This is a genomic window from Acinetobacter sp. Z1 (genome assembly GCF_024296945.1).
Lineage (GTDB): Bacteria > Pseudomonadota > Gammaproteobacteria > Pseudomonadales > Moraxellaceae > Acinetobacter > Acinetobacter beijerinckii.
In genome coordinates this window covers 1,211,096-1,326,438 of the sequence record NZ_CP101115.1, presented here as the reverse complement: position 1 = coordinate 1,326,438, position 115,343 = coordinate 1,211,096, and the positions used below count along the sequence as shown (strand labels likewise).

Annotated in this window: 124 protein-coding genes and 2 tRNA genes (2 of these 126 running past the window's edge); 35 read left to right on the top strand and 91 right to left on the bottom strand. The window is 37.4% G+C overall.

What is annotated here, in order from left to right; genetic code table 11:
* Positions 1–1,083: the 3' portion of a TonB-dependent siderophore receptor gene (locus tag NGC85_RS06235; RefSeq protein WP_254805226.1), read on the top strand. Its footprint begins 987 nt before the window's first position; the window shows 1,083 of its 2,070 coding nt (coding positions 988–2,070); its start codon lies off the left edge, out of view; the stop codon is at positions 1,081–1,083.
* Between the two features lie 151 nt (positions 1,084–1,234).
* Here the strand turns inward: NGC85_RS06235 and NGC85_RS06230 are convergent, their stop codons facing one another.
* The gene (locus NGC85_RS06230) at positions 1,235–1,816 is read right to left on the bottom strand and encodes a recombinase family protein (RefSeq protein WP_005058154.1); all 582 of its coding nucleotides are present in this window, start codon (positions 1,814–1,816) and stop codon (positions 1,235–1,237) included.
* A 421-nt stretch (positions 1,817–2,237) separates the two neighbouring features.
* Positions 2,238–3,227 (bottom strand): hypothetical protein, encoded by a 990-nt coding sequence (locus tag NGC85_RS06225; protein ID WP_254805225.1) that lies wholly within the window; start codon positions 3,225–3,227, stop codon positions 2,238–2,240.
* Positions 3,228–3,534: 307 nt separating this feature from the next.
* Between NGC85_RS06225 and NGC85_RS06220 the strand changes: the two genes are divergently transcribed.
* The 3 genes from NGC85_RS06220 to NGC85_RS06210 are packed head-to-tail and all read left to right on the top strand — an operon-like array spanning position 3,535 to position 7,861.
* Entirely contained in the window at positions 3,535–5,226 is a 1,692-nt protein-coding gene (locus NGC85_RS06220; protein ID WP_254805224.1) for a hypothetical protein, read from the top strand.
* Between the two features lie 59 nt (positions 5,227–5,285).
* A complete protein-coding gene (locus NGC85_RS06215) occupies positions 5,286–6,827 on the top strand; it encodes a glycosyltransferase (protein WP_254805223.1) in 1,542 nt (513 codons plus the stop codon).
* Complete coding sequence (locus NGC85_RS06210; RefSeq protein ID WP_254805222.1) at positions 6,797–7,861, top strand: peptidase MA family protein; 1,065 nt, start codon at positions 6,797–6,799, stop codon at positions 7,859–7,861. Before NGC85_RS06215 ends, NGC85_RS06210 begins: the two co-directional genes overlap by 31 nt.
* A gap of 162 nt (positions 7,862–8,023) precedes the next feature.
* Here the strand turns inward: NGC85_RS06210 and NGC85_RS17465 are convergent, their stop codons facing one another.
* Both NGC85_RS17465 and NGC85_RS06190 read right to left on the bottom strand, forming a co-directional pair.
* The gene (locus NGC85_RS17465) at positions 8,024–12,751 is read right to left on the bottom strand and encodes an ABSDF2314 family large adhesin (RefSeq protein ID WP_368407611.1); all 4,728 of its coding nucleotides are present in this window, start codon (positions 12,749–12,751) and stop codon (positions 8,024–8,026) included.
* A gap of 1,036 nt (positions 12,752–13,787) precedes the next feature.
* Complete coding sequence (locus NGC85_RS06190) at positions 13,788–14,105, bottom strand: hypothetical protein (RefSeq protein WP_254805221.1); 318 nt, start codon at positions 14,103–14,105, stop codon at positions 13,788–13,790.
* A gap of 714 nt (positions 14,106–14,819) precedes the next feature.
* Here NGC85_RS06190 and mutS point away from each other — a divergent pair.
* The 5 genes from mutS (at position 14,820) to NGC85_RS06165 (ending at position 20,372) form a co-directional block, all read left to right on the top strand.
* Entirely contained in the window at positions 14,820–17,459 is a 2,640-nt protein-coding gene (gene mutS, locus NGC85_RS06185) for a DNA mismatch repair protein MutS (protein WP_254805220.1), read from the top strand.
* Positions 17,460–17,540: 81 nt separating this feature from the next.
* Positions 17,541–18,092, top strand: coding sequence for a GNAT family N-acetyltransferase (locus tag NGC85_RS06180; RefSeq protein WP_254805219.1), 552 nt, complete (start codon positions 17,541–17,543; stop codon positions 18,090–18,092).
* Between the two features lie 295 nt (positions 18,093–18,387).
* Entirely contained in the window at positions 18,388–18,717 is a 330-nt protein-coding gene (gene fdxA / locus NGC85_RS06175; protein WP_005053109.1) for a ferredoxin FdxA, read from the top strand.
* 135 nt (positions 18,718–18,852) lie between these two features.
* A complete protein-coding gene (locus NGC85_RS06170; RefSeq protein WP_254805218.1) occupies positions 18,853–19,563 on the top strand; it encodes a D-Ala-D-Ala carboxypeptidase family metallohydrolase in 711 nt (236 codons plus the stop codon).
* 140 nt (positions 19,564–19,703) lie between these two features.
* On the top strand, positions 19,704–20,372 hold the full coding sequence (locus tag NGC85_RS06165) for an O-methyltransferase (RefSeq protein WP_005058131.1): 669 nt from the start codon (positions 19,704–19,706) through the stop codon (positions 20,370–20,372).
* A 119-nt stretch (positions 20,373–20,491) separates the two neighbouring features.
* Here NGC85_RS06165 and NGC85_RS06160 read toward each other — a convergent pair whose 3' ends face one another.
* From NGC85_RS06160 to NGC85_RS06110, 11 genes are all read right to left on the bottom strand, one after another.
* Complete coding sequence (locus NGC85_RS06160) at positions 20,492–21,334, bottom strand: universal stress protein (protein ID WP_005053106.1); 843 nt, start codon at positions 21,332–21,334, stop codon at positions 20,492–20,494.
* Positions 21,335–21,450: 116 nt separating this feature from the next.
* Complete coding sequence (locus NGC85_RS06155) at positions 21,451–22,068, bottom strand: DapH/DapD/GlmU-related protein (protein ID WP_254805217.1); 618 nt, start codon at positions 22,066–22,068, stop codon at positions 21,451–21,453.
* Positions 22,069–22,143: 75 nt separating this feature from the next.
* Entirely contained in the window at positions 22,144–22,731 is a 588-nt protein-coding gene (locus tag NGC85_RS06150) for a YigZ family protein (RefSeq protein ID WP_169111847.1), read from the bottom strand.
* 92 nt (positions 22,732–22,823) lie between these two features.
* Positions 22,824–24,014, bottom strand: coding sequence for an HlyD family type I secretion periplasmic adaptor subunit (locus NGC85_RS06145; RefSeq protein WP_005058126.1), 1,191 nt, complete (start codon positions 24,012–24,014; stop codon positions 22,824–22,826).
* Positions 24,011–26,152 (bottom strand): type I secretion system permease/ATPase, encoded by a 2,142-nt coding sequence (locus tag NGC85_RS06140; RefSeq protein WP_254805216.1) that lies wholly within the window; start codon positions 26,150–26,152, stop codon positions 24,011–24,013. The genes NGC85_RS06145 and NGC85_RS06140 overlap by 4 nt, the downstream gene beginning before the upstream one ends.
* Positions 26,149–27,684 carry a TolC family protein gene (locus tag NGC85_RS06135; RefSeq protein WP_254805215.1) on the bottom strand — a complete coding sequence of 512 codons (1,536 nt, stop codon included), beginning with the start codon at positions 27,682–27,684 and terminating at the stop codon, positions 26,149–26,151. Before NGC85_RS06135 ends, NGC85_RS06140 begins: the two co-directional genes overlap by 4 nt.
* A 306-nt stretch (positions 27,685–27,990) precedes the next feature.
* Positions 27,991–28,728 (bottom strand): LPS export ABC transporter ATP-binding protein, encoded by a 738-nt coding sequence (gene lptB, locus NGC85_RS06130; RefSeq protein ID WP_005053098.1) that lies wholly within the window; start codon positions 28,726–28,728, stop codon positions 27,991–27,993.
* Positions 28,728–29,276: a lipopolysaccharide transport periplasmic protein LptA gene (gene lptA / locus NGC85_RS06125; RefSeq protein ID WP_005058122.1), complete on the bottom strand. Its 549-nt coding sequence runs from the start codon at positions 29,274–29,276 to the stop codon at positions 28,728–28,730. The genes lptB and lptA overlap by 1 nt, the downstream gene beginning before the upstream one ends.
* Positions 29,260–29,808 carry an LPS export ABC transporter periplasmic protein LptC gene (gene lptC, locus NGC85_RS06120; RefSeq protein ID WP_005053096.1) on the bottom strand — a complete coding sequence of 183 codons (549 nt, stop codon included), beginning with the start codon at positions 29,806–29,808 and terminating at the stop codon, positions 29,260–29,262. The genes lptA and lptC overlap by 17 nt, the downstream gene beginning before the upstream one ends.
* Before the next feature lie 35 nt (positions 29,809–29,843).
* On the bottom strand, positions 29,844–30,383 hold the full coding sequence (locus tag NGC85_RS06115; protein WP_005053095.1) for an HAD family hydrolase: 540 nt from the start codon (positions 30,381–30,383) through the stop codon (positions 29,844–29,846).
* A 3-nt stretch (positions 30,384–30,386) separates the two neighbouring features.
* Positions 30,387–31,364, bottom strand: a complete 978-nt coding sequence (locus tag NGC85_RS06110; RefSeq protein ID WP_254805214.1) for an SIS domain-containing protein — start codon at positions 31,362–31,364, stop codon at positions 30,387–30,389.
* Positions 31,365–31,722: 358 nt separating this feature from the next.
* Here NGC85_RS06110 and cysS point away from each other — a divergent pair, with 358 nt between their 5' ends.
* The 3 genes from cysS (at position 31,723) to NGC85_RS06095 (ending at position 34,097) form a co-directional block, all read left to right on the top strand.
* Positions 31,723–33,144, top strand: a complete 1,422-nt coding sequence (cysS, locus tag NGC85_RS06105) for a cysteine--tRNA ligase (protein ID WP_254805213.1) — start codon at positions 31,723–31,725, stop codon at positions 33,142–33,144.
* Positions 33,145–33,207: 63 nt separating this feature from the next.
* Positions 33,208–33,283 (top strand) — tRNA-Gly (locus NGC85_RS06100).
* 334 nt (positions 33,284–33,617) lie between these two features.
* Positions 33,618–34,097, top strand: a complete 480-nt coding sequence (locus NGC85_RS06095; RefSeq protein ID WP_254805212.1) for a copper resistance protein NlpE — start codon at positions 33,618–33,620, stop codon at positions 34,095–34,097.
* Between the two features lie 94 nt (positions 34,098–34,191).
* Here NGC85_RS06095 and NGC85_RS06090 read toward each other — a convergent pair whose 3' ends face one another.
* Positions 34,192–35,796, bottom strand: a complete 1,605-nt coding sequence (locus NGC85_RS06090) for an isocitrate lyase (RefSeq protein ID WP_005053090.1) — start codon at positions 35,794–35,796, stop codon at positions 34,192–34,194.
* Between the two features lie 539 nt (positions 35,797–36,335).
* Here NGC85_RS06090 and NGC85_RS06085 point away from each other — a divergent pair.
* The gene (locus NGC85_RS06085; protein ID WP_005053088.1) at positions 36,336–37,340 is read left to right on the top strand and encodes a LysR family transcriptional regulator; all 1,005 of its coding nucleotides are present in this window, start codon (positions 36,336–36,338) and stop codon (positions 37,338–37,340) included.
* Positions 37,341–37,470: 130 nt separating this feature from the next.
* The gene (locus NGC85_RS06080) at positions 37,471–38,799 is read left to right on the top strand and encodes a hemolysin family protein (protein ID WP_254805211.1); all 1,329 of its coding nucleotides are present in this window, start codon (positions 37,471–37,473) and stop codon (positions 38,797–38,799) included.
* Positions 38,800–38,999: 200 nt separating this feature from the next.
* Here NGC85_RS06080 and NGC85_RS06075 read toward each other — a convergent pair whose 3' ends face one another.
* The 4 genes from NGC85_RS06075 to uvrB form a co-directional block, all read right to left on the bottom strand.
* Positions 39,000–40,457 carry a glyceraldehyde-3-phosphate dehydrogenase gene (locus NGC85_RS06075; protein ID WP_005058107.1) on the bottom strand — a complete coding sequence of 486 codons (1,458 nt, stop codon included), beginning with the start codon at positions 40,455–40,457 and terminating at the stop codon, positions 39,000–39,002.
* Positions 40,458–40,990: 533 nt separating this feature from the next.
* Positions 40,991–41,926, bottom strand: coding sequence for an EamA family transporter RarD (gene rarD / locus NGC85_RS06070; RefSeq protein ID WP_254805210.1), 936 nt, complete (start codon positions 41,924–41,926; stop codon positions 40,991–40,993).
* A gap of 104 nt (positions 41,927–42,030) precedes the next feature.
* Positions 42,031–42,615: a lipocalin family protein gene (locus tag NGC85_RS06065; protein ID WP_254805209.1), complete on the bottom strand. Its 585-nt coding sequence runs from the start codon at positions 42,613–42,615 to the stop codon at positions 42,031–42,033.
* Positions 42,616–42,735: 120 nt separating this feature from the next.
* Entirely contained in the window at positions 42,736–44,760 is a 2,025-nt protein-coding gene (gene uvrB, locus NGC85_RS06060) for an excinuclease ABC subunit UvrB (RefSeq protein ID WP_254805208.1), read from the bottom strand.
* Between the two features lie 259 nt (positions 44,761–45,019).
* Here uvrB and NGC85_RS06055 point away from each other — a divergent pair, with 259 nt between their 5' ends.
* Complete coding sequence (locus NGC85_RS06055; protein WP_254805207.1) at positions 45,020–46,171, top strand: diguanylate cyclase; 1,152 nt, start codon at positions 45,020–45,022, stop codon at positions 46,169–46,171.
* A 154-nt stretch (positions 46,172–46,325) separates the two neighbouring features.
* Positions 46,326–47,135, top strand: a complete 810-nt coding sequence (locus tag NGC85_RS06050) for a hypothetical protein (protein WP_254805206.1) — start codon at positions 46,326–46,328, stop codon at positions 47,133–47,135.
* Positions 47,136–47,152: 17 nt separating this feature from the next.
* Here NGC85_RS06050 and NGC85_RS06045 read toward each other — a convergent pair whose 3' ends face one another.
* Positions 47,153–47,332 carry a hypothetical protein gene (locus NGC85_RS06045; RefSeq protein WP_005054882.1) on the bottom strand — a complete coding sequence of 60 codons (180 nt, stop codon included), beginning with the start codon at positions 47,330–47,332 and terminating at the stop codon, positions 47,153–47,155.
* A gap of 214 nt (positions 47,333–47,546) precedes the next feature.
* Between NGC85_RS06045 and NGC85_RS06040 the strand changes: the two genes are divergently transcribed.
* A complete protein-coding gene (locus tag NGC85_RS06040) occupies positions 47,547–48,782 on the top strand; it encodes a pyridoxal phosphate-dependent aminotransferase (protein WP_254805205.1) in 1,236 nt (411 codons plus the stop codon).
* Between the two features lie 86 nt (positions 48,783–48,868).
* On the opposite strand, the gene NGC85_RS06035 is transcribed toward NGC85_RS06040, so the two are convergent.
* Entirely contained in the window at positions 48,869–49,285 is a 417-nt protein-coding gene (locus NGC85_RS06035) for a GFA family protein (protein ID WP_254805204.1), read from the bottom strand.
* 70 nt (positions 49,286–49,355) lie between these two features.
* Positions 49,356–49,808, bottom strand: a complete 453-nt coding sequence (locus NGC85_RS06030; RefSeq protein WP_254805555.1) for a hypothetical protein — start codon at positions 49,806–49,808, stop codon at positions 49,356–49,358.
* 235 nt (positions 49,809–50,043) lie between these two features.
* Here NGC85_RS06030 and NGC85_RS06025 point away from each other — a divergent pair.
* Positions 50,044–50,119: transfer RNA gene (locus tag NGC85_RS06025), tRNA-Asn, on the top strand.
* Positions 50,120–50,228: 109 nt separating this feature from the next.
* Here the strand turns inward: NGC85_RS06025 and NGC85_RS06020 are convergent.
* The 9 genes from NGC85_RS06020 to lepA all read right to left on the bottom strand — a co-directional run bounded on the left by NGC85_RS06020 (position 50,229) and on the right by lepA (position 57,457).
* The gene (locus NGC85_RS06020) at positions 50,229–50,885 is read right to left on the bottom strand and encodes a tRNA-(ms[2]io[6]A)-hydroxylase (protein ID WP_005054891.1); all 657 of its coding nucleotides are present in this window, start codon (positions 50,883–50,885) and stop codon (positions 50,229–50,231) included.
* Between the two features lie 4 nt (positions 50,886–50,889).
* Positions 50,890–51,618: a pyridoxine 5'-phosphate synthase gene (pdxJ, locus tag NGC85_RS06015; protein ID WP_254805203.1), complete on the bottom strand. Its 729-nt coding sequence runs from the start codon at positions 51,616–51,618 to the stop codon at positions 50,890–50,892.
* A gap of 53 nt (positions 51,619–51,671) precedes the next feature.
* On the bottom strand, positions 51,672–52,379 hold the full coding sequence (locus NGC85_RS06010) for a DNA repair protein RecO (RefSeq protein WP_254805202.1): 708 nt from the start codon (positions 52,377–52,379) through the stop codon (positions 51,672–51,674).
* A gap of 9 nt (positions 52,380–52,388) precedes the next feature.
* Positions 52,389–52,586, bottom strand: a complete 198-nt coding sequence (locus tag NGC85_RS06005; RefSeq protein ID WP_005054897.1) for an NF038104 family lipoprotein — start codon at positions 52,584–52,586, stop codon at positions 52,389–52,391.
* Between the two features lie 25 nt (positions 52,587–52,611).
* Positions 52,612–53,637, bottom strand: coding sequence for a GTPase Era (gene era, locus NGC85_RS06000; RefSeq protein WP_005062580.1), 1,026 nt, complete (start codon positions 53,635–53,637; stop codon positions 52,612–52,614).
* A 4-nt stretch (positions 53,638–53,641) separates the two neighbouring features.
* Positions 53,642–54,337 (bottom strand): ribonuclease III, encoded by a 696-nt coding sequence (gene rnc / locus NGC85_RS05995; protein WP_169111344.1) that lies wholly within the window; start codon positions 54,335–54,337, stop codon positions 53,642–53,644.
* Positions 54,306–54,683 (bottom strand): DUF4845 domain-containing protein, encoded by a 378-nt coding sequence (locus tag NGC85_RS05990; protein ID WP_254805201.1) that lies wholly within the window; start codon positions 54,681–54,683, stop codon positions 54,306–54,308. Before NGC85_RS05990 ends, rnc begins: the two co-directional genes overlap by 32 nt.
* Before the next feature lie 21 nt (positions 54,684–54,704).
* On the bottom strand, positions 54,705–55,568 hold the full coding sequence (lepB, locus tag NGC85_RS05985) for a signal peptidase I (protein ID WP_005054906.1): 864 nt from the start codon (positions 55,566–55,568) through the stop codon (positions 54,705–54,707).
* 71 nt (positions 55,569–55,639) lie between these two features.
* Positions 55,640–57,457: a translation elongation factor 4 gene (gene lepA / locus NGC85_RS05980; RefSeq protein WP_005062586.1), complete on the bottom strand. Its 1,818-nt coding sequence runs from the start codon at positions 57,455–57,457 to the stop codon at positions 55,640–55,642.
* Between the two features lie 164 nt (positions 57,458–57,621).
* Here lepA and NGC85_RS05975 point away from each other — a divergent pair, with 164 nt between their 5' ends.
* From NGC85_RS05975 to NGC85_RS05950, 6 genes are all read left to right on the top strand, one after another.
* Positions 57,622–58,266, top strand: coding sequence for an SOS response-associated peptidase (locus tag NGC85_RS05975; protein ID WP_254805200.1), 645 nt, complete (start codon positions 57,622–57,624; stop codon positions 58,264–58,266).
* 127 nt (positions 58,267–58,393) lie between these two features.
* Positions 58,394–59,020, top strand: coding sequence for a LexA family transcriptional regulator (locus tag NGC85_RS05970; RefSeq protein ID WP_254805199.1), 627 nt, complete (start codon positions 58,394–58,396; stop codon positions 59,018–59,020).
* A 14-nt stretch (positions 59,021–59,034) separates the two neighbouring features.
* Positions 59,035–60,330, top strand: coding sequence for a Y-family DNA polymerase (locus NGC85_RS05965; protein WP_254805198.1), 1,296 nt, complete (start codon positions 59,035–59,037; stop codon positions 60,328–60,330).
* 5 nt (positions 60,331–60,335) lie between these two features.
* The gene (locus NGC85_RS05960; RefSeq protein ID WP_005053056.1) at positions 60,336–60,557 is read left to right on the top strand and encodes a hypothetical protein; all 222 of its coding nucleotides are present in this window, start codon (positions 60,336–60,338) and stop codon (positions 60,555–60,557) included.
* Positions 60,557–61,237 carry a hypothetical protein gene (locus NGC85_RS05955; protein WP_254805197.1) on the top strand — a complete coding sequence of 227 codons (681 nt, stop codon included), beginning with the start codon at positions 60,557–60,559 and terminating at the stop codon, positions 61,235–61,237. Before NGC85_RS05960 ends, NGC85_RS05955 begins: the two co-directional genes overlap by 1 nt.
* Positions 61,238–61,633: 396 nt before the next feature.
* Positions 61,634–61,915: a hypothetical protein gene (locus NGC85_RS05950; RefSeq protein ID WP_254805196.1), complete on the top strand. Its 282-nt coding sequence runs from the start codon at positions 61,634–61,636 to the stop codon at positions 61,913–61,915.
* A 250-nt stretch (positions 61,916–62,165) separates the two neighbouring features.
* Here the strand turns inward: NGC85_RS05950 and NGC85_RS05945 are convergent, their stop codons facing one another.
* The 52 genes from NGC85_RS05945 to NGC85_RS05690 form a co-directional block, all read right to left on the bottom strand.
* Positions 62,166–62,708: a glycoside hydrolase family 108 protein gene (locus tag NGC85_RS05945; protein ID WP_254805195.1), complete on the bottom strand. Its 543-nt coding sequence runs from the start codon at positions 62,706–62,708 to the stop codon at positions 62,166–62,168.
* A gap of 89 nt (positions 62,709–62,797) precedes the next feature.
* The gene (locus tag NGC85_RS05940) at positions 62,798–63,298 is read right to left on the bottom strand and encodes a hypothetical protein (RefSeq protein ID WP_254805194.1); all 501 of its coding nucleotides are present in this window, start codon (positions 63,296–63,298) and stop codon (positions 62,798–62,800) included.
* Between the two features lie 2 nt (positions 63,299–63,300).
* Entirely contained in the window at positions 63,301–64,419 is a 1,119-nt protein-coding gene (locus NGC85_RS05935; RefSeq protein ID WP_254805193.1) for a hypothetical protein, read from the bottom strand.
* Positions 64,420–64,517: 98 nt separating this feature from the next.
* Complete coding sequence (locus tag NGC85_RS05930; protein ID WP_254805192.1) at positions 64,518–64,901, bottom strand: hypothetical protein; 384 nt, start codon at positions 64,899–64,901, stop codon at positions 64,518–64,520.
* 79 nt (positions 64,902–64,980) lie between these two features.
* Positions 64,981–65,211 (bottom strand): hypothetical protein, encoded by a 231-nt coding sequence (locus NGC85_RS05925; protein ID WP_254805191.1) that lies wholly within the window; start codon positions 65,209–65,211, stop codon positions 64,981–64,983.
* On the bottom strand, positions 65,204–67,228 hold the full coding sequence (locus NGC85_RS05920) for a hypothetical protein (RefSeq protein ID WP_254805190.1): 2,025 nt from the start codon (positions 67,226–67,228) through the stop codon (positions 65,204–65,206). The genes NGC85_RS05925 and NGC85_RS05920 overlap by 8 nt, the downstream gene beginning before the upstream one ends.
* 14 nt (positions 67,229–67,242) lie before the next feature.
* The gene (locus tag NGC85_RS05915; protein ID WP_254805189.1) at positions 67,243–67,638 is read right to left on the bottom strand and encodes a hypothetical protein; all 396 of its coding nucleotides are present in this window, start codon (positions 67,636–67,638) and stop codon (positions 67,243–67,245) included.
* Positions 67,635–67,937, bottom strand: coding sequence for a hypothetical protein (locus tag NGC85_RS05910; protein ID WP_254805188.1), 303 nt, complete (start codon positions 67,935–67,937; stop codon positions 67,635–67,637). Before NGC85_RS05910 ends, NGC85_RS05915 begins: the two co-directional genes overlap by 4 nt.
* Positions 67,934–69,202, bottom strand: a complete 1,269-nt coding sequence (locus tag NGC85_RS05905; protein ID WP_254805187.1) for a hypothetical protein — start codon at positions 69,200–69,202, stop codon at positions 67,934–67,936. Before NGC85_RS05905 ends, NGC85_RS05910 begins: the two co-directional genes overlap by 4 nt.
* A gap of 57 nt (positions 69,203–69,259) precedes the next feature.
* Positions 69,260–70,876 carry a hypothetical protein gene (locus NGC85_RS05900; protein ID WP_254805186.1) on the bottom strand — a complete coding sequence of 539 codons (1,617 nt, stop codon included), beginning with the start codon at positions 70,874–70,876 and terminating at the stop codon, positions 69,260–69,262.
* A gap of 2 nt (positions 70,877–70,878) precedes the next feature.
* Positions 70,879–72,837, bottom strand: a complete 1,959-nt coding sequence (locus NGC85_RS05895) for a hypothetical protein (protein ID WP_254805185.1) — start codon at positions 72,835–72,837, stop codon at positions 70,879–70,881.
* Positions 72,827–73,246, bottom strand: coding sequence for a hypothetical protein (locus tag NGC85_RS05890; RefSeq protein ID WP_254805184.1), 420 nt, complete (start codon positions 73,244–73,246; stop codon positions 72,827–72,829). Before NGC85_RS05890 ends, NGC85_RS05895 begins: the two co-directional genes overlap by 11 nt.
* A complete protein-coding gene (locus NGC85_RS05885; RefSeq protein ID WP_254805183.1) occupies positions 73,246–76,245 on the bottom strand; it encodes a tape measure protein in 3,000 nt (999 codons plus the stop codon). The genes NGC85_RS05890 and NGC85_RS05885 overlap by 1 nt, the downstream gene beginning before the upstream one ends.
* A 57-nt stretch (positions 76,246–76,302) precedes the next feature.
* Positions 76,303–76,695 carry a hypothetical protein gene (locus NGC85_RS05880; RefSeq protein ID WP_254805182.1) on the bottom strand — a complete coding sequence of 131 codons (393 nt, stop codon included), beginning with the start codon at positions 76,693–76,695 and terminating at the stop codon, positions 76,303–76,305.
* A gap of 45 nt (positions 76,696–76,740) precedes the next feature.
* Positions 76,741–76,887 carry a hypothetical protein gene (locus NGC85_RS05875; RefSeq protein ID WP_254805181.1) on the bottom strand — a complete coding sequence of 49 codons (147 nt, stop codon included), beginning with the start codon at positions 76,885–76,887 and terminating at the stop codon, positions 76,741–76,743.
* Complete coding sequence (locus NGC85_RS05870; protein ID WP_254805180.1) at positions 76,884–77,117, bottom strand: kynureninase; 234 nt, start codon at positions 77,115–77,117, stop codon at positions 76,884–76,886. The genes NGC85_RS05875 and NGC85_RS05870 overlap by 4 nt, the downstream gene beginning before the upstream one ends.
* Positions 77,118–77,120: 3 nt before the next feature.
* Entirely contained in the window at positions 77,121–77,741 is a 621-nt protein-coding gene (locus NGC85_RS05865) for a hypothetical protein (RefSeq protein ID WP_254805179.1), read from the bottom strand.
* Between the two features lie 12 nt (positions 77,742–77,753).
* The gene (locus NGC85_RS05860) at positions 77,754–78,047 is read right to left on the bottom strand and encodes a DUF4236 domain-containing protein (protein ID WP_254805178.1); all 294 of its coding nucleotides are present in this window, start codon (positions 78,045–78,047) and stop codon (positions 77,754–77,756) included.
* A gap of 9 nt (positions 78,048–78,056) precedes the next feature.
* Positions 78,057–78,233: a hypothetical protein gene (locus NGC85_RS05855; RefSeq protein ID WP_254805177.1), complete on the bottom strand. Its 177-nt coding sequence runs from the start codon at positions 78,231–78,233 to the stop codon at positions 78,057–78,059.
* Positions 78,234–78,363: 130 nt separating this feature from the next.
* Positions 78,364–78,861 (bottom strand): hypothetical protein, encoded by a 498-nt coding sequence (locus NGC85_RS05850; protein ID WP_254805176.1) that lies wholly within the window; start codon positions 78,859–78,861, stop codon positions 78,364–78,366.
* 40 nt (positions 78,862–78,901) lie between these two features.
* A complete protein-coding gene (locus NGC85_RS05845; protein ID WP_254805175.1) occupies positions 78,902–79,228 on the bottom strand; it encodes a hypothetical protein in 327 nt (108 codons plus the stop codon).
* Positions 79,229–79,330: 102 nt separating this feature from the next.
* Positions 79,331–79,564: a hypothetical protein gene (locus NGC85_RS05840; protein WP_254805174.1), complete on the bottom strand. Its 234-nt coding sequence runs from the start codon at positions 79,562–79,564 to the stop codon at positions 79,331–79,333.
* Between the two features lie 280 nt (positions 79,565–79,844).
* Positions 79,845–80,411: a hypothetical protein gene (locus tag NGC85_RS05835; RefSeq protein ID WP_254805173.1), complete on the bottom strand. Its 567-nt coding sequence runs from the start codon at positions 80,409–80,411 to the stop codon at positions 79,845–79,847.
* Positions 80,412–80,481: 70 nt separating this feature from the next.
* Positions 80,482–81,234 carry a hypothetical protein gene (locus NGC85_RS05830; protein ID WP_254805172.1) on the bottom strand — a complete coding sequence of 251 codons (753 nt, stop codon included), beginning with the start codon at positions 81,232–81,234 and terminating at the stop codon, positions 80,482–80,484.
* Positions 81,227–81,412: a hypothetical protein gene (locus tag NGC85_RS05825; protein ID WP_254805171.1), complete on the bottom strand. Its 186-nt coding sequence runs from the start codon at positions 81,410–81,412 to the stop codon at positions 81,227–81,229. The genes NGC85_RS05830 and NGC85_RS05825 overlap by 8 nt, the downstream gene beginning before the upstream one ends.
* Positions 81,413–81,419: 7 nt before the next feature.
* The gene (locus tag NGC85_RS05820) at positions 81,420–81,860 is read right to left on the bottom strand and encodes a hypothetical protein (RefSeq protein ID WP_254805170.1); all 441 of its coding nucleotides are present in this window, start codon (positions 81,858–81,860) and stop codon (positions 81,420–81,422) included.
* Entirely contained in the window at positions 81,853–82,353 is a 501-nt protein-coding gene (locus NGC85_RS05815) for a phage virion morphogenesis protein (RefSeq protein WP_302885533.1), read from the bottom strand. Before NGC85_RS05815 ends, NGC85_RS05820 begins: the two co-directional genes overlap by 8 nt.
* Before the next feature lie 7 nt (positions 82,354–82,360).
* Positions 82,361–82,798 carry a gp436 family protein gene (locus tag NGC85_RS05810; RefSeq protein WP_254805168.1) on the bottom strand — a complete coding sequence of 146 codons (438 nt, stop codon included), beginning with the start codon at positions 82,796–82,798 and terminating at the stop codon, positions 82,361–82,363.
* Positions 82,799–82,806: 8 nt separating this feature from the next.
* On the bottom strand, positions 82,807–83,163 hold the full coding sequence (locus NGC85_RS05805; RefSeq protein ID WP_254805167.1) for a hypothetical protein: 357 nt from the start codon (positions 83,161–83,163) through the stop codon (positions 82,807–82,809).
* Positions 83,164–83,173: 10 nt separating this feature from the next.
* Positions 83,174–84,247: a major capsid protein gene (locus NGC85_RS05800; protein ID WP_254805166.1), complete on the bottom strand. Its 1,074-nt coding sequence runs from the start codon at positions 84,245–84,247 to the stop codon at positions 83,174–83,176.
* Positions 84,248–84,250: 3 nt separating this feature from the next.
* Complete coding sequence (locus tag NGC85_RS05795) at positions 84,251–84,634, bottom strand: hypothetical protein (RefSeq protein ID WP_254805165.1); 384 nt, start codon at positions 84,632–84,634, stop codon at positions 84,251–84,253.
* A gap of 11 nt (positions 84,635–84,645) precedes the next feature.
* On the bottom strand, positions 84,646–85,614 hold the full coding sequence (locus tag NGC85_RS05790; protein WP_254805164.1) for a hypothetical protein: 969 nt from the start codon (positions 85,612–85,614) through the stop codon (positions 84,646–84,648).
* A gap of 550 nt (positions 85,615–86,164) precedes the next feature.
* Positions 86,165–87,439 (bottom strand): phage minor head protein, encoded by a 1,275-nt coding sequence (locus tag NGC85_RS05785; RefSeq protein ID WP_254805163.1) that lies wholly within the window; start codon positions 87,437–87,439, stop codon positions 86,165–86,167.
* A 52-nt stretch (positions 87,440–87,491) separates the two neighbouring features.
* Complete coding sequence (locus NGC85_RS05780; protein ID WP_254805162.1) at positions 87,492–88,076, bottom strand: hypothetical protein; 585 nt, start codon at positions 88,074–88,076, stop codon at positions 87,492–87,494.
* Between the two features lie 65 nt (positions 88,077–88,141).
* Positions 88,142–89,626, bottom strand: coding sequence for a DUF935 family protein (locus NGC85_RS05775; RefSeq protein ID WP_254805161.1), 1,485 nt, complete (start codon positions 89,624–89,626; stop codon positions 88,142–88,144).
* A gap of 3 nt (positions 89,627–89,629) precedes the next feature.
* Entirely contained in the window at positions 89,630–91,189 is a 1,560-nt protein-coding gene (gene terL / locus NGC85_RS05770) for a phage terminase large subunit (RefSeq protein WP_254805160.1), read from the bottom strand.
* Entirely contained in the window at positions 91,167–91,643 is a 477-nt protein-coding gene (locus tag NGC85_RS05765; RefSeq protein WP_254805159.1) for a DUF2280 domain-containing protein, read from the bottom strand. The genes terL and NGC85_RS05765 overlap by 23 nt, the downstream gene beginning before the upstream one ends.
* Positions 91,644–91,701: 58 nt before the next feature.
* Positions 91,702–92,343, bottom strand: a complete 642-nt coding sequence (locus NGC85_RS05760) for a putative metallopeptidase (protein WP_254805158.1) — start codon at positions 92,341–92,343, stop codon at positions 91,702–91,704.
* Complete coding sequence (locus tag NGC85_RS05755; RefSeq protein ID WP_254805157.1) at positions 92,312–92,746, bottom strand: hypothetical protein; 435 nt, start codon at positions 92,744–92,746, stop codon at positions 92,312–92,314. Before NGC85_RS05755 ends, NGC85_RS05760 begins: the two co-directional genes overlap by 32 nt.
* A 67-nt stretch (positions 92,747–92,813) precedes the next feature.
* A complete protein-coding gene (locus NGC85_RS05750; protein WP_254805156.1) occupies positions 92,814–93,761 on the bottom strand; it encodes a sce7725 family protein in 948 nt (315 codons plus the stop codon).
* A gap of 21 nt (positions 93,762–93,782) precedes the next feature.
* Complete coding sequence (locus NGC85_RS05745; RefSeq protein WP_254805155.1) at positions 93,783–94,649, bottom strand: sce7726 family protein; 867 nt, start codon at positions 94,647–94,649, stop codon at positions 93,783–93,785.
* 430 nt (positions 94,650–95,079) lie between these two features.
* Positions 95,080–95,295: a hypothetical protein gene (locus NGC85_RS05740; protein WP_254805154.1), complete on the bottom strand. Its 216-nt coding sequence runs from the start codon at positions 95,293–95,295 to the stop codon at positions 95,080–95,082.
* Between the two features lie 183 nt (positions 95,296–95,478).
* Positions 95,479–96,213 (bottom strand): hypothetical protein, encoded by a 735-nt coding sequence (locus NGC85_RS05735; RefSeq protein WP_254805153.1) that lies wholly within the window; start codon positions 96,211–96,213, stop codon positions 95,479–95,481.
* A gap of 10 nt (positions 96,214–96,223) precedes the next feature.
* Positions 96,224–96,637, bottom strand: a complete 414-nt coding sequence (locus NGC85_RS05730) for a DUF1064 domain-containing protein (RefSeq protein ID WP_254805152.1) — start codon at positions 96,635–96,637, stop codon at positions 96,224–96,226.
* Positions 96,634–96,855 (bottom strand): hypothetical protein, encoded by a 222-nt coding sequence (locus NGC85_RS05725; RefSeq protein WP_254805151.1) that lies wholly within the window; start codon positions 96,853–96,855, stop codon positions 96,634–96,636. Before NGC85_RS05725 ends, NGC85_RS05730 begins: the two co-directional genes overlap by 4 nt.
* Positions 96,852–97,223: an HNH endonuclease gene (locus tag NGC85_RS05720; protein WP_254805150.1), complete on the bottom strand. Its 372-nt coding sequence runs from the start codon at positions 97,221–97,223 to the stop codon at positions 96,852–96,854. Before NGC85_RS05720 ends, NGC85_RS05725 begins: the two co-directional genes overlap by 4 nt.
* Complete coding sequence (locus NGC85_RS05715; RefSeq protein WP_254805149.1) at positions 97,220–98,164, bottom strand: helix-turn-helix domain-containing protein; 945 nt, start codon at positions 98,162–98,164, stop codon at positions 97,220–97,222. Before NGC85_RS05715 ends, NGC85_RS05720 begins: the two co-directional genes overlap by 4 nt.
* Entirely contained in the window at positions 98,161–98,517 is a 357-nt protein-coding gene (locus NGC85_RS05710; protein WP_254805148.1) for a hypothetical protein, read from the bottom strand. Before NGC85_RS05710 ends, NGC85_RS05715 begins: the two co-directional genes overlap by 4 nt.
* A complete protein-coding gene (locus NGC85_RS05705) occupies positions 98,514–98,813 on the bottom strand; it encodes a hypothetical protein (protein ID WP_254805147.1) in 300 nt (99 codons plus the stop codon). Before NGC85_RS05705 ends, NGC85_RS05710 begins: the two co-directional genes overlap by 4 nt.
* On the bottom strand, positions 98,810–99,160 hold the full coding sequence (locus NGC85_RS05700) for a hypothetical protein (RefSeq protein WP_254805146.1): 351 nt from the start codon (positions 99,158–99,160) through the stop codon (positions 98,810–98,812). Before NGC85_RS05700 ends, NGC85_RS05705 begins: the two co-directional genes overlap by 4 nt.
* Positions 99,161–99,206: 46 nt before the next feature.
* A complete protein-coding gene (locus NGC85_RS05695) occupies positions 99,207–99,470 on the bottom strand; it encodes a hypothetical protein (RefSeq protein WP_045503995.1) in 264 nt (87 codons plus the stop codon).
* The gene (locus NGC85_RS05690; protein ID WP_045503992.1) at positions 99,467–99,700 is read right to left on the bottom strand and encodes a hypothetical protein; all 234 of its coding nucleotides are present in this window, start codon (positions 99,698–99,700) and stop codon (positions 99,467–99,469) included. The genes NGC85_RS05695 and NGC85_RS05690 overlap by 4 nt, the downstream gene beginning before the upstream one ends.
* Positions 99,701–99,829: 129 nt before the next feature.
* Between NGC85_RS05690 and NGC85_RS05685 the strand changes: the two genes are divergently transcribed.
* The 9 genes from NGC85_RS05685 (at position 99,830) to NGC85_RS05645 (ending at position 106,083) form a co-directional block, all read left to right on the top strand.
* Positions 99,830–100,579 (top strand): LexA family transcriptional regulator, encoded by a 750-nt coding sequence (locus NGC85_RS05685; protein ID WP_254805145.1) that lies wholly within the window; start codon positions 99,830–99,832, stop codon positions 100,577–100,579.
* A 31-nt stretch (positions 100,580–100,610) separates the two neighbouring features.
* Positions 100,611–100,919, top strand: coding sequence for a hypothetical protein (locus NGC85_RS05680; RefSeq protein WP_254805144.1), 309 nt, complete (start codon positions 100,611–100,613; stop codon positions 100,917–100,919).
* Between the two features lie 223 nt (positions 100,920–101,142).
* Complete coding sequence (locus NGC85_RS05675; RefSeq protein WP_254805143.1) at positions 101,143–101,601, top strand: hypothetical protein; 459 nt, start codon at positions 101,143–101,145, stop codon at positions 101,599–101,601.
* Entirely contained in the window at positions 101,601–101,930 is a 330-nt protein-coding gene (locus NGC85_RS05670; RefSeq protein ID WP_254805142.1) for a hypothetical protein, read from the top strand. The genes NGC85_RS05675 and NGC85_RS05670 overlap by 1 nt, the downstream gene beginning before the upstream one ends.
* Positions 101,931–101,932: 2 nt before the next feature.
* Positions 101,933–103,096, top strand: coding sequence for an ATP-binding protein (locus NGC85_RS05665; protein ID WP_254805141.1), 1,164 nt, complete (start codon positions 101,933–101,935; stop codon positions 103,094–103,096).
* Entirely contained in the window at positions 103,093–103,767 is a 675-nt protein-coding gene (locus NGC85_RS05660) for a DUF3820 family protein (protein WP_254805140.1), read from the top strand. The genes NGC85_RS05665 and NGC85_RS05660 overlap by 4 nt, the downstream gene beginning before the upstream one ends.
* Positions 103,768–103,771: 4 nt before the next feature.
* Entirely contained in the window at positions 103,772–105,202 is a 1,431-nt protein-coding gene (locus NGC85_RS05655; RefSeq protein ID WP_254805139.1) for a hypothetical protein, read from the top strand.
* 139 nt (positions 105,203–105,341) lie between these two features.
* Positions 105,342–105,833, top strand: a complete 492-nt coding sequence (locus NGC85_RS05650) for a hypothetical protein (RefSeq protein ID WP_254805138.1) — start codon at positions 105,342–105,344, stop codon at positions 105,831–105,833.
* On the top strand, positions 105,826–106,083 hold the full coding sequence (locus tag NGC85_RS05645; protein ID WP_254805137.1) for a hypothetical protein: 258 nt from the start codon (positions 105,826–105,828) through the stop codon (positions 106,081–106,083). Before NGC85_RS05650 ends, NGC85_RS05645 begins: the two co-directional genes overlap by 8 nt.
* Here NGC85_RS05645 and NGC85_RS05640 read toward each other — a convergent pair.
* The 3 genes from NGC85_RS05640 to NGC85_RS05630 all read right to left on the bottom strand — a co-directional run bounded on the left by NGC85_RS05640 (position 106,072) and on the right by NGC85_RS05630 (position 109,668).
* Positions 106,072–107,295, bottom strand: coding sequence for an integrase family protein (locus tag NGC85_RS05640; RefSeq protein WP_254805136.1), 1,224 nt, complete (start codon positions 107,293–107,295; stop codon positions 106,072–106,074). The two genes, NGC85_RS05645 and NGC85_RS05640, sit on opposite strands and share 12 nt — an antisense overlap.
* 425 nt (positions 107,296–107,720) lie before the next feature.
* The gene (locus NGC85_RS05635) at positions 107,721–108,173 is read right to left on the bottom strand and encodes a thioesterase family protein (protein ID WP_005062587.1); all 453 of its coding nucleotides are present in this window, start codon (positions 108,171–108,173) and stop codon (positions 107,721–107,723) included.
* 118 nt (positions 108,174–108,291) lie between these two features.
* Positions 108,292–109,668 (bottom strand): Do family serine endopeptidase, encoded by a 1,377-nt coding sequence (locus NGC85_RS05630; RefSeq protein WP_169111350.1) that lies wholly within the window; start codon positions 109,666–109,668, stop codon positions 108,292–108,294.
* Between the two features lie 373 nt (positions 109,669–110,041).
* Here NGC85_RS05630 and nadB point away from each other — a divergent pair, with 373 nt between their 5' ends.
* Together nadB and NGC85_RS05620 are read left to right on the top strand one after the other, a co-directional pair.
* Positions 110,042–111,679 (top strand): L-aspartate oxidase, encoded by a 1,638-nt coding sequence (gene nadB / locus NGC85_RS05625; protein WP_171065782.1) that lies wholly within the window; start codon positions 110,042–110,044, stop codon positions 111,677–111,679.
* 111 nt (positions 111,680–111,790) lie between these two features.
* Positions 111,791–112,537, top strand: a complete 747-nt coding sequence (locus tag NGC85_RS05620) for an IS5 family transposase (RefSeq protein ID WP_254730381.1) — start codon at positions 111,791–111,793, stop codon at positions 112,535–112,537.
* Positions 112,538–112,573: 36 nt separating this feature from the next.
* Here the strand turns inward: NGC85_RS05620 and NGC85_RS05615 are convergent, their stop codons facing one another.
* From NGC85_RS05615 to pabC, 4 genes are all read right to left on the bottom strand, one after another.
* On the bottom strand, positions 112,574–113,014 hold the full coding sequence (locus NGC85_RS05615) for a hypothetical protein (RefSeq protein WP_254805135.1): 441 nt from the start codon (positions 113,012–113,014) through the stop codon (positions 112,574–112,576).
* Positions 113,015–113,160: 146 nt separating this feature from the next.
* Positions 113,161–113,769 (bottom strand): dTMP kinase, encoded by a 609-nt coding sequence (gene tmk / locus NGC85_RS05610; protein WP_254805134.1) that lies wholly within the window; start codon positions 113,767–113,769, stop codon positions 113,161–113,163.
* Positions 113,769–114,845, bottom strand: coding sequence for an endolytic transglycosylase MltG (mltG, locus tag NGC85_RS05605; protein ID WP_254805133.1), 1,077 nt, complete (start codon positions 114,843–114,845; stop codon positions 113,769–113,771). Before mltG ends, tmk begins: the two co-directional genes overlap by 1 nt.
* A 2-nt stretch (positions 114,846–114,847) precedes the next feature.
* On the bottom strand, positions 114,848–115,343 hold the 3' portion of the coding sequence (pabC, locus tag NGC85_RS05600) for an aminodeoxychorismate lyase (RefSeq protein WP_254805554.1). Its footprint extends 317 nt past the window's final position; 496 of the gene's 813 nt are visible here — the last part of the coding sequence; its start codon lies off the right edge, out of view; the stop codon is at positions 114,848–114,850.

Sequence of the window (115,343 nt, the reverse complement as noted above, 5' to 3'; positions counted from 1 at the left end):
CTTTTAAATACTATATATACGGATGAAACAATTCATGAATATAGCTTGGCTTATGATGGCGTGCGTAAGTTAGATCCTAAGCAGCAAATCAAATTCGGTTTTGATACGCGTAGTAATCAACTCGACAGCAATGTCAGTAAAAGTATAGATGAGCGACGTTTTGCTGTATATGGCGAAGGAAGTTGGCGATTTACCGATCATCAAACAATAACCATTGGTGCTCGTCAAGAGTGGTTAGATCGTAACGGATTAGTTGAGTATCAAGATCAGCATTTAAGTCCTGTGTTTGCTTACCGTTTTGACTTAAATGATAAATGGTCGATTCAAACCAACTTAAGCCAAGCATTTAAGAGTCCAAATACTGATCGTTTGATTCCAAATGTCACAGTTTCAACAGACAGCGATGCAGGCACATTAAATAATCCTGATCGTGGTGGAAATCCATTTCTTAGACCTGAGAAAATTCGTGCAGCCGAGTCAACACTTGCCTATGACTCAGAGAAAGGTGGCATTAACTTAACAGCATATCATCGCGAAATTAAAGATTACATCGAGAAAGTGATCGCACTCGAAGGTACGAGATATGTAGAACGTCCACAAAACCAAAATAAGGCAACAACATATGGTGTTGAGTTTTCTGGACGATATGCATTAAAACAAACTGATGCGGGACATTCATTTATGATGAATGGTCAAGTTTCTACTGTACGCGCAAAAATAAAAGATGAACAAGATAATCAACGATTAGTCAGCGATGTTGCTCCATATAATATAAATACAGGATTATCATATAGTTACAATCCGTGGAAAATTTCAAGTAGCATCAATCTAAGTTATACACCAGAATTTACTCGTGCATTAGATGAACAACCCTATAATCGTACGACTAATCAACGTTTTAGCTTGGATTTAAGTGCAACCAAACGCTTACCCGCTGATTGGGCTGCCAGTTTGAACCTAAACAATATATTGGCTACAGACTATAAAGAACGCTTAACCAATCAAACAGATGGTCGTCTATATCAAGCTAGGATAAATGAAGGTACTCCTTCTTTCCAATTTACACTTGAGAAGAAGTTCTAACCTATACATTTTGGGGTAAGATTATTAATTAAATAGATAATTTATTGAAGCAAACGTAAAATGAAATAGGTATCAATCATATATGTATTAAAATAGAATCACTTAGAATTTAAATAAGTGATTCTGTTTTAATCTGATATAAATTGAAAATCTATGCAACATTATTTTTTGAAGCTTTATCTAATATTCGCTGGATAACTGTTCGAGTAACAGAAAAATGCTTAGCTAAGAAATAAACACTACTTCCCTTCTTATACATTTCAACGACTTGATTTTTTTGATCGCTCGTTAAAATCTCAGGCCTACCAACCTTTTTGACAACCTTATAATCTTTATCATTATTACAACGAGAAAGCTTTTCAAATTCAAAGCACATTTTTAAAAAGTGAATAAAAAAAATTTTCAAATCACCATTTATTTCATTTTTTGAATAGTCTAAACAAATGAGCCGTATTTTCTTTTGATGAATCTTGTCAGTAATTGCTAAGATTTCCTCAAAATTACTGCCTAAACAATCTATACTTTTTATAACTAAAACATCCTCTTCCTCCAATGAATAGCTGATTAAATTAAGAAATTTATCTCTGTAGATAATTGATTTATTAACGGAAACTTCTTCTAAAACTAATCTATTTCTTTGAATCTTATAGCCATACTCATTAAAAAATGAGAGAAACTTCCCTGATTCTACTTGTAGATTAGGGTCTAATCTAACGTAGGCATATGTTCGCATATTAAAGCACCCAGAAGATACAAAACCATAACAAAAAAGTGATGCTAACACACATTTATCAAAAAAAACATGAACTAACTCACACTATTTTATTAAGCAATGTTTAAAACATATATATTTAAATCTTGATGCTTCTATGATTCGTAATCAATTCCATTAAATTAACTATAAAATATTGAATTAATAGTTAAAAAAACTAATCTTAATTTCTTTAAAAAAAAATTATTGTTAAAAATATCACAACATCAAATAAATCAATTATTAAACTTAAAATTAGAGAATGAGTAGTATTAAATAACTGTTGATCTAAATATAAATTTAAAAACAATCTCAATTAAAAACATATATAAGAAAAATGTCGTATTAATTAAAGCCAATTAGCAAGATCTTGAAAATAAAATTAAATATATGATTTAAAAAATTATTCAATTACAATGAATTTTATTTCTTCATCTCGTGTTTTCATCCCATGTTGGAGCATCGTACTTTGAATTGTATCCAACATATACGGCCTATTAGCTATGCTTAGCTGATCAATTTCACCCCAGCGATATGGATCTCGATCATTAAGTAGTGAAAGTTCATAAGACTTTACTTTAAAATTTTGAAGTAAAGATTTCATAAAGTGATGACCTTTGAACCTTCCATTCTTAAATACTTTAGAACCATCAACATAAGTTTTACTCAATAATTCTGATGGTAAATTTAATTGTCCATTCGTAGTATCAGATAAATAAGCTAATCTGTGCCACAATTGATTATAATCAACATTATAAACACTATTATTTAATTGAGTTTCATTTGTAGGAAGTTGAGTTAAACCCTCATTGGTTGATTCAATGCGCAATATTCTTTCAGACCAGTTTGCCAGCCCTTCTAAGTACCATCCTCCTTTGAATTGACTATATCCATATTCATAAAGATGAAAAATCTCATGTGTTACCGTAGTCCAATTATCTGGAAAGGCTTCAAGGTTTTTCCGTATTTGTATAATCAATGTACATTTATTTTCCTTATTGGCTTTATTTATATAATTCGTAACACCCTCATACGCCAAACCGTTACCTGACGATAGATTTACATGTATATCAATATATTCCGCTACATTTTTATATCTATCACTTTCTAGAGGACTAATAAAACCTAGATAAGTAAAAGCTTTTAATGTTGTATCTGCCTGAATAGCTATATTTTCTATATAGTCTGGAATACTATTGTTATTTAGATCAACTCTATTCTCTAGGTAGTCAGAGCTTGCAGGGTTGCTAGAATAATAAACTCTAAATTTACCCATTTTATATACTGAATCCAAACTAGGCAAAGTTGCAGAACTGTTACTACATACATCAGTAGCATGTGCACTAACTGTAAATAAAAACAGAAATAGTAATCTAATAAATATTAGCAGCATAAGACTCTCCCTGTAAAAAAATAAAATATATTTAATTACTTAGATCCATCTACGCTATAAAAATAAAACACTTAAAATAAAATTAAAAACAATAAATTACAAACACATACTTTTAAATTATAAAAATTATCAACTATTAAACTTAACAATACTGATACGCCCCACTTCAATACCATGATCTAAATATGGATAGTTTTAAACATAATTTTAAAATACATTAAAAATAATAATTTTAAGCATATTGAAAAACACTACTTTTAAATCAATAATCCATTGATTTAAATATTTATGGCCTAGTGGAATCATTATGTTAGAAAAAAATGAATTTATTGAAAAAATAAAAAGTGAATTAGATTCAATGATAAATAATGAACTATGTAAACTTAGTAATTTTAACAAAGGTGAAGCTATCATTTTTATTAGTCACTCTGATGGTGAAGTTAGAGCTAAAGTCTGGAACACTAGCCCTCAAAATTATGAACAGGCAATAAAAAAAACTTGTGGTTATCTCAGTAAAATACATGATCAAAAAAATATTTTCCCTAGATTTATTAAAGTTGATATAGTTTACAATATCGAAAAAATTATTTTTTCAGATTTATTATTAGAAATCAAATCTGAAAAACTAAACAACTATTATAAAAATGGAATTAGTTTTGATGAAAATTTCTCTATAGCCATTTTGGAGCAGGAAATTTATGGAAATTCAATAATCAATGGGAAGATATGGGATCAACCAAGTACATTTCTCGAGGAGAATTTAAACAAATATTTAAAATTAAAATACAACATTTCCAAACGAAAAAAATTAAAAAATGATGACAAAATAATACTATTTAAAACAAAAAGTTTATTTTATGAAGATACAAGAACAATCCACCTGAATAATGAATACATAAATAATGGCATAAGATTAGTAGAAAATAAGGATCTAAAAGCACACTCTCTTGAATTAATCGAAAAGAACTCAAAATATTTATACTCACAGATTGATAGTTCAACTGGAAAATTCATCTATGGCTATATTCCAGCAATGAATGAAAAATTAACTAACTATAATAGTATTCGACACTGTACATCACTTTATTCTTTATTAGAAGTTTTTGAAATTTCAGATAAATTTATCGCTTTAGATAAGTTAGAGAAAGGCATCAATTATACAATTGAAAATCTAATAAAATTCAATAACAAAAAAACATCTGCATTCGTTATTGAGAATAACAATCATGAGATGGAAATAAAACTTGGTGCAAACGCAGCAGCCATACTTATGTTTACAAAATATATGGAAATTACAAAGAGTGACAAATATCTTCTAATCACAGAAAAACTTGCAAATGGGATATTAGATATGATTAAAAAGGATGGCAGCACCATTCATATTATCAACTATCCATCACTAGAAATAAAAGAAGAATTCAGAGTAATTTATTATGACGGTGAAGCTGCTCTTTCACTACTTCGGTTATATCAAATCAACAATGACCCGAAATTACTTAGAACAGTTGAATTAATGTATGAAAATTTTATTGAAAAAGACTATTGGAAACACAATGATCATTGGTTAAGTTATTGCACAAATGAACTTAGTCTAATCTCACCTAAGTCTAAATACATTGAGTTTGGTATTAAAAACTATATTCCATATTTAAAAAGATATAAATTCAGGCGTACTGCTAGAGGTACTTTCTTAGAAATGCTTATGGCTTCTTATAAAATGGTAACCCGACTAAATTATGAAGATAACATTGAACTTTTAAAAAACTCTAAATTTGATGAACTTTGTGATGTAATAAATACACGAGTTGAATATCAACGAGTAGTTGGTTTCTTTTATCCAGAACTTGCCATATATTTTAAAAAACCAAATATTATTATGAATAGTTTTTTTGTTCGTCAAGAAAATTTCAGAACCCGTATTGATGATAACGAACATAATCTTTCAGGTTATATAGCATATTATCTACACTTTAAAAGTATCCAAAAAACAGTTGCTTAAGTTAATCAAGCTATATAAAAACCAATATTGATTTAAATTAAAATTAATGAGATTTAAATATGAAAGCTAAATATTTCTTCTTATTTCCAAAAATTGATGAGAAAAAAAATGGTTTGGTTTTTGCTCTTTTAAAACGCGCTAAAATTCTAAATGAACAACTTGCTATAGATCCGATCATTGTTACCACCGACTATGATCGTTATTTAGCAAAAAATTATTGGAGTTTAATTTCCAGTCAATTAGCACCTACTTCTATAGGCTATCTAAATTTATATGGTGACTTACAAGGTACACATTTACGTCTTTCATCATCTCAACACCACCCAATTCAAGAAAATTTTTTCAATCCTGGTGTTCTAAAAAAACCAATTTCTTCAACTTTTAACCAACGAATTCACGATAAAAACAATAAAAATTATTTGTATGAAATACGACATCAAGAATACCAAACATTACGCTATGTGAACACTTTTCAAAAAGGTATTAAGAATGGTCGTATAATCTATGATAGTTATGGATTTTTAAGTTGTATACAAATTATCAACCCTTCAACTCAAACAGTCTTAACTGAAACGTATTACCATACAAATGGCTACCCTGTAATGATAAAGAATTATCAACTAAATGAAGAAAAAAAGAATATTCTTATAAATATATTTCTATTAAATAAAAATGGTGTGATTACTGAAGTTTTCGATGATGAACAGCAATTGATTCAATATTGGTTTTTAACACTCTCTGAAAAATATAGTAGCAATTTAATCTATATGCTTATTGATCGTGCGATACATTTTTATGAACCTCTGAGAAAAATAAAAATTAAAAATATGCGTTTTATCGGAACAATACATGCTACACATTTAAATGGAAATGATATTTATAAATCTAGTATTAACCGTCATTATCAAAGTTATTTCAAACATTCTGAATCACTTGATGCATTAGTTGTACTGACTGAACGTCAGAAAGAACATATTCAAAAGCGTTTTGGTTTAGATGATAAACTTTTTGTTATTCCTCACATATACGAAAAAACTGTACTTCCAGTTAATTTTGAAAGTCGTGATCCTCTTTCTTGTTTAACAATTGCCCGTTATGACAAAGCAAAAAATTTAGATAGTTTAATACGCGTATTCAGCCTTGTTGTTAAAGAAATTCCTGATGCATATTTAAACATCTACGGATTCGGCGGTGAACAGAAATTTCTGCAAGATGAGATTGATTCCAATAATATGGGAAATCATATTAAATTAATGGGTTATAACGAAAATACTGACGATCTATATAATCAAGCGAGTTTATTTTTATTTTCCAGTCGATCTGAAGGTTTTGGTATGGCTGTGTTAGAGGCTCTTTGTCATGGTTGTCCAGTGGTTAGTTACAATATTGATTATGGTCCTTCTGATATGATCAACGATGACCATAACGGTTATTTAATTACTTTCGAAGATGAAGAGTTATTTGCTAATAAAATTATTTCTTTATTGAAAGATAACCAAAAACGAAAAAAATTTAGTGAAGCTGCTTATGCTTGTACAGAGCTTACAGACCAAGTCAAATTTGCTCAAAAATGGCAAGAATTATTTTTAAAAATTCAATAATGAATCGAACTCTTATTTCTGGACGATTATTGGTCTTCATTCCAATTTTATTTTGTGCTGATCTCAATGCAAGCTCGATTTGCGCATCAAGTAAACCCACTTTTATCACTCAACTTGATAAAGTTTATTTTGCTGATTCAGATCTTCGTATTTTCTATACCGATAATGGTTTGAATGCGATATCGTCTATCAGAGATGAAAATAGAAATAATGTACCTGATTATATCGAAAATATTGCAATTCAAGCCAATAGTGTACGTAGAGCATGGAATCATTTAGGTTATCAAGACCCTTTAAATAGCCTTAGATATAAAGATATTGAATACATTGATATCCATGTACGAAAATTAAATGGCTTAGGTTTAGCTTATGACAAACCTCATAGACATACCAATCACCCAATTAAAAAAAATGCATGTGCTCTTATTCTTGAAGTGAATAGCAATATAGCTAATTTTACAACGGAGTCTTCACTAGTCTCTCATGAGCTGTTTCATCTCTATACATATGGTTACACTATGTTTAAGCAACCGTGGCTTACAGAAAGTATCGCTGCTTGGTCTGAGGGGCTAATTACTAAAGGAAATTTAGGTGCATATGGTCAAAGAAAATTACCTAACACTGTGCATGAATTGAATAAATATGTACTAGCAAGAACTTATAAATCATCCCAATTATGGAATCGTCTTACACTTATTCTTGATCAATCGAAAGGTCAGTTAAATTTACCATCAAATATATCGCATGCTCGTTATGTCGATGGTCAACCTGTTTTTCGAGATCAATCACTTAAAGGTTCCCTTTTCATAAGAACTTTCCTAGAAAATCTAAGTAAACAAGATAAATACCTTTCTCTTCATAATAATTGGCGACCCTATGAATGGAAAGAGTCTCTGCAACGCTCACCTGTGTTGAATGTAGAATTATTTTCTGTGCTCTTGAAAACCATTGATCTATCCAGCAATCAAAATAAAGAACTTAGAAAGTTTGAATTTGTACTAAATTCTTATATTAATAATGAAAAAATTAAATAATTCACTTCTAATATAAACATCTTCACATCTTCACATCTTCACATCTTCACATCTTCACATCTTCACATCTTCACTTTTAGAAAAAAGTAGAATTTATAGAAATAAAAAGAGAAGGCACGCATGCCTTCCCTTTTAATTAAAATTTACGTCAACGATTCTTAATTAGAATAATAGTTGATTATTTTGCAATAATTCATCTAATGTCGTTTCAGTATTTTTCAATACGATAAGATCAGTTGAGTTATAAACATTTCCAGTACCATCACGGTCAACACTAATTATAGTATTGCCAGCTCCATCAGCAGTTACAGTAACGTAATTTGCAATATTGCTAGCATCAGCACCACTTAGAAGTGTACTGATATCAACTTTATCACCTTGCGCTAAATTGAAGTCAGTCCATTCATCTGTACCATTTCCTCCAGTTGCATCAGCACTATTCAGTAAGTTAAACACTACTGTATCTGCTCCTGCACCTGACGTTATGATGTCATGATTCGCAGTACTTATAATCTCGCTACCGATGTTTACGCTTAATGTTGCAATGGTACTTTCGTCACCTGTTGCAGCAACCAATTTGTAATTCAGTGTAGCGATGTCACCAGAAGCCGCTGAACCATTTGCTGTGAAAGTATACGCTCCGTTTGCCGAAACAACGAAGGTGCCATCTTCAACTGTGATTGTTTGACCATTCGCTTGTACATATGTACCTGGTGAAGTTTCGACAAATACTTTGGTACTTGCTCCACCTGTTACATCTACACCATTACCCGAATCATCTGTTAACAAGTTACCAGTAGATGTTACCGTCGCACCATTTCCAACGAATTGATCGTAGTGAGTGAAGGTTGTATTTACTGTTGTATTTACTGTTGTTGTGTTGGTTCCAGCAATTAATAAAGAATAAGATTCTGTACTACCAAATACAACACGCCATTGGCTAGCTGTATCTGAAGCCGAAACTTGATATGAACCACTAATTAACACCGTATCACCAGCATCACCCAACAATGGTGAAGAATGAACAACAGATGCAGATGCTCCAGGTTGCGTTGTCCATACACCATTCACAAGTTTTTGCACTTGATAACTGAATGTATCTCCATGCGCTGCTCTATTTAAAATACCACCTTGAGTTGTTACTGAGAAATTAATTGTAGCTGCAGTATTAGCTGCCACATTAATTGCATCACTCGTATCACTACCAGCAACAAAAGTAGTATCACCAAAGAGACGTTTTGTGCTGCTTGCAGACATCGTACCCGTATCAACTGTTGAATTAGTCGATGGAACCAAAGTAATCGCAGCTGTTGCCGTATTGTCGGTTGCTGTCAATGCTACAACACCATCTTGTGTTGGATCTTCTGGCCATGTGATGTCAAGATCGTTTGTATCGATGCGAATATTTAAAGTCGCTGTGTCTTGATGTCCATCACCATCTTGAATGGTGTAAGTGAAGCTATCAACTTTACCTAGACTATTTGGAACAGTGAAATCACGAATGTATTCATAATTACCATTCTTATCAATGAACAACTCACCATATTCACCTTGAATACGCTTAAATGAATTATTGTCTTGTGGTAGAGCAGTTGTTACACCATTTTCATTAGCAACACTAATAACTGTTGCTGTTTGGCCAGCATGAATCACATCAGCTACATCTGTTGGATTCTCAGGATTATTTGCTGTAATTACATTGCCTTTCGCAACGACATCACCATAATCACTTAATACTTCACTGTGCACATTAATTGAAGTGACTCCAATTGCCGTTAAGCTGACACCATACCCAGGTGTTAATACAAGTGCATACTTACCTTCTGGTAAGTTATTAATAGTTGTATTACCAGCCAACACGCCCACACCAACAGCAACCAACAAGCCAGCAGCAACCTTTTTATCATATAACTCATAACCGCCAGTATTCTCATTAAAACGAAGAATATTAAGGTCATAACTACCTGCACCAGCAGCAACCACTGGCCCGCCAAATGTCACACCAAATGACTGTAGTCCGCCTTCTGGAACAGTCAACTCAATAGGCGATTGATTTTTAAGATCGACAATTGAACCGACGATTGACAATGATGGGAAGATAACCAATGTACCACCTGAGATATCTGGATTAGTGACTACAGGTGTAATTTCGCTCATAACAGTAGCTACATCGTTAATTGCATCTAAATACAATGGCGCTGTTGCTTCAGTTGGTTGTGATTCATTTTCATCCACATCTGTTGCAGTCACATCTACAACTTCATTGTTTGCTAAATCACCTGGATTTACTGGAACAGTGTAATTACCATTTTCATGAGTAACTGCTGTGCCCAATACGTTACCTTCTTGGTCTTTAACAGTGATTGTAGAACCTGGTTCTGCTGTACCTGTAATTGCATCGCCAGCATTATTAAATTCGGCTGTCGGCACATTTGGTGCAGTTGTGTCATCTGCTGTTGCTTGTGTTGGATCAGATTCATTATAAGCTGCATCTGTCGCAGTCACATCAACCACTTCTCCATTGGTTAACGGAGTTGTGAGATCTACTGTGTAGTTGCCATTTTCATCTGTAACCGCTGTACCCAATACGTTGCCGATTTGGTCTTTAACAGTAATTGTTGAACCTGGTTCTGCTGTACCTGTAACTTGCGTTCCGTCATTAACAATATCAGCTGTAGGTGCATCTGGTGCTGTTGTGTCATCAGAATCGCTGTCGCTATCAGAGTCTGAGTCGCTGTCGGAATCAGAGTCGCTGTCGCTATCAGAATCAGAGTCGCTGTCAGAGTCAGAATCGCTGTCAGAGTCACTATCAGAATCACTGTCGGAATCAGAGTCGCTGTCACTATCAGAATCGCTGTCAGAGTCTGAGTCGCTGTCGCTATCAGAGTCGCTGTCAGAGTCTGAGTCGCTGTCAGAATCAGAGTCGCTGTCAGAGTCAGAATCAGAATCAGAGTCGCTGTCGCTATCAGAATCAGAGTCGCTGTCAGAGTCAGAATCGCTGTCGGAATCAGAGTCGCTGTCGCTATCAGAATCAGAGTCGCTGTCAGAGTCAGAATCGCTGTCAGAATCAGAGTCGCTGTCAGAATCTGAGTCGCTGTCAGAGTCAGAATCGCTGTCAGAGTCAGAATCGCTGTCGGAATCAGAGTCGCTGTCGCTATCAGAGTCGCTGTCGGAATCAGAGTCGCTGTCAGAATCAGAGTCGCTGTCAGAATCTGAGTCGCTGTCGCTATCAGAGTCGCTGTCAGAGTCTGAGTCGCTGTCGGAATCAGAGTCGCTGTCAGAATCAGAGTCGCTGTCAGAGTCAGAATCGCTGTCAGAATCAGAATCGCTGTCAGAGTCTGAGTCGCTGTCAGAGTCTGAGTCGCTGTCAGAGTCTGAGTCGCTGTCGGAATCAGAGTCGCTGTCAGAGTCTGAGTCGCTGTCGCTATCAGAATCGCTGTCAGAGTCTGAGTCGCTGTCAGAGTCTGAGTCGCTGTCAGAGTCTGAGTCGCTGTCGCTATCAGAATCGCTGTCAGAGTCTGAGTCGCTGTCAGAATCAGAGTCACTGTCAGAATCAGAGTCGCTGTCGGAATCAGAGTCGCTGTCAGAGTCTGAGTCGCTGTCGGAATCAGAGTCGCTGTCAGAGTCAGAATCGCTGTCAGAATCAGAATCGCTGTCAGAGTCTGAGTCGCTGTCGCTATCAGAGTCAGAGTCGCTGTCGGAATCAGAATCGCTGTCAGAGTCTGAGTCGCTGTCAGAATCAGAGTCGCTGTCGGAATCAGAATCGCTGTCAGAGTCTGAGTCGCTGTCAGAGTCAGAATCGCTGTCGGAATCAGAATCGCTGTCGGAATCAGAGTCGCTGTCAGAATCAGAGTCGCTGTCAGAGTCTGAGTCTGAGTCTGAGTCTGAGTCTGAGTCTGAGTCTGAGTCTGAGTCACCATCATCTGGTGCATTTACTGTAACTTCTGGAGATTTATTACCTGCTTGATCTTCTAGACCAACTGTAATCTCTTCTCCATTGGTAAGTGGCTCATCTAATTCAACTTCAAATGTGCCATCCGGTTTAACCGTGCCTTCACCAATAACATTACCATCTTCATCTTTGATGATAACTTTAGTGCCCGGTTCGCCTTTACCTGTAACGGTTGTACCATCTTCACTTACTGCAACGTCAGTTGGCGCTGCTGGTGCTGTGGTATCTGGTGCATTTACTGTAACTTCTGGAGATTTATTACCTGCTTGATCTTCTAGACCAACTGTAATTTCTTCTCCATTGGTAAGTGGCTCATCTAATTCAACTTCAAATGTGCCATCTGGTTTAACCGTGCCTTCACCAATAACATTACCATCTTCATCTTTGATGATAACTTTAGTGCCCGGCTCGCCTTTACCTGTAACGGTTGTACCATCTTCACTTACTGCAACATCAGTTGGTGCTGCTGGTGGAGTTGTATCTTTTGGCTGAGTAGACGAAGATTTATCATCGTCATTATGAGCCCACCACAAAATTCCTGCCGCTGTTAACGGAACTGATAACCAAGCCCAAGGCGATGCTACACCATCGTGATAAAGTAGTGGTTCAATCTTATCAATATAGCTAAATGTAATATTTTCTAATAATGCTCCATTGCTATCAGTAAACTGAACCCAAAGTAATTTATGTTCGCTATCCTCAAAAACTAAACTATTGTCAGTTGAATAATCACCACCTTTAAAGAAATTAACAATTACAATTTGTTCGCCATTTTTTAAAGTAATAATTGCGTTTCTGCCGTCCTGCTTTATTTCAGAAACATCATCTTTGTTTACTTTTATTAAAACGACTGATGCTTCGGAAATAGAAACAGTATCTTTTGTTGTGGTCTCTAAGGTTTCATGACTTTCCTTAGAAACAACCCTTATTTCTGACATATTTTCTGCCCCTTATTAGGATCATTTAATTAAACAAATCCAATTTAAAGCTCTTCTATTTTATTGATTAAAATAAAAATCGCCCAAATTAGTGCTTAAATTAGACAAAAAAAAGGTCAACCTCAACGCAATAAGAGGTTGTAAACATGAATTGCATCACACTATCTCAGACGATAAATTAGTATAATAATTAATCAATTAGGGTTATTTTAACATTTACCTATATTTTTCATACGGTTAATTATTATTAAATTATTTTCCATGTTAATGCTTTCTTGTGTTTTAAAACATAATTAATAAAAACCACAAATTTAAAACAAATGATAAGCATGGATTAATAAATTAAATTAAAATTCTAAATTAATTTCGCAAAACAATCAAAAAACCTAAAAAACTACAACTTTATTAAAGAAAGTTTCAATAAGTTAATAAGTAAAATAATTATCAAAAAACAAAACTTTAAGAAAAAAAAACAATTAAAGCAAATAAAAAACATACACTTATAGCAAAACATTATTTGTAAATTCTTTTACACAACAATATAAATTAATTAAAAAATGTTTTTAATCATAATTTCTATAACATTTACAATCATAAATTTTAAAATAGACTGATTATTTCAGTATTAAAATTATGAAAAAATGGAAATGTAATTATTGTTTTGGCTATATACCTATAGACTTCTCTAGACTACCCAACAATGAACTTGTTGATTTCAAAATTTCTTCAAAAATAAAAGTTTACTCAAGAAAAGGAAGAATTCTTTCGAGATTAAATAATAAATATTTTATTGTGTCTGGAATAGATTTTTTCCTTATTGAGCACAATCTAGTCTATCCTCGAAATGCCCCAGCAAAATTGATATATAACATGTTTTGGCTTTGTAACTGTAATGATAAATAATCAGTATAGCTTATATATTAAATCAAAAAAAACCCCACTTTTCTGGGGAGGAAAGTGGGGGTGCGATATAGCATTATAAACATGCTATCGTAAAGTCTGAGAACTTCATTTGAATAAATGAGTACCTATTAAATCATAAAATTTTTAAAACTTCTCTTTCTTCTACACTCAAAAAAATATTATCAAAAAAAATTGCTTTCCCATTTTGGATAAAATCTTTTTCCATTGTATCAAGATGAAAATGACTTTCTGCATATACTTCCTGAAACAAATTTAATAAATCATATTTAGCATCACTGACACAACTTTTCTTAAAATCACTTAACTCTCGATCAACATCTTCACGCATGAGTTTCATAAAGTGTTTACGAGATGCAGTATTATTTATATTAAAAAAAAATCGTGTACTTTCATCAAAACCTTTATGAAATACCATCTCATAAACTTTCATTTTTTATAAACACCTGAATGAAATTAAATTTAAAGTCTAAGAAATATAAATTATTTAAACAAAATTTATCATTAAGATACTCATTATGCAAAATATATCACACAATTAAATACATATGTATTGCAAAAAAACTTGCAAGCAATCTATAGAACAATCGAATAAATTAAACAAATTCAGCAACTTATATTTTAAAAAGTCAACCTAAATTTAATTATAATTATCCTACCCCTATGAACTAAATTATAAAAAAACACAGTACATTATCTGTCTACCCTATAATATAAAAAAAATTATTGGTATTTTTTAATTTTATATCTTAAAAAATAAGATTAAGTATAAAAATATATTGTGAATTTTCCATTCAATCTACGTAGGTTTTAATCTTAATTCGTCAATTTTAATGAAAATAATTCGAATTAGATCATTGTAGAAACTTGTCAATAACCTAATTGGCTAAAGAAATCAGATATCAGTTTTTTATTGTTGGTTATTTTCTCAATCGAACTCGTATTGCTTTTTGATAATTACGACTGATTTGTTAAGATGTAGCTATAAACTCTTTGAGCATCATCTTTCTATCAAATTCATATTTGATTTATGAATTAAACGCCAAAGTCAATTTTTAAGAAACTAGATTAGATTTTTTCGAGTAATTAGTTAGAATAAATCATTCAGACTAACTAATTAGCATTTAAATATAAGGACTTAATACGCATGAACAGTGACTCAGTTATGGCTGATCTTTCATCCCATACGCCGATGATGCAGCAATATCTAAAGGTCAAAATGGAATATTCGCATGCATTACTGTTCTACCGTATGGGTGACTTTTACGAACTTTTTTTTGAAGATGCTCATCAAGCCGCTAAGCTTTTAGGTATTACTCTGACTCATCGCGGCAAAGCCAATGGTGAGCCAATACCTATGGCAGGTGTGCCTTATCATTCAGCAGAAGGCTATCTTGCTCGTTTGGTTAAAGCGGGTCGCACAGTCGCAATTTGTGAACAAGTTGGTGAGGTTACAGGTAAAGGTCCTGTTGAGCGCAAAGTTGTCCGTGTTTTAACGCCTGGTACTTTAACTGATGATGCGCTGTTAGGCAGTTACCAATCGTCTAACCTTGTTGCGGTATGTATTCAACAAAATCAAATTGGTTTTGCTCTACTCGATTTAAGCGCTGGTATTTTTAAAGTCCAGCAGCAGCCATATAAACCAGAACAGCTTTCAATCGAACTATCTCGCTTAATGCCAAGTGAAATTTTGATTGATGAGGACTTGATTGATAAAAACATTATTGAGCAGATCAAAAAACATCTAGATTGCTCAATCACTAAACGCCCAAATGTCGATTTCAATTTAAATAATGCACAGAAAACCCTATGTGATCAATTTTCAGTTTCAACATTATCAGGATTTGGCTTAGATTCTTTGCCTCTTGCAAAAGCAGCAGCAGCAGCTTTAATCCATTATGCAAAAGAAACACAAAAAACAGCGTTACCACATATCCGTTCTATCCAAATAGAACAAAGCACTGACTTTATCGCACTTGATCCAATCACACGTCGTAATTTAGAAATTGTTGAACCTTTATTCGATCATGGAACTTCACTATTTCAATTGATCAACGATTGCCAAACTGCAATGGGTGGACGCTTACTCAGTCGAATTCTAATGCAACCTATACGTGACACTGCCATTTTGGATGCTCGCCTTGATGCCACAGAACAATTATTAAAAGGTTATCACGAGTCCCCTCTTCGTTTAGTGCTCAAAGAAATTGGCGATATTGAACGTGTCCTGAGCCGAGTTGCTCTAGGTAGTGCTCGTCCGAGAGATTTGGTTCAACTCCGTCAAGCTTGCGCACAAATTCCATTTCTACGTCATTCACTCGCGCCTGTTTTAAAAAACAAATCATCAAAACTACTGTCTCAGTTAGATCTTGAACTAGGAGATTTTAAAAGCCTTCACCAACATCTAATGGCTGCGATTGTTGAAAACCCTCCTGTGCTACTACGTGACGGCAATGTGATCGCTGAAGGTTATGATGATGAATTAGATGAACTACGTAAAATTCGCGATCATGCAGGTCAATTCCTGATTGATTTAGAAATAAAGGAACGTCAACGCACAGGCATTAATACACTCAAAATTGGCTATAATCGTGTCAGTGGTTACTATATTGAACTAACACGTGCTCAGGCAGAACAAGCGCCAGCAGATTATATTCGTCGTCAAACACTCAAAAATGCAGAGCGTTATATCACTCCTGAACTTAAAGGCTTTGAAGATAAAGTCTTATCAAGTGAATCGCGCGCACTAGCACGCGAAAAACTTTTATTTGAATCACTACTCGATGAACTACGTCAAAATATTGCACATTTACAGATGATGAGCGCTGCAATTGCGAATATCGATGTTCTTGCAAATTTTGCTCATCAAGCGCGTTTAAATAACTGGGCTAGACCAGAATATACGCATGAAACAAGTATTAAGATTCAAGCAGGCCGTCATCCGGTCGTAGAAGCTATCAATAAAGCGCCTTTCACACCGAATGATACGCTGCTTGATGCTCAACATCGCATGGCGATTATTACAGGTCCAAATATGGGCGGTAAATCGACCTTTATGCGTCAAATTGCACTGATTAGCTTACTTGCTTATTGCGGCAGTTTTGTGCCAGCAAAATCAGCAAAGTTAGGCTCAATCGATCGTATCTTTACTCGTATTGGTTCTGCTGATGATTTATCAACAGGTAAATCTACTTTTATGGTTGAAATGACTGAAACAGCACAAATCCTACATCATGCGACCAGTCAATCTTTAGTGTTAATGGATGAAGTCGGTCGCGGTACAAGTACCTATGATGGTCTTTCATTGGCTTGGGCATGTGTCGTTGATTTGACGAAACGAGTCAAATGTTTATGTCTTTTCGCTACCCATTATTTTGAATTAACTGAATTGGGAACTGAAGCAGGTATTGATAATTATCACGTTACTGCTCAAGAACTGAATGGCAATTTGATATTGTTGCATAAAGTTCAACATGGACCTGCCAGTCAAAGTCATGGTTTACAAGTTGCAAAATTAGCGGGTATTCCCGCAAACGTGATTAAAGAAGCACAAAAGCGTTTGAAAATTTTAGAAAAACAGCAACATCAGCATTTACAAAGTAGCGTACAAAATGATTTATTCAGTGCGGTAGAACATGAAATTGAAACTCAAGTGATTGAGAAAATCATTGAAGTGGAAACTCAATCGCCAGCGTTAGCGTTATTGCAACAAATCGAAGTAGATGATCTAACACCGCGTCAAGCACTTGAACAACTCTATTTACTCAAAACTGCTTTGAAGTCGTAATTCGGCATACGATTTTGAAGCTAACACACATGAGCAGATGATATTAAACTGGATTCTGCTCAAAACACTTAATTCAATCAAATGAATTGGAGAAACTATATTAAGGTAAATTTTAAACCACTGACTGATTTAGAAATCGATTTAATTTGGCAACAAATTAGCCGCCGCGAATTGATTACACAAATGTATCTGCAACATCAGCAGAATTTAACGCTAGTTGATTGTTATTTTGATGTTGAACATTGGGATGAATATCATTTATTGAATGATCCACCACTCTTAAAACATCTGTATCAGCAAGGTGGATTGTGCATTGGAGCATATCACTCAGATAAATTATTGGGTGTGCAAATGGTATCCAATCAAATTATCCAAGATTTTCCTGATGCAAAGCTTTTACAATATTTTTATGTCGATGCTAATCATCAAGGTTTGGGTATAGGCAAGCAACTAATGCAATCTGCTGTTTCAGCAGCGAAACAGCTCAAAGCAAAACAGCTCTATATTTCAGCAACACCAAGTAAACGCACTGTTGACTTCTATCTGAAACAAGGTGCAAATCCTTTAGAAAACCCAGACCAACAGCTTTTTCGCCTCGAACCTGAAGATATTCATTTACTGTATACCATTTAATCTTCAGCACCTTAATATTGAGATGATTAAGTTTTTAAACAGATTTAATCATCTCAATCTCACAGTCGATTTACACCATTTCTATCCTAAAATTTGATGATTTAAACAGTTAACTGCTTTATTTTTTTAGAAAAAATTAAGCCATAACCAAAATTTTCATTTATTATCAATATATTATCTTATTTTTCACATGTATAAATAAACAATATCAATAAAAGCAATTGTTTGTTTCCCCCTTTTTTGCCTACAATAGCCTATTCCAAACAAAAAACCGTATTTTTAGGTAGCTGTCGCCATGACCTTTGTTGTCACTGAAAATTGTATTAAATGTAAATATCAAGATTGTGTTGAAGTTTGCCCAGTAGACTGTTTCTATGAAGGTCCAAACTTCCTTGTTATCAATCCAGATGAATGTATTGATTGCGCATTATGTGAACCTGAATGTCCAGCAAATGCAATTTTCTCGGAAGATGAGCTTCCTGAAGGTCAAGAAGTCTTTATTGAACTTAATGCTGAATTGTCAGAAACATGGGCAGGCAACAACATTACTCAAATTGGTGAGCAACCTGCTGATCGTGAAGACTGGAATGGTAAACCAAATAAATTGCAATATTTAGAAAAATAATTAAAAAAAGACCAGTCCTGACTGGTCTTTTTTTATACCTCAAACACACATTTCTTTGCAATTGCACCATTATTTGTGCGTTATTTTGCATTAAAATAATACATCTATAAGCTCTAAATTACGAACTGCCTTTTTATGATGCGAAATCGATTACAGGGTCTTTTCACGTTTTGTCTCATCCCTGCGATGATGGTTGGCTGTGTCAGCTCAACGAAAGTAAATCAAAATCAAGGTAAAAGAATTCATATTCCTCAGGAACAAGTCACTTTTACTCGACCTATTCCAAGTAAAGTTGAACCCACATCATACCGCCAATGGTTAAACCAAGGCGAAAACTATGCTCGTGTTCGAGAATATGAACAATTTCTAAATCGTAATAATGTTGCACATATTATTCCTAGTTTTGAGTTATTACGCACTGCAAGAGATTGGCAAAAATGCGGTCGCTCAGAATATATGGTTCCTAACCGTGAATTATGGAATAACTCTCTTTCTACTTTACGTGTTTTTAAATATTTGATTGCAGCAAAAATCTTGACCGATTTTGAAGTCACCTCAGTCTATCGTGATTTACCACTCAACCAATGTGCAGGTGGTGCAGGTTCTTCAAAACATCTATTTAACTCTGCTATCGATTTTCGTATTGGTCCGGAATATCCACAACCTCAAGACTATGCTTACATCGAACAGACTAAATTTAAATTATGTCAATTTTGGGCACAGCATGGTCAAAGTCTAAACTTAGGTATTGGTTTATATAGCTCTGGACAAATTCATATTGATACACAAGGCTATCGTACTTGGGGACCAGATTTAACTCGCAATAGTTCTATGTGTAATTTTTAATAAAATTCGTTCGTAAAATAGAAAAGAGATCATTAAGATCTCTTTTTCATTTCATAGATGATGATTAATTTTGCAATCAAATTGCACTCTCTTCATAAATGTTTAAAATGCAGCTAACAGATTCATAGGTAAATTTGATTATGCAACAGATGTGGACCGACATTGATGACTATATCAATTCACATTTAATTCCCACAGATCCAAGACTTCAACATGCTTTAGATAATACTGACACGCAAGGGTTTTCTAATCATTTGGCTGTTGCACCTAATCAGGGTATGTTCCTACAAATGTTGATTCAAATGAATCAATGTAAACGTGTACTTGAGTTAGGAACTTTTGGTGCTTATAGCACCATTTGGCTTGCTAAAGCACTTCCAAAAGATGGCTATCTGCTAACAGTTGAAGGACGAGATACGCATGTCATTATTGCTCAAGAAAATATTGATTATGCCAATATGCCAACGAACATCGAACTAAAAAAAGGGCGTGGTGCAGACATCATGAATCAGTTAATCGCTGATGGAAGTGATGCTTTTGACTTCATATTTATTGATGCTGATAAGCAAAGTTATCGTGAATATTTTGAATTAAGCCTAAAGCTTGCACACTCTGGCACTATTATCGTACTAGATAATGTTATTCGTGCTGGTGCGATCTTAGATGAAACCAATAAAAAGCCAAGTATTGAAGGCATTCGTGAAGCTTTTACAGCTTTAAAAGACCATCCTCAATTATTATCGTGTACTGCTTTACAAACGGTAGGCTCAAAAGGTCATGATGGCTTTGCAATAGCCATAGTAAAATAGAGATTAAAAAACAACCTATTAAATTTAATCTTTCAATTTCAATAGATTATATTTATCTCAAATGCTTTTCCATATAGTTATCCACAGGAATTGCGGATAACTATATAGAATAAAATGAACTACTTAGCCACCAAAAGTGGAACATTGGCATTTCTGAAAATTGTTGTGGTGATACTTCCTAAGAAGAATTGGTGAATTTTACTATGACTAAAAGCACCTAAAACAATTAACTGTATGTCATGTTCCTTTTGATATTCCAAGATATTTTGTGCAACATCGCCATAACGATAAATGGAAATAACTTCTAAACCAGCGTCGGTTAAATATTTTTCTGGCTCCGCAAGCATTTCAGGATGATCACCTACATAAAGCAAATGACACTGGAGTTTTTTCAATAAATCACTTTGGGCAATTCGTTGTAGCATTTTCTGACAAGTTGGAGAGTATTCATAAGCAAAAATAAAACGCTTCGGTGGTTGGAAATGTTCTCCTACCGTGATTACTGTGCAATTGGCACCACGAATAAAGTTTTCAACATTACTACCAATAGGTTTGTTTTTTTCTGCTGCCCTTTCACCTACACGACCAATGATAACGACATCATTTTCATTCAGGATATTGAAGCTTTGTTCAAGAAAATCACCTTTTTCCTGAATTTTGGTACTGGTGAGTCCGTATTGCTTTTCAATTAAATCTGAAATGTGCTTAAGTAGATTATTACTATAATCGAGTGCTAACTCACTTTGTTTTTGTTCCAACTCAGCAAGTTCTTTTAAGAGCATCGCATTGCTCTCAAAGCCAATTACCCCACTAATTTCACCTAAGTGATAGCTCGCTGGATAATAGTCCAAGATTTGCAATAGTACTAACTCTCTCTGCGTTTGTTTTGCAACCCAAACTGCTGCTTCAGCAACAGCATCAATACAGGGTGAAGAATCAATACATGCAATGACACGGTTCATATTCGCCTCTCTTTAGGTAAATACCTTAGGTCTTCTACTTATTTTTAACTTAACACAGATAAAAGCATGGTGGGTTAAATTTATGTATAGAATCTCACGAGATTTTTTTATGCTTTTTATTCAGTTCGATAGCGTATCAATTTTGCTGGATTTCCTGCAACAACAGCATAGTCTTCGACATCTTTTGTGACCATGCTATTCATACCGACCACGGCATGATTACCTATTTTCACGCCATCTTTAATTCCAACATGTGCTCCAAGCCAAACATCTTGACCAATTTCAATCCCTTTAGAAGTGACAGGCTGTTGGTAAATGGGACGGTCTAAATCCATACCATGATCAAAAGCATATAAATGGCTATAAGCCGCTACTCTCACTTGATCATGTAATTTTATTCCTGACTTCCCCCCATCTAAAATACAATGATGATTAATTGCAACTTCGTTACCGATCTCTAATGGTCCATGTAAAGTACAATCTGCTGCAATAAAAGTATTGTCTCCAATAATAATATTACGTCCACGCTCTGCAAAAATATGCGCTAACGGCGAAATAAAACAATTTTTACCGATCTGAATCGTTTCCATATCCATGAGATAAGCTTGATATTCAGCTTGCCATGCTTCAGCCCATTCGCGATGTTTAGCTTTAAGTGACCAGTACAACCAAGGCATATAATTAAGGCGATGCTTATGTTGTTCCCTATATTTCAATAAAGAATCATTGGTCATTTCTGATGCTCCTCTACGAGGTTAAGTTGCTTACGCCCCGAGAGGCATTGCCTCGCAAGAGAGGACAGATAAATTTCAGTCATCACATACATGTAATTTCTCACGTCCTCTACTCACATCTTGAAGTTTTAATTTTAAAGGCTCAATTTGATGAATCTGTAGTCGTGCTAAAACAGCAACACCTATTTCAGTATAACTTTCTTGATATTCAATATGTTGATGTAATAATTCATATTGAAGAATTGCCCACTCGTTAAATAAACAAGAAAATTGAACCTCTTTTTTTTCAATCAACTCTATTTTTTCAGCCAATAACAAACATTGACCCGCACAACCACCATAAGCACGGACTAAACCACCAGTTCCTAACTTTACACCGCCATACCAACGGTTGACTAAAACGATCACATTGCTTAGTTCATTGCCTTCTATGGTAGCAAGAATTGGTCTTCCAGCTGTTCCTGAAGGCTCTCCATCATCATTGAAGCGAACATGGTGACCAATTTTCCATGCCCAACATTGATGTGTTGTAGATAAATCTTTGGTTTCTGCTAAAAAATCTTTTACTTGTTGCTCATTTTCGACAACTGCTGCAATCGCTTGGAAACGACTTTTTTTAATGTCTTCTTCAAAAGTAACCGAACTAGCAATGGTGAATGGCATAAAACATAAATATAAAATTTAAAACAAGATTATAGCTTTTTACATGCTAAATAAAAAACCTCGCATCACGCGAGGTTTTAAACCATCAAAATTTAACGTTCCCGCAAAGCTTCTTTTGCTTTATTAAATGGTTTAAGCAAGTAATCCATAATCGTTTTTTGACCTGTTTTAATGTCTACAGTGGCAACCATACCTGGTGTAATACCAAACTCTTTACCCGCTTTATTGTGTAATTTATCAGAATCAGTACGAATATAAACACGATAATAGAATTGATCTTGTTTCACCTCATCACGAATGGTATCAGGCGAAATGACAGTGACCTTACCCTTTAAACCACCATAAATAGAATAATCATAAGCGGTAATTTTTACTAATGCTTCTTGTTCTGGGCGGATAAATGCAATGTCTCTTGGTGAAATACGTGCTTCGATGAGTAATTTATCTTCCAAAGGTACAATTGTCATTAACTTACCATTCTGCGGAATCACACCACCTAAGGTTGTGACATCAATTTCCTTCACAATCCCTCTAACAGGCGCTTTAAACACTAATCGTTGTAAACTGTCACTACGCCCCATTACCACTTGTTGCTGGGTTTGGATATCAGTATTTGCTTTAGATAATTCTTCACGAGCTTTTACATAATATTGATTTCGTACATCATTCATTTTATTTTGAAGATCATTTGCTTCTCGTTTTAATCTCAAGACTTCAACTTCACTCGCAGCACCCTTGGCAACCAAAGGCTCAGTCATCATTAATTCTTGTTGAACAAGTTTAAGTGCTTGTTGAAAACCAGCAATAGATTGTTCTAAATTGTCACGACGAGAATAATAGAGTGCTGTTTCTTCTTTAACTAACTTAGGTTCTTTCAAAACATCTTCAGGAAAGGCTAAAGCTGCACCATTAACTTCTGCTCTTAAACGAGCAGCAGTCGCTTGTGAAGAAACCAAAAGAGATTTGGATTCACCTACATTTGAAGCGAATCGTGTAGGATCTAACTGAGCAAGAATTTCGCCTTTTTGAACAATGTCACCCTCTTGCACATCTAATCTCGTTAAAATACCACCTTCGAGCGATTGAATAACTTGCTCTTTTGAAGAAGGAATCACTTTACCTGTACCAGTGGAGACTTCTTCTAAATTAAATAACCAAGCCCAAACCAGTAATACGACTAAACCAATTCCCACGATCCAGATCACTAAGGTCGAACGTGGTAAATTTGGTTCTTTATAAGAAACATTCATTGAGCGGTTATTTGTTTGTGGTTCTTCACTCATGAATCATCTCCTTGTTTAATTTGTTTTTGTTGTACTGTTGATTGATTTAGAACTTGTTCTCTTGGTCCATCCATTACAACCTTGCCATCGTTCATCACGATAATGCGATCAACTAGCTCCAAAACGGCACGACGATGTGTAGCAACAACTAAGGTACGGTTAGATGACCATCCTTTTAAATGATCAATTAATTGCTTTTCTGCAACATCATCAATGGCAGCTGTAGGTTCATCTAATAACAAGATATTTGGCTGACGAATCAATAAACGTGCGAGTAACAATGCTTGTCTTTGTCCGCCTGAGAAACCAACTCCACCTTCTAAAACCAAGTGGTCTAAACCTTCTTTTTTCTCTTGCACAAAACCTAAAGCACCAGTGACTTTCAATACTTTTAAAATATCTTCATCACGTGCTAATGGCGCACCCAATGTTAAATTTTCACGTATCGTTCCGTAAAACAATTGTGCATTCTGATTCAGTAAGCCCATATCACGGCGAACATCTGCGGGATCAATTAAACTTATATCCAAACCGTCTAAATGCACTGTACCATTGCTAGGAAATTGCATCGCCGATAAAATTTGCAGCAGTGTTGATTTACCTGCTCCATTGCGTCCTAAAATCGCAATTTTTTCACCTGCTTTAATTTTTAAATGTCGAATCGCTAAACTAGGTCTTGGATCATCTTCCGTATATTGGAACATTACATTTTTAAGTTCGTAGTCACCATTTAAAACTTCTTTATGGACTAAATGTGCTTGATCAGGTTGATCTACAGCTTTTTGCATCAGCTCATCAAGGCTCTTCTTCGCAACTTTTGCTTGCTGTAACCGCCCTAAAATACCTGTGATTTGTGAAATTGGTGCGAGCATTCTTGAAGAAAGAATTGAACATGCAACCAACGCACCCGTTGTCATTTCACCTTCCATAACTGCGAAACAACCCACTAAAATGACGGCAGCATAGGTGAGACCTTGAATTTTCTGAGTCCATGCAGTTAATACACCAACAATTTTACGTTGTTGCATACTAATGTCTGCAGACACTTCATTCATGTGATTCCATTGATTTTGAAATCGAGACTCAGCACGTAATAATTTTATGTCTTCAATCCCTTGCACCGCTTCAACCAAAATGGCATTACGGATAGAAGATTCACGCATACCCTCTTGAGCCAACTCTGCGAGTTTTTTCTGAACTAATATGCCTGGTAAAATCATTAAAGGTACGACAACAAGCATGACCCAAAATAAATTGCCACCAATAATTGCAAAAATAATCAAGAATAAGAAAAAGAAGGGTAAATCCGCAATCGCACCCATCGTTGTTGAAGTAACTAAATCTCGCACACCTTCAAGCTCACGGATTTGTGAGATGAATGTCCCCGTAGATTTTGAACGTTCACTATTCTTAATTCGTAAAGCATGCCCAAATACACGATCAGAAATACGCAAATCTGCACGCTTACCAATAATGTCCGATAAATAAACACGAGAAACACGAAGAATAAACTCAAATATGGCTGCGATTAATACACCACCTGCAAGCACCCATAAGGTCGGAATTGATTGCGATGGAACAACACGGTCATACACTTGCATGGAGAAAATAATTGTAGCTAAAGCCAAAATATTTGCCATCAGTGAAGCAAACATAATATCTATATAGCGCTTCCAGTCTTGCAATACGATCGACCAAAACCAGCTTTGTTCGTAAGGTTTGATATATTCATCGATACGCGCATCTGGAACTGATTTTTCTGGGCGTAACACATAAATACTTTTGACAATATGCTTTAAAGCACCAACCGCAAATTTCTGCGATAAACCTTGATCACCACTTAATTGAATGCTGACATTTCCTTCAGTATCAGCCTTGTCAATCACTCCGACTTGACCATCATTCAGCTCAACAATCACAGGTAATCGCCAAGGATTAACCACATCATTGCTAAATTTAACTTTGCGTAAGTTAAGCCCAACTTGTCGGGTCATTAATAATAATATTTCATCTAAATTTTGATTCTGATTCCAATCAAGCTGTAAACGAACCCTTTCTTCAGAAGGTTCGATTCGATAATGTTTTGCAACTGTAAGTACCGCTTGTAACCACGGTTGATAATTTATTTTTGTCATCATGGCTGAACTTCAAACCCCTGAATTGAAATATTATTTAAGTCGTAGGCTTGACGCGAACGTCCTGTCGTCGCAATGTATTGAGCTATACTGCTGTAAATATCGTATCGTGCTGTTTCTAATTCTGAATTTGCTCCATGAATCGCTTGCTCAGCATTTAATAGGTCTACGAGAGATCGAGTGCCTAATTTATATTGTTCTTGGTAAAGCTCTCTTGTTCTTACTGTCGTTGCTTGTCGACTCATAAGAACCTGCATTTGTCTTTGTTTATTTTCAATTTGCTCTCGGCTCATACGTATTTGATCTAGTACCTTCAAATAAACCGCATTCACTTGTGCTTTTGCTGCTTCTTCAGCAAAACTGGCTGCACGAATTTGTGAAGATGTTGCCCCACCTTGATAAAACTGACTGGTTGCTTCAAGCATAATTGCACTATCAAAACCGCCTTCTTTATCATTATTCGGGTTACGACCTTTTAATGCTTGGCTCAGTTCACCTTTGACTGATAAAGTCGGATAACGACTCAATTGTGTTTGATGTTTTTGTGAGCGCGCCACATCAATTCCTGCTTGTGCAGCAATCATTTGCGGAATGGTATTGAACTTGGGAGCAGCATAAAGCTCTGATTGTTGAACTAAATCTTCAGGTATAGCCCATTGCGTTTTCCCAGCATCAAAACCAAGTAAGGTATATAAATGTTGTTGGTATTGTCCAAGCAGTGACTGCTGAGCAATCAAAGCAGATTGAGCAGACTGTAAGTAAGATTGGGCTTGCACTGGATCGGCTTGACTACTAATCCCCGCATTTGCTCTGAGATTTGCCATCTCTTGAATACGTCGAATCCCAGCAATTTGCTGGTTTGCGATTTGTATAAGTTTTTGATAGCGCTGAATATTGATTATAGTTTGAGCTACATCAAGTGAGATATCATCAATTTTAACGAGTACATTCGCTTGTTCTACAACTAATCGCGCTTGCTCAGTATTTACACCAGATTTGACTTTGCCAAAATCATAAAGCATCTGAGATGCGTTTAAAGCTAAAACTTGACGACCACGCTCACCTTTTCTAGTTAAATCCCCAGTATTTACGCCACCTGTAATCTGTGGGTAATATCCTGCTTTCGCCACATCAATATTGGCATTTTGAGCTGCTAAAGTTGCTAAAGTTTGTGAAATCTCAGGATTACGCTGAACTGCAATTTGAACGGCATCTTTCAAAACCCGACGTTCACTTTGCCATAATGCGGCTGGCACCACATCCATTGGTCGCCCAGACCCCACAACAGGGAGTTCAGTCGTCGATGTACTAACTGAGAAATTACTTAGTTTCTGCATATTCGCAGTTTTAAAGTCATCATTACTCTTTGGAGAAAACAACTGGGATATATTGTTTTTTAAAGTATGATATTGCTCACTTGGTGTTGTTGCATGAGTAATTGAAACAGATAACGACGCTATATATATTAGCCACTTTAAATCTGTACATCTTTTACGTGCTCCATCATCTAACTTTCTATCTATCTTGATGCTCATATTCTTGTCATATTGTTATCATTTAAAAGCACATTCATTCTACTCATTTTTTTAGGAAAAGCACTATGCTCTAAACACTAATTAATACCTATTTAAGTGTTTGTTTTTTGTATAATAGTTCACACTCTTTATGATCTTATTATATTAAAAAGATGATATTCTTAAAACAAAATAACATTTAAAATCAATTAGATGTATTTTAAAAATCTTTTAAAACCTATATATTAATCATGTATCTACAGTTTAAATTTCAAATTTATAAAAAAAGAGCAATAAATGCTCTTTTAAAATATTAATTGCTCAGATTTAAACCACAAAATCATCACCTAAATAAACCTTACGTACTTGTTCATTATCTAGTATCTCTTGTGGAGTACCCTCTGCTATCACAGAACCTTCACTCACAATATAAGCTTTCTCACAAATCGCAAGTGTTTCGCGAACATTATGATCAGTAATTAAAACACCAATTCCACGGTCTTTTAATGTTTGAATAATATCCTTAATGTCACCAACAGAAATTGGATCTACTCCAGCAAAAGGTTCATCGAGTAACATAAATTTAGGATCAGCAGCTAATGCACGAGCAATTTCTGCTCTACGGCGTTCACCACCAGAAACACTCATGCCTAATGAGTCTTTAATATGACTAATCTTGAAGTCATTCAATAATTCAGTCAGTCTTTGCTGACGTTGCTGCTTATTCAAATCTTTACGCGTTTCTAAAATTGCCATAATGTTTTCAGCAATTGTAAGTTTTCTAAAGATCGATGCTTCTTGAGGTAAGTAACCAATTCCTTTACGGGCACGCTCATGCATTGCAAGATCAGATAGATCCAAATTATCTAGATGAATCTCACCTTTATCCATACGGACAAGACCGACCACCATATAGAAACTTGTTGTCTTTCCAGCACCATTTGGACCGAGTAAGCCTACAATTTGCCCACTTTGCATGGTAAAGGAAACATCTTTTACCACCCAGCGTTTACTGTAATTTTTAGCTAAATGCTTAATACATAGTGTTTGCACAGATTGATCCATTAATCACGTGCTCCTGGAAAACTTTTAGTACTGGTCGGTGGAATAATAATTTGAACTCGATTAGATGAAGAACCTTGAGCTTCTACATCGCCCTTGTTCATACTATATTTTAAGCTATTACCACGTATGCTTGAGCCATCTTGATAAAGATAAGCTTTGCCTGTTAATGTCAAAATTCCAGTCTCGGCATTATAAACAATGGTCTGAGCCTCTCCTCTTGCCAGTCCTTTATTAGAATCAATTTGCTGTTGAAATTTTGCTAACTGACCTTTAGCAGTAATGGTCTGAATTTCTTTTTTGGCACTTAATGTAGCAACAATAGAATCAGCTTGTAATTTCATTGTTCCTTGTTCAATGACTACATTACCCGTATAGGTTGTAATGCCTGTTTTATCGTTATATGTCGCACGATCAGCAACCAATGATAATTGTTGATTACGATCTGAAGGCAGAGCAAAACTTGTGACTGAAGTTAATGCTAAAGCAGTAACGCAAACAACTTGTTTTAGGAAAGCTGGACGAAATTTGGTATTAAGAAGTTGGCGCATACTTTCCTCGAACTTTAAAAAATTCATATTGACCATTATTTAAATTTGCTTTTAAACCTTGACTTACAAACTCAGCACTAGGAGATTGAACGATGACTTGATGTTGAGTTTCTAATTCTCTTGTTTTTGGATAACCTGTAAGTTCATCAGTAAGAAATTCCATTTTGCCTTGGTCAGATAAACTCGTTGCAACCACATTACCCGTTAGTATAACTTTAGTATTATCATTAAACGTATTTGCTTGTTTTGCATAAAAAGTTGCATCCGCTTTTCCATTTTTATACATGACAGCATTTAGCTGATCGAGCTGAGATGTTTTCAGTTGCATATTTTGTTGTAACTGTTTCACTTCAGCACGAATATATAAATTACCTTGCTCATCTGTTTGTGTAAGATGAACACCCTGCGCTGAATACGTCATATTTTTCGACGATTCGACATCTAGCTTTTTTGCTTTGCCACTGTAATAGTAATAACCACCACTCAAAGCAGCAACCGAAACAGCGACAACATATAAAACTTTGGTATCCATATACAGGGTTACCTAACCTTTGAGTGATAAGTATATTAATGTGGTACAGCTAAGTATTTTGCAAGTAGCTCTTGGTAAACACCTTTTGCCATCAACAGCATATCGCATACTTCTCGTACAGCTCCACGCCCACCCATTGCCTGAGTGACTAAGTCAGCACGACGACGAACTTCATCATGTCCATTTGGAACTGTAATACTCATTCCAGCAATTGCAAAAGCGGATAAATCTGGCCAATCATCACCCATATACAAACAATCTTCAGGTAAAAGATTTAATTGTGCACACGCTTCACGTAAAGCTGTTCCTTTATCTTCCCTGCCTTGGAAAACAAGATCTACCCCTAAATCAGACATACGTTTTTCAACAATATTACTTTTACGTCCAGTGATAATAATAACTTTAAGACCAGCTTGCTGAACTAATTTCATACCTAATCCATCTCGAATATCGAATGATTTAATTTCATCACCAGCATTGGTTAAAGTGACAAAGCCATCGCTTAAGATACCATCCACATCAAGCACGAGAGCTTGTAAATGACGTGCTTGTTCTTGTAAAGCATAAGATGCCATGGCTTAATTTACTCCCGCCTGAATAAGGTCATGCATACTGATCACACCAATCACTTTATTAGCATCATCAACAACAACAAATTGATTAATTTTTCTCTCATGCATTTTTTCTAATGCTTCAACCGCTCGGGCTTCTTGAGATATGGTTAATGGATTCTTGGTCATTACTTTTTCAACAAGCAGATTCACATCAAAACCTTGTTGCTGATCAATCATTCGACGTAAGTCACCATCGGTAAAAATACCTAATAAGATATCATTTTCATCAACGACTGTTGTTAAACCTAAACGCTTATCTGAGATTTCATACAACACCTTATTCATTGGTGTTTCGGGCTTCACTTTTGGAAGTTCATCACCTGTATGCATTAAGTGTTTAACATGTAATAGTAATCTTTTACCAAGTGCACCGGCTGGATGAGAACGCGCAAAATCGTCAGCAGTAAAACCACGTGCTTCTAACAAAGCCACCGCTAAAGCATCACCTAGCACCAAAGTCGCTGTCGTACTTGAGGTAGGCGCTAAACCTAAAGGACAAGCCTCATCCGCCAAGCCCAACGTCAAAGCCACATCAGCATTTTGTGGCATCGGACCTTTTTCATCACGACTAATCGTAATTAAAGGCACACCCAGATGCTTGATCAATGGCATGAGCATCATAATTTCATCACTCTTACCAGAGTTTGAAATTGCAATCAGCACATCACCTCGAACCAACATACCTAGATCACCATGCCCAGCTTCACCTGGATGCATGAAAAATGAAGGTGTACCTGTAGATGCAAAAGTCGCAGCCATTTTACGACCAATATGCCCTGACTTTCCCATCCCCGTTACAACAACTCGACCTGAGCACTGCAATAAAATTTCACAAGCTTTATCAAATCGATGATCAATTTGTGCAGCGAGTACGTCAAGCGCCTGTTGTTCGACACGCAATGTTTCTAATGCGCTTTTTTGGAAATCTATGGTTTGTGACATATGAGTTTGACTCAAAATAGTACTCTATCCACTTGATGATGGATGATTTTAAGCGAAATAATTGTGGAGATTCTAGCACAACTGTAAGTTATGCACGTTTCCAAATGTATAAGATTGCATAGAAAATGAAGAGATAATATCTCAGTGATTGGACAAATCTTTAGCAGATATAACAATAGAATTTAGATAATAATAACCAGTATGCTCAGAATAATACTATCCAAATAGCTCATATTTACATATCAAAAATTTTAAAGACTAATGGATAGCAAACAATATTTTTATCTAGACAACTTTATGAAAAAAGATGCATACGTTATGATGTAACGCTAATTTTGTAGAGTGTTTGAAAACCCTTATGCAACCTTTTGTTTTATATAACTCTGAGCAACGTAAAAAAGTTGAATTTGTCCCACGCAAAGAAGGACAAATCGATATGTATGTCTGTGGTATGACTGTTTATGATTACTGTCATATCGGGCACGCTCGAGTTATGGTTGCATTTGACTACATTATCCGCTTCTTGCGTAGCCAAGGTTGGAAGGTACGTTATATCCGTAACATTACCGACATTGATGACAAAATCATCGCACGTGCTAATGAAAATGGCGAAACCATTCAACAACTTACTGCTCGATTCATTGAAGCAATGAATGAAGATGCAGCCAACTTAGGATGCGCAGCGCCAGACGAAGCGCCTAAAGCGACTGAATATATAGATCAAATGCAAAGCATGATCAGCAATTTAGTCGATAAAGGTGCTGCATACCCTGCGACTAATGGCGATGTATATTTTGAAGTCACTAAATTCGACAAATATGGTCGCTTATCAGGTCGAAAATTAGATGATATGCAAGCAGGTGCTTCAGAGCGTGTCGACGTTGAAGTTGAAAAGAAACATCCTTTTGACTTTGTGCTTTGGAAACATGCCAAGGAAAATGAACCAGCTTGGGCTTCGCCTTGGGGCAATGGTCGTCCAGGTTGGCATATTGAATGCTCTGCAATGTCGACATGCTGCTTAGGTAATCATTTTGATATTCATGGTGGCGGTTCGGATCTGATGTTCCCTCATCATGAAAATGAAATTGCGCAAAGCGAAGCTTCAACAGGTGAACAATATGTAAACTATTGGATGCATGTTGGTTTCATCAATGTTGATGGTGAAAAAATGTCTAAATCTTTAGGCAACTTCTTTACCATTCGTGATGTTATGGAGAAGTTTCACCCTGAGGTGATACGTTATTTTATTGTGTCATCACATTATCGTAGCCCTGTTAACTTTTCTGATGTCGCATTAAAAGAAGCTAAGACAGCATTGAGCCGTTTCTATCATTCATTTAAAGCCTATCAGCAAGTCTACGGTCAAAAAACGGTTGAAGCTTTAGATCAAGACTTTGTTGCACGCTTCAATAATGCAATGTGTGACGATTTCAATACTGCTGAAGCAATGGCTGTTCTATTTGAACTGAATAAAGAGTTAAATCGTGCTGTAAAAGAAGAACAAGCTGATCAAGCTACTATTTTTTATTCGACATTACGTTATTTGACCAACATTCTTGGTCTTGTACGGCATGATGTTGAAGAATTTTTAAAATCTGACATCGGTCAAGAGGCACTAACTCTTTCCGATACAGAAATTGAAGATTTTATTCAACAACGTGTTGATGCAAAAAAAGCGAAAGATTTTGCAAAAGCGGATGGTATTCGCCAATCTTTGTTAGATCAAGGTGTTGTTTTAGAAGATACTCGCCAAGGTACAATCTGGCGTCGTGCTGATTAATTAAACACTTAGCAGCATAGAGAGTTGACAGTTTTATTAAACTCTCTATAATGCGTTCGTATTGCGGGAATAGCTCAGTTGGTAGAGCATAACCTTGCCAAGGTTGGGGTCGGGAGTTCGAGTCTCCTTTCCCGCTCCAGATTCAAAAAAAGCACTTATCGAAAGATAAGTGCTTTTTTCTTAGCCTAAATACATCAAATGATTATATTTCAAAATAAATAACCTCTTAAATATTAAAGTCTAAAGTTAAGCTCTCACGCCAAAAACACCAGTCTTTAAATAGAGTTTTATATCAATTACTTATTATTTTTAGCTCAACTTTTTTTCACTATTAATATAAATGCAACCCAAATAAACTTAAACAAGCAAAGCTTTACTAAAAGTTAAACAACTCCCACAGTCGATGACTACACTTTATTGATTATTTTTCATAACTTAGGTATCGATCTTTTTTACAACAAGGTTCATTGAAAATGAAAAAATCATTAATTGCTCTTTCAATTGCTTCTATTTTTCTTGTAGCGTGTAGCAAAACTGAGAATAAAAAAACTGAAGAACAAACACCTGCCGTAGCAACAAGTGAAGCTGCGTCAGAAGCAACAATTGCAGATAATGCTCACACTGCTGAAAATGCCTTAGACTGGAATGGCACCTATAAAGGTATATTACCATGTGCTGACTGTGAAGGTATTGAAACTGAATTAGAGCTTAATTCAGATAAAACTTATGAAATCAAAGAAACTTATCTTGGTAAAGGCGATGGCAAACCATTTGAAAGCAAAGGTAGCTTCAAATTTGACATTAAAAACCCATCTATTATTGAGTTAGATAAAGCGGGTGATAGCCGAAAATATTTTGTTGCTGAAGGTTATTTAAAAACACTAGATTTGGAAGGTAAAGAAATTACTGGTGAATTAGCTGATAAATATCAACTTAAAAAAGAAGCAGAATAGTCTTTTGAATTTTAAATGCTCGCGATAGCGAGCATTTTTATTATGCATATAAAAAACCCTGCTTTAGCAGGGTTTTTTTAAATCAATTCATGGCTTAGTGAGCTGAGAATTGGTTCATTGTGTTTTTAGCATCATCGTGCGCTTTAAGAGCGTTATCACCAGAGAAGATTTCTTTGTGATCATCACCGATGTCCGAACCAGCCATTGCTTGGTGTTTAACACAAGCGATACCACCACGGATTTCTTTACGTTGTACGCCAGCAACATAAGCCAACATACCTTCAGAACCGAAGTAACCTTGTGCAAGCTCATGAGTAGAAAGAGCAGCAGTATGGTAAGTCGGAAGTGTGATCAAGTGATGGAACACACCAGCTTCACGAGAAGCATCAGCTTGGAATGTACGTACTTTCTCATCAGCATCAGCAGCTAATTCAGTAGCATCGTACTCAGCGCTCATTAACTTAGCACGGTCGTATGCAGAAACGTCTTTACCTTCAGCAACCCAACGGTCGTAAGCTTGTTGACGGAAGTTTAAAGTCCAGTTGAATGATGGGCTGTTGTTGTAAACAAGCTTAGCATTAGGAACTGTTTCACGTACACGGTTAACCATGTGAGCGATTTCTTCAACGTTTGGAGTCGCAGTTTCGATCCAAAGAAGATCTGCACCATTTTGCAGGCTAGATACACAGTCAAGTACAACACGGTCAATTTGAGTGTCAGCACGGAACTGATACAAACCAGAAGCTAAACGCTTAGGACGGTGTAATTTACCATTACGTTTGATCAAGATTTCGTCTTCTTGAGCATCAGCAATGTCAATTTCAACTGTATCTAAGAAACCGATATATTGAGAAGCAATGTCACCTGGCTCTTTAACCACTGGGATTTTTTGAGTCAAGTCAGCGCCTTCAGAGTCAGTACGCGCAACGATGATACCGTCATCAAGACCCATTTCTAAGAATGCATAACGTAAAGCATGGATTTTAGAGATAAAGTCTTCGTGTGGAACAGTTACTTTACCAGCTTGGTGACCACATTGTTTCGCATCAGATACTTGGTTTTCAATTTGAAGCGCACAAGCACCAGCTTCGATCATTTTCTTAGCAAGTAAGTAAGTCGCTTCTTCGTTACCGAAACCAGCGTCGATGTCAGCAATAATTGGCACAACGTGAGTTTGGAAACCATCGATTTGAGCTGTGATTTCAGCTGCTTTAGCAGTATCACCAGCTTCGTTTGCTTTTTTAAGCGCACGGAACAAATCGTTAAGTTCTTTCGCATCAGCTTGACGTAAGAATGTATAGATTTCTTCGATCAATGCAGGAACAGAAGTTTTTTCATGCATTGATTGGTCAGGAAGTGGACCAAATTCTGAACGAAGTGCAGCAACCATCCAACCAGAAAGGTAGATATAACGGCGCTCAGTTGTACCAAAGTATTTTTTGTTCGCAATCATTTTTTGTTGCGCGATAAAACCGTGCCAGCAACCTAATGATTGAGTATATTTGCTAGAATCAGCATCATAAGCAGCCATATCACGACGCATAATCGCAGCTGTATATTTAGCAATGTCTAAACCAGTTTTGAATTGGTTTTGCATTTGCATACGCGCAGCATCTTCTGGGCTAATATCGCGCCAAGTGTTGCCGAATTTTGCTTTTAATTCGCGGATTGCATCAATCGCTGTTTGATATGTAGACATGATATATTCCTTTTGAGGATAGGCATCGAATGATCGCTAAAAATCGTGATTTTATGTAGTCTAGATTTCAAGCACTTCATCAACATGTTTCACAGCTTAGTCTTTGCCAACAAATTTATCCAATATTCTAGGTTAATCTTCAGTATTTTCTTATGAAATATAGGAGTTAATCACATTTCTGCCGCAAAGAATACAACGCAAATATTTGTTTTTTAAATAAATTTAATCAAATTCAATTATTTAAAAAATAATCAAATTAATTTTTTAAATTATCAACTGATCAGTTCAAAGCTTTAAACACCATCAAAATAGAGTTTGAATTTGATCAAATTGACCAATGCTTATCTGATCATTTTTTATTATTCTTCAAAGATTAGATCTTGCATTTTTATGGACAAATTCTCCATAAATTCAATGATTGGCTTGGTACAATTTTTCAACTTACCACCCTATTTTTATGTCGTATTAAGTTACACAAATGGCTCTAGATATGGCATAATTCAAGACAATTCAAGAATTTTATTTTCGGTATTTTTTTTATGAATCTGGAGCGGGTCGATCTCAATTTATTAATTTATCTTGATGTACTTCTTCGTGAAAAAAATGTCACAAGAGCAGCGGAACAATTAGGGGTAACCCAACCTGCGATGAGTAATATTTTACGCCGTTTGCGTAATTTATTTAACGATCCGCTTTTGATTCGCTCTTCTGAAGGGATGACACCGACTGAACGTGCATTAGAATTACAGCCTCGTATTCGTGATGCATTATCAGATCTTTCCATGATTCTTGAGCCACGAACTGAATTTAGACCTTATACCAGTACGCGTGTTTTCCGCATCATGACTTCAGATTATGCTGAAGCAACCCTAGTACCTCGTCTTGTAAAAGCTCTTCGCTCTGAAGCACCAAATGTTGTTCTCGACTTTTTAACACCAAGTGATGTGTCCTATCGTGATATGGAACAAGGTAAAGTTGATTTAGCAATTAACCGTTTTAATGAAATTCCTCAAAGTTTTCATCAAGTTCTGGTATGGCGCGATAGCTTTAGTTGCATCTTGAATGATAAACACCCTGCTGTTACGCATCTAAACCTTAAAAGTTATTTAGATGCACAACATATATGGGTATCAAAAACAGGAATGGGCGTTGGCTTTGGCGTAAATCCAGACAAACAAGCTGGTTTAGGCTGGATCGATCAAGCTTTAGAACGAATTGGTCAACGTCGTAAAATTTCAGTTTTTACACGTCATTATCAAATGCCAGCACTATTAGCGCAAAATGTTGATTTAATTGCAACATTACCTACACGTATGGCTCGACTACAAGCACAGAATCCTCGATTATTAATCAAAGATCCTCCTTTTTATATTCCTGAATTTGAATTAAAAATGGCTTGGTGTCCTTTGCTTCATCATCATCCTGCTCATCGCTGGTTACGTCAGCTTATTTTATTCGTTGCTCGACAAATGATTGAAGAAGAAAATCGTGAGTTCCTTACCAACAATTCACAATTTCCTCAATTCCAAAATGTTAGTTTGTAAATCTACCAAAACCCTTTCGGATATGCTTGTTTCATAAGCAAAATTGTTATTCTGAGGTAATACCCAATTACCTCATTCTTTTTTTTGTGTTACAACATATTCATAATAAATGATGTACCACAGGTGATGTGTGAGTCTCTTTCAAAATATTATTATTATTATGCTGCTTATTTCAGCGGCAGGCTTTTTATCACTTACAGAAATTGCACTGGCAGGCGCTCGGAAAGTTAAATTAAAAATCTTAGCCGAATCTGGTGAAATACGTGCCCAAAAAGTTTTAGATCTTCAAGAACAATCTGCTGACTTCTTTGCAGCTTCACAAATTGGCTTAAATGCTGTTGCGATTCTTGGCGGTATTTTAGGTGAAGCCGCTTTTCGTCCATTTTTTGTAGAAATGATCAAAGGTTTTTATGCTGGTCCTTGGTTAGAAACCATTGGTTTTGCACTGTCCTTTACTATGGTCACGTCACTATTCATTTTATTTGCTGATTTGATGCCAAAACGCTTGGCAATGATCGCTCCGGAAAAAATTGCAATTAGCGTTATTGATCCCATCCAAGTTTTTATAAAGGTTTGTAAACCTTTGGCTTGGGGAATTAATGCGATTGCAAACTTGTTATTTCGCTTATTTAAAGTAAATACAATTCGTGATGACAACATCACCTTTGATGATATTTCAGCGGTAATGGATGCAGGTGCTCAAGCGGGTGTTTTGCAAAAACAAGAACACCACTTTATTGAAAACGTTTTTGAACTTGAAGAAAGAACAGTTCCATCAAGCATGACCACGCGTGAAAATGTGGTTTATTTTACACTTAAAGAAAATGAAAGTAGTATTCGCCAAAAACTCGCTGAATATCCTTATTCAAAATTTTTAGTCTGTAATGAACATATTGATCAAGTCATTGGTTATGTCGATACCAAAGATATTTTAGTCCGTATCTTAAATAATCAATCTCTACTTCAACTCAATGAATCTACAATCCGCACCGTCTTAATCATTCCTGATACCTTAACTTTATCCGAAGTACTTGATCGTTTTCGCTCTACCAAAGAAAAGTTTGCAGTCGTTATTAACGAATATGCTCTAGTTGTTGGAGTGATTACCTTAAGCGACATTATGATTACAGTGATGGGTGATTGGGTTACGCCTATGGAAGAAGACCTACAAATCATTAAACGTGATAATCATTCTTGGCTCATCGATGGAAGTACACCAATTGAAGACGTTAAACATGTCTTAGAAATTGAAGAATTTCCAGAAAATGAAAATTATGAAACAATCGCAGGTTTCATCATGTACCGTCTACGCAAAATCCCTCGCCCTGCCGATGCTGTTGAATACGCAGGATTTAAGTTTGAAGTTGTAGATATTGATCATTATAAAATTGACCAACTACTTGTCACTCAAATTATGCCAAATCTTGATAATGACTCACCTCCACCCTCAGAATCTTAAAAGGCAATTTGATATTTAACCTTTTAATTTTATTGAATATTATCTTTTTCCAACAGTATTTTATAAAAATTGAAATATCATCTTATCAACGATATTTAGTATTACAATCTATTTATTCGATATGAAAAAAACGCCTAATTATATTAGGCGTTTTTTAATTTGAAGCATTCATTCTTTAGAAAACAAACGCATCTTAAAACTTATGCATTTGTTTCAGCTGGAATTTTTGTATAGCTTACGCCACACATTTGTTCAGCGATACGTAATACTTGGCAGCTATAGCCCACTTCATTATCGTACCAAACATAAGCTGTTAAACGTGTACCAGAAGTAATTGTCGCTTGCGCATCAAACACACCCGCAGTACGTGAACCAATAAAGTCACTTGATACAACTTCAGTAGAATTGGTGTAACCAATCTGACCTTGCAGGCTAGAGTTGATTGAGATTTGGCGAATGTATTCATTCACTTCTTCACGATCAACTTCTTTCTCTAAGTTTAAGTTCAAGATTGCAAGCGAAACGTTTGGTGTAGGAACACGTACAGAGTTACCTGTCAATTTACCTTTAAGACCTGGTAATGCTTTAGCAACCGCTTTAGCAGCACCAGTTTCTGTAATTACCATGTTCAATGTTGCCGCACGACCACGACGATCTGCTTTGTGGTAATTATCAATAAGGTTTTGGTCATTAGTGAACGAGTGAACAGTTTCAACATGACCATTTAATACTTTGTATTTGTCGTCTAAAACTTTTAATACAGGTGTAATTGCATTGGTTGTGCAGCTTGCAGCAGAGATGATTTTGTCTTCATCTAAGATGTCAGTGTTGTTCACACCAAATACAACGTTTTTCATCTCACCTTTACTTGGTGCAGTCAATACCACACGTGCAACGCCTGCACATTTCAAGTGTTGGCTTAAACCTTCAGCATCACGCCATTTGCCTGTATTGTCGATCAAAAGCGCATTTTCAATACCGTAAGCTGTATAATCCACTTCGCTTGGGCTTGAAGCATAGATCACTTTGATGAATTGACCATTTGCAATGATTGCTTCGTTTTCTTCATCAACAGAAATCGTACCATCAAAAGTACCGTGAATAGAGTCACGACGTAATAATGAAGCACGTTTCGCTAAATCACCATCAGATGATTTACGAACGACAATTGCTTTAAGGCTTAAACCACGACCTAAACCAGATTGGCTAATGATTAAACGCGCTAAGATACGACCGATACGACCAAAACCGTAAAGAACAACATCTTTTGGTTGTTCAGTTTTCGCTTTACCTTCGATTGATTCCACTGCTTTTGCAACAAAAGCGTCTACATCACCACCTTGATTTTTATATTCAACAGCAAGCTTACCGATATCAACTTCAGCAGAACCGATGTTTTCAACTTTCATCAATGCTTCCAAAATTGGGAAGGTATGAACAACTGAAAGTTCCACGTCAAGCATGCGTGTACGGCGATGTGATTTTAAAATTTGGATTACTGAACGGTTTATTAAAGAACGACCGTAAACAGAAACAACAATATTTTTCTCACGGTATAATTGACCAATCAAAGCAATCATACGTTCCGCGATTTCTTCACGGTTTTTCCAACGGCCTTGATGTTCTGCGTGTAGGGCAACGATAGTGTCTTTGCTCACAGTTACGTCCTCAAATTTAATATCTATACTGGGCGTGAATTTTTAAAACGCCATAATTGTAATGGAATTATCATCAAGATTGAATCAAAAGCTGTTAAACGGGCTAAGATTTTGTCCTAATTGACTATAAATTCATAAAATACCTATAATTATTTTTGTGATTTTGTATAAATTTCTTTTTTCATCATCTGTGATTTTTAAATACTCAGAATAGCTCTCATTGAACTGAACAACACCAGAAGCATAATCATGAATTTTAAAGTGTGGCTTTTACTGATCAGCATTCCATTGGCTTGTGAAGTTTCTATAGGTTTCGTTGGAATCATAGGGTTGGTATTAACAAATATCGTCTATTTCCCTATTTCTTGGCTTGGTGATCCCTTTTTTACTTGCAACAGTGAGGTTGGATGTTTTCCTAAAGATTATGGTCGCATTCTTATGTTTTTACTGATCAATCTAAGCTATTACCTCTATGCCAAATTCAAGGGCATTTAATTCATGTAGGATAGGGAAAAATGATCTTTACTCAAAATCTAATCGTCACCTAATCGCTTCGCATATTTCTCCACATTAAGTTCTAAATGCTGTTTGCGTCTTTTTTGCTGTAAGAGATGGAGTGTGCCCTCAATAACTAAAACCAATACTGCTAACCAAATAGGAATATAGGTTAACCATTCTTCAGCACCGATTTTCTCGCCTAGTAATAACGAAGCCAAAGCCAACAATACAGGCTCTAAATATCCGAGCAAGCCAAAAATAATCAGAGGTAAATAACGACTTGCTAAAATATAACTTCCAAGACCAATTGCACTTAACAACCCAAGTCCAATAACCACCCAAACTAAACTCGGATGATCTAAAAATTTTAAATAAGGCGTATCACCACTTTGTAATAAGAAAATAGCGATGGGAAGAATCAGTATTAAATCCCACCAAAAACCACCCAAATTATCTGTTTGTATTTTCTTCCTCAAAATAAAATAGGCTGCATAACCAATGGCTACAAAAGCAGTTTCCCAAGCAATGCTCCCCAAACGCCAAATCTCATGCCCTACGCCAAATACAGCTAAAAATACGGCGACATACTGAAACTTAGAAAGCTTTTCTCCGTATAAAAAACTTCCCGCAAGAACTAGAATTAAAGGTAAAAGGAAATAACCCAACGAGACTTGCAAACCACGACCATGCATCGGCCCCCATAAAAACAACCATAGCTGTGCAGATGTGAGTACAGAGGTCGTAAATAGAAGTAATAACAAACTTGGTTTCTCGATGATTCTTTTCAATATAGTCTTGATATGAACCAAATCGCCACTGAGCCACATAAAGAGCGTTAAAAACGGCAAAGTAGCGATAATCCTCCAGCCAAAAGTTTGCTCACTATCTAACTCGCCAAGCAATTGAGTGTAAAAATAAAGTACCCCAAAGGTTACAGAGGCCAAAACTGAATAAGCAATACCTTTAAACATTTTGAACCTCTAGACTTAATGTGATACTTCACAAATACTTGAATTATCCACTATATAAAAATAAAAAAACCATGCAAGCATGGTTTTCAACAAGTATATATAGTTTAACGATGTTCAGGATAAATTACGTCACTGATATCATATCCAAGTGACTTCGCGTAATTCAAGTACTCCATAATAACTTCTTTCTTAGGGTTGGGAACTCTTGAAAGTATCCATAAATATTTTCGACGAGGCTCACCGACTAAGACAGTTTGATAATCTTCATCTAACTTCAGTATCCAGTAATCACCACGACCTACTGGAATCCAACGAATACTTTCAGGTAAGAAGCTGACATTCAATTTCGTATTAAATGGTGCATTTACAACAAATGCCTCCCCCATACTCTGCTGTAAATTGCCTTCGGAATCGTAGCATTTATTATCTACAACAATATTTCCGTTTTCATTGAGTGTGTAAGTTGCTGAAATGTTGTAGGCGCATTTTCGCTCAAAATACATTGGTTTACGAGCAGCCTCATACCAAACACCTAAATATTTATCTAACTCCACTTTTTCAACAGTAGCTAATGGCTTGGATTGCGCATAAGCAATTGTTCCCGCAGCTAAACCAGTCAGAACCACACCACCGACTGCTATCTTTGCTAAACGCCAACTTGCTTTTGGGAAGTTTTTAATAAATGGCATGAGAAATCCTCAAAGCAGAAATTTGTTATAAATAGTCATATAGTTAGCTTAATAACATAGCCCAATTTATAAACAAAAACTGTTGCGATATGTATCGCCCTTAAAGATTTCTCATTTGATTCAAGATTGCAACATATAGGCCTTCATACGCACAATCTCATCACGTAATCTTGCCGCTTGTTCAAACTGTAGCTCTTTTGAAGCTTTCAACATTTCTTTTTCAAGCTTAGTAATATGTTTAGCAAATAGCTTTGGATCAGACAAAAGGTGTTGCTCATCTGCACTAATGGCTTTCGCTTGATCAAGTGCCTTTTCATCGATTTCATCATCAGACAATACTTCACCTGAATCAATTTCTTTGATCACTTGACGAACCGCACTACGCGGCGTAATTCCATGTTCAAGGTTGAATTCAATCTGTTTATTACGACGACGCTCTGTTTCATCCATCGCTTTACGCATCGAATCGGTAATACGATCAGCATATAAAATAGCTCGACCTTTGACATTACGCGCAGCTCGACCAATGGTTTGAATCAATGAACGTTCTGAACGCAAAAAACCTTCTTTATCAGCATCTAAAATTGCCACCAAAGAGACCTCTGGCATGTCTAAACCTTCTCGTAACAAGTTAATACCAACCAAAACATCATGTACGCCTGTACGTAGCTCATGGATGATCTTCACGCGTTCTACAGTATCAATATCTGAATGTAGGTAAGCGACTTTAACACCATATTCTTTTAAATATGAGGTCAGATCTTCCGCCATACGTTTCGTTAAAGTCGTGACTAATACACGCTCATTCAGTTGTTTACGGATGTTTATTTCAGATAATACATCGTCTACTTGTGTTAATACTGGACGTACTTCAATTTCAGGATCGATCAAACCCGTAGGTCGAACCACTTGTTCAACAATCTGTTCTGATTTTTCCAGTTCATAATGTGCTGGTGTCGCACTGACAAAAACGGTAGTTGGAACAATACGCTCCCACTCCTCAAATTTCATCGGACGATTATCTAAAGCACTTGGTAAACGGAAACCATAATTCACCAAATTTTCTTTGCGCGAACGGTCGCCTTTATACATCGCCCCAATTTGCGGTACAGTCACATGCGATTCATCAATAATTAATAATGCATCTTCGGGAATATAATCAAACAAAGTCGGGGGAGCTTCACCTGCTGTACGACCCGATAGATGGCGCGAATAGTTTTCAATACCATTGGTATAACCGAGCTGTTGCATCATCTCCAAATCATAACGTGTACGCTGCTCGATACGTTGAGCTTCTAATAATTTGTCATGTTCTTTGAAGAATATAAGTTGCTCTTTCAACTCATCTTTAATGGTATCAATTGCACGGGTTAAATGATCTTTAGGCGTCACATAATGACTTTTCGGATAAATCGTTACACGAGGTACTTTACGTACCAACTTTCCAGTTAAAGGATCAAACCAACGAATTGAATCGACTTCATCATCAAATAGTTCAATCCGGATCGCATCTTGATCAGATTCCGCTGGAAAAATATCAATGATTTCACCACGAATACGATATGTACCACGTAAGAACTCCAATTCATTACGGGTATATTGCATTTCAACTAAACGACGAATAATGTCATCACGGCTGACGCGATCACCTTGTACAATATGCAATAACATTTGCATATATGCGTTTGGATCACCCAAACCATAAATCGCTGAAACGGATGCAACGATAATCGCATCACGACGTTCTAATAATGCGCGTGTAGCTGATAGACGCATCTGATCGATGTGATCATTAATCGCCGAATCTTTTTCAATAAAAGTATCTGAAGACGGTACGTAAGCCTCTGGCTGATAGTAATCGTAATAACTAACGAAATACTCAACTGCATTATTCGGGAAAAACGCTTTGAACTCACCATAAAGTTGTGCAGCAAGGGTTTTGTTGTGCGCCATGACAATGGTTGGACGCTGAGTTTGAGCAATCACATTTGCCATCGTGTAGGTCTTACCCGAACCTGTTACACCCAACAATAACTGATTACGAAAACCATGCTCGATGCCACTGACAAGTTTTTCAATTGCCTGAGGTTGATCCCCTGCTGGTTGATAGTGGGTGACTAACTCAAAAGGTTGGTTTTCGCTCACAAGACTACCCTTCTAAAAATGTATCTTATTAATGGAGTCAACAGACTTAATTTGCAATTGCTTTTCTGTTCATAAGCTAAATATTAGCTTTTAAACCTAGTATTAAAACATTTAGTGCTTAGTTCACATGAAATATTTCGGTTAAATATTCACTATATTTTGTCTTTTTCTCATATTTTAGACCAATATTATTGAATTTACATGTCAAAGCGCATTACTCTACGCCTTTCAAAAATATCAAGAATTTAGAAAAATAGCTGTGAATTCATTAAATGCACAATATTTTATATTAATTGTTCCTAGCTGCCTGATTTTCATAGGTTTAGCATTTACTTTATGCCGTTTAATTTTTAAGTCCGAAGTTTTCCTATTATGGATTGGGCTTGCCTATGCTATTCCCTCGGTTGCGTTATTTGCACAATGTCTGATGTCAAATGCACAGCTAACCTTAGCAGCACCCTTCACTGGAGTTTTATACTTATTAGGTAGTTGGTTTGGCGCTTATGCAATTAGCCTTAAACTCAATCAATCATTTAATCATGTCATAGCGCTATTCATCACATTATTCACCTTATTTTCGTTAATTTATTTCTCCTATATCGAACCTCAAATATGGTTACGCCTGATTTTTCTAAATATTTCATTAGGTTTAATTGGTTTGATCATCATACCTGCGTTAATTAGACAACTACCAACAAGTCAATCATTTGATCGCTGGGTTTTGATTTTTTACTTAGCGAATGTTGGATATTCATTTGTTCGAGCAGGAATAAACTTTGGTTTTTTAGATAAGATTGATCAGTATCATTTTACGCTCACCACTTCAACTTGGTGGTTGTTAGGAATGTCCGTTAATATCATTTTGAATATTTTATTCGCCATAGTGATTAGTGGCTGCGTCATTAAAAATCTTATTCAACATTTAAATAATGAACGCCTGCATGATCCATTGACGCACTTATTAAATCGACGAGGTTTTTTTGAAAAAAGTCATAATTTAACATTTTCAAATCAATCTTATTTTTTAGTTTGCTTGGATATTGATCACTTTAAATCTGTGAATGATACATGGGGACATTATATAGGCGATCAGATTCTACAAGGCATAAGCCAAATTATGCTTCAATACAAACACCCAAATGATCTGATTGCTCGTTTTGGTGGAGAAGAATTTATTTGCCTTATTCCAGCCAAAGATGCTTCGCATGCTTTACTCCGCACACAGCGATTTAAACTACTATTTGAACAAACAACTTTTACTAAACATAATATTAAAATGACAGCAAGCTATGGTCTGACCCAGATAAAGAGCTATCAAGACTTAGAACAAGCTTTACAACGCGCCGATGATTTACTCTATCAAGCCAAGACCAATGGTCGTAATCAGATTTCTTTTGATATAGCTATTTAATGTGTGTCTTTCAATTTTATAATTGAAAAATCTCATGATGATCAACTTTCTTGTACACCCATAGTAAAAATCTAAAAGAAAAACACAAACGACTATTGACCCCTCATTCAATCAATTGCAACATGGGATTAACCTGCACTTGAATGATAAAAATATGGCTTACCAATATCATGATGAAACAATTGTAACGGAATTGCCAGAAGACACGGTCTTTGTTTTTGGTAGTAATTTAGCAGGTATACACGACAGCGGTGCCGCGCGAGTTGCAGCACTTCATTTTGCAGCAGTAAAAGGTGTTGGTCGTGGCTGGGCAGGACAAAGTTTTGCTATTCCTACACTAAATGAACATATCCAACAAATGCCACTGTCACAAATTGAACATTACGTAGATGACTTTAAAATCTATGCAAAAAACCATCCTAAAATGAAATATTTTTTGACCGCCTTAGGTTGTGGTATTGCAGGTTATAAAGTTTCAGAAATCGCACCTCTGTTTAAGGGCATTCATTCAAATGTCATTTTCCCCGAATCATTTCGTCCATACATTGAAGAAGATGCAGTTTCTCAATTTCCAGATTTAACTGCTAAAACTGTACATGCTTTTATCTCCGATGACGTGATTTTTTACTTCGATCATGGCTATGAATCTTTTGAAGAGGCTTTAGATAAAACTAATTTATCTGCGCCTGAAAAAGCAATTGCTTTAATCGTTTTGAATGAGGAGCTTTATCCTCGTGATCGTTATGGACGTGGTCGGGAACATGAAATCAACGATATTTTAGGTAAATTGAACGGAAAAATCTTTAATTTTGAGAAAAACTCAGAAGGTGCAATGATTTTCGTAAGTGTAATTATTGCTTTAATGGAACTATATGATATTGATGAATATGATTTTATTAAACTTTGGCGTGGTGAACTAACAATACATCACCCTTTGAATAGAATTAAAAAAAGCCAATCATAAATTGACTGGCTTTCTTCTTAGCGTTTACCCATCGAACGGCGAGTACCACGTGGCGGCATCCAAGTACGATCTGCATATTGCTCAGGCTTTGGGCGAACCTGATTATGCGTTGCATCCTCAGAACCATCCTCAGCAGACGGCATAGGAAATGGTAATTTCACCAAAGCTTTTTTGGCTTTTGGTTGTTGCGTAGTCATTGAAATTCTCTCGAAATCTAAATTTCTAGCCGCTATTGTAATAGATTTTTGTCTTTTTGAAAAAAATAAAATATGTAAAAAATGCTTGTACTAATAGAACTTCTATTTTGGTAACTTTTTATGCAATTAAGGCAAGTTTTGACCACAAAGAAGTCTATTTAAGCTAAGATAATTTGCTTTTTTATTTTCTAATCCCATAAGAAGGAATAATGCCGTGGACGTACGTCTCTCTGATCGTGTCAATGCTATCAAACCGTCCCCTACACTTGCAGTAACCAACAAAGCTGCTGAGCTTAAAGCTGCCGGTAAAAACGTGATTGGTTTAGGCGCAGGCGAACCAGACTTTGATACCCCTCAACATATCAAAGATGCAGCAATTGAAGCAATTAATAAAGGCTTTACAAAATATACAGCTGTAGACGGTACTCCAAGTTTAAAGAAAGCAATTATTGCGAAACTTAAACGTGATAATAATTTAGATTATCAAGCAAACCAAATTTTGGTGTCTTGTGGTGGTAAACAAAGTTTCTTTAACTTAGCGCTTGCTTTGTTGAATAAGGGTGATGAAGTGATCATCCCTGCTCCATTCTGGGTGAGTTATCCAGATATGGTGATTATTGCTGAAGGTACACCTGTTATTGTGAAATGTGGTGAAGAGCAACGTTTCAAAATTACACCTGAACAATTAGAAGCAGCGATTACACTCAATACACGTTTAATTGTATTAAATAGCCCTTCTAACCCAACAGGCATGATCTACACTAAGGCTGAATTAGAAGCTTTGGCTGATGTACTTCGTCGTCACCCACAAGTATTGATTGCTTCTGATGATATGTACGAACCAATTCGCTGGGAAGATGAGTTCTACAATATCGCAACAATTGCTCCAGACTTGTATGACCGTACAATCGTACTTAACGGTGTGTCAAAAGCATATGCAATGACAGGCTGGCGTATCGGTTATGCTGCTGGTCCAGCAAAACTCATTGGTGCGATGAAAAATATTCAATCACAATCTACGTCTAACCCAACTTCAATTTCACAAGTCGCAGCAGAAGCAGCATTAAATGGCCCACAAGACGTTTTACAACCAATGATTGAAGCGTTTAAACGTCGTCATGATTTAGTTGTTAATGGCTTAAATGCAATTCATGGTATTTCTTGTTTACCTGCTGATGGTGCATTCTATGCGTATGCAAACATCCGCCCATTGATTCGTGCCAAAGGCATGAAATCTTGCACAGAATTCTCGGAATGGTTACTGGAAGAAACAGGTGTAGCTGTTGTACCAGGTGATGCATTTGGTTTAGGTGGTTTTATGCGTATTTCTTATGCAACTGCTGATGATGTATTAGTCGATGCTTTAGGACGCATCAAAAAAGCTGCTGATTCAATTGAAGGTATTGATGCTGCAATTGCATCAATCGAAGCAGAAAAATCTGCTAAATAGTAGTAGTTACAATAAAAAGAAGCTTCTTCATGAAGCTTCTTTTTTTATTTATAAAATCTTAGAAAATATTTTTAATTTAAATTTAGCTATTCTTTATTCGCTGTAAACAAAGCAACGACGTCTGATTCTGTTAATTTTTTGGTTGAGTTTTCAAACGCATAAAAATCAGGCTTACTATCAATATAGATTTCCATATCTAGATTTAAATCTTCAGGCATTTCATTCAAAGCAAACGCATTAACGTTACAATAACTTTGGTCTTTTGTCCGCCAAAATAAATTGGTTCCACATGCATTACAAAATCCTCGCTCTCCCCATTCAGATGATTCATAAATAGCGAGTCGATTTTGTTTTATAAAGTTCAAGGTACCATGTTCAACATCAATTGTCATAATTACACCACTGGTCTGTCTTCGACAGATTGAACAGTGGCAAGCATGCACATTATGATTTTTCAGCTCAAGTTCGAATGTCGTTTCACCACAAACGCATTGTCCTTTCATTATATTCAAACCTCATTCTCAAATTATTTTAGCAGTTATTTTTCAACCGATAGATAATTTTCAAACTAAATCATAAATATGATCGAAAGCAATCATGCAATTGCTTTATTTTTATAAACTCTTTAGGACGTGTGCATAAATGGCTAAAAACAGCATACTGCCAAATACTTTTCACCTGAACAGATACAATCTTATTTTTTGCCACTGACCAAGCTAATGCCGTATTTGCCCCTAAAATCAACTCGCCTCCAAGTTGAAATAAATACAATGGTGTACTTTGTCTAACAGCCAATGAATTTTTCTCTATTAATAAATTATTATAATCTTCAATTTTCCACTTGTTTCCAAACCACAGCTGTAAAAGATCACCTAAATACAACGTATGCTTTTTAAATGGAAAAGTATTCAAAAATGAATGATCAACAGATGTGTAATATTGCTGAGGATTTTGAATAATCTCAAGATAATGATCTTGATAAAAAGAAAAATTAGAAAAAATTGATTCAATACGTAGAGTAGTCATTTCGACCTCCGATTTAGCCATTTTAGTGCTGGCAAGTAGGGTTAAATCCACACTGTTTAGAAAAAATCTAAACGCTTTATATGACTTGAATCTAGCAACAGACTCATCAGAATTCAAGTTATTTTTCTTGGCTTAACTCAATTGTGCAAATAAAAAGCATACGATGCAAAAATGAAGGAAAGATGACATTTTTATCTTGACCGATTTTAAAAGCCGCCTATAATGGCACTCAGATTCTCCCATAGCTCAGTCGGTAGAGCGACGGACTGTTAATCCGCAGGTCCCTGGTTCGAGCCCAGGTGGGAGAGCCAAATTCTAAAAAGCCCTGATCATTGATCAGGGCTTTTTTATTACTCAATAACAAAAATGTCCCATAAAAAAAGCTCCTGATCAACAGAAGCTTTTATCTTTTAATTCAAATTATGCAACGACCTGTGCTGGCACACCGCTATGGAAACGGAATGTATCATCTGGACTTAAAATCAGATTTTTTTCCACATCGCGGATATATTCAATTCGTTTTTGGATATCTTCTTCAGGGTCTTTTAATTTCGCCGATTTTGCAACATCCAAAGCTAAAGCCAAATAATCCTCAAAATGACGAGACTCCGATTTAAGTAAATAGCGGTAGTAACGCCCTAACTCATCATCCACAATCGGTGCTAACGCATAAAAACGTTCACAAGAACGCGCTTCGACAAATGCGCCAATAATCATCACATCAATCAAAGCCTCAGGCTCATAGGTACGGATTTCTTTACGTAATCCACCTGCATAACGCCCTGCACTTAATCCTTTCCATTCTTGCCCACGTTTGGTCATAAATTCCAAAACCTGCTCATAATGCAGCATTTCTTCACGCACCAGTTGTGCCAATTTCACTTGCAAGTCGGTGAAGAAACTATAACGGAACATCAAATTCATTGCCGTACTAGCTGCTTTTTTCTCACAATTCGCATGATCTTGCATTAATATATCAAGATTATTAACAGCTTCATCCAACCATGCCTGAGGAGTAGTACAACCTAAAAACCCAATGACAGGTTGCATTAACTCATCATAATTTAAACTACTCATCAACTTATCCCGCAGCCGCCTGAATTTCTGCTTTCATGTCTTTTACAGCTTGAGTTAGCCCAACGAATACACTATCCGCAATGATAGAATGACCAATATTGAGTTCATGAATTTGCGGAATCGCAGCTATTGCAGCAACATTTCCCAAATTTAAACCGTGTCCAGCATTTACAACTAAACCTTTGGCAGCCGCATATTCTGCACCTTTAATAATGCGCTCAAGTTCTGCTTGCTGTTTTTGATCAGTCTCGGCATCTGCATAAGCACCTGTATGGATTTCAATGGTTGGTGCACCACAAGCCACTGCAGCATCAATTTGCGCAAAATCTGCATCAATAAATAAAGACACATCACTTCCTACAGCTTTAAGCGCTTCAGTAGCAGCTTTGACTTTTTCAAAATGACCAACAACATCTAAGCCACCCTCTGTGGTAACTTCTTGACGACGCTCTGGTACAAAACACACATGTTGCGGTTGAATCTCTTTGGCAAACTCAATCATTTCATCGGTTACCGCTAATTCCAGATTCATACGCGTTTTCAATAATGGGCGCATACGACGTACATCATCATCTTGAATATGGCGGCGATCTTCACGTAAGTGCAAAGTAATCCCTTGAGCACCTGCCTCTTCACAAACCAAAGCAGCCTGAACTGGATCAGGGTAAGTTGTACCTCGTGCTTGTCTTAATGTCGCAACATGATCAATGTTTACACCTAAGATCGCGGCCATAAAAATATCCTATTGTTTACTCTTCTACTTGCTTTATTAATGCATTAAGAAGATTAAGTTTGCGTATTTTGAATCCAAAGTTGACGACTTTTCAATGGTCGATCACCCAAAAGAGAGCTAATCATCTGGCGGTATAGTTTACCCAATAATTGCAATTGTTCGGCAGAAAAATCCTGTCCTTGCTCATAACAACGCATTGAGCCAATCAGTTCGCCAGCCAGCGTAGAGCGTGATGCTTTTGCAACTGGTAAAAAACCATCATTGAGTTGAAAGTGATAATGCTGAGAACTTTGCACTTCTTGCTGATTTGCATCAGTTGAAAAATCAATTGCATAACCAAGCTCTTGTAATAAAGCATGTTCAAATTGACGTAAAATCTGTTTCAAAAATAATGCTGATTGCTCATGTGAGGCTAATTGCTGCAACTGTAATAATATCAGTTGATATTGTTGAAAAGTTTGTGGCATTGCCTCTTCTAGTGGACATAAGCGCAACAAAATTTCATTCAAATAAAAACCCGCAAAAAATGCATCACCGTGAAAAAACACAGGCTGATTGAGAATTTCGAGCTTTGTAAAATTTTTAAGCTCAGATTTACCTGTGGCTTGCAAGCGAATCGGCTGATATTGAGGAGGAGGTGTCTGTCTTAGAATCCCATCCACACGACCATATTCTTGCGTATATAAATGCACAATATGGCTTTTTTCACGATATTTACGATGATGAATCAAATAGCCATGCAGGACTTCATTACGCATCATAGAACGATACTAATCCTTCTTTTTCTCATCCTTTTCTTCATCATCGCCATCAGGAATCACTGCACCAACAACCGCAGCAGTCCCTTTAACAACACCTTTAGTGGTTTTATAAGCAACTTTCACAGGTACAGTCACAAGCTTATGAATACAGCCCTGCAACATGAATACACATGCCACGATTGCGAGTAAACGGATTGTTGTTTTCATACCTGTTTCCATTGACTTAGTGATATTAAATATCACTATAACCTAAGCTTTTTAATGCACGTTCGTCATCAGACCAACCACCTTTAACTTTCACCCAAAGCGTCAGCATGATTTTTTGTTCAAACATTTTTTCCATGTCTGCACGCGCGTCCATACCAATGCTTTTCAGCTTAGCACCCTTGTCACCAATAACAATCGCTTTTTGACCTTGACGCTCCACAAAAATCGTAGCATCAATATAAGTACAAGGTGGTTTCAAACGACCTGTTTTTTCATTTACTGCTGCTTCCTCAGTTTTGAAAGACTCAATCTGCACAGTTAAATCATACGGAAGCTCTTCACCCAACTGACGCATAATTTTTTCACGAATGATTTCACTCGCTAGAAAACGCTCAGAACGATCAGTAATTTGATCCAAAGAATACAATGGCGGTTGATAAGGTAGATACTTCTCAATGGTATCGCGTAAATGATCTAAATTCGCACCACGCAATGCAGATACAGGAACGATCTCAGCAAAATTCATCAACTTTGCTCGCTCGCGAATCAGTGGTAAAGCTTCATTTTTATTTTCAAAGGTATCGAGCTTATTGATCACTAGAATCACAGGCATATCTGCATTTTTAAGTTTTTCCAAAACCAATTCATCGTTTTGAGTCCACTTTTGTGCATCAACCACAAATAAAACCAAATTTACATCACGTAATGCTGAATGTGCAGCACGGTTCATCATCTTGTTGATGGCACGTACTTCTTTTTTATGCATCCCGGGTGTATCTACAAATACAGCTTGAGATTTCTCACGTGAGTCAATTCCCACGATCTTATGACGTGTAGTTTGTGGTTTACGTGAGGTAATTGATAGTTTTTGACCCAAGATGTGGTTCATCAAAGTTGATTTACCTACATTTGGACGTCCAACAATTGCAACAAAACCGCTTTTGAAATCTGAAGGAATGGTTGTTCCTTGAGAACTAAAAAATTGATCAACTACATTATTGCCATCTTGCTGTTCAGTTGCTTCTGGCTTATTTTCTTCTGAATGAGACATCAGGTTATTGCTCCAATAATTTTAAAATCTCTGCCGCTGCCGTTTGTTCGGCAAAACGACGACTTGAGCCCTCGCCTATAATTTTTGGTAATCCCGCGACATCACATTCCACTTTAAAATGTTGATTCGGGGCATCACCATGAATATCTACAACCTCGTAAACTGGGAGAGGTTTTTTACGTGCTTGTAAATACTCTTGCAAACGTGATTTCGGGTCTTTCAGTTGATCTGTCGGTTCGATATGATCAAGATACGGTTCATACCATTTTAACACAATGCTTTGCAGCTGGTTTAGATCATTGCTGTCTAAATAAATAGCACCAATAATCGCTTCAACGGTATCTGCTAAAATCGATTCTCGGTGATGACCACCAGATTTTAATTCACCTGTGCTCAAAATTAATGACCGACTTAACTGTAAGTCATTGGCTATTTTACCTAAAGCTTCCTGCCGAACTAAGGTCGCTCGCATACGCGTCAAACGTCCTTCATTCTCCAATGGATAGGATAGATATAAATAGTTGGCGATGATCATTCCTAACAATGAATCGCCTAGAAATTCTAGGCGTTCATAGTTATGCTTGTGACTTACAGAGCGATGAGTAAGGGCAAGCTTCAATAGGTCTACTTGTTTAAATTCGTAGCCTATGCGTGCTTGCAATCGCGCATCACTGAGCTTGTTTGGCAGATTTTTGGTCAAATGTTTTCTCAAAAGTCATAACTAAACTAATGTTGAGCATGAACGGCTTACGCACTTCATACTTTTTCTTTACGATCAAATCATCTTTATAAGTGACTTGTGCAATTTCCTTGAATTGGATATCACGCACGCCATTCATATTAAGACGTTGATCCATTTGGGACGCAAATTTTGTTGGCGTTATATTTTCAGGACTATCTTTTAACAAGCCTTCAATTTGTGTGTCAATAATTTTGTCATCCCAATATGCTGGCCAAATTGCAATCGCAGCCTTGACTGCAATTGCGAATAAAACCACCCCAAATAATATTGCGATATACGAAGCCCCTTGCTGAGATTTACGCATGTTTATATCCTATATTTTTTATTAGTTAATTTTACCATTTCGGTTAAAACTTGGAATATTCAAACCCGGTTCTTTATGCATCCATACATAAAAAGCACGACCAGTTAAGTTAGCCTCGGGAACAAAACCCCAAAAACGACTATCCGCGCTCTGATCTCGGTTATCCCCCATTGCAAAATACTGTCCTTGTGGAACAGTGACTTCCCAATCTTGTCCATTACTTTGAATAAATACATCATTTGCTTTTGCAACAAAAGGAACCAATGCTTCAGCACCTTTAAGTTGTGCAAACTGGAACTGTTCTGCTAATGGATTTCGCCCATCTAAATAACGAATTAAATGCTGATGCTCGCCTAATGTTTCTTTGAAATAATAGACTGTAGGTGTTTCAAGCTGATCTTTCTCACGCTTAACTTCTGTAGCAACCTTCGCAATTTGTTGACCATTAATGATTAGCTGACCATCCTTAAATTGAATATGGTCACCTGGTAAGCCAACAACACGCTTAATATAACTGATCGTAGGTTGTGGCGGATAACGGAAAACAATCACTTCACCACGTTTTGGCTCACCAACATCAATCACTTTAGTATTTACAATCGGTAGGCGAACACCATAGTCGAATTTATTCACCAAAATAAAATCACCTGTTTCTAAAGTAGGTACCATAGAATCAGATGGAATATTAAATGGCTCATATAAGAAAGAGCGTAGAATTAAGACCACAGCCAAAACTGGCCAGAAATCATATGCCCAAGTAATTACAAAATTTTCTTGATCTCGACCTTTGTTTGCACGTTGTTTAAATACAAACTTATCAAGCAGCCACACTAAGAAAAAAATCAGTGTAACAGGCACTAGAATCAAATTAAAATCAAAATCCACACACCCTCTCTCACAGCACAGCTGCTCGTCTTGTAGCGAAGTGTCAACAAACCACCCCGCTCATCTTTTCTTTATCTATCTACTTTCAAAACAGCTAAGAACGCTTCTTGAGGAATTTCAACACTTCCTACTTGCTTCATACGTTTCTTACCTTCTTTTTGTTTAGAAAGTAGTTTTTTCTTACGAGAAACGTCACCACCATAACATTTTGCCAATACGTTTTTACGCATCGCTTTTACAGTTGAACGTGCAATGATTTGTGCACCAATTGCTGCTTGAATTGCAACATCAAACATTTGACGAGGAATTAAATCCTTCATCTTCTCAACCAAAGCGATACCACGATGACGTGCATCTTGACGGTGACAAATCATAGCTAAGGCATCAACCTTTTCACTATTAATTAACACGTCAACCTTAACTAAAGATGAACTCTCAAAACGCACAAAGTTATAATCAAGTGATGCAAAACCACGTGAACACGACTTCAATCGATCAAAGAAATCCATCACAACTTCAGCCATAGGAATTTCAAAAGTGATAGACACTTGATTTCCTAAGAATTTCATATCTTTTTGCACACCACGACGCTCAACACACAAGGTCATGACATTACCTAGATACTCTTGCGGAACAAGAATGTGACACTCAGCAATCGGTTCACGCAAATCTTCTACAGTTGAACCATCAGGCATTTTCGATGGACTATCAATGTAAATAATGTCGCCTTTTTTAGTTAAAGCTTCATAAATTACAGTCGGTGCAGAGCTAATCAAATCTAGATCGTACTCACGCTCTAAACGCTCTTGTACAATTTCCATGTGTAGCATGCCTAAGAAACCACAACGGAAACCAAAGCCTAATGCGTCCGAACTTTCTGGTTCAAAGAACAATGCAGAATCATTAATTTGTAATTTTTGTAGCGCTTCACGGAAAGGTTCAAAATCGCTTGCATCGATTGGGAATAAACCAGCATAAACTTGTGGCTTAACTTTCTTGAAGCCCGGTAGAATTGCGACGTCTGGTGTACTAGATAAAGTAATCGTATCGCCTACAGGTGCACCAAAAATATCTTTGATCCCTGCAATGACAAAGCCAACTTCACCAGCCTCAAGAATATCCGTTTCTGTATGCTTCGGATTAAATACACCAACAGAAGTCACTGGATGCGTTTGCCCTGTCGATTTAATCAACATTTTATCGCCCTTACGGATACGACCTTGTTTGATTCGAACTAGAGAAACAACACCAAGATAATTATCAAACCATGAATCAATGATTAATGCTTGTAATGGCGCATCACGATCGCCTTCTGGTGCAGGAATAACATCGACTAAACGCTCGAGAACACTTTCAACACCTAAGCCAGTCTTAGCTGAACATGTAGGTGCATCCGTTGCTTCTATTCCAATAATTTCTTCAATTTCATGGATGACACGTTCAGGCTCTGCTTGAGGCAAATCAATTTTATTTAAAATTGGTAAAACCTCTAAGCCTTGCTCAATCGCTGTATAGCAGTTCGCAACGGATTGCGCTTCAACACCTTGTGCAGCATCAACAACCAATAAAGCGCCTTCGCATGCAGCTAAAGAACGTGAAACCTCATAAGAAAAGTCAACATGCCCCGGAGTGTCAATAAAGTTGAGTTGATACTCTTGACCATTTGGATGCGTATAGTACAGGGTAACCGATGCAGCTTTAATGGTAATCCCACGCTCACGCTCAAGCTCCATTGAGTCTAACACCTGAGCTTGCATCTCACGATCTTGTAAGCCGCCACACATTTGAATGAAACGGTCAGCCAAAGTCGACTTACCATGGTCAATATGAGCAATGATCGAGAAATTGCGTATATTTTTGATATCTACGGATTTTTTAGCTTGCGCCATGGGTTACCTTGATAATATGTACACAACAATGTACTCAATTAAAAAATTGCTTATTGCCGTGAAAAATAATGTACGAAAAGTTGGGCACAGTATAAGCAGAACAATGTTAAAAATATAGTGTTAAAACTATGTTTAGTCCTTAGTGCACTGCCTTGGAGAACACTATGTGCGCCAACTATGAACCAATAGCAAGAAGTAGAGCCCAATTGCTTAATCTATTTGAGCCTACTTTCGAGTATAAAGTTGATATATACCCTAACTGTGAAGCCCCTATTCTCTTTTCAAAGCTCGGGAACATTGAATGGCGTTTAGCTCGTTTTGGTTTAGTAGCACCTTGGTTAGATGATATTAAAAAAGCTAAGAATACATACAACGCTAGAACAGAGACTGTAGCTACAAAACCAAGCTTTAGAAATGCATGGAAGAAAAACCAATTTTGTCTTATTCCTGTTGAGACAATTTTTGAGCCTAAATATATAGGCGGTAAAGCTAATTGGTATGGGATCTACAGATGTGATGAAATGCCTTTTACTGTTGCTGGCATTTATGAATACGCTGTTATAGATGGTAAAGAATACAGATCGATGTCGATGTTGACGATCAACTCTGATTCTCATCCATTCATGAATCAATTCCATGCGCCTGAAGATGAGAAACGGTCAATTATCGTTATCCCTCAACAACGCAGAAACGACTGGCTTAATTGCAATCATGAACAAGCTAGTGAGTTTTTCTTTGAAATGCCTGTCGATGAGTTCACTGCTGCCCCTAAAGCGGATATGCATAAATTCCGACCAAACACGCACTGATGAGCGTCAGTTTTTGACTTGTCGTTGTTTATCCACAGATAAATAAATTTGAATTTCAAACCGCAATAATTTTATCCTATTAAGACAGATTCACTTCAAACACGCCCCGTAGCGTAGGAGTATCAAAATGTCTAAGAAGTTGCCAATATACTTCTCTGATGATGCATGGACGAGTCTACAGACTCTCATGGGTCATGATGGGAAGCCTAGCCCCACTATCAACACTTTGCTTGAACAGATTTCAATTCAAACGGATCTGATTGATAAGCTTGGGCTAACACCAATTCTTCCAAAATCTAAAGCCAATATTCCGATGGCATTAGAGCGTATTCCTGCTGGTCCAGCATTTGCCACAAAAGATGATTTAGACACTACAGTAGATCTAAATGAATACTTAATTCACAACCCTATCTCGTCATTTATGGCACGTGTTGACAGTGAGTCGATGCTTGGCGCTGGTCTTGAAATTGATGATCCGATTATCATCGATCGCAGCATTGAAGCTGCCCATCACGATATTGTTGTTGCACTAATCGATAATAAAGATTCAACAATTAAACGATTAATGATCACGGCGAAAATGTCTAAAGCGGAAATAAAAGAGATCTTTGGTGATGAAGACTACCCCCTGCCAAAAGTTTGGCTTAAAGCTGAGAATCCTGCTTTTCAACACATCATTCCAGCAGATAACCAAACTGTTGTTGTCTGGGGTGTTGTGACGTTCAACTTAAAGCGTATGTGTAACCGCTCATAATAAGAAGAATAGTCATGAAAAGTAATACTCGCATATTCGCCTTGGTGGATGTGAATAACTGCTACGTCTCATGTGAGCGTGTGTTTAATCCATCCCTTAATGATCGCCCAGTAATCGTACTCAGTAATAACGACGGTTGTGCTGTCGCACGTAGCCAAGAATCGAAAGACATTGGCATTAAAATGGGTGTGCCGCTATTTGAGATTGAGGACATTGTAAAAAAACGTGATGTTCAAGTTCTCTCAAGCAATTACGCTCTATACGCTGAAATGTCACGCCGGTTTATGAATCTACTTAGTCAATATGTAGCACCTGGTGAACAAGAGGTTTATAGCATTGATGAATGCTTTCTTGAATTAACTGCATTCCAGAAAAACTATGACCTAACTGCATACGCTCAAGAAATGAGATACAAAGCATTGCAGTGGCTTGGCTTACCCTGCTGTATCGGTATTGGTCGTAGTAAATCAGAGGCTAAAATCGCAAATCACATTGCAAAGAAAAATAAATATTTTGATGGGGTTTGTAATTTAGTAGAGATGGACCCGTGTTCTGCAGAGCAATTACTTGCGGCAGTGGATGTTGGTGAAGTCTGGGGCGTTGGCCGTCAAAACTGTAAGAAACTAAACTTGATGAATATTAAGTCTGTGCTGGATCTGATTGAAGCAAATCCGAAAGAGATAAAAAAGTCTTTCTCAATAGTCATGGAAAAAACTGTTCGTGAACTACAAGGCGTTTCATGCATTGATATAGAGAACGAGAACCCATCAAAGCAGCAAATTATTAGCAGCCGGTCTTATGGTCAACCAGTATATGAAAAAGACGACATCAAATCATCAGTACGATTATTCGTAACTAGAGCGGTAGAACGTATGCGCCATGATGGATCTATCTGCAAGATGGTAGGTGTATTTATTCAGACTGGAAAATTCAACAAAGAAGAGCGTTACTCACCTTACATCATTGTGCAAATGCCTGAACATACCGACGATTTGTTGGAGATTACACGCGCTGCAATGAGAGGAATCGACCAGATATACAAGAAGGGATTTAAATATAAAAAGGCTGGCATTGTTCTGCTCGAGTTAATTCCCAAGTCTAAATTTGTTCCGGATCTTTTTACTGATTACACGCATCGAAATCAGCGCGAAAAACTATCAGATACATTAGAAGCAATCAAAGAAAAATACGGAAAAGATCATGTCTCACTTGGTCTGTGCAACGACACTAAAGCAATCTGGCAAATGAATCAAAACCGTCGATCACCTTCATATTTAACTAACTGGAACGAACTTTTTAGGATTGGGTAATCACTATGCATTTATTTAAATTAACGAATGAACAACTTGCACAGATCCTTATTCCGGAGCGGTTTGTGCCAGAAGCGCCTGCTAAATTGAAAGGAAAGAATATTGAGTATGTTTTTGATAGTGAACATAAATTTGATTTAACTTATGATGAGCTATTAGAAATAATTGGAAAGGCTCGATTAGCTGGACCGCAACTTATACCAGTAATTGGTACAGTGGGTGAGTAATGAAAAATAATATAGTTGTTAGAGCAATATATATTTTGGGATTTCTAGTCTTAATAAGTTTGATAACTGTTTTTGCAACGATCTATTCCCACTGGGATGATAACAATACTTCAGCATTAAAAGATAGTTTATCTACTACATCAGGAATATTTGGTGGACTAGCTACATTAGCTGCTGCAATCGTAGCTGCATATTTATTTAATGATTGGAAAGAACAGCATAATAAACAGATTTCTAATGCATTGGCTTTACAAGCTTATGAAGAATTCACCACTTTCCAAAGAAAAGTTCTGGAATTTGAAAATTATGTTTCTGAATTTGATGGGCTTCTAAATTCTTATACAGGTTTTGACCTAACGCTAGAAATTCTACACAAAGAAGGTCATCACATATATGTTCAAAATATTATCAATACAAAATCTCAGATGAGCATATCGTTTTTAAGTTTCCTATCCAAACTTAACTCTTACCAATTGATAAAGGATAGTAGTTGCAGTTTTGACGATAAATATAAAATGTACCATGAAAAATTTGTTTTAATTAATGCCTATGAATTGGAAGTTTATAGCTTGAGAGATAATTTAAATGAATGGGAGGCTAACTTAATTGGATATAGAGATTTAGTGGAATTAATTAAAAATAATGAAATTAAAGCCCTCTTAAAAGATCTAAAAGCATAGCCCTCATTCAAGGGCTTTTATTTACATTTAGTCAAGTTTTGTGAATATATTTGCTCATTAAATAGCTGAAATTTAAATCTCTGAGCAAATATATTCTCAAAATTAAAAAGCTCTCACTCGAGAGCTTTAACAAGTGCTGCTTGTCTTGCATCACATTCATTACCTTTAGCAATGGCATCAACAGCCCAGAGCTTGATTTCAGTCTCCTGCCCTAACTCAGCTTTTAAAAGTTTAGAAATTCCACCAGCAAATGCTATAATAATTCATCAAAATACTTACAAAAGCTTATAGATGAAACGAATACTAATAACTCTACTAACTATAATCGCTTTTCCATCTTATGCTGAAGTCGTGCCTTATGACGAAAAAACGTTTCATAAGCAATATGAGATAAAAATGACACAAGAGGAATATGATAAATTTTTAAAAAATTCTTTAATAATAATTAGCAAAAATTTGGATGATCTAGAGCGTATTGCTGAAAAAAAAGATAGACGTAAAACCATAGATGGAATGTGTGTATTCTTTGGAAAATTAGAAACCCTTAAAGGATTCTCTCAAGATAACATTGAATTAATCGGAGCGAGAGAAACCATAAATGATATAAATGAAATGCAAAGAGAATCATTCAAAATAGATGGTAACCTTTTCACTCTAGAATCAATATGCGGCAATTAGGGGATTGAAAGGTTCAAACAAGTTAAGGAGTGATGCTTGGTTGACAAAACTCCATTTTTGCAATAAATCTTGGTTGACAAATCTATGTTTTAGCAATAACTGGTCAAATCACCCTTGAACACACTGCAAGCAAACACTGATATTGACGTTGGTTTTAATTGAGTGAGCCGAGCAACCTGGTAGCGTACACAAAATAAAAACGCTCAAGATCAAAGATGATAATGAGCGTTTGCAATAATGAATCACTGGGTTAAGCGATTCGATTGTTGATCCAGCCATAAAAAAACTGCTCCTGTGTTGGATTGCGTTCACAGATTTCGATATAGCGCTGCCCTTGCATGATGTTTAATACTCGCACTAAAACCTTTTCACCCTCTTTTCCACGCTTAGCCAAATAGGTTTTTAGTGCATTTAATGTTGCAATACCATAGACACCATCTATTACCAGATCTGGCCAACTTCCTTTGCCTTGATTATTGAGTAAATTCAAAGCACGTTGAAGTAATGGCTTGGCAAAGCCAGTTCCACAGTTCACACCCGTATCCAGAAGCTCTTCAGCAACGGAGGCACTAATTACATTTACCTGGTCAAAACGTGGCGAGATCCAGTATTGTTTTTTGTAGATCTCTTTTGCAGTAGATAAAGGTAGATCTTTCATATTTCCCTTAAAACCACTGGCACGCGCTACGGCTTCAGTAATACCAAAATTTGTAGTACCACCACGATCTGCGGGATTATTTACATACCCACCTTCACGATCGATCAATTCATTTAAGTATTGTTCAATGTTCATTTCACTTTTCCTCAGGCAATAAAAAAGCGCCCGAAGGCGCGATGAAATTTGGGGTAATAAAAAAGCCCCGAAGGGCTTTTCTTTTAGTTTTAACAATTTGCTCTTAAAAACTCTTCAATAAATTCTTTTTGATCGTTACTGAAAATATGGTTATCTACTTCCCCTCGCGATTCCAATCTATAAACAAAGCTATCCATAAAAGCTTTATTTTTATCAGTTGTTAGATAGTAATAAATTGAAGCGGGTAAATAAAATTTAAAGCCTTCTGAGCTTAAGTAGCTACAATTCACTCCAAAATAATATAAGTATTCATAACTTACATCTGTCCAACTAGTGATACTTTCTTGTGGTCTACTGCGTGAACGTACCGCATCTAAACCAATTTTTAAGTAAAAATTTGGCCAATCAAAACCATATGCAAGGAGTAATTCTTCTGCTGACATGTTTATAGCTGATAGGTAATCATCATCAATTTGGTCAAAAAATCTATAATGAGTATCATAGAAATCACACTCTAGCAGAGTACGATTATCCTTTAATTCAAAGGGAGGGAATACTTTTTGAAGAAGCTCGTAAATATTTCCTTCCATAATCAATTCTCGCAATAGCTTAATGCAATTCTATCTTCTGCAAGCCGCGCAACATGATTTGGATCAGGTGGTGACCAACAAGCGTTTTCCAGTACTCGTGCATTTATCAAGTTTCTAAAAAGAATCGCATTTGCAGACTTTATAGTTGTGTCAGTTAAGTCTTTACAACTCTTCCCTCTTGTAGCTGTTTTAGCATCCCTAGTCGCTCTGCTCATTGGGTAATATTGATCCCTTTCACAAATCCAACAACTACCATTTTTAACTATACCGCTAGGGCAATTGTTATTAGCATTATTCTCCAAATCCTGAACAACTGGCTCAGCCTGCTCTGCATCATTTAGAATATTTTGAACTGCAATATTTGTCGCAACTTGAGCATCTAAACTACCTGCATCAGCATTTGAAATGACTTGTTCGGCTACAACTTCAAGGGGGAGTGTTTTAGGGTTATAATCGATATTTACAGCAGAGCGAATAATATATTGATAAGCCCCATTTTCACTAACCACACATTTGTGTAATAATCCTGAATTATCGCCATCTAAATCAACACGAATTACAGGCATCCCACCAAAATAATTACGAATTCCCCGACAACCCTCCAAAGGATTAGAATATTTACGTTGTATCCCATCATATCCAGTAAAATGATAATATCTAATATCATTTGGTGATACACAAGTATGATTTAACTCACATTCTGTTGGTTGTACTTTATAAACAATTCGATTGTTCGCAGGATCAAGCACCCAATCCACTGCATCTAATAATTGATCAACAGCTAAGCTTAAAGCAACCCCAGCTGCTCCTCCCCTCAACACATTTGCAACTTGAGTAGCATTAGGGGTAACTAAAGTAGCTGAGACTTTTGCATCCTTGATAGCATCAATTAATGTAGAAGCTCCCATTACTATTGAATTGGTAATAGACCAACCTTGCAATGGTGCTACTGCGCTCATTGCTCTTGGTGAAGATGCCAAACTGTAATTTGCTACAATTGGTGTTACTTCGGCTTGCTGTAATATTTGCGCTTGTGCATTCGATTGAGAAGTATCGCTTTGGTTATTATCACCACACCCTGATAGCCCCAATAATAATGATAATAAAAGTATCTTTTTCATTTATTTCCCCCTTATTTTCAGACATATTATTTTACTTTTTAGTTAAAAACTATAAATAATATTTAAAACCGCCATAAAGACGGTATAAGTTGAATGTGCTAAAAATTATCCTTAAAGTCCTTAACCTCTTTGGCCACATCTAATATCGTTGCTCCCTCACGCGCATTCACATAGTTAAATGTCCAACGAATAATTGCCCAAAATGGCAAACCAGTTGCAAAGAAAATACCCCCAATTGCACACATACCTGCCCATGTTGTTGCGTAATCATGCATTGAAAAATATTGAATAATAAAGCCGCCTGCTCCAATACTGCCTATCACTGTTGTAACGAGGCTTACTACCCATTCATTACGAGAGCGCGGCATACGCGTCATTACAACAACTAAATACCCTAATGCTATAACTACAGCGATAATCGCTGCTAATCCATACATTTTGATCGCTACTGCCCCTGCACTACTACTCATTGGCTCTGCCATTTTTACTTTCTCCAGATAATAAAAAAACCGCCTAAAACGGCGGCTTCTTTTGTTGTCCAATCCATCATTGGACTAATAGTTAAACTTCGATTTGATATACAACGCCCTCAGGCGCACTTCTCTTTATTTCATTGCCACTTATGTAGACTTTTGCTCCCACGTTAAAAACTGTGGCACTGGTACAAAGCACAAGCCCTGTACCATCAGCCACCAATACCTTGTAATTCGGATGATCTGCACTTTGAATGGTTCCGATAAACTCGGGTGTTCTGGGCAACATATCAAAGAACCTGTTAAAGATATTACTCACGATTCACCCTCTCTATTGTTGCTGTTTGATTCACTAGCTTATGAGTGAATGAACCACTGACACCATCAACAATGCCCCACCAATCACCGTTAAAAGCAATCAATTCACCAGGTAAACATTGCCCTATTTCTTGAGTAATCGGCATCAATAAACTGTGATTTTCAACAAGTCCTGCTTTGGCTAAAACTTCACGACCTTTACTGTGCATCACCGTAGTTGATGTAAGCAAAGGGCTATTGATTGACTCTTGAAGCACATCACCCGCAGCGCCAATTCTTTTAACTTGACCAGTGTCACCAGTACGATCGTTCGTAAGAAATACACCGTTATAATCAGGATAAGGCTCGTAATTGGTGGATTGATCAGTAACGATGCTTTCAGGGATAACTCGATCATATTCATCAACTGCAATTGAATCCCACCAAGTCTTTTTATAGCGCGGCTTGATCGTCAAAGTATTGCTATTCGGCTCACTGTAAATAAAGCCACCTGCAGCCTCTACAATGAGCTTAATCGCTCCAATTGGCGTTAAATTGGAATAGCTCAAGCTTTCAGATGGCAATATCCAACCCAATGCATCGATCAGATCCCAATTCAAAACAATATCGCTATTCACTCGATCAAGTTCCGCTTGGACCAGTTGAACAGAAGATCGTTCATTTTCTTGAGTGAATGACCGAGTCGGTGAATATGGAGCATCTAATAATGCAGTCTGACTACGACCTGAAAGCTTGTAAATATCTTTACCAAATTGTCTTGAACGCGAAATGTTCTCTAACAACATACGGTGTTCATTACCATTGATCATGATTTTCAAGATTACTGGTTGTCCATCAATCGGCTCAGTTTTTGATTTTTCATAGAATGGAATGGTTAAGTTATAGGACCAGCTCCAACTACTGCGGTCTGTGCTGTAATCGCCACTATATATTTGGATCTCTTGTCCATTGTCCAATCGAATTACTTTGACTTCATTCACGATATACCACCAATCGACAGGCGCTAGATTTGGCAAACACTCATCAGCACCAAAATTTAAAATGACGTTGTGCGAATCAATGTCATGACATAAACAAATAAAATTAAGATCAGGTGAACCAACATATTCAGGCTTTGGCTGCGGATCGATCGGATCTACTTTAGATTTGCGATAATAGAGCGCCCTAGCTACATCCCAAGGGATTGAATCGGTAGTAACCAGCTCCAAGCCTTTGTCATGCAAAAAAGTAAATCGCTTTTCAAAAACTTCCGCCACTTCATGACTAAACGTAATTTTCTTACGCTTTCTAATCATTTCATCCCAATTAGCCTGGCGGTTGATCAGTAGCTTTTCAGTTTCTTCAAATACCAATGCTCTTGAAATGAATCGTTTGTCATTCTCTTGCCATACCAGCTTGGAAGTGCTGACCAGTCCTGTGGTTTCTTCAAATACAATTCTAACCATGCGCTGCAAGAAAGTAGACTTATCAAAGCCTGCTGTTACAGCATTTGAGATCGTTAAACCACGCTCAAAAATAAAGGCGCTGTTATGCGCCTTCATGATTGCTTTACCAAATCTGAATTTATTTTCAAGTAATGCGGGTAGTGTTTGCTGGTGCTCAAAAACACTTAAATAATTCAAACCGCGAATATAGTTAATGTCGAAACGCGAGGTAATGAAAGCATTGAATCTGGTCTCAATCACAGCCTCAACACTACATGATTGATTCACAACAACTGCGTGAATCTCAGCATTAAAGCCATTATTAACAACGGTATTTACTTGAGCAGAATATCCTTGAATGACATCAATATCAGCATCAAATGCCGTTTGAATGACTTCATCAACTGAATTGTATGTGTATTGAGTCGCTTGGATTTCAGCGATAAAAAATGTGGCAACAACAGCACTTACAGCTGCATTGATTTGCTCATCAGCTCCAAAGTTTAAATTCAGATTATGTGAATCAACTGATCCAATCTCATCTTTAAAATTTAAGTTGACGTTATGTGCATCTGGTGGAATGTAATTTGACACATGCACACCTCAATTTAGGTTGTTGGTTTCAGTACAAAAGAATTGATCATTAGAGTGCTGCCGATTACTAGATTTGGGTTTGCTAGAGCAATCTCAGTACCCACGGCGAAATCTGCTACAGCATCGCCATTACCATTATAGATCCGCGCCCAGACAGCCGTGCCTGCTTTAATTACTAGTGCAGCATCTGTTTGATTCAGTTCTATGCCATTAGTATTAAGCTGTTTAAAACATGGCTTTGGAAAGGTCAGCGTTACAAGTTTCGCACTAGAATTTGCAGCAACATTTACACTCGCAGGCTTTGTATCGTCATAAAAAATAAAGGTAGCATTATCGCTACCCATATCTAAGAAACTAGCCAGTGCTTGAAGTTGCGCCAAGCCAGCTGCTAAAGAAGGAATCACACTCATTTAGGCACTACTCCATCTTGAATTACCGCGTTGTATTGCTTGTTATTATCAAAAGCAATAATGAAACAGCTTAATGAATTATTTAGACCAAAAATTATGTAGTCTCCATTCTCATTAGGCTTTCTAATAGCAATAGTCTGCAAATTTGCATTGTTGTATAAAACTACCGTTGCATTTCTATAATTCACCCCTAGTTTTTTTGTTGTACCTTTAATAGATGCAACAGTATTTTTATCGCCAAATCCAACATTTTGCATCAATGTACTTGATGGCATTGCTTTTCGTGAACAGGGTTTCATTCAAGCTCTCCTAAATAAAAATACATCCCACCCACACCTGGTTGCACCCATATACTATCCCAGACATACATATTGTTTTCATAGAGCAATGGTGTTGTTTGTTGATTTGACGGTCTAATGTTTCCAGCATAGAAAATATGCTTGAGCGTCCCTCTCAAGTGTTTAGAGTTATCTACAAATGGGATTTGTAATGCCCCGATATTACTTGCACTGTAAATATTAGAATATCCAGTTGTTAAATCCGGCAAAATTGGCGTTGTCACATCATGATTTACAATTTTATTTGCAATTGAGTATTTAGGCACAAAAAAACCTGACTTATTTGATGATGTGTCAAATACAAATGGAGTACCTCCAGTGTAACCACTAAATCCATTTGTACTGCCCGCATTATCTAATCGCAATGTGCTAATTAAAAACCAATTTTCACTAACACTAGGGTCTACGGTGCTATCAAATAAACCACACCCATAAACGACTTTATTTTGCTGATCGCTTGTTGACATACTCATTGTGATATAAAAGGCTTCATCATCACCAGTTAGAGTAAATCTTCGATTTCCACTTGGCGGGGCGTTGAATTCAAAAGGTCCAGCTAAATAAGCTTGCTGTGTAGCCCAGTACCATTTAGACCAGCCTCTAACGCAATTAGTACCTGTACCTGTGATTTTCCAATTTCTTCTAAAATCAGCAGTATTAAGCGGCAATTGTAATTTTCCTGTATCTTCATAATCGTCAATATGTGCCATATTTTCGACCAGACCAACCATTGCTGATTTTGCGTATGCTGAGTTATAACTATTCACACCATCTGAAATGGTTTCATCCACACGAATAAATGGATGTTCAGCTCGTGGATTTTTAGCACGATAAACGCGCTTAACATCATTCGCATCTCGGAAGATAATTTCATAGCCCAGCGCTGCCAACTTCGCTGATCCATTTGCGGTAATTGACTGACCTGACAATTCGGCTTTAAGTATGATTTGTGTAGATGTTGGCAACCCCTTAATCCGATATTTGCCATTGATGTTAGATGGCGAGAAACCTGTCAATTCAACAATCTGGAATAACACAGCGTTATGCGCTGCAAAAAAAGTCAGATTAATATCACCATTGGCATCAATGCTGGCCGCCATAACACTGGTAAATGGCAAACCGTTTACTAAGCATGTATCCAACATACGAATCAAATCACCCCAGTTATTACCAAGATTAATGCCATTTAGATGGCTAAAAAACTGCACTTTTAAATCTGTCGACATGATTGTTTACTCAATAAAAAAGGCTGCAATTGCAGCCCTATAGGGTGAAAAAATGGTTTAGATATCTCGATCAATATCGCCACGGAACATGATCTGAAAATTATCGCTAAGCACGGTTGGTTCCGACTGCTTTACTGTTCTGATACACCAGATCGGCTGCATCGCGGCGATAGTATTGAAGCGCAGTACATTGCCATTTGCCCACCCAGTTCCCCAACCTTCCTTCTTAATCACAAAATAAGGCTCATTGGTAATCGGGTTTATAGGGGCGCAATCCACTGTTGTTGTTCCGGTGCCAATCTGGCCGGATACTTCGCCAATAATTCTAAAAGTAGAAATATCAGTAAAGACAATTGCCCAACGTTCCTGAATCGAACCCTTATTAGTAACTACAAATGGATAAAGCACATCATTGTAATTAGCCGAAATTGGCTGGCCTACTGGTTCGTCTGCCCAAGCACTATTCCATGAACCTTGAACAAACTTGTTTGTGTATCGACTAAACATATCCCCAACAACCACAACAGATCCAACAATTGAGTCGTCTTTGCTGTAATTGTGCGTCACTGGTTTGGTGAAAGTCACCTGACCACTGATCTGTACATCATTGATCAAACCAATGTCTTGATAGCGATAAGCAGCAAAGATTGGTGCAACCAAAGTATTCAGCGCAAACTCACCACTTAAAGTCACTTTGCCAAAGTCATAGTCAACAACGTACATGTCATAAGGGACTTTAACGCCATTACTATCCTCAAGCTCACACCATGAGATACGTTGATCATTAAGATTATAAGTTTGCCCTGCAACGTGGCTTGGCAACTGCTGTTTCTTGGATGAGGCAATCACACCAATATCACCGACGCGGAAGATCGGCACACGGCCATCAGGAGGTAGACGTGTCGCTGACAACCCTAAGATATCTGAATCTAGTGGAATATAAGTATAGGCCACGGCGTTATAGCGTACGCTCGTTGCATCAATCCAGTACGGCACATTGATATAGGTTTTACCGGCTTCTTGAAACTCAAGCTCTGGCAAGTACCATTCTTCAGCCTCAATGGTCGGGCGGTTTGCCTCTGTGATTTCAGTTTTGGTGTAAAAGTAGATATCAACAAAACCCGTCTCATAATTAATAAAACCATGAGCCTGTGTTGTTTCAATCAATCCTGCTTCATTGCCAGTTAAAGTCAGCTGACCTCCTGCCATAGCTGCTACAACCACTGTTAAGGATCCTGGTCGAATTGGGATAGTCGGTATGCGAAAACTTACATGATGAATCGGTAACATATCAGTCGTAGTTGTTAATGACTGCATCGTAATCTGGTTATCGACGTTTGGAGTCCAGCTGCTGAGCTCAACAATACCGGTACCGTATTGAATGGTACCAGACTGAGTGCCGCTACCTGTTGCACTGTCTACATTACGATAGATCAACCCTGATCGATCAATGATGGTGTCAGCTCCAATTTTAAAGCGCACCGCACCTGATAGGATTTGCTCATTATATCCAGCCGTTAAATCAAAACTTAGTTTATCCGCGGTCCACTGCAAAGTTGCATTATCAGTACCAGGATTATCACGGTATTTCACATTGACTGTCGTGGTACCAAAAGCCCTTAGATTCTTACTTTGAGACTCGATTCTTTCAGTCTGTGGTAAATAGAAACCCATAATTATGATGCCCCATAACTTACAGTTGTGTATACACGGTGATAAACGGTTGAAACCAAGCTAGGCGTTACTTCCACTGCACCTGTGGCATAAGTAATCGCGCCTTGGATATTTCCGAAGGAATCAATCAAATTCCCTGTAGTGGAATTAATAGGATTGTCGGTTAAATACAAAACTTGCCCTAAACCTAAAATCTCATCAGTTACAGGGATTTCAAGCTGTACACTATTTGGTTGAATCGCAACACCTGTACCAATTGTGAAAACTAATTTCTGACTGCCATCAGGGGTTAAATTCGATTTGACTTGCTGCTTTGGATCGCCGTGGTCAAAGTTAAAATTAAATACCGTTCCCTTTTGCGGCAACTTGTTCGGAATCAGTTTGCCTTCACCGGTTGCATAGTTGATGGTCCCAATAGCATCACCAACAAACTGGCCTTGCGGGTTACTGGTAGCTGTTTTGTTCACCCCTTCAAGCGTCCATGTCACGGTTACACCTGAATTCACACCAGGTGCAAGATTAAATTCGATTGCAGCAGGTTTAACTGGTAAGTTTGCTCGTGCAAAGGTAGTAATCGGGCTACCCCATTGCAAAAGTATTGGAGTACCAACATCCGGTAGCGCACCAGTGGTGAGTAACCATGTACCCGTGGCATAGTTAATCGATCCACTCCCAACCAATTCACTCCCCCCCACAAGACGCCCTGTGCCATTGTCTTTTAAGGTATAAAACTTGCCTTGAGACATGTACGAGATTGAAAGCGCACCAGGTGCTGGAATTGGGACCAGAACACCAGTCCAGTTGGTACCTTGATTGTTCTGGGTAACTTCAAGTGCATATGACTCAAACGGTTGAACCGGTGCAGACGCTGGCGTAAATGTAATGGAGATATTGGCATTACCTGTACCAATGGCATTGGTCCATACGATGTGGCCAGTCTGGTAATCAATCGTACCAATCTGAGTGCCATTAACCGTTCGTAGCGTGCCGCCATTATCAGTAATCACTTGCCCAAACAAAGTGAATGAAACACTTGCAGGCAGCACACTTGAACCAATATACAAGCTTTGCGCCGTATTCACGTTCGTTGTGTATTGAACGGTGATTGTGCCTGCGTTACCAGCAACCAAAGCTGGATTTTCACTAACGGCATTCAGGTCAAGTAACGGTGTTTCAGTTTGTGAGGATGGAATCAGTTGAGAAAAGATTGAACTCGCCCCAATGGTGAAGCTACCCACACTCACATCTTCACTGAGATTGACACTTGCCGAGTACTTCCCAGAATCAGCAACCACTGTATTTCGGACCGTGGTCGCTGATTTGGTATTGTTGTACCACTGCAGCGCTGAAACACCGATGAAATCGCGGCTCAATGGATCCTGAAAGCTATAAGTCGCAATTTTATATTCAACATCAGCATTGTTAACACGAATGAAAGCTGCACGTGTTGATACTGCAGTCAATCGCACATACTGAGTTACTTCAGTTGGTAACCCTTCATTCACAACTAAAACAATCGTATCACCCACGTTGTTCTCAGACTCATTCTTGCTCATCGCCACCTGCAATGACTTCATGCCTGAATACGCTGTATCAAGCAAAGAACCAACGGCTTGTGCACCTTTGGCCAAATAGCTTTCTACCCGATTAGCGGCGCTTGATCTGACATCGGTATGGCTTTCGGTACTGAACAATAATGCAGACACATTCGGATCATCTGGATTCTTAGAAACAAATACCGTTGAACCCATCAAAGACTCAGTATCACTGTTATTAATTCCTGCGAAGATTTTACGCAGTGATACACGCCCCATGGTGCGGTCTAACTCTGATACATCTGGAAAAAGATTATTACTCTCCCCATCAACAACGACTTGGCCTGAGTACTTACCGCCGCCGTCTGAAGTATCAGTCAAACGCTCAGACTTATATAAAACTAAATTATTGGTTTCAACTGGCATCTGGCACCTCTAAAAATTTAAGGGTAACTTTGTAATAATCTTCATTTGAAACTGTTGGAAATCCTTTAACTGGATCAGCTTCAATTGCGCCTTGTGCATGATTGAAAATCACGTTGAATTGACGTGTGTCATGCGGATATTCGAAAATCAGAGTGAATTGTTCATCCTGCAAAGCAGACCAGTCTTGAATAACGGATAAAACTGATCGTTTTACCCAGCCCTGACTATTCTCTTTAGACAGCAATGTGATTGGTCGCCCCGACTTCTTTTTTCCTTCCTGAATGATCAGGGTGCCATTAACTGCATACTCTTGATTCTGTTCAATTGGTTTCCAAGAAAATTCATCTGAAAATAAAAAACCGTCCTCTAATTGGACGGTTTCACTCGTTGCGTTGCGTTTAAGTCTCATTAGGACCTCTTTTTAGCTTGTTCAAGCTCTCGAAAGAATTTCTCAGTAAAGTCAGCCTCATCTTCATCGGCATAAACATAGGTAGAACTATCACCATTCACAAGCTCAATGCGAACATTCTTAGGATTACCAGCATCAATATTATTAGGCATCTTAATAGGTTCAATTGTTGGTGCTTGAATAGTTGGAACTTGAATAGGCTGATAATTCCCTGTTGAAACAGTGCTTTTACCTTTCTGATTCTCCCAATAATTAAGCGTTTTCTCCATTTCTTGCTTAGTTGTATTGAGGTTTTCAGTGGTACCGCCTTTTAATGACCGCGTTGTTTCTAGGGCCAATGAATAGCGCGCTTTATCCGCTAGATCTTTTGCTCTGCTTTGATCCATACCAGCCGAAACTAATCGCTTAAAATAGTCCTCAGCCATTTGATCAATGCCACCCTGCAATTCAGCTAAGCCTTTACCATTTGCCTGATTTTGTGCATCGCGCTCAGCTTTAACCTTGGCCATTGCATCTTCCCATTCCTGGGCAGTTGTTTTAGCTTCTTCACGGGCAACACGACCAAGTTCACGGAATCCATCAGCAGTCGAGCCTCTAGCAGTTTCTCCGACTTTGTAAAGTGAATCTACAATTTCCTGGGTTGATTGAACTGATGATTTTCCTGTTTCATCAATCTGAGCTTGCAAACCTACAGATGCCCCTTGCGCTTTCGCATTTGCAATAACAGCTTGATTTCCCGATGCTGCAGCAGCTTGCATCACTCGTTCATAAGCTTGTTTTAGACCCTCTGATGTCGCTTGGCCGCTTGCTTTCATTGTATTGAAGTCAGCAATTGCGGAATCAGCAGCAAGCTTTAATTGTTCCTTGGTTTTAACACCAAGGCGTTCAAATGCTTTGCCGACCTCATCGAGATCATCAGGTAATTTGGCAGTAGCTTGCTTAATCGCAAGCATCCCCATTTCAACTTGTTTTGTTGAAAAAACGCCCTGTTCTTGGAATTCTTGCAATTTTGCTTTAGCAATATCTATCTCAGCTTGACTTTTAGCAGTTGCAAGCCACTTAGACCAACCCAAGTAAAGAACTTCAGATGCTTCTTTCCCTGTTACCCCTGTATTTTCGAGCTCAACCGCTAAGTCATTTACTGATCGCTCTGTCTCCTTAAACTTATTAGAAACACGGTTTAATGCTGCATCTAAATCAATTTCTAAAGCTGAAGCAGCCTTCCTCACCTTGGTAGTAGATTGATCTGCAGTAGTCCCTAATTCCTCGGTTTCTTTTACAGCAACCTCCATAGAGGAAACAATTACCTTGCCAGCACTGTCAAATTCTGCCTTTAATCCTTGCGCAGCAAGTTGTGCGTTTAATGCTTTTAAGGCCGCTTGCCCCGCTGCATCGGCCGATTTTATAGTTGCATTAGCCACAGCTTGGGCAGCTAGAATTTTTGCTTCAGTTAATTTTTCACTTTCTGACTGGTATGCCTGTTCCCTTTTCTGAAGTTCATTCAATCCTGACATGGCGGCATCAATGGCAGCTTGATCAGACACTTTTTTGGCATCATTCAATTGTTGATTCAGCCGAATTTTTTCATCACTTAATGCTTTGTAATCAGCATTATGCTTAGCTTCTTGAGCACTTAATTCGGCTAATGTTGTTTCATTATTTGCTAAACTTTCAGCATTTTTCTCTTCTTGCGTTAAACCAATTTGGCGAATTGCTTCAACACCAGAAGATTTAAATGCCATCGCTCCATCAGATGACTTTTTATAGTATTCCTGAGCTTTAGCAGACATCAGCTCAAAGTCTTTTAGAGCTTGTTCTGATGTATCACCGAAAGTGATTTTTGACTTCCAGTAACTAAAAGCGCCTGCAGCATCATATGCAGCACCAATGATTAAATTGATGCCAATATTTATTGCTTTGAATCCATCATTTAAGAAACCCAAAACGACATTTACAGCTTGAAGCGCTTTAGTAAATCCATTGGTTTTGCCAGCTGCAGAGTCAATTCCACTTGAGAAATTAAATATTTGCCCAAGCGCTGTATTTAGCACATCAACAGTAGATTCAAAAACTCTTCCTACAGTTGATCCAAGTGACTTAATTGCATCGTATGCAGATAATAAAGCTGTTTTAAGTGCTTCAATTGTTGCAGGATCAATCTTTTTAAGTTGATCACCAAACCATACAAAACCATCACCAATATCGTTTAATAGCACTTCAACAATATCAAGATTATCTGCTAAAACTGACAACCATTCAGCGACCTGAGCTGATGCGCCGTTTGCCTGATCCATCTCACCGATTACAATTTGCCAAGATGTTGTAATTTTCTGTAATGCGTTGCCAATAGTGTTGGGTAGCTCAGCATAAGATGCTTCAATAGCAGCCTTTTGCCCTTCTAATGCTTTTAAAACACGCTCCGCGCCAAGTTCGCCGTTCTCGGCCATTTTGCGGAGTTCGCCAGTTGTAACACCTAATCCCCTAGCTAAAGCTTCAGCTAATCCGTATCCATTCTCCATCATGGAGTTAAATTCTTCCCCACGAAGAACCCCGCCCTGCATGGCTTGAATAAATTGCTGAACTGCTGCTTCAGAACCCTGTACAGACCCACCACCAAGTTTGATAGCTTGAGTTACCGTTTTGGTTAAATCCAATGCCTGTTGCTGGGTCATACCCATATCTTTTGCAACAGTATTTAATTTTCCAAATAGTTCAGCAGTGGAATCAAGGCTTGAATTTGTATTCAGAGCAATCTGATGAACACCAGCAATTGCTGATTTAAAATCACCTGTGTCTTTAGTAGCTAATTGAATACGAGCAGATAAGTTTGCATAACGGTCAGCAGCTTCCGCAAGCTCTTTAACGCCTAAGCCTACTCCCAATGTTGCCATGGCTCCTACAAGAGCATTCACGGCGAACTTTGCACCATTAATGCCTTGGTCAAAGCCAGTGGTGTTGGCCTTTAAGTTCAATAAGAAATCTAAGCTATTTGTGGCCATATACTTTCCTCAAGGCGAAAAAAAACCTGCTTTCGCAGGTTTCATTTATTAGATTGGTTAAAAGTCTTGAATCGTGGTCAATTTGCCATTCTGAAAATATAAATATTTGCTGCTATTTCCACGGCGATAGACCCATTGCTCACTTACACCAGTTGCACTGGTTGATTTATTTATCTTATCGGGATATCCCCAAGTAGTTTTTTCAGCTTGAGTAGCAGTCATGCCAACTTTTGGCTCACCTTTGGCATTCCATTCTGCTTTTTCTCTTTCCCGCTTTTCTTGAGCATTTTTATAAGCATTTTGCTTTTCTCTTATCTGTTTAGTTTGCTCATTTGACCCCGCACAAGGTTTATCTTGATAGACCAAACTACCGCCAACTTTACATTGATAAACGCCAGCATTTGCAAAAGTAGGTAATGAAAGAAAAACAATAATTAATAATTTTTTCATGTAAAAAATACCCCTAATCAATAGAGGTATTTATAGCATATATTTTTAATTGATCTGAGCATAAAACACCCTAACCCCACCTTTCACCGCTTCATATTTTAAAAGTCTGTATTGTGAGTTTTCAGCAAAGAACTCCCACATATCAATCACAGGGTTTGAATATTCTGGTCGGGTGAAGTCTTTGGTTGTCATTTTGGTTTGTAATCCCAAAGCTCACCATTTTCACCACAATTACGCTCAATAGCATCCATAGTGACATTGGTGTCATATGTTCCTCGACGCCATTCATTTACAGCAACTTGAATATAAGCTTTACAATTGGCGGGCATGCCAGACTCTTTACCATAAACTGGTTTTGAATTTGAATCTTCCCTAGCACAAGCAGCTAAAAGTAGAGCCACAATTAAAATTATATTTTTCATCTATTACCTATAAGACTTATTTCCACCTGATGTATAACAATATCTTCCACCACGAGGCCCATAACAATAATTACCAGATCCACATGAACATCCACCAATTGTGGTATTTTGCTTTCTTGGCGTCACATAAGTATTAGTATTTACAGATTTCTTGACCACTCTTTGGGTATATGTGTTATTCGAAGATTTAAAGCAATTAGCAGTGGTACAAAGTAAACTTGAATCTACCCATTTATGAAATTCACCCTCTTCTGAAATCCGTTCCCATTTACCAGCAACATCGTAGATTAATACACTTTCACCACGTTTCAAATGATCTATAACTTTTCCATTAGGTTTGTCACGGACTTTAAGAGAGTTGCTATTTACATACCTTTTTGCAATAGCATGAAATGAACTACCAAATTTTTCTTCAATTTCACTATCACTTAAATCTATAGTTTTATTTTTTAACTTATCTGAATCTTTTGATAATGGAGGTACATCGATCTCATCAGGATGGGTATATGAATTATGATTTAACGATTCTAATAAGTGTTCTAAACGATCACTATCATTAGCTTGGGTTCCAAATGGCAGTAATAGTGATAACACTAGAAGGAATCTAATCACATCAACACCCAAGATTATTCAAAATCAATTACCAAAAAAAACTAAATAAAAAAATAATAAAACTACCCCAATCAACAAGAGTGAACCAAAACCAATTGATTTTGTCTTATCGACTTTATTTTTATTACCGTTATAACTACTAAATTTAGAATAAGATAATCCTGTACCGTTCAAACCAGCTGTAGTTTTAACCCCTTTTTTGCCAACATTAACTCTTGCGCCGTTCTTACCAATGGATAAACTGCTAACTCCTTTTTTGGTGATATTAACCTTTAACCCTGGCGCAATCTTTAAGCTTTTTCTAAAATTAAATCCCATAATTAGATCCTATCTATTACAGATTTTTTTTGAACCGCTTATAGAACCATCATTGCATACAAATTTCTTTCCTTCACAATGACTAATGCCGCCTTTTTTACCTGAGCACGGCTGTCTGCCTTTGCCTGCTTCAGCAATACTTATTGAACCCACAATTAAAAATAAACTTAAAATAATCTTTCTCATAAAAAATCCCCAATTTTTAAATTGAGGATATTTTGTTTTAATAGGAAAAGCTAGTCATAAATTATTTGAACTTTTAATAAAATGGTCGAATATTTTTTAAAAATACCAAGAATTATCGAATAGCTTTTATTTAACATTCTGATGTGTTCATATCTACCACTACACGATAATTTTCTTTAACAAAATAATAAGTCTGCGTAATACCTATACCCCCATTCTTTTTTATTGCTTTACTGTTACCAAACAAACCTTTGCATTCCTGCTCTATTAGTATTTTTTTTAATAATGGACGATTACTCATGCTTATCGGTCCCTTATATTTTTCCGTATCAATCGAATGCCTTACATAAAAACGATTTCGACTAAAATCTACAGAATCAAAGCTATGCCCAATACTGATATCTTTAGGAAGATCATAATAGAAATTATTAATCTCTCTGGAATATAACGGATCTGTTAAGTAATCTTTCAACTTATAAAAATTGAGATTGCTATCGACAAGTTTGTACTTTATTAAGAATTGATCTAATGTGCCCAAGGTCTCGCTAGAGTCATCACTTTGATTTTTCTGAATCGTTGTACAACCAATTAAACTGACTAATAAGCTCAAAACTAAAACAAATTTCACTGCTGCCCCTTTAGTTCGAAAGATGTTAATTTATAAAATTCTAGTCGCACACAATTTTTAATTTCTGACTGTAATACTCAATCGTTATTTTAAAATCATCAATTAGCTTTTCTTTTGGCTCATCATTTGAAAGCTTTAACAGCGCCGGTAGATACTCTTTCTCATAAACTTTGGGATAGTCAGTGCAGAGGACTTTGCGCTGTAATTCTTTATCAGCGTTTGGATCGTCAAGAATATCTAAGAATCCCTCAATCTTTTTATCAGATTCATCAAACTGCTTCAGAATTGACGAGTTATCAACTTTTTCAGGTTGTTTTTCACAGCCTACAATCAGAGTTGCAAGGCAAACTAATAATATTTTTTTCATGTGTATAGCTTTTTATGTTGTGGAAATAAAATACCCTCGGTTGAGGGTAATTTAGCATAAATATTCAGGTATTAAAAAACCTCCCGAGGGAGGTTTTAAAGCCTATAAGCAGCCATGGCTACGATCAGGTTCAGCTTCTTTCATTTTGGCCACGTGTTGGCGGCAAGCTTGACGATTAGGATGTGTTTGGATTTCTACTGCCCAACCGGCTTTGTGTGACACAGATTTTACAGGTGTTTCACGGCGTTCTGGTTGCTCCTTAACTTTTGAGTTTTCAGATGCGAAAGCTGAAAATGACAATGAAGTTGTTAAAACGAATAATGCGATTTTTTTCATAAAATGTCCTTTTTCCAAATTGGAATTGGAGGATTATTTTGACCGCTTACACATTCACAAACGCATAAGCAATCCACTCTACTTTCTTTGCTTTGCTTTATCTCTGTGGCATTTGAAAATATCGAGATTGGACATAAGATCAAAAAGTACGCATATTTTTTCATTTTAAAACTCCAGAATTTATTTTTATCTACCCCACATGAAAAGAATAGTTACATTTAATGTAGAAATAATGTTGAAATTATTTCTAAAAATAAACTTTTTAAATACAAGTGTAAATTTAACTATCCAATTGTTTTAAATACTTATCCCACCCTTTCTCTTTCTCATTATTCGCTACTCGTGTTGCAATAGCATAGGATTTGATTTGCTGCCGTTCTAAAGCTTGTGCTTCTTTCAAATAGTGAATGAAAGCGCCGTATGTCAAGTTCATGATGTCATCGTGTTTGTGTCCGTTCTTGACCAAGTAAGCGAATGAATGAAACCAACTGACCTCTCTTGTTTCTTTATTTGTCCTATTCTTTCTTTTCTCATTTTTAAAGAATGCTTCATTTACTTCAATAATTTTTAGAACAAGCTCAGCAATCGCCTTGGTTTGCGCATTATTCTCGATAAACGTTTTAGGGCTTAACGTTGTCACTACCGAAACCAAACCCATCATATTAAGCATCTGAGGCTCAATTATTGGTGTGATTGTTTCTATTGAATAACTTTCTAGTTTTTTAATCTCATTAGCAAAACCATTAAGCCGATCTAAGTTTTTCACTTGGATTTGCTTCACTTCAATTTTCTGATCAACAAAAACATGGGTCAATGATTCATTGTTTGCAATAAAAAAGTCATTCATAGAAAAAATCCTGAAAGGTACAGGCACAAAAAAAGACGCTTATGCGCCCCTGTGCCTGTAGTTGTTTGATTTACGGCGATGCAGGAATATTCACAAAGTGACCATACAAGCCAAGTTTTGAATCACTAGCTTTTGAAATATCAGAAAGCGCTTGGCCTTGAATCTGGTATTGCCCAAGCTCTTCATGAATCAATGGGAAAGTGACCTCAGGCGATTTCTTAGTTCGCCATAACTTCATTGCTACTTTATTGCCATTCGCCGTATTCACACCTGCAAAGTAGAGCAAATATTCCTGCTCTAAATCAGATGCAATTGTAGTTTGGGTGACGGCACCAGTTTTGAAGTCCATCGTTAATGGCATTGTTAAACCAGTAACATCTGTGAACTTAATTGTTCCAAAAACTGGATCAAGAACATATTTGCTCAGATCAACAGTCACTGGTGATGCCGTTGAATCTTTAACCACCACATCTGATAAGTTGTATGCATCAAGCAAAATCATTTGATTGGCCACAACAGTACCCAATGATTTACCTGTCACGGTTTCAGATGGGATTTCAAAGTTTTCACCAGAAAGAATATATTTAATATTCTCTGCATTAGCTTCTTCAATGGTTCCTGAGAAAGTCACACCAGTTGTTTGAACCATGGTGAAATCAGTTGTTCGCTGCCCTGAAGTACTTTCTTGATGCTCAAGAACATCGGCTGTGATTTCAACTTCAAATTCAGGCATATTGCCCAGCTCTCGAAGTGCACCAACAACACCATTTACAATTGGGGCTAAATGAAACATACCCTGTAATGAAATATAGTCTTTAGCCATCTACTTTGGCCTCCGTTTTATTAAGTTTTGCTTTAGGTGTTTCGACTGTTTCAGGTATATGTTCTTTAATGTTGCCCTTGCCTAAGTGTTCCAGAATCTCTGAATCACTTAGACCTGCAACAAAATCACCTGGTACGAATCGCCCGATTGGTTTTACTGCTTCATATAGCTTGGACATAAGGACCTCAAAAGCTATTAATTAATTGACACTCGAACAAATACGGCAACCACAACTTGGCCGCTGCTGACATGTGCTGCACACCTGCATTTGCTCTCTTGAATTGTTTGAACCTTGCAATTTGAGGATTAAAACCTTGCATACGTTTTAAAACCTCAACGATCATTGGACTGGCTGCATTGCGGATAAGCGTTGTATCTTCAATCTGTGAACCTGCTTCCTCAACACACAAAACAATAAGCCATTGTTGGTACACGACACTAGCCGCTCCATTACCTACCGATTCTCCCACTCGATCATCTACATAAATGATGCTGATTGACGGCGCAACCATCGTACATTCCAACATGTCTTCAACTGAGAACGGCGTATAAATCGCTTGGATTGAGTCTATGTCTTGCAGGCGCTCTTTGATAATTTCTTCTAATGCAAAATAGTTATCAGTCATTTTTTAAGAGCTCCTCTAAATACTCCTCAATTGTACTCAACATGTTTTGTGCATCATCCTCAGACACACCGAAGATAGGACGCGCAGGAACTACGATTGATTTGCGTTTTACCCAACCACCTGAGGGAGTTCTGAAAGTAAGATATGGCTTACTTTTGGCTCGAATAGTTCCGCCGTAATGCATCAGCTTTGCATACAGAACATCCGTGAGAATTGAAACGCCGTTTTTATTAAGTCGAGTACGGATTGAGTTTAGTAATCGCCCCGTATCTCTTAACGTTTGGCCTTTCTGAGCGATTGCCCGCCATGACTTCTGCCAAGGTCTGCCATCTGGCGCCACACCACGCTTAAAGCGGTCGTGAACACCATCAAGCAAGATATCCCCAAGCTCGTCATATAGATCTTTATGATCCCCAGCTTTCGCCTCCACCTTGCGAAGCCAATCCCTAAGCTTTTCTTCGCCCTGAAAGTAAAAACCCTGTTTATCTGCCATAGCTGCCTCACTTGATGCTTGGCATCTGGTTTAAAACATCATCGCTAAAGACACCGCCCCGATATGTTGTGCCGATTGGCATTGTGGCGGGTGATTTAGCTGCAGGTTTAACTTCTTCGGTTGCGGGGTTCTTAACAAGTAAAACATTTGTGCCTTTTGCAACGCCTTTTAGATAACTCATAGCATCTTCATAACGTCTGCGGGCTTCTTCAGATGCTTTGCTTTTCCAAAGTAAGTAACGTGCGATATCACAGACAAAGATTTTTATATTTTCAGGTGGGTATTCAAGTGGGATGGCATACTTGGCACCAATCCATCCGTTAATGATTGAGCCTGCATCAGCTATGGCAGCTTCAACAGACTCATCCCCCATCAAATACCGCTCTAACTGTGATATTTCATTCAGGCCATAACGCTTCACCATGTCATCACGTGTTGCGTACATAAATCACCTTACTTGGTATCAGCTGTACCCTTATCTGCTGTAGATTTTTCCTTAGCAGGCTTTGCGGTCGCCGTAGCTAAATCAGCTTCGAGTTTTGACACCTTAGCCTTAAGATCTTCAACCTCGCCCAATGCGGTAGTCTTATCAGTTTCAAGCTGCTTATTGGATGCCTTAAGATCTTCAACCTCGCTTTTGAGTTTCTCCAACTCCTCCGCTGAATCATCAGACGGCACTTGTTCTGGCGGCTTATATTCTTCAATTGCCCCAGATACTAAAAGGGCTTGAATGAGTTCATCATCAAGCCCTTCTATTTCCTGTCCTGGTCGATAATGACCGACGGATTGTTTTGCTATGTACTTAGGCATTTATAACTCCTTAAACAAATCCTCGGCCACCAACAACGCCGTTTTTATTATTAGGAACGGCAAGAGGTGAAGACTCAGCCAACATTTGAATACTTGATGGATTCTTTTCCTGCCATTGATTCAAGAAAAACTCCAAAGGCTGACCAAAAGCCTCAATATTCTGAATAGCACAGTGAGCAATCCAACCATTAGCATCAGACACCATTCCGAAGAAATCTTCTGGAATGAAACGTTCTACAGTTCCATTCATATTGTGGGTACCATCATAAGTCCAAATCTGTACGTTATCCACCGTACCTCGGAACTGTGGTTTTGATGGATCATCAAATGTAGGAGTGATTGGAACGCTAATAGATGCATATGGCTTGATGAACTTTTCCTTAAACTCATCATTCTGAATCAAAGCATTGAACACCTTAGATGAGGTCAATGCCAGATTAGGTGCAACACCAGCATATTCAACTGAAATATTGATCATGCTTTGCATATCCTGTACTGGTGTAGCATTTGCAAGATTCCACTTCACTAGCGGGGAAAAAATACATGCAGAATCGCGGTTGTAGTCAACGGTATATGATGGGAAATCTGCCGATGCGAATGTAGTTTTACCAAAGAGCAATACGTCACGTGCAATAAGCAATTTACGGTTTTCAATCGACTGGCGCAGATAAATCGCTTTTTGTGCCTGATCGATTAGCAATAACTCAGCATCACTCAAGCGGTTTGAACCCGTTGCAATAACACCAAAGCGACGAAGCTGCGACACTAAAGCAGTATCCTGAACATCACTAGGGACAATAGTAACCATTGGTTTTAAATAAGCTGGTATAACAAAACCAACTTTGCCTGATTCAGCCACATTGATTTGTCGACCTGCAACATTTGGGCTTACAAACGGCGCAAGTGGTGTTGCTGTATTTAATTCACCTACAGGCACTTCTTTTTTAGAATAAGAAACACGTTGAGGGAAAAAACGATCCATCAACCATGTATCTACCTTTTTGGTGGTGTCAGTTAATAAAACGAGCTGAGGAATATCCAACAGCTCAACTGGTGCATTTTGAAATGTAAAACTAACGCTCATGATTTACCCCACGACTTTGCGTAATTCGATTTTGTTCTTCAGCCCCTGTGCTCGGATTGCATCTAACTGATTTGAAGTGAGCTTGGTACCATTAACTGTTACCACTGCAATATCAAAAGCCCCTTGCACATAAATCGGCATTTCAAGCCCATTTGCTGCATGGTAAGTGGACTGCTCCGCCGTCATGTCCTCAATGACGATGGCGTGCCAGTCACCTACCACACCGCTTGTAACTGCAGGATGTGTAGCGACATTTACTTCGCTAACGGCGATTAAGTCTCCACGCTTGTAGACTGTTGCAGTTGTAGGCTTGGCGTTTTCAGTGCGTACCCCATCACCAACCACAAGTTGGCGACTTTCAATTGTTTGTGTAATTGTGCTTCCCATGATTGGTTCCTTTATTTCTGTGCTGCTGCAAACTGGTTAAAGGCTTGATCAAGTGTTGAACCTTGTGCTTGACCTGTGCCTGCTTGCCCACCATTTGCCTGATGAGTAAACAAGTGTGCTAATGCAGGGTTAGGTTGATTCGCTGGCGTTGTAGCCGGCGTTTGTTGCCCGCCTTGACCGCCTGCAGAGAATTGGCGAAGTTGCTTAGAAGCAAAAGCAAATGTTGTATCGTCCATTGCTGTATATGCTGTTTTATCCTCTGCACTGAATTGAGTTTTCAACTCAGCTTCAAGTGTAGCGATATCTTCAGTACGTTTAGTTTCCTTGAACTGCTTCAGTTCATTTTGTGCAGCATCACGTTGTTGCTCAGCTTCAATGCGTGCTGCTTTTTCTTTCTCTAACTCGGTCACATCAGTGTCCTCTTGCTTGTTAAATTGTTTAGGGGTGTGACTTGCCGCTACTGCAGACGTATTGTCATCAGCACCAAGCGCACAAAATGAAACTTCGCGAATAACGCCGTTACGGAAAATCGTGATTGGCGCTTTGAGTGTTTTGCCGTTTACCTCTACTTCACCTCGATCAACTTCTTCAATTGAACCAGGCACGATATAAACCGACATTTCCCACGGATAACCCTCATCACTGTCTTGGGCAACTTCTTGACCATTCTTGTTAGAAAGTAAATCACCTGAGACTTTCAGACCACCTTGGTTATCTTTAGTGAAATTACGGACTACACCCGCACGGCGGCCAGTGTCATGATCAATCAAAGCGCCTAATGGCGTTTTCATCTGAATCGTGTCTAGATCAAAGATCACATCACCCCAGTAGTAGTGGCCTTGAATCACTTCGCCACTGTAGGCAACACCAGTAAAGGTTCGCTTCTTTCCTTCCTCTGTTGCTTTCTCAATATCAAAAAGATTGGTCTTAAACTGGTAAGCTGAGATTGGCGGATCTGGCTTTTCGTTTGTTCCTGCCACTTTTCATTCTCCGAAAAAAAACCGCCGTGAGGCGGTCTGTTGTGTAACATCAAAGTAATTCGTTTTATCTAAACTGAATTGAGCTTAGATCAAGTTGTAACCGCGTTTTTGTGCGATTAAAAGTGCGATCAATGCGAAGTTGATAAGACTAAGATAATCTAGTTTATATACTCGCAAATTGTTAGTTTGATAAATGACTCTTTCATCAAAAGCTGACAAATGCAACCAGCTATATATTCGATGAATTTGAGCTGGATCATTATTAAAAGCATAGGGCACTTCAAGTAAAAAGTCGTTTTTGTTTAATTTTATGATTTTGAAATGCATATAAGCTTGCATACTAGTGTTTGAATAGTATTCAAAATTAAATAAGTAATTGTAATTCATAGTTTTTCTCTCTTGTTGTTTGAAAGTTTTTTAATATTATTATTTTGACGTTACAGATAGTAGTTTACTACATTTTGTAATTTTTGTCAAATTTATATTGACATGCTCAAATTATCATGAAACTAAAAACCGCCATGCGGCGGTTTAATTAATTAGTAAATGACTAATACAGACTGAATGCATTCTGATTTGCTATGAAATAGCGCACAGCTTGCTTATCTGTTCGTTTTAGTACAAGTTGATCATCTGAGTTGCTAACGACCTCTAAGCTCAAATCAGGGGCTAATAGTGAACCATCCATACTACTAATTTTGCTCAGATCGATTGCCACACCCTTCGCATCAAGAATGATGATTTGTTTGCCAACTTTCTCAGCTTCTCGGAACAATGTTGGGGTTTTAATTCCTATCACATTACCTGCAGTCAGATTCAAATCATCAATGCCACGGATTGAACTACCAGTGAGCTTGTTCGCCGTGTTCTTGGCGAAACTGAAAAGCCGGTTAAAAGCACCCATGATCTTGTCCCAAATGCTTTTACCTATAGTTCCCTGCTGATCTTTCTGAATCTCAGACTGTTTCAGGATAGTCGTCAAAGCATTTTCATTTTCATCTGACAGATCTAAAGCGATACGCAAGTCACTAGGACGTATATTTGGGTCTAACTTAATCGTTTTATCAACCATTTCGTCTAGGATGTCACGCTTGACTTCATCTAACTTCGAAAAACTAGTTTGGATTTTATTTATTGCATTTGATTCGATCATTACCTCACTTTTTATTCGTTCTATTTCAGCTTTCAATACAGGTGTAATCGTTGTACTGCTTAAACGCGAGTTCAAAAACTCTATAGATTGATCATCGTAATTCCAAGGATTGAAATTGAACCCACTCTCACTTGATAACTCTGGTAATTCATCATCAGAAGTAATGCCGAGCTTATTTGCTTTCTTTTCAGTGATTGCAATGACTGAACAACGGCATCGAAATCCGTTAGGTGGATACCAACTTAACCAAAATGGATCATCGATATGCCTAATTATGTTATTCAATGCTAAGTGACTTGGACGAACCCTACTATCTTCAATAGCTGAATACATTAGGTATGGTCTTGATGATTTATTCTGTTGTTGATGTTGCCAACGACCATAAGCATATGCCGATTGAATATTCGTTCTAAAAACATTATCTAAATATGATTCAGGTAGATTTATTCCACTCTCAGCCACACTTTTTTTGAAATCAGCAAATGTAGAGCCTTCAGCTATAGACTTATTGACGGCGTTAATTACGGTCTGAATTTGTTCAATGCTTGAAAGAAGACCAACTGTATTTGCATACTGACGTGTTTGAAGATCAAGTGAATAAAACTCATTAGGTAAAACAACTTTTTTAGATTGGGCATATTGTAGTGCCTCAAGAAATGTGGATGGCTGCATTTTCATTTTCCAATAAAAAAGCAGCCAAAAGGCTGCCATATAAAATTTAGAATTACTCAACAAGCTTTGGAAGGTCTTGATGAGAAAGTTTTAAAATACCAACAATAACAGTCGCAATGAAAAGAAATAAAAGGAAACAGATTAAAACCAAACCAGTAATCTGATTACTAATGTAAAAGTTCTTAGCGATATAATTAGCCATTAAGTTGCCAAAGATTAAAAAATAAATCGTTGCAAAGAAAAGAAAGTAAAATGAAATTCGTAAATTTCTCCGTTCCTTTTTGAAACCATTTTGATTTATTTCAACCTTTATTAACTCATTATTTTCGTCATAAACTTTAGAAACAGATTCCTCCCAAAACCATACAGATGGTGCTACAGCTTCAAAATTTACATAACGTTTATGGTTAAAATAATAATTAACAAGTTCATATGTGCTTCTTGGACTTCCTGTTAGCTTTTGTGCAGCTGAATTTAATAATGCTCTTTTAACTTCATCTGATGTTGTCAAATCATCTTGAATTTCTTTAACGTCTTTAAAATACTCTTTTCGGCGTAAAAATCTATCCTCAGCCTTTTTAAATTTGTCTTTACGTCCAAGCAACACCTCTATTAATTTTATTAAAAGATCACTCATTACTACCCTCATAAATTTTTAATTATTAAAAAGTAGTAATGATTTTATAGACTTATATATGGAATTCAACTTTTTGAATTAGCAATCACATACCCCAATACATCACCTGCATATAATGCACGCTCTAAGTTCAATGTGAACTCAGCTTTAGAAGCATTAGGAATCATTTTTTGCAAATTCAATGCAAGTGCTTCTGGTGATTCACTCAGTTGTACTAATTCAGCGATCTGCTTTTGATCAAGCAAACTTAAAGACTCTTGAGCATCAGTTAGCTCCTGAACCTCCTGTTGATCTGGACTAAGTTTTTTTACACTTGCAGCAAAGCTAAAAGGCAGATTCGGTAAAGCCTTAAATCGTTGTTCTGACGGTCCTTGTGGAAGTTCTGCAACATCGCCGTCCTGTAGTCCATATTCACGCTTAAAGTATTGAGGTGTAAGGTTTGCGCCAGCATTCTTAAGCTTTTCATCTCTTTCAGCCTTGTCAGATTCAAGTGACTTTTCATCACCGATGATAATCGTATGACGATCCCACCCATTGATAAAACATAAAGCATCAATCATTGCCTGAATGGTAGAAGTAATCATTCGAATGTCAGCCTGAACCTTGTTGTTCTGAACTTCTAAATGAACCTCTCCTAAAGCTCTACTCCCTTGACCATCAGTACTGCTCGTTAATGTCTGACCTAGAATCACCTTTTGAATACTGCGCTCAATCTTCTTATCAAAAGATTCAAACGCCGTTGATCCGTTTTGATTACTACCTACAGCCTCAACTGATTCATCTGAATTAATCGCAAGAACAGACATCGCGTGAGCGTTGAGCAATGCATTCTTCATCGCTTCATTACCTTTTGTGGATTTGCCCACTAGCAAAGGATTACCGAAGCGCTCAACATATTTAGCCCACATCTTGTATGTGCCATTTTTAAAGAAATGCAACCAGTAAAGACGACTAAATAAAGCCTCACCAAATGGGTTTTCAAATGTAGGCTTACACTGTGTTAGAAAATGTTTAAATTTCTGATCACACTCAATATTACGGCGTTGATCATTGTAGTTTTGACCAAGTATCAAACGTCCATCACTCTTTGGCTCAAACCATTGCATAGGTTTTACACCTACCCAATCCCATCCTATGTAAGGTGTAATCGTATGACCTTCAAAATGTACAGCATCCTGTTTATATACTGCCTCAATAACAGAATAGCCATACCAACGAGCATTCTGAGTTCCTAAAGTGAGTTCAGACCACCACTTACGAATCTCATCAGCAAGTATTTTTGATGCTGCAGTGTTGTTTGGTTCTAATCTAAACGGCGAACTTTCAAGCTTGTCTTGGCGTTTCTCAACACACTGATATACCTCATCGTCATACATCAATACGCTTAAACGATTTCTAGACACACCTGCTTTTCTCAGTACTTCATCAATATCGGGCATCCGAGTTAGAAATTTTAAGAAAGCTTGCTCAGCCTGCTGTGTATACAAATAACCCCCAGCCGTTGCTGACTGAGGGTTATTTGATTTTTTAGATTTGTCTTTCTTTGCCATATCTTAACCACCCATTGGAGGCTCATAGTTCTGTTTAACGGTTGCCTCTTCGATCGCATCAATCAATGTATCCACCTGGTCATCATGATCATGTGTCATATCTGCCGTGAATGCTTCACATTCTTCAATGAATGCAGCAACCCAAGATTGACCAATCGGAAGCATTACCAGACGATCATTAGGACTATTTTCATAGTCATGTTCTAAATGGACCTGAACATCCATGAAGCGTGTGAGTTTGTCGGTACCACGTTGAATTGCAATACAAGGAACGCCAGCATAAGTACCAAGGTTCTGCATTAATTGGGTACCATGTGCTTTATCTTCGACATTCATCCAACGGATAGGACGTGTTTCGAATGTGTAGGCCTTATGCTTATCAATAAATGCTTTAGCTTGTCTGTTCATTTCAGGCGCTTCCCATTTTCCTCGTAGCAGATCAATAATGTAGATCTTGCCGTCTACTCCCAAGCCAACCAGTAAAAACACTGTGTAATCGTTGTGCGTTTTAACTTTTTGCGCCGTATCGACATAGATGGCTCGCCATTGAAGTTGGGGTAATTCTTTATAACGACCAAACCATTCCGTTTTGATTAAGTCACCACCAAGTTTTTTAGGGTTCTGCATGTATTGGCTTGCAAAGGTATAACGAGAAACAATCGCGCCGTCTTTATCCTCACCGCCCTTTTCAAGCTGCAGTAACGATTGGAGTGATTCTTTAAGAGGCCAATAACTTTGACGGCCATGTTCATCACGCTCAACATCTCTTGGTACTTTTGTCTTTATGTGCTCAGGTAATTGATTGATGTAATCATCATCAATCAAAGCAGGAATGCTGATCTGTTCCCAATCGCCTGGTACATTTCCAGTCATCACAAAATTAGTCGGATCTTCAACGTGTAAACGCTGCATGATCAGAATAATTGGTGTGTCTGACTTGGCTTTACGTGAATTGACCGTGTTCAGGATCTTACGATTAGCTTTCTTACGTGCCGACTTACTAAATGCATCCTCAGGCTTTAATGGGTCATCAAGAATGATTGCACCCGTAAAGCCATCATTTGCCAATGTACCTGCACGGCGGCCAGTGACCTGCCCACCCATCGAAGCCGAATAAACATGCCCTGCATCGTAGCCGTCAACTGTGGTTTTCCAACTAGATTTAGCGTCTGTACTGGTTGATATTTTGACTGGCCACAGGCTTTGGAAATCGACCGATTTAACAATGTTTCGCGCCGTTGCAGATACATCCTCGACTAAAGACTGTGAAAACGACAAATACAGAAAACGTGATCGAGCATTTCTAGCTAAACCACGGGCAATTAGATTAGTCAGTAGTTCTGTTTTACCTGATCCAGGTGGAACGTTAATAACAAGATTTTTAACCTTTCCTGAAATGACCTGATCAATCTTGTCCGCTATATATTCATGATGCCAGTTGACTGAAAACTTAAAGCCCATTCGAGGTAAGAAGAATGCCCTTGTGAAAAATAAGTGCTCATCCTCACACTTAATCCTTTTAGCTTTGGCTTTTACAGGATCAATATTCGCTCTCGAGTTCATCTATCGCCTGCCTTACCTGCTCATCGGTAGCAGTCACATAGGTAACATTTTCACTTTGTAATGGCCCACCGCCTGCGCCTGTAATCTCAGTTTTATTGGTGTACTTGCCGCCCATATCTTCAGCGGCTTGTTTAAGTATGTTCAAGGCAGCAACACGATTTTTACTGTGCTTTTGGTATTGGTTTTCTAATCGCTGTAAACGAACTGCTAAATTTGCGATAGGGATTGTTTCAGGTTTATCCAAAAAATCCTTACGTGTAGCTTCAAACTCAGACTTAAATTCCATACTCAGATCTTTACCAGCTCGCTTAGTTGGGTCGTATGTCTCGACTTGCTGTCTTGTTACATCGATATTAAATTCTTCCTTGACGAGCACTACTGTTTCTTGTGGTGTATTAAATACAGCAAGTGACCGTACAATAAAGAGTTTTTGCTTTTTATTTAAAGTTGCCATTTCTCTCTATCCGTCAAGGTACGTCAAGGAAACATGGCAAAAAAAAGAGCCAATCGGCTCAACTAATAACGCATGTTCCACAACATCGAGTGATGCTCAGGTCTGACACAAACGGCGCTTGCTTTGCGACTTCAACAAGTCTCTTGACGTTCTCGCTTGCTCCGTGGCGTTTGACTACACCTATAAACTCTTCTACGTCATGCCCTGCTAAATAGTGCTTAGGTAGACCAGTGTTATCGCTATAGATAATCTCACCATCAGCATCACGCTCAACACCGATGTGATAAAGCTCATGCTCAACCAAAGCGCAAAACTCACGGTCTGAAGTTTGCTCGCAAAAGCTTGCATCGATTGTTATTAAATATATTGGTACAAATCCAAACCAGTCTCGCATCTGTTGCTCTTGTCTTGCCTTGCGCCATCCGCCAACGTTAAACATCACCTTTTCACATTGGCCAAGAACCATTTTCTTTTTAACCGTACAAGCCTGTGATGCCCATGCAAATGCTAAAAACTCGTCATTGTCGTGCAGTAGCTCAGCGATATGGTCATGATCAGGATTGTAGAGTTCAGCATCTAGAGTTAAGTAATTAGCTATCACCCATTCCTTTAAATCTGGTGCAGGTGCTAAACGTAAAGCTTCTTCTTCCTCAGCTTGATCAATCAATTCAGTCGGTGGAAATGGTCGGATTTGACTCATGTTCAATTCTCTCAAATAGACTTTTGACCCAATCAATTGCATAGCCAGATAAAACAGAATCAGGATGTAAACGTTCAATCTTAAAACCTAGATCTTCAACTTGATCGTATCGATCCAAACTCCAAGCTTTATTCGATAATTTGCCACCACGTCCACCAGACCAAGGACCGCCCTCGATCTCTATTAGCAATCGCAATTTCACAATATGAAAATCAAAGCGCCAGTGTTTTGTGTGTATCGGTTGAAATTTACTTTCATAACCAATTGCTAGATCCTGCAATTCTTCTTTTAAGGTATCAAAAGCTTCTAAATAGTTTTGTTTGGCTTTCGGCAACGGCGTGTTTCGTGGCTTAGTTTTGGGCTGACGTTTTCTAGTGAGTTCGAAATATTTAGCTAATTCCATAAATCTCACCCATTAAAAAAAACCTCCAGAAGGAGGTTTTGTTGTGCGATTCTAAAAATTATATATTTTAGACAAGTTCCATCATTAACTCTAAGTGATGCATGATGGATAATTTTTTTAAGTTACCCAAACTTGTCCCTTCCCCTGATTCGTATATTCTATATAATTCCTGACAACCACTAGAAAATTCTAAAATTTCAGGATAATCCTCAATAAAAGAAGCAAAATCTTCAAGAGCCTCTAAAATCATTTCTTGGGCATTAGGGTTAACTTTTGCAGTTGTCGATAAGAAATGTCTAATCCAAACTTCATCATTCTTTTCATTAACATAAGTAAGGTGAATGGCTACTGTATATGGTGTAAAACCACTATCTACGTACTCAAACCCTATCGTTACAAAATCTCCAAAACCGAAATATCCATCTTCTTTATACGTTAAATATTGATCAGAAAAAAATTCATTCTGGGCATTTCTATATAAAGCATTAGTGTCCTGCTTTTCAAAATGATCATTTAGAATAATATTTTCATTTGTAATTTTTGATAGATATCTTTTACCCATCCCCTTAGACCAAAGAATGTGCCCTTGGAAATTTGATAACTTGTCCAAAGCCTTTAACTCTTCAGGCTCAGAATATGCACTTGAATGTAATATATAAAAATCTGATGTTCCTACAGACTTAATGAAGTTTTGAATATCTTGAAAATCTGTTCCATCATCAATCCAAAAACCAAAGCCAACATTTTCATACCTTTCTATGACTTCATTGAATATGGATTTTATTCCCCGTCTATTTCTAGTGAAGTCACCACATTGAGGATTTACAATAAAAATACTTTTAGCATCTGATTCTTCTAGTTTAGAAAAGCAGCGATGCAAATCGCCAATAGATCGAGATGTATTCTTAACCGGTTCAATTACTGGAATCACCCCTCCGTGATCAGAAAGTTTTGAACTTAATTCTCTTAAAGCGAGAAGCTCATTTTGCTTCCCTCTCAACAACGGAAAATACATTCTTAGTTCCTATTTTAAATATTATGGGATATATCTATTCATTACCTTTTCTAAATTTTTAAAATCTTCAATACTGAATTTCATTGTCATATTCAAAGAGTTTAAACAAGATGGCATTGATTTAATTATTTCTTTAGTTTTAGCATCAAACTGTCTAGCTTTCAATGCATTGAGAAACTCTTGATGAATTATTTTTTTATCCAGACTAAGAAATTGATTAAATGCATCCCTTCTACGATATGCTGATTTAGTATTATCAACATATCCTAATTTTCTATTTAGGATATCTTCATATTCTGATTTTCTAAGACACGAAAATATTTTTTCATGATTAAAGTTATGAATATTACTCAAAGGACTCCGATGTGTGTGTAGAGTGTAATTATCAGTTAATACAACTATACCAATATTTTCAGGAATGCTTTCCTCTAATGCTTTTAACTTACTCTCTGGTATAACTACACAGACATTATCAAAGATCTGTTGATAAGTCTCAATCTGGCTTTGAAGTCTATAAAAAGTATCATATTCCGTCTTAATCTCATAAACAGTGGTTGTACCATTTACAATTACTACATCGGCAATAACATCCCATGCCCTGAATTCTGAAAAATATGACACATCTCTATATTTGTGCCTTCCTGTTACAATTTTTGAAGCAAGAGCATTTTTATAAACATATTCATTACGATAGTTTGTTATCAGTTGCTTATACATATAAGTATAAAATTCTCCATACGTTAAACGCAAGTTGCGTTCACTTGGATTCAATTTTCTAATTATATGATCTAATTTTTCAGATCCGTTATTTTTGGCTAAATCTGTCAAAATTGCCCGACTAAAAGCCTTTGAAGTGATATTTGCAAACGTTTCAATACTTTTGCACATGTTTTCACCTCTAAAAAATCGCCCTTTGAATCAGCAATGAAATATAAGTTAGGTTATCATTATTTGCAAATGTATTAAGGTTATCTACATCGATTGCAGACGAACACAACTTGATACATATTAGCAGGGCTTCATGCGCCGTAATCCGTTCGGCAAGTTGACTCGCTACAGGTTATTGTGAACGAGGTTAAAAATTAACGCTTCTAATAGTTCTAATAAAATCATTATGTTCAGTTTCAGTATTAAACGTGAACTCCACCTCTGAGCCATCTGAGAAATTGACAAGAACGGATGTCCAGTCAAAGCTTGAGGTTATTTTTACAATTTGATCCAAATTGTAGTGAGATTTACCAACTTGGTAGAATTTTGAAATTTTGTCCATTTGAGATTGTTCCTATTATTTATTACAACCAAATATAATGGGTATTTATTAATCTTTATTCAAAAAATCTCTAGTCCAAGTTAATGTCTCCAAAGCTTCAATATGTGGATGAGAGTATTCACGGATTTCATGATATCGCTCACCAAGTTCTTTCAAGAAATCTTCTTTAACTCCTGGATTATGTTTATCTAATGCTTTAGCAAAACTTGCAGATATAGCAGCGATTATAAGATGCGTTTGATTGATTGGGTTTTGATTTTCCATAAAAAATTCTTCTGTATAAAAAAATATCTATGGATGCGATCGAATAAAAATCAACCCAATCTATGAAAAATTAATTTTGGCAAACAAAAAAGCCCGCATAAGCGAGCTTTCAAATTCTTTTAGGGCGACCAATTCATAAAACGCCCATTTTAGAAATACTTATACTTAACCGTTCTGTCTATGTCAAGCATGTTCTATTTGGCTTTCATCAATTCTGAATGACCTCGCCAAACGTTGTCGGATGCAATTTTCCCAATTTTCAATAAAAGCCTCTGCTATTAATTCAAAAGGTTCATAGCGTTCTGAGTAACCAGACTTTGAAACATTTAATTTAGCGATCGTAATTTTCTCATGTAATGTATATGGACGCTTGCCAGTACCATTACATTTACTGCAGAACTTTGAGCCATCTGGATAGCCTTTGTCATTATATAATTCAAGCTTACCTAATCCCTGACAATGACTACACATAGCTTTAACAAATAAGCGTCCACGCAAAACAACCTCTGCAATCCCTTTGGCCACATTCGTTAAATCACCTTGGCAATTGTTGGGTTTGAAGTTCTTCTTAATCATTTCCTTGTGGATCTTGCCTGCTAAAAGGTTTCTAACTTTAAAAAATTCAGCAGATGAAATTTCACCTTTCTTTATTTCAACTTTACCAGGTATGTCATCAATACGTTTTTTAATTGCTTTACCATTAATGATATTGGTTTCATATATCTTTTTTGATTCAGTTACTACGGCGATCCTTTCAAAATCCACGCGCTCCAATAATAGTTCAGCCCACTTTCTTGATTGAGGAGGTAATAAAGCAATTTCACCCAGCACAACATCTTTCGTTATTTTTCCTTTACCGTTACTTTGAGCTATAGCGAGTCGCAACAATTCTAAAAAATCAAACTTTTCAATTAACATTTCTATCTTCCTATACTTCTGTGATGCTAATCCCATGAACTGTGCTCATGAGATGTTTCTTGGTGCGATAGCTCGCTAACTTTCTTGTCGCTGCTGACTTCACATCTTCAACAATGTATTCACCGCTAATGATGTAGTAAGTGAAATCAGCAAAATAACGCAGTGCTGGCTTTGCTCTTTTCTCTCCCTCTAATTTGGTTTTGGGTGCTAATTCAAATTTAGTGTGATGCCCTAAACCAAAAATCTCTCCCCTCTGCTGCATCGCTTTAAGCTCGATATACCGCTTGTGTTCTTTCTTGCTGTCAAAGGTTATTCCATCTAATTCAACTTTCTGAGCATTAAACTTGTTGCGTTTAGCCGCCTTAGGCTTATCGCTTTGCTTAAGAATTTCACGGCGGTACTGTTCGACGCTCATTGATGTCATGCTTGGTTCAGATCCTTATCAATGCGGCGACCTAACTTAATTTCTGCTTTCTCCGCTGGTCTAAGTGTGTTGATGTTTGCGCATCCCTGAAAATACATAAAATGTCGTTTAGCACCTCGATAGCCGACTGTGTTTTCATCAATAATTAAATCGACTTTCAACAACTCATCGATATAAAAATCCTTGTAAACCACGATGTCGTCTAACTTGTAACTCATACACTTTGCTCCAGCTTTTCAAAATGAAATACAACAGGCTTTTGAATAAATTCAACTAAACCGAAACGCATTAAATGACGGATCTGAGGACAATCACGAATTACCTGTACATCACGATAATGTGCTAACAGATCGCGCCAGTTCTCCAGCGATAAAGATCGCTTGTTGTAGTTGCATGGGGAGCATGACGGCATGAAGTTTTCAATCACATCATTTTCGGGCTTTGTTGGTTTGCCGGTTGTTAGGTCGCGCACTACAGCTTCCAAATGGTCTGCATGCCACTTCTCACCTAATGGATCACCACAGTAAGCACAATTACCCTCAAACTTCATTTTCAATTCTGCTCGTTGAGCTTCAGTAAGTTTCATGCTGCATTCCCTCGCTGCTCAAATCCAACAGCAGCCAAATACTCAGCCCACTTCTGGATATTCTTAGGATCTTTCAGCATTGTTTCTAAGCGAATGGCGAGTTGATCATGTGATTCATTGCCTACGGCGTATTTCCCGAAGTCAGGTAAACGAGATAATTTCCCCGCTAAAAACTTGATCTGTTTTTCAGTAAGGCTATTGTCAGATTTTGATTCCTGCTTCTTGCTTGGTTGAGCAGTGCGATTCATACGATCTAATTTAGCTTTTGCCTCAAGCAACCAATTAGCAAAGTGGTAAATCATGAGTTCATCACACATAGACTTTTCGGCATTAAAAATCTCGAATGCTCTAAATTCACGATTGAACCAACTTGCTGAGATGATCTCATTTGGATTGATCTCAGGATTTGCTTGAGCAATTTCTTCACTCAATTTTTTTGAACAAAGCCAGTGTTTTTTATTTTTAGATTCTATTGATAGATTCTTTGATAGATTCCGTGTACCAATATTGGTACTGTTTACTGGAAATGTTGGTACTGTTTCATGGAAATGTTGGTACTGTTCCAATGTTGGTACTGTTTCAGAATTTAAGCCTTGCGTATCAATGCTTTCATCTTCTAAGAGTTCCAATGTTGGTACTGTTTGCTCACGACCTTGTACACCAATTAATCGGTAGACAATTACCTGCTTAGTTCTGCCCTTTCTTTCACCTGTATCAAAAATAACGCCGTCAGAAATTAGCTCTTCTAAAATCTTGAAAAGCGTCTTTTTATTAATTTGACAATCTTCAGCTAACCGACCTGTACTCGGATAACAACAATGCTGTTCATCTGCACGATCAGCCATAGATAACAAAACCAATTTCTTTAATGCTGGGGATGATCCACCTTTCACTTGAGTGAATTGTTTTTTCCAAGCCCAGACGGTTGCGTCTAAACTCACTTAGCACCCCCTAATTTCACAAGGCCACGATAAGCAAGCTGTCGAATAATCCGTGGTGGAATAAACTCGTTGTTGATCTTGTATCGGGTGCGGGATTTTTCTTGAACTTGAATTAATAAATGCCCATCTTCCATGCGTTGACGAACTAACTTTGCCGCCCCCCCCATGTGCGTTGTTTCCTCAAGCATGTAGAATTTTTCTTGAGCAGCTATAGCAGCATTCATTGCTGACAAAGGCATGGCTGCAAGCTCTTTCGCCGTGTAAATCTTTACAGGCTGTTCAAGCGGTATCACTGTTTCGATTGGTGCTTTTGAGACAGATACATCTTGCTTTCTTTTTGCTGCATATCTCATGCTTCACCATCCTTTTCATTAACTTGAATGAACCGACCAAACATGATGATTTCTTTGCATCGATGTAAACTAGAAATGATCATTCCAGCATCTAGATATGAAATTCGATGATCTTTGCTCAATGCTTCGATTAGCTCGTCACGTGTTACTGCAGCATTCGCCTCATCACGATTGATTTTGCGTAAATTGGCTTTTCGCACATCCAAATAACTGTTTAAAGTTCTCAATGCTGGCTCATGCCAGGACTGAATAATTTGTGCTTGTTTGTAATCTGGTAACTTTGCTGAGGTATTCATGAAACCTCCTTCTGAGCTGCTAATGCTTTACTCAAATGGATCTGTACGTCACTTGATATAAATACGCATTTTGGAGAAATGTTGTTTTCTAGATATGAGTCATCACCCATGAATGCGGTGCGATTTTCTCTTGATAACCTGCGCTTTGCTTTAATCTCAGTAATTGATGCGTGTCTTAGCAGATGTTTAAGAGCAAACTTTGCCCCCTCATTCATAAGTACACTATCCGCATCAACTCGTGACACGGTCATCAAAGAGTCAGGCATGTCACTATCGATAAAAACAACAGTGTCACCAACTACATAATCACTGTTGTTCTGCTGTTTTGGTTTTGATATATTTGTCATGTTCGTTTCCTTGCTTTAATGAACATAAAAAGTCTGATCCACGAAATCAGGCTTTTTTTATTTCTAAAATTTGAGATTCCGGGTTTACCCCAACACGCCCAACCAATCCCAAACTCTCCCTTTTCTTCCTATTTTTATTAGCCCTTTCAAGCATTAAGCTAACCTCATGGTAATCACCCATGATTGCTTTTTCTAAAAGGATAACTGCTTGATGTGCATAATCTTTCCCACGAACATCTGCTATAAGTCGCAAACGCTCCATCATGTCTGGGAGCATCTTCAATCGAAGATCTTCTTTTTCGAGACTCATACAACCACCTGTTGCTCTACTTTTTTTCCTAAAAAGAAGTTAAACAAACCCTCATGGGTTAGTTTTTTTTCGCTGGCATCAACCATCTTTTGAATGGTGTCCATACTTGGTTTTTTACGGCCGTGAATTAAGTGAGACTCCATATATCCATAAGAAATGCTTGTTACTTCACAAAAATGGATACGTTCACTTTTCTCTAACCCACGCCAAAAATCATAAAGAGTGAGCATAAGTACACCTATAAGGTAAATTAAATATAAATATACCTATTAGGTAAATAAAAAACAACCTGTCAGGGTATTTATTTTTTCTACCTAGCAGGTAAATTACCAAGTAATTAAAGGGTGGTAGAGTTCATCATGGCTGAATTGCAAACAATTCATGAGATAAGACTTAGTAATACTAGAAAGCTTATGAAAGACTTAGGTTTAAGCAGATCTGAATTTGCTGAAAAAATTGAAATGTCTTACAACTTGCTCAGTCAATACATTGGAAAGAACCCAACGAAGAATATTGGTGATGAAACGGCTGAAAAAATTGAACAAGCTTTCGGAAAGCCTAAAGGATTTTTAGATCAATCCATTGCGCCACCAATCAATGTGCCGTCCAAAGATGAGGTCTATATATCACCTTTAAGATTCAATCCATCCGATGAAAACAAAAACACAGTAAGGATTCCTGTGCATAAAGACGTAAAAGCTTCTTGTGGGGATGGTGTTGCAAATTTCTTAGAAGATATTTCAGACTATCTCGATATCGACCCACAAATATTGAAATTACTTGGAATCAAGGCAAATCCTAAAAATTTAAGAGTTATTTACTCTGCTGAATATAGTATGTGGCCTACAGTTGCTCCTGATAGCCCTTTATTTGTTGATATTTCTCCGATTGATACTGAAGCAATGATTAGCGGGGATGTTTATGTTTTTCTTCATAATAGTCTATTGCGCATGAAGCGAGTTTTTATTAGCTATGGTGATGAAAGAACCGTGCGTCTGCAAAGTGACAATCCGGATAAGAAAAAATACCCGGATGAGGTGATTACCAGAGAACAATTAAATGAATTGCATTTTATTGGTCGATTGGAGTCTGCATTGGTTAGACCGTAAAAACATTATTCAAATTCACAGGAATAAAATCATGATCGGAACACTCAACAAATCAAAAACCTCACTATCGATTAACAAACAAGAATTTAAAGCAGCATTGTCAAAAATCGGGGATGGTATTGATAAACAAATAGCATCACTTAAAAAAGCGAAGCAAAGTTATGACGCTGCTGAAATGGCACGTGAAGTCATTGCTGAAGCAAATATCTTTGAAGCAATTATTGAGGGTTTTAATGAGGCCGAGAGCACTAATCTAAAAATGGCAGATATCAGCAATTTAGAGCAGGCTCAAGGCTGGATTGATGAACTTTTAGAAAAGTACAGCTCTCAGGGTGTTTAATTCAGCAGATTTAATAATTCAGTTAAAAACCCATCTTCGGATGGGTTTTCTTTTGTCTACTAAAACACAATATTTTACCTAACAAGTATAAAATAATTTATTAAATTTTACCTCACAGGTATTTACATCATTTTACCTTGCAGGTATATTTAATCTCATGAACAGCAAAAAGCCCTGACAACTTACCACGGCGATCAGGGCTTTCCACAACATGAGGTAGATTATGGAACAAAACGTTTTAAATCACAATCGCAGTTACACCCTAGGCAAGTCTTTTCTTGTCGGTAGTGCAATTTCTGCAATCACTTTAGGTGGTTTGACTGGTGCTTACGCCCTGGTTACCAAGCCAGTCGAAACCAATCCTGTTTACTCTTACGCCAACACAAATTCTATGTACGGCGTGATGTCAGTAAATATCACTTCTCAGACCACAGGTGAAGCGATCATCAATCTTGATGGCTTTCATGTTTTTACTAGCTTTGATTTCGAGTTGGTACCTGATTACAACGGGCAATTAGGCAGCGATACACAAGCAGTATTTATAAAGAACTTAGCTGTAGATCGAGTCTTGTTAAGTAACGGCGGCTTTTATAACGACTTCACAAACGCTGATGACATCAGAAATATGATTTCTGTTATCACCGCTCATATCGAAAAAAACAAAATGGTGGAGTCTATCTAATGGAAAAGAAACCCTTCACTACCCCATTCCGCGAGTTCATTACTCGCGATGACAATGGTCGCTATCACGTTCGCTTGGGTCCTCAGACTTTTTCAACCAACTACACGTTTTCTGATATTCGCATCGAGTCAGAGAACGGCGGTACACCTGTGGATCCTGAGTTGTTGAAATCAAAGCCTTGGATTCTTCGCAATCTACAGCAAGAAGTTAATGCACAACGTAAAAAAGAGCGTGAGCAAATGTTCTCAAAAGACTGCTTTCAACGCACTCCGTACAGCGCTAATCAACGTATGGCCTACAACAATACTAAATCTAATAAGGGGTTGTAATCATGGCTCTAAATATCATTATGCCCAATCAGGCTTTACTAGTTAGCTCTATCATCTTTTATCTTTATACAGATCCTGGTTTAGGTAAAAGCTCAATCGCTCATACAGCTGATAAACCTGTGGTCTTTGATTTTGACAAAGGTCAGCATCGTGTAACGGCTAAATTACGCCGAGGTGCAATTGTTCCAGTGCCTCAATGGTCAGAAGTTTCATTCATGGATGAAAAGGATCTTGCTCCTTTCAACACTATTATCTGTGACACCGTTGGAGCAATGCTTGACTGCATTAAAACCCACCTAAGCAACAACAAAGAAAACCTGCAGCGTGACGGTAACTTGACACTTAAAGCCCAAGGTTTAGCAAACAACCTATTTATGCAAACTGTTAATAAGTGGATTTCATACGGTAAAGATGTGGTTTTTATTGCCCATGCAACTGAAGAGGAATCAGGTAAAGAAAAACTAAAAGTATTTCGACCAGATCTTGGTGGGAAAAACAGAAATATGCTCTATCGCATGGCTGACATGATGGGTTATATGCATGCCACTACTGACTCAGAAGGGAAAATGGATCGAATCATTTATTTCAATCCAAGCCCAACACATCATGCAAAAAACTCTGGATATTTGGGTGTTAAAACCACTTTACAGAATGGAATGACTGAAAACTCAGGGCAAGTATTTGTTCCTGATCTTGAGTTCAATCCAACATTCCTGGGTGGGCTAATTAAAGAAGCTAAGGATTACATCAACTCAATGACACCTGAACAACAGGCTGAACTCAAAGCACATGAAGAGCTTGAAAATTTTCAGCAATGTTGTGTAGAAGCTAATCATGCTGGCGATTTGAACCAACTTACAGAATCTTTAGATCCTGAGCATAAATATAAGACTCAAATGTGGCACGCCATTCAAATACGTGGTCGTGAGCTTAAGTGTACTTTTGATAAAGAGGATTCTAAACGTTGGTACAACCCACCTGAATTTAGAGGCATCAGTGATGAACAACGTGATCAACTTCAAGATTTCATAGCTGAGCGTGGTTTGGACATTAAATCAGTTTGTGAGCACATGGGTTTGGATGCATTAACTCAAATTGAAGCTTCAAAACTCGAAGCAGTTAAAGAAGAAATCGACAACTTAGCAAAACAGGAAATGCATGCATGAGCGCAATTATTTTAGATACTGAAACTCATGACATGAATGGCTATCCAATTGAGATAGCCCATGTTCCTGTCTCATTTGAAGAGGGAACTCTTTTTGTTGAGAAAGGATATGCTTTCGATGAGTATTTTTCTTGCCCAGAACCAATTAGCTACGGCGCTATGGCTGTACATCACATCCTTGAATCTGACATCGCTGGAAAGCCTAGTTATGAAACTTTCCGTTTGCCTGAGGGTGTTGAATACATCATTGGCCACAATGTTGATTACGACATTCAAGCTATCAAACTTGCAGATAATTCTATAAATGCAAAGGCAATTTGCACTTTAGCCCTATCTCGCATGGTATGGCCAGATGATGCTCATAACTTATCAGCATTAATCTACAAGCTCGCTAAAGGATCTATAAAAGCAAGAGAGTCTATACGAAACGCTCATAACGCAAAACAAGATGTATTACTCACAGCGGTTCTTTTAAAACAGATTTGCAAAGTACTGGGTGTTAAAGACTTGAAATCACTTTTCTTGTTTTCTGAACAAGCCCGAATCCCAACGCATCTGACTTTTGGAAAATATAAAGGTACAGCAATTAAAGACATCCCTGCTGATTACGTTGTTTGGCTGCTTAAACAGGACGACTTAGATCCTTATTTACGCAAAGCATTAAAAGGATAAGAAAATGAACAATATTTTAAATGCACAAGAAGCTTTTGCAGCAATGCTTGCAGGTAAAAATGTATTGGCTCGTTGCAACGTTAACATGCACGGGCAAACCCTCGATGAAGATTTTGCGCCAATTTCCCATTATTCGGCTGATATTTTTAAAGAATCGAATATGGAATATTGCATTCAAATTGAAACCATTGAATTGGCAGGTATTACATTTACTAAGCCATTGGCACTTGATGAAGTGCAACCTGAACAAGATGTATTTTTAATTCAACCTCAGGCTTTGATTCTTCAATATAAATTCAATGAAAATATTGAAGAGTTGGTTACTGGGATCCGTAGTGGTTTTGCTCAACGTGACTTTGAGAACGCGAAGCGACAATATGAAGCAATCTGCTCAGCTGTTGGAGGCTCTATATTTGAAGTAAGTTTAGAGCTTGCAGAACAACCTAAAAAAAAGCGGCAATCAAAAAAGCAAAATGAATCTGCTGAAATAAAACAACAGACCAATCAAGCCGCTAACGATGATAATTCGTTAGATGACATTATTGGACCAGTCACAGCACAAAGCCATGTTGAAAAAAAGACATCTATGGATTTGGGTTTCGATGATGTCGCCTTAAATCGGTTGCTTAAAGTAGATTCGATCGAGCTATTAGAGAAAATGGAAGCTAGCTTTGAGAAGCGTAAAGCTAATATCTCAGATGAAAAAATACAAACATTCTCTCGCATATTTGAACAAAAACGTAAAGAGCTAACTCCTGATCCTGAGCTATCAGTTCTATGTGACGCATTTATTGCTGAGATTGATTCTGCAAAATCTGAAAATGATCTCAAAGCAATTCGCACCAGGATAAATTCAAACGGCGATTTAACTGAAGTTGAAAATGCTGAGTTAGCAACTCGCATGAACTTAAAAATTTCATCTTTTGAAAAAGAGCCATCTACAGTTCCATTTGAAAATATTGCAGCTGCTGCAGTTACCAAAGCTCAAGAAATTGACAATCAAATACAAGAGCGTCAGTGGACACGTTTTCACAATGACAAACCTTGTTTAGATCTGAGTGATAAATCTCATTACGAAATTGAGTATGCAGATCTGAGTGCAGTTGTTATTCATGCTCAAACACCAGACGAAGCTAATAGTGTTGTTGTTAAGACTCAGCACTGGACCGAAGAGCAACGTAAACCCCTACTATCTGCAATCAGTAAAAGACTTTGCGAACTTCAAGAGCAATCAAAAGTTCAGCCAAATGAGCCTCCCTCATTGATGGTTCAAATTCAAAATGCACCCGATCTAACAGCTTTAGATGCTTTAGAGATCGATGTATCTGCACGTCACCCAGATATACAACCACGCTTAATGGGATATGTGAAGAAACGCCGCTTTGAGCTTGAGCAGCTTAACCAAGGATCTAGCATCGATGGGGAGTTGCCATGAAATTCTCATATTCAACCATTACCCGGACACTCACAGTGTTCGGGAGCAAAATGACTCACATCTTTGAAAATGTTGGAATCGGTGAAATCGAAGATCTGATTGTAAATGCAAAATTCAAAGAAGCGACTTGGAGAAAGTGATGGCCGATCAAGAAAAGTTAATTTTGATGCCTGGCGAATTAAGCCATGAAGCTGCTACTAAACGAGCTAATGAGCAGTTTGAAGAAAACTCTAGGTTGTTTAAAAACTTGCATCGTGATTGTACGGAAGCTGAATTCACACGATTAAAAGATCGTTGGTTAGCAAATCGTGTTGTACAACTTCAAGAACAATACCGAGCATTGGTAAAAGTAGTGGGGGTGGTGCCTATCTGGGTGGCTACGGATTTTCTATTGCCTGATGAGGGTGAAGTAGTGTTATTTCTTGATAAAAACGATGTAATTCACGAGGGTTTATTGAATACGGATTATATTGATGGACCTTATGGCGAAAATGGTGAAGATTTTGGAGATAATCAAACTCTCTGGACATCGAACTCGAATGGCGAAGAATTATTACTATCTGAGGTTAAATATTGGATGGAACGACCATGTAATCCGGTAGAAGCAGCTAGGGGTGGAAATCATGGCTAGTTTTCAAGGTATGACAATTGAAGAAGCTTTAAAGTCTGAACCAGTATTAAAAACGGCGGATCTTGAGCAAATTTTAAAACGCTCTTCACGAACATTATGTCGATGGCAAGATGAGGATTTGTTTGAAAACCCTATGCCTAAGCCTTTCTCTGCTTGCCGCAATTCTGGCAACAATTATGACTCAGGCAAAATCCTTGCATGGTTTCAATCGTTACCACTTCGCAAAAAGAAACAAACGCTAGCCCGCTAGCGTTTCGTCTTTCCAGATATTTTCTAAACGCTCTACCCACTTCGTATAGGCATAATATTGCTCATCTAAATAATCATGCTTGTCATATGTTCCCCAAATTTTAGGCAATGCATGCCCTAACATGATTTCACATACATGTGGCTGTGCGATCGTAGACATGTTTGTTCTCATGGTACGCCTCAAGTCATGCACAGACCAATGTTGGATTTCTATACCTTTATGCCGCTTCAACCATTGGAAAATGTTATAAGGCATCGTCAAGTGCGAAGATTCACCAAGGGGTTGATCAGATCCGTCTGCCGTGAATAAATATACTGATTTAGGAGTTAACTTCATCACCTGCATCAAATAAGGCTTGATGTTTTCTGTAATTGGCCGAATTAATGGCTTTCTAGTCTTTTTGCCCGTTTTGTGGTTTGTAGCTGGTACTGACCAGATATTCTTATCAAAATCAAAATCTGATTTCTTGGCTAATTTTAACTCTCCAACCCGGCATCCATATACCAACAACATCGTTAAAAATAGCTTATTCTTTTCGGCCATTCTTGTATTTTTTAGAGCATCAAATGAAATATGAATTTCATAATCACTTAATGCCCTCTCTTTAACGTTCTTCTTAATTCTAAGGTCATGTTTTGCTGAAACGTTGGCAAGGTGGTTTGTAGTCACTAAACCGCGCTTACCGCCCCATTTTAGGCACTGGTTAGCATTCAAAAGTAAACGTGCTGCAATTGACGGGCTATGACGAACAACATCCTCTAACAATGAGATCCATTGGTAAGCAGAAATATCGTCGCTGTTTTGTGTTCCAAATTTTGGTAGAACATAAATTTCGAATGATCGCTTAATATCATGATGACTGGCTTTGTTGGGAAAACAGAATTTTTCATACCATTCAGAAAATAGTTTTTCAAATGTATAAGCATTCTGAATACTGGAAAGCTCTTTTAATTTTACTTGCTTAGGGTCATGGCCTTTTTCTAATAGAGCACGTAAACGATCCGACTCTAATCGGGCCTCTTTTAGAGTGATGTTTGGATATGAGCCAAGATCAAGTCGGTGTTGTTTCCCGTTATAGCGGTATCTTAATTGAAATATAACTTTACCCTTAGGTGTGATTCTCACCCCCATGGCATCACGGTCTGAAAACTCTTCGAGCTTATCCCTATCCTTGCCAAGCTGTGCTTTTAACCAAGATTCTGTAAGAGCCATACATTCCAACACTAAACTAAAAGAGCAGTCAAAAACCCTCAAATATGTACTCATTTGTGTACATAATTTGCTTTGCTTATAGGTTCGCTTAGTGTCTGATTATGTCTGATAGTGACCGTAAAAAAAAGCCCAACATGTGGGCTTTACTTGATTTCTTGACTTATTATGTCTGATAGCGACTTTTAGCTACTCCACTTCAATCATAAATATGAGCAATGATCGAGAAATTGCGTATATTTTTGATATCTACGGATTTTTTAGCTTGCGCCATGGGTTACCTTGAGAAAATAAAACGCTCAATACTTCGATGAAAGTGATGAGCCAAAGCGGTTTAACAAAATTGTGAGGAATTATAACAGAATGACCTTTCAAAGTATTCAAAATAATTATCTGCATACGAAACCATAGCTTCTAGACAGCAGCGATTATTTTTCATATGAAATTGAAAAATCCATTGGATTTAATTCAGAGCTGATTGGTTGATATGCTTGGCTAAAACTCGGTGACATGCGTTTAGGGCGACCTGTACTAATTTCAATACATGCCCATTTGGTATTTCCAACAAATAAAACACTTTGGTCTTGAGGACGATAAAATGCATACTGACGAAAAGAATACAGTGCATTAATATCATCTAACCAAGTTCTTAAAATGACTTCCTCACCCTGCAAAGCCGCTTTACGATATTGAACATGATGCTCCACAGCAACCATTGCATGCTTTAACTCTAGATATTGCGCAACTCCCAAACCAAGCGTTTCAATATGTGCTGCTGCAACGTCCTGCATCCATTGAACATAAACTACATTATTTACATGCCCAAGCACATCAATATGATTTGGTTGAACTTGTATTCTTAAATCAAAAATCGTACTCATAAATATTGTTTAATCACGATAATAAAACTCATGTGCATACACTAGACGAAACATTTCGGTATTACAAAATAAAAAACCACTCAAGCTGAAGAGTGGTTTTTCAAAAATACCTAGCTTATTAAGGTAAACGCAAACCTAAAATTGCACGTTGACCTTGACGAATAATCGCAACACGAGCAACGCTATTTTTTGGTAACGCAGCAACTGTTTTTGCAAACATTTGGCTATTGGTAATCGGTGTGCCGTTAACTTGCAAAATTACATCGCCAGCAACAATATTTGATAATGAAGCCAAACCACCACGTTTCACATCTTGTACCAAAATACCGCCTCGAACATCTAAACGAGACTGTTCCGCTTCAGTTAGGTTACGAATACTCATACCTAAACCGCTGGTTGGATTATTTTTATCCTCAGCTGCTGGAGTATCGTCAGGTGCAGTTCCCAAAGTTGCTGAAATTGTACGTGTTTTTTCATCACGTAAAACGTCTAACTGAACTGTCTGACCTGGTGCAACACGGTTTAATACATTGAGTAAATCACTAGTACGCGAAATAGAAGCACCATTAATTTTCAATATTACATCACCAGATTTCAAACCTGCTTTTTCTGCTGGTGATTTCGCGGTGACTTGTGTAATTAACGAGCCTTCAGGTTTCGGTAATTTATATGCTTCAGCTAAATTTCGATCAATATCTTGCAACATAATACCAAGATAAGAACGCGTCACTTTACCTGTAGTTTTAAGCTGCTGTACTACATCCATTGCAACATCAATTGGAATAGAGAATGACAAACCCATATAACCGCCAGTCCCACTAAAAATACGTGAGTTCACACCAACAACTTCACCACGTTGGTTGAATAATGGACCACCTGAGTTACCTGGGTTTAATGCAGCATCTGTTTGAATAAAAGGAACTGACGTTTCACCACTCATATTTCGAGATTTAGCACTCACAATACCTGCGGACGCAGAGTAATCAAAACCGAAAGGTGATCCAATCGCTAAAACAGGTTCACCCACTTTTAGCTGATTTACATTACCAATTTTTAATTCAGGGAAATTTGCACCATTCACTTTTAGAACAGCAACATCGGTACGTTCATCGCTACCCACTAAAGTTGCATCTAACTCACGGCGATCATTTAAGGTAATACTAATTCGTGATGCATTTTCAATCACATGATGGTTAGTAACCAAATAGCCATCTTTACTAATAAAAAATGCGCTACCGTAACCTGTTTTTTCTTGTGGTCCCTGTTGTTGAGGAATAATGACTTGATTACCGAAGAAACGACGTAAAATTTCAGGGACTTGTTGTTGTAACAACTCATCCTGAGTCATTTTTTTCACAACATTGACGCTCACGACAGCAGGACTCACCTGCTCTACGAGATTTGAAAAATCCACTGGCGATGCAGCATTAACCTGTACAGCTGCCACCGTAAATACGGCAGCATACATTCCTTGTTGTAAATAGCGACTTTTCATGAAGCAAGAACCTATGTACCAATTGATTTAATTAATTTTAAGACTATGTTTTTAGCATAATCCCCTAACTCTTTTCGTAAAAATATGTTTATGTTTTCAATGTATACAAAGAAAAACAATCATGGAATGTGAATAAATTATGGAGATTTAAATTCATCATTAATTCATTCACACTATTTTTAAGTCAATCAGCTTAATTTCAGATTAAAACAATGTATTGAAACGTAATCCGTTTGTTTTTTCATCTAGCTTAAAGATACTCTTAGTTAAAATTGTCAACATTCGCTAAAAAATCACTCAACTCTAGGCAGATTGGCACTTGCCTTTTTGAGAAAAAAGCGGTGTCATTAGCAAACGTTTGAAACTGAAGCAGATCGACATGCCTGATTTAAAAACAATTCACCATTTTGATGTGATAATTGTGGGCAGTGGCGGTGCAGGTCTAAGTCTTGCACTCTCTTTACCAAGTCATTACAAGATTGCCATTTTAGCAAAAGCAGCTTTAACAGAAGCGAGTACTTTCTATGCGCAAGGCGGTGTTGCTGCGGTATTAGATGAAACTGATTCTATTCAACAACACATAAGTGACACAATGATTGCAGGTGCTCATCTTTGTGAATTAGATGCAGTCCAACATACAGTTGAAGGCGGCAAACCTTCTGTTGACTTCCTACTCAAGCAAGGTGTGCAGTTCACCTTAGATGATGATGAACAATTACATTTAACACGCGAAGGTGGTCATTCGCAACGTCGTATCATTCACTCTGCTGATGCAACTGGAAAAGCCATTTCAACCACCTTGGTTGAACGAGCAAAAGAGCGTGAAAATATTACAATTTTTGAAAATTATATTGCGATCGATTTAATTACATTACATAAACTTGGTCATCAAGATCAGACTAATCGTGCAATTGGTTTATATGCACTTGATGAAGATCATGAACAAGTTCACACCTTTTTAGCTCCGTTTACTGCGCTTGCCTGCGGCGGTGCAATGAAAGCTTATCTCTACACTTCAAACCCTGACATCGCAACAGGTGATGGTATTGCCATGGCTTATCGTGCAGGTTGTCGTGTAGCCAATATGGAATTTAATCAATTCCATCCGACTTGTTTATATCATCCGAAAGCACGCTCTTTCTTAATTACCGAAGCAATGCGTGGTGAAGGCGCTTATCTGCGTCTACCAGACGGTGAACGTTTCATGTTGCGTTTTGATGAGCGTGCTGAACTTGCACCACGTGATATTGTAGCACGTACCATTGACCATGAAATCAAGCGCCTAGGTATTCGTCATGTCTGGTTAGACATCACGCATAAATCACCCGAGTTTATTACTGAACACTTCCCGACACTTTATGCACGTTTGCTTGAACTGGGCATTGATATCACCAAAGATATGATTCCTGTTGTTCCTGCTGCGCACTATACCTGTGGTGGTGTGGTCGTCGATGAGCATAGCCAAACGGATTTAGATGGTTTATATGCCATTGGTGAAACCTCTTATACAGGTTTACACGGCGCAAACCGTATGGCGAGTAATTCCCTACTCGAATGTTTTGTTTACGGCATGAGCGCAGCAGAAGATATTCAGAGCAAACACAACACAAGCTTTGAATTTCCAGATGTACCTTCTTGGGATGAATCTCAAGTCACCGATGCGGATGAAGATGTTGTCATCTTACAAAACTGGGATGAGCTACGTTCTACCATGTGGAACTATGTCGGCATTGTTCGTACGACTAAACGACTCCAACGTGCTTTACACCGTATCGAAATGCTGAAACGTGAAATCAATGAATACTATCGAGATTATCGTGTCAGCAAGAACTTGATTGAATTACGTAATTTGGTTTTAGTTTCGGAAATGATTGTACGTTGTGCAATGGAACGTAAGGAATCTCGTGGTTTGCATTACACCTTGGATTATCCTGAGCTTTCTAATGAAATTCGCAAGACAGTTTTAACTCCACCGAATTTTAAGGTGGAGCAGCCGTTGGTAAATGAGTGATACGAATATTTTTGGATTGCATTACATAAATATAGGGTCTGTTGACATTTGCTGTGCAAAAAAATAGCGAGAAAGTAAAATTCAATCGCCAAACCAAATTTACTCCTCGCTATGACTCGTACAATGCTGAATGATCAACACTGGTTAAAGCTGAAATCTATTGTCCACAATTTGGGGATCTACCTCAAACATAATCTTCGAAATTTTATTGAAGCCATTCTCTATAGAATTAGAACAGGTTGTCCTTGGCGAGATTTACCTGAATCTTTTGGTAAGTCCAACACCATATTTAAACGATTCACCAGGTGGTCTAAAGATAATAAGCTACTAAAAATATTTAAATTATTATCAAAACATGCTGATCTAGAATGGGTGTTTATTGATGCTAGCCATATTCGAGCACATCAACATGCTACAGGACTCAAGGATCAAGCTATTTCAAGAAGCATCGGTGGAAACAGTACTAAAATCCATTTAGCTGTGGATTCAAATGGGAACCCAATCCAATTTCTCATTCATGATGGCACCACCCATGATGTGAGTGTTGCACCTGCATTAGTCGATAGCATTGATTTAAAAGATACCGATGTGCTTTGTGCAGATAAAGGATATGACTCAGAATTATTGAGAGAGCAGATAGAAAAAACAGCGACTAAAGCAAATATTCCAAAGAAATCCAATACACGATCGAACAATGATTATATGGACTGGCACTTATATAAAATCAGGCACTTAGTGGAGAATACCTTTGCTAGACTCAAGCAATTTAGGGGAATTGCAACACGTTATGACAAGCTAAAGCGGAACTACGAAAATTCAGTTGCTTTAGCCTGTATATTTATTTGGCTACCGCTATGAAATGTCAACACACCCTAATGTAATCCAAAATATAACCTACCTTCTTTTCAAATCACTACACATTTTTCCTGTTTGTGCTTTAAATAAACTACTATAACCCTTAATATGAGATTCTGTTATTTTTACTTCTATATCCGTTCTTTTTTGATCAATTTTCCTATTCAGTTTCAAAAAATCTAGATATGAATATTGTACACCAATTTGATTGCACAAAGAGTATTTAACATTTATTAATCCAGATAAAACATCAGCTTGATTAAGCAACTGTTTTACATAATCAAATTCTTGCTTAGTACTAACTTTAACTGGTGCAATATAGGTACCAAATGTTTGCCTATCTTCATTTAAATCAACTTCATGTTCATACATACTCATTTTTTTAACTGTATCACCCAACACCTTTTGATCAATTTCAGAGTAGGCGTTTGTCATTGTAAATAGTAAAAAAACTATTAATAAAAAATTTTGTTTTGTCATAAAATTCTACTTATTTAAAATACTTAAAAACAGAATTATAACATTCAAATTCCACTTAATAAAAATTTAAAAGAAGCAGCTGTTAATTTAAAAAACATAATCTTAAATTAACAACTTCATCTTTTAAAAAACAATTTAAAATAGTCTTAAATGGAATTTTTTACATAATTCAGCGCCTCTTCAAACACAACATCAGCATTCTGCGTTGCATCCAAACGCTTAATCCGCTCAGGCTCTGCTTGCCACAAGGTCTCATAACCCGCACGCACTTTGGCAAAGAAACTTAATTTCTCTTGCTCAAAACGATCCAATGCACCACGCTCGCGCGCACGTGTCATGCCCAACTCAATCGGGGCATCTAACCAAAAGGTAATATTCGGCATTTTCGCCACAAAAGTCTGATTCAAAAGTTGCAACTTTTCTTGACTCAAACCACGTCCAGAACACTGATAAGCAAAGCTAGCATCAGTAAAACGATCACTCAATACAATTTTCCCTGCCGCTAATGCAGGTAAGATCACTTGTTGTAAATGCTGTGCACGGGCAGCGTAAATTAATAACAGCTCGGTATCATGACTCATTTGCTCTTCATGATTCAGCGCCAATAATAATGAGCGAATCTGTTCAGCTAACGGTGTTCCACCCGGTTCACGGGTCAACACCACTTCTTTACCTTGCTGTTCAAAGTACTGATGAATTTTACGAATCAGCGTAGTCTTACCAACACCTTCCGTACCTTCAAAACTAATAAACATTATTCGCCCTGCTTTTTCTTTGAACGTAGCACAGTTAAATATTCTTGCACTGCACGATTATGGTCTTCTAAAGACGCTGTAAATTTATGCCCACCATTGCCTGTAGCAACAAAGTAAATATTTTTAGCATCGTCTGGATGCATGGCTGCTTCAATCGCTTTTTTACTTGGTAAAGCAATTGGGGTTGGTGGTAAACCATTAATGGTGTATGTATTGTAGGACGTTGGCATACGTAAATCATTACGGGTGATATTGCCTTTATAGTTTTCACCCATGCCATAGATCACGGTTGGATCAGTTTGCAAACGCATCCCTATTTTCAAACGACGAACAAACACACCCGACACTTGCTCAAGTTCACTATCCAAACTGGTTTCTTTTTCAATAATTGAAGCCATGATCAACGCTTCATATTTATCTTTATAGGGTAAATTTGGTGCTTTATTTGCCCAAGCCTCATCCAATGATTTCATTTGACGACGATACAAATCAGTTAAGATTTTTTTATCTGTTTCACCTTTTGCGAAGAAATACGTATCAGGTGCAAATAAACCCTCTGGATGAGAATAAGGAATTTCGAGTTCTTTTAATAACTGATCTTTAGGTAAGTGTAAGACAGTTTTAGTGACATTTGGATCTTTCTTTAAATTATTAATAAGTTGCTTAAATGTCGTGCCTTCAATCACTAAAATACGATTCATCTGCGCATTGTCGGCATTCGATAGCATTTCTAAAACCTGACGAACACTCATGCCTTGTGTAATTTCATATACACCTGCTTTCATGGTGTCATGAATCATAAATTTCTGATAAATCCTTAAAATAATCGGAAAATTCACCTTATTTTCTTCTGCCAAACGGTCAATAAAACCAGAATAAGTGTCACCCGAAGAAATCACTAAAATTTGTTTTTTAGAATCAATAGGATAATTCTTAAATAAACTTGACCATAAAACACCCAAAATCAGCAGTGCAAAAATGATGATCGCAATGAAAAAGGCTTTCAATGGAAAGATAGATTTCGGTTTAGCTTTTGGTTTTTTCTTAGTCTTACTTGGATTAGGTGGCTTTGGCATATTTAGTCAATCTGGCTAAGTTTTAAAGTTTTAAATAAGTCAAGGTATGGTTGCTGGGCTAAAGCTTGCCGATTAAATCGAATGACGGCTTTCATTGGATGCAAAGCATTACAGAAAAATAAGCTTTGAATGTGTTCAATTTCATTTAATTCAATACAACGTTGCTCGCACTGAATATCGTGTTGCTGCATCCGAGAGAGAATTGTCGCTCGCATCACACCGTGAACGCCATTATACCGAAGTTCAGGCGTAATCCATCGATCATTTATACGAATAAAACAATTACTGCTCACCCCTTCTACAATATAACCCTGCACATCGCTCACCAATGCTTCTAGCCAGCCTTGCTGATCAGCTTCTTGTTTAAGTAATACTTGCTCTAATCGGTTCAATGTTTTCAACCCAACTAAGTGCGGCATATTGAGACCTAAAGCATGCGTTAACAATCCACTTTCAATCCATTCAGGTTGAAAAACATGCATCACTCTAGGGTAATAC

Coding starts and splice junctions, on each gene's coding strand:
- NGC85_RS06230 (WP_005058154.1), bottom strand. CDS start 1,816: ATGCGAACATATGCCTACGTTAGATTAGACCCTAATCTACAAGTAGAA.
- NGC85_RS06225 (WP_254805225.1), bottom strand. CDS start 3,227: ATGCTGCTAATATTTATTAGATTACTATTTCTGTTTTTATTTACAGTT.
- NGC85_RS06220 (WP_254805224.1), top strand. CDS start 3,535: ATGTTAGAAAAAAATGAATTTATTGAAAAAATAAAAAGTGAATTAGAT.
- NGC85_RS06215 (WP_254805223.1), top strand. CDS start 5,286: ATGAAAGCTAAATATTTCTTCTTATTTCCAAAAATTGATGAGAAAAAA.
- NGC85_RS06210 (WP_254805222.1), top strand. CDS start 6,797: ATGGCAAGAATTATTTTTAAAAATTCAATAATGAATCGAACTCTTATT.
- NGC85_RS17465 (WP_368407611.1), bottom strand. CDS start 12,751: ATGTCAGAAATAAGGGTTGTTTCTAAGGAAAGTCATGAAACCTTAGAG.
- NGC85_RS06190 (WP_254805221.1), bottom strand. CDS start 14,105: ATGAAAGTTTATGAGATGGTATTTCATAAAGGTTTTGATGAAAGTACA.
- mutS (WP_254805220.1), top strand. CDS start 14,820: ATGAACAGTGACTCAGTTATGGCTGATCTTTCATCCCATACGCCGATG.
- NGC85_RS06180 (WP_254805219.1), top strand. CDS start 17,541: ATGAATTGGAGAAACTATATTAAGGTAAATTTTAAACCACTGACTGAT.
- fdxA (WP_005053109.1), top strand. CDS start 18,388: ATGACCTTTGTTGTCACTGAAAATTGTATTAAATGTAAATATCAAGAT.
- NGC85_RS06170 (WP_254805218.1), top strand. CDS start 18,853: ATGATGCGAAATCGATTACAGGGTCTTTTCACGTTTTGTCTCATCCCT.
- NGC85_RS06165 (WP_005058131.1), top strand. CDS start 19,704: ATGCAACAGATGTGGACCGACATTGATGACTATATCAATTCACATTTA.
- NGC85_RS06160 (WP_005053106.1), bottom strand. CDS start 21,334: ATGAACCGTGTCATTGCATGTATTGATTCTTCACCCTGTATTGATGCT.
- NGC85_RS06155 (WP_254805217.1), bottom strand. CDS start 22,068: ATGACCAATGATTCTTTATTGAAATATAGGGAACAACATAAGCATCGC.
- NGC85_RS06150 (WP_169111847.1), bottom strand. CDS start 22,731: ATGCCATTCACCATTGCTAGTTCGGTTACTTTTGAAGAAGACATTAAA.
- NGC85_RS06145 (WP_005058126.1), bottom strand. CDS start 24,014: ATGAGTGAAGAACCACAAACAAATAACCGCTCAATGAATGTTTCTTAT.
- NGC85_RS06140 (WP_254805216.1), bottom strand. CDS start 26,152: ATGATGACAAAAATAAATTATCAACCGTGGTTACAAGCGGTACTTACA.
- NGC85_RS06135 (WP_254805215.1), bottom strand. CDS start 27,684: ATGAGCATCAAGATAGATAGAAAGTTAGATGATGGAGCACGTAAAAGA.
- lptB (WP_005053098.1), bottom strand. CDS start 28,728: ATGGATCAATCTGTGCAAACACTATGTATTAAGCATTTAGCTAAAAAT.
- lptA (WP_005058122.1), bottom strand. CDS start 29,276: ATGCGCCAACTTCTTAATACCAAATTTCGTCCAGCTTTCCTAAAACAA.
- lptC (WP_005053096.1), bottom strand. CDS start 29,808: ATGGATACCAAAGTTTTATATGTTGTCGCTGTTTCGGTTGCTGCTTTG.
- NGC85_RS06115 (WP_005053095.1), bottom strand. CDS start 30,383: ATGGCATCTTATGCTTTACAAGAACAAGCACGTCATTTACAAGCTCTC.
- NGC85_RS06110 (WP_254805214.1), bottom strand. CDS start 31,364: ATGTCACAAACCATAGATTTCCAAAAAAGCGCATTAGAAACATTGCGT.
- cysS (WP_254805213.1), top strand. CDS start 31,723: ATGCAACCTTTTGTTTTATATAACTCTGAGCAACGTAAAAAAGTTGAA.
- NGC85_RS06095 (WP_254805212.1), top strand. CDS start 33,618: ATGAAAAAATCATTAATTGCTCTTTCAATTGCTTCTATTTTTCTTGTA.
- NGC85_RS06090 (WP_005053090.1), bottom strand. CDS start 35,796: ATGTCTACATATCAAACAGCGATTGATGCAATCCGCGAATTAAAAGCA.
- NGC85_RS06085 (WP_005053088.1), top strand. CDS start 36,336: ATGAATCTGGAGCGGGTCGATCTCAATTTATTAATTTATCTTGATGTA.
- rarD (WP_254805210.1), bottom strand. CDS start 41,926: ATGTTTAAAGGTATTGCTTATTCAGTTTTGGCCTCTGTAACCTTTGGG.
- NGC85_RS06065 (WP_254805209.1), bottom strand. CDS start 42,615: ATGCCATTTATTAAAAACTTCCCAAAAGCAAGTTGGCGTTTAGCAAAG.
- NGC85_RS06050 (WP_254805206.1), top strand. CDS start 46,326: ATGGCTTACCAATATCATGATGAAACAATTGTAACGGAATTGCCAGAA.
- NGC85_RS06045 (WP_005054882.1), bottom strand. CDS start 47,332: ATGACTACGCAACAACCAAAAGCCAAAAAAGCTTTGGTGAAATTACCA.
- NGC85_RS06035 (WP_254805204.1), bottom strand. CDS start 49,285: ATGAAAGGACAATGCGTTTGTGGTGAAACGACATTCGAACTTGAGCTG.
- NGC85_RS06030 (WP_254805555.1), bottom strand. CDS start 49,808: ATGACTACTCTACGTATTGAATCAATTTTTTCTAATTTTTCTTTTTAT.
- NGC85_RS06020 (WP_005054891.1), bottom strand. CDS start 50,885: ATGAGTAGTTTAAATTATGATGAGTTAATGCAACCTGTCATTGGGTTT.
- pdxJ (WP_254805203.1), bottom strand. CDS start 51,618: ATGGCCGCGATCTTAGGTGTAAACATTGATCATGTTGCGACATTAAGA.
- NGC85_RS06010 (WP_254805202.1), bottom strand. CDS start 52,379: ATGATGCGTAATGAAGTCCTGCATGGCTATTTGATTCATCATCGTAAA.
- NGC85_RS06005 (WP_005054897.1), bottom strand. CDS start 52,586: ATGAAAACAACAATCCGTTTACTCGCAATCGTGGCATGTGTATTCATG.
- era (WP_005062580.1), bottom strand. CDS start 53,637: ATGTCTCATTCAGAAGAAAATAAGCCAGAAGCAACTGAACAGCAAGAT.
- NGC85_RS05990 (WP_254805201.1), bottom strand. CDS start 54,683: ATGCGTAAATCTCAGCAAGGGGCTTCGTATATCGCAATATTATTTGGG.
- lepA (WP_005062586.1), bottom strand. CDS start 57,457: ATGGCGCAAGCTAAAAAATCCGTAGATATCAAAAATATACGCAATTTC.
- NGC85_RS05975 (WP_254805200.1), top strand. CDS start 57,622: ATGTGCGCCAACTATGAACCAATAGCAAGAAGTAGAGCCCAATTGCTT.
- NGC85_RS05970 (WP_254805199.1), top strand. CDS start 58,394: ATGTCTAAGAAGTTGCCAATATACTTCTCTGATGATGCATGGACGAGT.
- NGC85_RS05965 (WP_254805198.1), top strand. CDS start 59,035: ATGAAAAGTAATACTCGCATATTCGCCTTGGTGGATGTGAATAACTGC.
- NGC85_RS05960 (WP_005053056.1), top strand. CDS start 60,336: ATGCATTTATTTAAATTAACGAATGAACAACTTGCACAGATCCTTATT.
- NGC85_RS05955 (WP_254805197.1), top strand. CDS start 60,557: ATGAAAAATAATATAGTTGTTAGAGCAATATATATTTTGGGATTTCTA.
- NGC85_RS05950 (WP_254805196.1), top strand. CDS start 61,634: ATGACACAAGAGGAATATGATAAATTTTTAAAAAATTCTTTAATAATA.
- NGC85_RS05945 (WP_254805195.1), bottom strand. CDS start 62,708: ATGAACATTGAACAATACTTAAATGAATTGATCGATCGTGAAGGTGGG.
- NGC85_RS05940 (WP_254805194.1), bottom strand. CDS start 63,298: ATGGAAGGAAATATTTACGAGCTTCTTCAAAAAGTATTCCCTCCCTTT.
- NGC85_RS05935 (WP_254805193.1), bottom strand. CDS start 64,419: ATGAAAAAGATACTTTTATTATCATTATTATTGGGGCTATCAGGGTGT.
- NGC85_RS05930 (WP_254805192.1), bottom strand. CDS start 64,901: ATGGCAGAGCCAATGAGTAGTAGTGCAGGGGCAGTAGCGATCAAAATG.
- NGC85_RS05915 (WP_254805189.1), bottom strand. CDS start 67,638: ATGAGTGTGATTCCTTCTTTAGCAGCTGGCTTGGCGCAACTTCAAGCA.
- NGC85_RS05910 (WP_254805188.1), bottom strand. CDS start 67,937: ATGAAACCCTGTTCACGAAAAGCAATGCCATCAAGTACATTGATGCAA.
- NGC85_RS05905 (WP_254805187.1), bottom strand. CDS start 69,202: ATGTCGACAGATTTAAAAGTGCAGTTTTTTAGCCATCTAAATGGCATT.
- NGC85_RS05900 (WP_254805186.1), bottom strand. CDS start 70,876: ATGGGTTTCTATTTACCACAGACTGAAAGAATCGAGTCTCAAAGTAAG.
- NGC85_RS05895 (WP_254805185.1), bottom strand. CDS start 72,837: ATGCCAGTTGAAACCAATAATTTAGTTTTATATAAGTCTGAGCGTTTG.
- NGC85_RS05890 (WP_254805184.1), bottom strand. CDS start 73,246: ATGAGACTTAAACGCAACGCAACGAGTGAAACCGTCCAATTAGAGGAC.
- NGC85_RS05885 (WP_254805183.1), bottom strand. CDS start 76,245: ATGGCCACAAATAGCTTAGATTTCTTATTGAACTTAAAGGCCAACACC.
- NGC85_RS05880 (WP_254805182.1), bottom strand. CDS start 76,695: ATGAAAAAATTATTAATTATTGTTTTTCTTTCATTACCTACTTTTGCA.
- NGC85_RS05875 (WP_254805181.1), bottom strand. CDS start 76,887: ATGACAACCAAAGACTTCACCCGACCAGAATATTCAAACCCTGTGATT.
- NGC85_RS05870 (WP_254805180.1), bottom strand. CDS start 77,117: ATGAAAAATATAATTTTAATTGTGGCTCTACTTTTAGCTGCTTGTGCT.
- NGC85_RS05860 (WP_254805178.1), bottom strand. CDS start 78,047: ATGGGATTTAATTTTAGAAAAAGCTTAAAGATTGCGCCAGGGTTAAAG.
- NGC85_RS05855 (WP_254805177.1), bottom strand. CDS start 78,233: ATGAGAAAGATTATTTTAAGTTTATTTTTAATTGTGGGTTCAATAAGT.
- NGC85_RS05845 (WP_254805175.1), bottom strand. CDS start 79,228: ATGAAAAAAATATTATTAGTTTGCCTTGCAACTCTGATTGTAGGCTGT.
- NGC85_RS05840 (WP_254805174.1), bottom strand. CDS start 79,564: ATGAAAAAAATCGCATTATTCGTTTTAACAACTTCATTGTCATTTTCA.
- NGC85_RS05835 (WP_254805173.1), bottom strand. CDS start 80,411: ATGAATGACTTTTTTATTGCAAACAATGAATCATTGACCCATGTTTTT.
- NGC85_RS05830 (WP_254805172.1), bottom strand. CDS start 81,234: ATGGCTAAAGACTATATTTCATTACAGGGTATGTTTCATTTAGCCCCA.
- NGC85_RS05825 (WP_254805171.1), bottom strand. CDS start 81,412: ATGTCCAAGCTATATGAAGCAGTAAAACCAATCGGGCGATTCGTACCA.
- NGC85_RS05820 (WP_254805170.1), bottom strand. CDS start 81,860: ATGACTGATAACTATTTTGCATTAGAAGAAATTATCAAAGAGCGCCTG.
- NGC85_RS05815 (WP_302885533.1), bottom strand. CDS start 82,353: ATGGCAGATAAACAGGGTTTTTACTTTCAGGGCGAAGAAAAGCTTAGG.
- NGC85_RS05810 (WP_254805168.1), bottom strand. CDS start 82,798: ATGTACGCAACACGTGATGACATGGTGAAGCGTTATGGCCTGAATGAA.
- NGC85_RS05805 (WP_254805167.1), bottom strand. CDS start 83,163: ATGCCTAAGTACATAGCAAAACAATCCGTCGGTCATTATCGACCAGGA.
- NGC85_RS05800 (WP_254805166.1), bottom strand. CDS start 84,247: ATGAGCGTTAGTTTTACATTTCAAAATGCACCAGTTGAGCTGTTGGAT.
- NGC85_RS05795 (WP_254805165.1), bottom strand. CDS start 84,634: ATGGGAAGCACAATTACACAAACAATTGAAAGTCGCCAACTTGTGGTT.
- NGC85_RS05785 (WP_254805163.1), bottom strand. CDS start 87,439: ATGCAGCCATCCACATTTCTTGAGGCACTACAATATGCCCAATCTAAA.
- NGC85_RS05780 (WP_254805162.1), bottom strand. CDS start 88,076: ATGAGTGATCTTTTAATAAAATTAATAGAGGTGTTGCTTGGACGTAAA.
- NGC85_RS05775 (WP_254805161.1), bottom strand. CDS start 89,626: ATGGCAAAGAAAGACAAATCTAAAAAATCAAATAACCCTCAGTCAGCA.
- terL (WP_254805160.1), bottom strand. CDS start 91,189: ATGAACTCGAGAGCGAATATTGATCCTGTAAAAGCCAAAGCTAAAAGG.
- NGC85_RS05765 (WP_254805159.1), bottom strand. CDS start 91,643: ATGGCAACTTTAAATAAAAAGCAAAAACTCTTTATTGTACGGTCACTT.
- NGC85_RS05760 (WP_254805158.1), bottom strand. CDS start 92,343: ATGAGTCAAATCCGACCATTTCCACCGACTGAATTGATTGATCAAGCT.
- NGC85_RS05755 (WP_254805157.1), bottom strand. CDS start 92,746: ATGGAATTAGCTAAATATTTCGAACTCACTAGAAAACGTCAGCCCAAA.
- NGC85_RS05750 (WP_254805156.1), bottom strand. CDS start 93,761: ATGTATTTTCCGTTGTTGAGAGGGAAGCAAAATGAGCTTCTCGCTTTA.
- NGC85_RS05745 (WP_254805155.1), bottom strand. CDS start 94,649: ATGTGCAAAAGTATTGAAACGTTTGCAAATATCACTTCAAAGGCTTTT.
- NGC85_RS05740 (WP_254805154.1), bottom strand. CDS start 95,295: ATGGAAAATCAAAACCCAATCAATCAAACGCATCTTATAATCGCTGCT.
- NGC85_RS05735 (WP_254805153.1), bottom strand. CDS start 96,213: ATGTTAATTGAAAAGTTTGATTTTTTAGAATTGTTGCGACTCGCTATA.
- NGC85_RS05730 (WP_254805152.1), bottom strand. CDS start 96,637: ATGACATCAATGAGCGTCGAACAGTACCGCCGTGAAATTCTTAAGCAA.
- NGC85_RS05725 (WP_254805151.1), bottom strand. CDS start 96,855: ATGAGTTACAAGTTAGACGACATCGTGGTTTACAAGGATTTTTATATC.
- NGC85_RS05720 (WP_254805150.1), bottom strand. CDS start 97,223: ATGAAACTTACTGAAGCTCAACGAGCAGAATTGAAAATGAAGTTTGAG.
- NGC85_RS05710 (WP_254805148.1), bottom strand. CDS start 98,517: ATGAGATATGCAGCAAAAAGAAAGCAAGATGTATCTGTCTCAAAAGCA.
- NGC85_RS05705 (WP_254805147.1), bottom strand. CDS start 98,813: ATGAATACCTCAGCAAAGTTACCAGATTACAAACAAGCACAAATTATT.
- NGC85_RS05700 (WP_254805146.1), bottom strand. CDS start 99,160: ATGACAAATATATCAAAACCAAAACAGCAGAACAACAGTGATTATGTA.
- NGC85_RS05695 (WP_045503995.1), bottom strand. CDS start 99,470: ATGAGTCTCGAAAAAGAAGATCTTCGATTGAAGATGCTCCCAGACATG.
- NGC85_RS05690 (WP_045503992.1), bottom strand. CDS start 99,700: ATGCTCACTCTTTATGATTTTTGGCGTGGGTTAGAGAAAAGTGAACGT.
- NGC85_RS05685 (WP_254805145.1), top strand. CDS start 99,830: ATGGCTGAATTGCAAACAATTCATGAGATAAGACTTAGTAATACTAGA.
- NGC85_RS05680 (WP_254805144.1), top strand. CDS start 100,611: ATGATCGGAACACTCAACAAATCAAAAACCTCACTATCGATTAACAAA.
- NGC85_RS05675 (WP_254805143.1), top strand. CDS start 101,143: ATGGAACAAAACGTTTTAAATCACAATCGCAGTTACACCCTAGGCAAG.
- NGC85_RS05670 (WP_254805142.1), top strand. CDS start 101,601: ATGGAAAAGAAACCCTTCACTACCCCATTCCGCGAGTTCATTACTCGC.
- NGC85_RS05665 (WP_254805141.1), top strand. CDS start 101,933: ATGGCTCTAAATATCATTATGCCCAATCAGGCTTTACTAGTTAGCTCT.
- NGC85_RS05660 (WP_254805140.1), top strand. CDS start 103,093: ATGAGCGCAATTATTTTAGATACTGAAACTCATGACATGAATGGCTAT.
- NGC85_RS05655 (WP_254805139.1), top strand. CDS start 103,772: ATGAACAATATTTTAAATGCACAAGAAGCTTTTGCAGCAATGCTTGCA.
- NGC85_RS05650 (WP_254805138.1), top strand. CDS start 105,342: ATGGCCGATCAAGAAAAGTTAATTTTGATGCCTGGCGAATTAAGCCAT.
- NGC85_RS05645 (WP_254805137.1), top strand. CDS start 105,826: ATGGCTAGTTTTCAAGGTATGACAATTGAAGAAGCTTTAAAGTCTGAA.
- NGC85_RS05640 (WP_254805136.1), bottom strand. CDS start 107,295: ATGGCTCTTACAGAATCTTGGTTAAAAGCACAGCTTGGCAAGGATAGG.
- NGC85_RS05635 (WP_005062587.1), bottom strand. CDS start 108,173: ATGAGTACGATTTTTGATTTAAGAATACAAGTTCAACCAAATCATATT.
- NGC85_RS05630 (WP_169111350.1), bottom strand. CDS start 109,668: ATGAAAAGTCGCTATTTACAACAAGGAATGTATGCTGCCGTATTTACG.
- NGC85_RS05620 (WP_254730381.1), top strand. CDS start 111,791: ATGACTCGTACAATGCTGAATGATCAACACTGGTTAAAGCTGAAATCT.
- NGC85_RS05615 (WP_254805135.1), bottom strand. CDS start 113,014: ATGACAAAACAAAATTTTTTATTAATAGTTTTTTTACTATTTACAATG.
- tmk (WP_254805134.1), bottom strand. CDS start 113,769: ATGTTTATTAGTTTTGAAGGTACGGAAGGTGTTGGTAAGACTACGCTG.
- mltG (WP_254805133.1), bottom strand. CDS start 114,845: ATGCCAAAGCCACCTAATCCAAGTAAGACTAAGAAAAAACCAAAAGCT.